This window comes from Halococcus salifodinae DSM 8989 (genome assembly GCF_000336935.1).
GTDB lineage: Archaea > Halobacteriota > Halobacteria > Halobacteriales > Halococcaceae > Halococcus > Halococcus salifodinae.
The window spans coordinates 1-112,373 of record NZ_AOME01000050.1 but is presented as its reverse complement, the minus strand read 5'-3'; the positions used below and the strand labels follow the sequence as shown (position 1 = coordinate 112,373).

Here is a 112,373-nt window from a genome sequence, read left to right as displayed (position 1 = left end):
TCGTGCTCATACTTATCCCGCCTGTGCCGAGGCGGGGGACGGTGGAGAACGAAAGAACACAAACTAACTGTGGCCGATTAAATGTGGTTCGTAACGCTCTATGAGCGATGAACCGTCGATCGTGGGGAAGCATCCTGTTGCTGTATTCTTCTTCACGACCTTCGTGTTTTCGTGGCTTGTATGGATTGGAGGCGATGCTCTTCCAGGGACGGAGGTAGAACCCAATAGTTCTCTATGGACTGTACCGGCGGCGTTCGGTCCACCAATCGCTGCTGCGCTTGTTCTTCGAGCTACAGACGGTGACTTGCGGACATGGGCTTCACAGGCACTCAAGTGGCGAATCAAAGTTCGATGGTATCTCGCAGCGGTAGCTGTTCCAGTTCTCTTGCAAGCACTCTCTGTACTAGTGCTCGGTCTCATCGGCGCTTCCGTATTCTACAGGCCAACCGATCAATTCATCTTCAGCTTCCTATTTGTCTTCTTTGTTGGAGGAGGTCAAGAAGAGCTGGGATGGCGAGGATTTGCACTCCCACGGTTGCAAGCAGCCTATGGGGCGTTTGCTGCTAGCCTCATCATTGGTATCGCTTGGGCATTCTGGCACTTCCCGCTCTATCTTGTTGATGGAGGATTCAATGCTGCGTCAGCATTCGTCTCCTCACTTCGGGTCATTCCTGAGTCAATCATCATCACATGGCTATACAATAGCACCAGCGGGAGCGTTCTGATATGTATGATATTTCATGCGATGTACAACGTCGGCTACCTCTTCAACTCGCCCGCCAGCTTTCAGTTTCCTGGGGGTACTGAAATCCCTCTCTCGATTATTATTGAACCAGTTATATGGTGGGCCGCAGCGCTCATTCTTCTCAGTATCTATGGTGGACGCTACCTCGCACGGACACCACAATCTGATTCTGCTGCTGTCAGAAAAGAGGAGTCCAGCACCGCCGATTGAATAAGACAACCTCTGTCAGTAGGGACTTGCTTGCTGACAGAGGTCAATTTGATAGCTAAGGGGATAAAAGGTAGCGACAGAGGCCAATTGCAAGATACACCCTCTGTATCTCACACGCAGCCCTCAACAGGTCGACAGCCCGTGATTTCGGAGGTCTGAAATCAGTGCTAATCCCGATAGTCGTTGTACCACGAGCGAACGGAGTGAGCGGGGTTTTTGATCCGCCGGAAGACGCGAAGCGTCTTTCGTCATCACGAGAGAGCTTCGCTCTCTCGGACGACCTCGAATGCGAACGGGGAGCGAACGCGACCCGTGAGCGCAGCGAGCGCACCCCCCGAAGTAAAAACGTGGATGCTATTCAGTCGGCGTCGTCTCGACCTCGCGGCCCTCCTCGACGGCGGTGGTGAGCGAGACATTGAGCACCAGCATGGCGGCCACCCCACCGATGACGGTGACGACGTTTTTCACGAAATGGTCGACGATGGCCGCGCCGAGCGCGACCGGGGTGGCGACGGGCGTGAGCCCGACCACGAGCAGGCTGAACGCCCCCTCGTAGAGCCCGATCCCGCCGGGCGAGAGCGGGAGCACCTTGGCGAGATTCCCGACGCTCACGGCGAAAAAGCCGACCGCGATCAGCGTCCCGAGCGGGAGCGAGACGTCGAACGCGGCGAACACCAGCAACGCAGTCACGACGTCGAGCGTCCAGATCAGGAGGCTCGTCGCGCCGACGCGGGCGAACGCACGTCGGTCGTTCGCGACCGCCTGAATATCGCTGACGAACCGTTCGATCACGCCCGCGACCCGATCGGCGTACGCGTCGGTGCTGAAGCGGCGGATCCCGCGACGAACGAGGTTCCGATCGGAGCGTGCGCTGGCGACGATCGCGGCCACCGCGACGATCGCGGCGAGGCCCACGCCGCTGGCGACGAGGATGGCGGTCCGGCCGCTCTGGTTCCCGCTGGCGACGGTCGCGCCGAGCCCCGAGAGGCTGGTGATCCCGGTGGCGGCGAGGCCCATCAGGACGACGCCGGCGAGCAGAGTGATCGTGAGCAGATCGAACACGCGCTCGACCGCGAGCGAGGCGAATCCCGTGGGATAGGGCACGCGTCGGCGGGTCTTGACGACGTACGCCCGGACCGCGTCGCCCGCTCGCGCCGGGAAGACGAGGTTCCCCGTTTGAGAGATGAACACCGCACCAGTGAGGAAGCCAACGCCCTCGGCGAATCCCAACTCGTCGAGGATGTCACGGTAGCGCGCGCCGCGCACTGGCCACGAGAGCGCGTAGACGAGCGCGGCCGCGGCGACGAGCGCGGGGTCGGCCGCGCGCATCTCTTCGAGCACGGTCCCAACGTCGAGATACTGGGTCATCAGCCCGATCGCGAGGATCGTGAGGAGCGTGCCGGCGACGAGCGTCACGCGGCGCGTGATCCGGGGCGCGACGGCGAGTTGCCACCACGTCCGCAAAACGGCGCTCCCCATCCCGAGCACGTCCCGGACGAAGTCCACTTTCGTATCGCCCTTCGGGGTCCACGCGACCGGGAACTCCTTGACCCGGTAGCCCGCGCGCTGGGCGCGCACGAGGAGTTCGGTGTCCCAGAACCAGTGCTCGTCATCGATATCATCGAGCAGGGACTCCAGAACCTCGCGGTCGAACGCTTTGAACCCACACTGGTGGTCGTGGACTGACGAGCTGAGGAACAGTCTGACGAGCCCGTTGTAGGTGCGACTCGGCACGTCGCGCTTGGCAGGGCGGTCGGCCTCGCTCGCCGCGAGCAGCCGCGAGCCAGTGGCGATGTCGGCCTCGCCCGACCGGACGCTCTCGACGAGTTCCTCCAGATGGCTCATGTCGGTCGCGAGGTCGGTGTCGAAGTAGACCAGGGTCTCGCCCGCGGCCGTGCGGAAAGCCCGTTCGAGCGCGCCGCCGCGGCCGAGCCGGTCGTCGCTGTGGACGTGTTTTACCCTTCGGTCCTCGCGGGCAAGTCGAGCAGCGATCTCCGGGGTGCGGTCGGTACAGCCGTCCTCGGCGACGAGCACCTCGAAGCTCTCCGCCGGCAGGAAGAATCCGAGCGCATCGAGGGTCGTCGCCACTGTGTCCTCGATCGTCGCGGCCTCGTCGTAGGCCGGCAGCACGACGCTCACGTCGACCCCGCGACTCATTGGCTCGACTGCGCCAGCCACGGACAAAGCCCTTCTGGGTCGCGATTCAGTCGTCCATTCCGTCGAACAGCGCCACGACCCGGCGTTCGACCTCGTCGCGGATGGCGCGCACTTTCTCGATGTCGGCCTCGCCAGGGTCGTCGAGCGCCCAGTCGCGGACATCGACCGCCGACTCGGCTCCCTCGATGTCGAGCGTCGAACAGCCCATCGTGGCGACCATGTCACACGAGCGCAGTTCGTCGGTCGTGATCTCGCGCGGCGTGCGACCTGCGAGATCGAAGCCCACCTCGTCCATCGTCGCGACGACGGGTTCGTGAACCTGATCCGCTGGGTGGGTGCCACCGGTCACGATATCGATACCGTCGAGCTCGCGACGCTCGCGCTCGCGTTCGGCGAACGCGGTCGCCATCTGCGAGCGTCCGGCGTTCCGAACGCACACAAAGCCCAGTCGGGTCGTTTCAGTCGGCGGCAACGGCGTCCACCTCCTTCGCCTCGGGGAACAGCCGATCCTTCGTCGCGAGCGCCACCCGGACGAGTGCGAGCATTACCGGCACCTCGATCAGCGGCCCGACGACGGTCGCCAGCGCCACGTTGCTCCCGATCCCGAAGACGGCGACCGCGACCGCGATCGCGAGTTCGAAGTTGTTCGAGGACGCGGTAAACGCCACACTGATGCTCTCGGTGTAATCGAACCCGAGCACCGCGCTCGCGCCGTAGGCGAGCGCCCACATCCCCGCGAAAAAGAGGAACAGGGGCGTCGCGATCAGCACGATCTCATCGGGGTTGTTCACGATGTACTCGCCCTTGAGCGCGAACATCACGACGACGGTGAAGAGGAGGCCGAGAAGTCCTAGGGGGCTGATTCGCGGGACGAAGCGGTCGTAGTAGGTATCGCGGCCAACCGTTCGGAACGCGAACTTCTGGGTGAGATAGCCGAGCAAGAGCGGCAGTCCGAGAAAGACTCCGACCATCTGGGCGACGAGCGCGATGTCGACATCGATCCCCGTCCCCCGAAGCACGGTGAGAAAGAGGAAGGCGTAGGGAACGAACAGCGCGATCTGGAGCAGGCTGTTGACGCCGACACAGACCGCACAGAGCTCCTGGTTCCCGGCGGCGAGTTCGTTCCAAACCAGCACCATCGCGATGCAGGGTGCGATCCCGACGAGCACGAGACCGGTGACGAACTGAGGCCGGCCGCCGAGGAAGGTCACCGCGAGCCCGTACATCACGAACGGGGCGATCAGCCAGTTGAAAACGAGAGTCAGTCCGATTTCGCGGCGCGCGGTACGGGTCACGCGCGGAATCCGTTCGTAGTCGATCTCGGCCATGATCGGGAAGATCATCACGAACAGTCCAACGGCGATCGGGAGGCTGGTGCCGTGCCACGTGATCGCGTTCAGCGCGTCCGCGATGCCGGGGACGAACCGGCCGAGTCCGACACCGAGGACCATCGCCGCGCCGATCCAGAGGGTGAGGTACCGATCGAGCGTGCCGAGGTCGTCGCTCATTCGTCGTCTCCCGCTGCATCGAGCGCGGCGAACACCCGCTCGGCGCGTCCGGTGCTCTCGTAGTAGCGCCACTTCCCTCGCCGGTCGCGCGAGACGAGCCCCGCGTCGACGAGATCCGAGAGTGCGTGGCTGATCGCACTCTCGCTGACGTCGACGAGCGGTTGGAGTTCACAGACACACAGCGCGTCGTCGGCAGTGACGAGAAGGCGTGCGATCCGATGGCGGGTCTCGCTGCCGAGCGCCGCCATCGTTTTTCGATCCCTGTCGAGCCGGTCGGTGGTTGCCCGCTCGGCGAGCGAATCGAGGTCATCGAGCCGTTGTTCGACGTCTTCCTCACAGCACTCGCCGATCTCGTCGGCGATGAGTCGTCGGAGCCGATCGGTGGATGGGACCATCGTTCGAACGATTGCAAAGACGTTCAAGTAATTGTTTCGGAACGAATCGCTCTCGGCAGCAACGGGAGAAGATCAGTCCGCCCCTTCTGGCGTGCGCGCCGTCGTGAAGCCAGGCAGGTCGATCCCGAGCGTCGCCGCGGCCTCGCCGGTCGATTTGTAGGGGCGATTCACCACCAACGTGCCGGCACGCTGGTCGCCGAGGCCAGGCAGCGCCGCGAGCTCGTCCATCGAGGCACGGTTGAGGTCGAGCGGTGCGGGGACCCCCGTCACCGACCGATAGCCGTGATCCGTGATCGCGATATCCACTACCCGCCCGAGTTCGCGCTCGCCCGGAATAGCGACCAACAGCGGGTACGTCCCGAGCTGGCGGCCGAACGTCCGGCCGTCCTGGTGGTATTCGAGATGGACGTCGGGCAGCACGGTTCCGGGCGGCGCGACTCGCTGGAGCATCGGGTTGTCGATCTCCTCACGCACCTCTTCTTTGTACTGCTTGAACAGTTTCTTGTGATCGTCGGCGATCTGCGCGCCGGTGTCGCTCATCTCGGTTCCGTCGAACGCCATCACCTGGCGGATGTTGATCCGGCGGAGCAGCAGGCCGGCGTCGTACACCCGCTGGAGGAACTGCTTGTTCAGTTCGTACGTCTTCTCGCGTTCGCCCTTCAGCCCGTGGAGCAGGTTGATCCCCGGGAGGAGCTTCGGGAGGCGATCGGCGGCGTCCGCACCGTACGTCGGCGCGGCCGAGCGGTCCTCGCCCGGCCGCCAGCCCGCCTCCTCGTTGACGATCTCCACGGCGCGAAAGCACTCGTCTGCGGTGACGTTGAGATCGTTCGCCTCCTGCACCCGGGGATCGGCGCTTTCGAGCCCGAACGCGGCGGTATCTCCGGGGGTGTTGTGCTCGGCGATGATCCGGAGGCCCTCCCGCGAATCCTCGGGCCACCGCACGATCGTGACCGGGTTGATGTTGTCGAGGTGGAGGGTTTCGAGATTCGGTGCGACCTCACGGATGCCGCCGTAGAGGTCGCGGAGCGCGTCGGGGTTTGGAGCCTCGCCGTCGCCGCCGTACGCGAGGATGTCCGCCTGGCGACCCAGCCGGAAGTGCCGCGCGCCGCGATCCGCGAGCGCGTCGACCTCGCTCACGACCGATGGGGGCGGGCGGAAGGAGGGGTTGCCGTAGAGCGGCTCGGTACAAAAGGAACATCGATACGCACAGCCCCGAGAGGTTTCGAGCTCGCAGATCAGGTACTCGGGATGGTTCGGGTGCTGTTCGACCACGAACGCGCCCTCGCGCGCCCATTGCGTGACTTCCTCGACGTCACGCATCCGGTCGCCAAAGCCCTCTAGGCCATTGGCGACGAGATCGTGGGCTGCGGCCTCGACATCGCCTTTTGCCACGAACTCGAAGTCGAGATCCGATCGCTCGGTCTCGGTCGCGCCGGCGTTCTCCTCGCCGACGCCGAATTTGACTGGGCCGCCCATCAGGCTCGTTCCCTCCGCGGCCCATGCGAGCTCCCGTACTTCGTCTGGCTCGGCCGGCGTCCCGCCGACGTACTTGCCAGGGACGGTCATCCCGCCGAGGTAGATCATGAGGTCCGCATCGGCCACGTCACGCCACTTGTTCCGTTCGTCACGGAGTTCGTCGATCGTGTGGTAGGTGATGCGTTCTTCGGGAACGCCTGCATCCACGAGCGCACCGGCGGTGAACCGTGGGTACGTGGAGATATACGGTGGCACTCCGAAGTGGGCGGGTTCGTCGACGTAGCCGTCCACGAGGGTCACGTCGAGAGTGGCTGGATCGGGCGCAGTCATGGCCGTTCGTTCGGCCTCGGGGCGTAAAAACTCGGCTACCCGTCATTCACGGTGTGAAAGCGGCGATCGCTCGGGGAACCCGGACGAAGCAAGCACCGCAGGGAGTGAGCGAGCGCAGCGAGTCCCGGAACCCCGAGCGCATCGGGGCTTTCGAGACGGTTGCGGTTGCTGTCGCAGTCAGTGTTGTCGTGGTCCCCGTTGCCGTCGTAACGACCGCCCCGATGCCGACACAAATGAGAACCGCAAGCCACACGCCTCCCCAGCCGACTCCCTCACTCGCTTCGCTCACTCCGTTCGCTCCGCTCGTTCAGTCATCCCTCGCACGCGAGTTGCACGCCGATGAACGGCGTCTGCTCACGGCGTTTCGCGCCGTTCGCACGGCCAGTGGGACGGTACTGCCGTCCCGCTCGGCGCAGCCGCGCGCCAACCGCACCAGCGTTGCGTGCCACATTGCAGCACACTGTCGCTGCTCCCGGGATGCTGCGACCCGTGGGTTGATAGGTCGCGCGTGGCTATGGCGAAGTATGCCGGCAACCCTCGAAGTCGTCTGCACCGACGACGGCTGTGAGATGGACATGTTCGAGATGCACTACACCTACGACATGCCCGACGACGTCGGCGTCGAGGACTTCCAGTGTCCGTACTGCGGCGGCACCGACTGTCTCGAATCGGTCGAGCTATGATCCGCGACGTCGGCGAGTCGGTCGGCAACGCGGTCCTCGACGGGATGGGGCGGATCGCGGGCCGCACGCAGGAACGCCGCCCGCTCCCGACCGACATCTTGGAAAGCGACGACGCCTACCTCGTGGTGTTTGACGCGCCCGCCGCGAGTTCGGAGGACGTCCAGGTTCGCTTCTCCGAAGACGCGGTCCACGTCCGGATCGATCGCGTCCGCGACCACCACGAGGGGTTCGAGATGCGCGCACCAGGCCGCGGGCTCGCGCTCGACGGCCAGGCCGACCTCCCCGACGGCGCAGTGGTCGATCCCGAGGCCGCGACCGCGACGCTGACGAGCACCGGCACGCTCGAAGTCCGTGTCCCGAAAACCGACGAACGCGAGGACGAACCGGTTCGGATCTCGACGGGCGACGGGACGGTTCCCGAAAACGGCGTCGAGAGCGCCGTCGAGCGGATCGGCGACGATCCGGTGGACGATACCTGATTAGCTGATGGGACGAACCGGTGACCGTGGTCGGGTTCGGCGGCGCTCTTCGAGTTCGTTGAAACCGATCGCTTCGTGTTGGTTCAACTGGACAGGTCAGTCATCGCCGATCGCCACGACCTCGTGGAGGTCGTCGGCCTCGTACGTCGGCGTTACTGTGAGATCCACGTCACGGCTGTGCGGTCGACGAACGAACACCGAGTCGATACCCGCCCGCTTGGCCGCGATCACGTCGCTCTCGCTGTCACCGACGTAGAGTGCTGATTCGGCGTCGAGATCCGCCAGCGCGCGGTTGAGGTACTGCGGGTCGGGCTTCTTGTGCCGGAGACTGTCGACGGTTTTCTCGCGGCCATAGTAAACGTCGAACGAGGAACCCAGATCGAAGAAATCCAGCACGAACGTCACGGTGGAGTGGCGGTTGTTGCTCACGACACCGCGACTCTGCGGGAGATCCGTGATCGCCGCGACGTCGTCGTAGCGACCGCGCGCGCCCGCTCTGAACGCGTCCAACTGGGAGCGTTCGTCGTGACGCTCGCGTGCTGCCCAGAACGCGTCCACGTCGAGATCGTACGCGGTGCAGATCTCCTGAAGTCGTTCGACGGTGACGCCATCGACGATGTCCGCGATGTGCTGGCGGTCGGTCGTCTCGACGCCCATCTCGCGGAACGCGGCACGCGTCGCTTCGCTCTGGGTGTCACGTGCTGGCGGCTCGATCAAGACGCCGTCGTTGTCGAACAGCACTGCATCGTACTCGGTCACTCCCCGGACGTACTCGGACCCGATAGTTGCCTGTTTCGACACGAACACGTGCGGGTAGTTTTTGACGAAATCGTGTGGCGAGCGATATCCACAGACGAGGAATCGTGGAAAAGCGACTCCGATCAGGGGTAGCGCGGCGAACTGCTGTCGCGGTCGTGGTCGTGGTCCAGCCCCATCAGCAGGGGCAATCAGGCCATTCGAACGTGACGAGTGTTACTCGATGTGGCCTTCGCGCCGGAGCTGGTCGGCGTCCTGGCTCTTGTAGCGCCACTCGATGTTGGCCTTCTCGTCCTGCCAGCTCCACGGCTCGACGAGAACGACGTCGCCCTCCTCGATCCACGTCCGGTACTTCATCCGGCCGGGAATGCGGCCCATCCGGTTCTCGCCGTCCTCACACCGGACACGAACGTGGTTCCCGCCGTTGTGTTCGGTTACGACCGCGAACAGCTCGTCGTCGTCGGGCATACGAAGGTTTCGACGCCCGTTTTGTTCACTCACATCGGTATTTACGGCGTGGACACGGTTAAGTCATGGGCATTATCCGGTAGCACGGCACATGGGCCTGGAGTCGGAGCGATTTTACGCGCCGGCGTGCTCGGAGCGGTGTGGATTCGACCGAGGTCAGACGACGGTGGGCCGAACGCTCGGGAGCGTACTCGCCAGCGTACTACGCCCACCACGGGCCGAACGCGACGAGCGAGGCGATCCGCGAACGGCTCGAGCCGATCGGTCGTGAGGCATCGATCCTCGAACTCGGCTGTAGTTCGGGTCGCCACCTCGCGCACCTCCACGATCACGGCTACGAAGATCTCCACGGGATCGAGATCAACCCCGAGGCGCTCGACGTGATGGCCGAGGCCCATCCCGAACTCGCCACTCAGGGAACGTTCCACGTCGACGCCATCCAGGACGTCGTCACGGAGTTCGACGACGGCCGTTTCGACGCCGTGTTCTCGGTCGAGACGCTCCAGCATCTCCACCCCGACGACGAGTGGGTGTTCGACGAACTCCGTCGGATCACCGATAACCGCCTTATCACGGCCGAAAACGAGACCGGAGTGGCGGATCGTGAGAATACGGATACCGACGCCATGAACAACGTCGACGGCGTTCCCCTGTACTACCGCAACTGGAAGGACGTGTTCACCAACCATGGTTTCACGGAGATCGGATCGGAGCCGGTCAAACGTGGCACGCTTCGGGTGTTCCGTCCCGTGCGAGACTGAGTCACGGCGGACTGACGATCAGGGACGATAGACTCGCCCGCGGAAGGTCGCGATCCGTGTAGCATCCTCTGCCTCCCCTTCTCCGTCGGTGACGACGACCTCGTACTCGGCAGTTCGCCCGCTCACGTGTGTCTCCTTGGCGGTCGCGACGAGCGTCGTTTCCACCTCGACGCTATCGAGGTACGAGATGTTGGTTTCGAGCGCCAGCGCGGTTTTCCCATGCGAGTTCGACGCCGCCGCAAACGCTGCGTCCGCGAGCGAGTACACCGCCCCACCGTGGGGCGTTCCGTGGAAGTTCAGCAGGTCATCGGTCACGGCGAGTTCGGTACGTGCGGTGCCTGCTCCGAGGTCGATCAGATCGATCCCCAGGGTGTCGCAGTAGGGATCGCTCGCGATCCGTTCGCGGATGTCCGCCTCGACGGTCGGCTCGTCGGCTGTCATGGGTCGTCCGTCGAGTCGACGGCTCAAATCGGTTGAGGTCGCGCCGTCCGGGCTACTCCACGCTCTCAGGGACGTCCTTGCAGGCTTTCAGCACGACCTTGCTCATCGAGGGATGGGCGTGGATGAGAGTGTTCGCGAGGTCGTCGACCGTCGCGCCGTACCGGAGCGCCGGCGTGACTTCGTGGATCAACATCGAGGCCTCGTGGCCGATGATGTGACAGCCGAGGATTTCTCGACTGTCGGGGTCGGCGAGCACCTTGGCGAACCCGTGATCGAGTTTCAGCGCCCGGCTCATCGCGGTGTCGGTGAAATCGGCTCGTCCGATGACGTACTCTCGGCCGGCGTCGTCGAGCGTCGATTCGTTCTCGCCCACTGCGCCGATCTGTGGTTCGGTGAAGACGGCGTGCGGCAGCGCGGTGAAGTCCGCCGTCCGCTCCGCGTCGCGCGCGACGTTGTCGATCATCACCTCGCCTTCGTAGTCGCCGGAGTGTTTGAACATCCCGTTGTCGGCGATGTCGCCCATTGCCCAGACGTTCTCGACGTTCGTTCGTAGCCGATCGTCGGTCGCGATGAATCCGGCGTCGGTGGTCTCGACGTTCGTCGCGTCGAGATCGATCCCGTCGGTGTTCGGCCGGCGGCCCAGAGCGACGAGGAGTTCGTCGCCCGACACCTCAATCTCGTCACCACTCTCCGACTCGGCGACGGCAGTGAGCTCGCCGTCCGACTCGGTGACCGTCGAGACCCGGTGGCCGGTGTACACGTCGTGACGATCCGCGGCGATCTCGGTGAACGCCTCGGCCACGTCGGCGTCTTCGCGGGGCACCAGGCTGTCTTCCATCTCGATCAGCGCCACGTCGGTGCCAAAGGACTCGAAGTAGTAGCCGAGCTCCGCCGCGATGTAGCCGCCGCCGAGCACCACGAGCCGGTCCGGGGGTGTTTCGAGCCGGATGGCGTCGTCACTGGTGAGGAAGTCCACGTCTGCGAGTCCGTCGATCGCGTCCGGTACGATCGGCTGGCTTCCGGCGGCGATGACGACCTTTTCGGCGGTGTGGGTCTCGCCGCTCTCGACGATCTCGATCGTGTGGTCGTCGACGAACCGGGCTTCCTCCTGGAGTAGCGTGAGATTTGCTTCCTCCCGTTTGTTCGTCTCCTTGCTGCTGGCGGCGTCGGCGAGTTCGTCGTTTACGTGCCGAACGAACTCGCCGAACCGGATCTCGTCGACGGTCGCGTCGATCCCGAACTCGTCGGCGTCCCGGATCGTGTTGTGGGCGTTCGCGTGCTGGATCAGCATCTTCGAGGGGTTGCAGCCGCGGTTGAGACACAGCCCACCGAGCGGTCCCTTCTCGACGAGCGCGGTCTCCAGACCCTCGGCGGCCGCCGCCGACGCGACCGTGTTGCCGGTTCCGCCGCCGAACACGATGAGATCGAACCCTGTCATTGCAGTTCTCCCGACGACAGGAACGGATAAAGCGGTTTGCCGTCCGCAGCGAATCACGCACTACCGGTTGCGGCCGTTGATTGCCTGTGGGAGGACGTGGTCAGCGGGACGTGGTCACCGCTCGGCCACGTAGACGTTCTCCCGGTAGGACGTGTCGGCGATGACGGTCTCGCTCTCCTCGACCAGTTCGAACCCGTGGCGGCGGTAGAACTCGTTGCCGGGCTCGTTCTCGGCGAGCACCATCGCCCGAACCTGCTCCGCACCGCGCTCCCCGAACGCCTCGTGGGTGTGATCGAGCAGATCGCCGCCGACGCCTTCGCGTCGGTGTTCGGGCGCGACGTAGAGTCGGAGGATCGCCCCACCGCCCTCGTCCTCGACCGCGTGGGCGAACCCGACGACCTCGTCCCCACTGTCGGCGACCGGCACCAGCGCGTCGTCGCTCTCGATTTCGGCGGCGAGCCGATCGGCGTCGTACCACTCCTCGACGCCGTCACGGGCGGTTTCGCGGCTGAGGATCGTCGGATAGTCGGTCTCCCACGACGCTCGTGCCACCGCCTCGATGGCGTCGACGTCGTCGTGCCTCGATTCACGAACGATCATGGTAGTCCGTACCGCGGCGGCGCGGATAGCCGTTTCGCCGTGGACTGGGTGGTTCGGCTCACAACGGTCGCAGCTGTCGATTTAATCGGCCTGATGGCTGCCGGAGGGGTGTGGTGGTGCGGCGATGAGTACCGCATCAGTAGCGGGGCATCATATGAAAGCAGCGCCGTTTACCACGATGGGGTGCGTTGGAGTGGTCATGAGCGATGGACCATGACCCAGTGGGAGTACGAAACGCTCCGGCCGCCGCGGGGCTCGACCAAGAAGGAGGCGATCGACCCGAAGACCCAGCTGAACGAGCTCGGTGGCGAGGGCTGGGAGCTCGTTTCGACCGTCGAGTACGTTGGCGGTGGCACGAAATACTTCGTCTTCAAGCGACCCGTCGACGGGGGTTCACATGAGTAGTAGCGAGGTCGACATCGAGGCAGACCCGGACAGCGACACCGAGATCGACGCCGATCCTGATGAGGACATCAACATTGGAACGGCGAACACGATGCGGGAGCGCTCCGACGAGAGCCGGATCAAGCTCTGGGCCGTGCTCGGGGCGAATCGCCTGGCTGTGACCACGCTGCTGGCAATCGCGGTGTTCGTCGCGTTCGTCGTCGCTGGCACGCTCGTCTACCCACCGTTCGCGTCGGTCGTCACCGCCGCGGACACCATCGAGACGATGTTCTCGACGATGCTCGGCGCGATCATCACCGGCACCACGCTCGTGGTCACGATCAGCCAGCTTGTCATCTCACAGGAGAACGGCCCGCTCGGCGAGCAGCACATGCGGATGAGCGACACGATGGACTTCCGGGAGTTCACCCAGGAGCTGATCGGCCAGCCAACACCCGCCGATCCGTCGGCGTTCCTCCGGGAGATCGTCAACGCGACCGAACGCCGGGCGAAGGCGCTCCGCGGATCGATCGCCGAGAGCGACAACGACCAGCTCCGTGCGGAAGTCGACGAGTTTACCGACAGCGTCACCGGCAACTCCGAAGAGGTCAGAAACGAACTCGACGGCGCGAAATTTGGGTCGTTCGACGTGCTGTTTGCCGCGCTGAACTACAACTACGGCTGGAAGATCTTCCAGGTCGAGCGGATGGCCGACGACCACGCCGACAGCCTCACCGACGAGGACAGCGCGCTGTTCGAAGAGCTCAAAACCACGCTGTCGATGTTCGGGCCGGCGCGCGAGCACATCAAGACGCTGTACTTCGAGTGGGCGCTCATCAACCTCTCACAGCTCATCCTCTACGTCTCGGTGCCCGCGCTGGTCGTCGCCGGCAGCACGCTCGCGTTCGTCGGCGGTGACTCGTTCACCGGCTCGCTGTTCGGGCTGCCGAACATCCTGCTGGTCGTTGCCGGCGCGTTCACCGTCTCCTTGCTCCCCTTTCTCCTTCTCCTCACCTACATCATCCGAATCGCGACGGTCGCGAAGCGGACGCTCGCCATCGGTCCGCTGATCCTCCGGGACTCACAGCGCTAGACTCAGAACAGTTTGTTGCCGTCGGCGGTGACCGTCTGGGTGCCGACGACGGTTCCATTGACGGTGTTGACCGCGGTGACTGTCGCGTTCCCGTTCGCCGGCAGATAGAGGGTGATCCCGCTAGTCTGTCCGGTTTCGACGGTCGTGGTATCGAAGCTGGAGCCGCTTTCGGAGATCACCACGAGCTTGGAGACACCTTGATCGGTCGTTGCGGACGGGGTGAGGTTCACCGACGCCTTCACCCGGCCACTGGCCCACGGCTCGTCGGACGATACCTGCTCGAAGACGGCCGAATTGCCGGTGTCGGCCGTGACGGTTGGGCCGAGCGTGAGACAGCCACCGAACCCGAGCGCGACGACGAGCGCCACGCCCGCGAGGGCCCGTCGGCGAGGAATCCGTCGACTCATATATCGCTGTGGTTGGTCAGGGGTCCCCTTGAGCGTTGCACTTGCTCGGGCCCCCTACCGACGACTGCAAGCACAGCGCTTTTGCGCTCACCGGTGTACGTTCTGCCACATGTTCGCGATGACTGCGGTCAAGAAAGCGGCCACGTACGGGTACAAGAAATACGGCATCCCGGGCGCGATCGCCACCGGCCTCGGGACGCTACTCGGTATCCGGTTCATCAAGCGAAAGTTGTTCTCGGGATCGAGCAGCGACGACGATGAAATCGACGTGAGCGAGGAGTCCGACGACGGATCGAGCGCCGCCAACTGATCGTTTTCCACACCGGCCGAAATCCGGCTGGCTGTGTACGCGCTGTCGGTTGATTACAGGCCGAGGAACGCCTCGGCGTTCTCCCACAGCAGTTTCCGCTCGACTTCTTCGGGGTAGTCGGTGTGCTCGGCGAACGATTCGAGCCACTCCTCGGGCCGGATCATCGGGTAATCGGTCCCGAACATCACCTTGTCTTTGAGGACGGTGCCGGCGTAGTGGAGCACCTGGTCGTCGATGTATTTGGGGAGCCAGCCAGAGAGATCCATGTAGACGTTGCCCTTCTGCTGGCAGATCGCGAGCTGTTCTTTCTCCCACGGGAAGGCGGGATGGGCGAGCAGGATCTGGAGATCGGGAAATCGTGCAGCCACGTCGTCGATCAGCATGGGGTTCCCATGTTCGATTCGGAGGCCGCGGCCACCGGGGCTGCCCGCGCCGAGAGTGGAGTTGCCGCCGTGGAACACCACCGGAACGCCGAGGTCCTCGATGGTGTTCCAGAGCGGGTCGTGTTCGGGCGCGCTCGGGTCGAACCCCTGGGCGATTTGCTGGAACTTGAACCCCGAGAGATCGAGGTCCTCGATCGCGCGCTCGGCGGACTCCACGCAGTCGTCCTTCAGGGGATCGATGCCCGCGAACCCGGTGAAGAAGTCGGGGTACTCGTCGCGGATCTCGGCGACGTACTCGCTCGTGACTGGCGGGTTGCCAGTGTTGGTCTCGGCGTCCCAGCCCAGCAGGACCGCGTGACGGATGCCGGCTGCGTGGTACTCCTCGACCATCTCGTCGTAGCCCCACGTTTTGAGATCGGTGCCGAACTTGCCCGCGGCGTCGCCCATCATCTCGCCGCCGGCGTCCTCCAGGAACTCGCTCGTCGGCTGGTGGGCGTGGGTGTCGATGAAACGCGGCTCCTCGGTCGGGAAGTCGATGTCGAGCATCATCGGTTCGTCGGGGACCAGCCACATATACTGTCGGGCGCTGGCTGCCGATCATCAATGGCTACCAAATATCGAGGACTATCGAACGTCGATAGGGTTCAGTCGGCTCCCTCGCGGGTCTTGACCGCCACTCCGGTCTCGAAGTCGGCCATCGCGTCGGCAGCGAGCTCTGCCCGCCCCACGCCGAACAGGTCGTCGTCGGGGCCAACGATGCAGACCTCGTCGCCGGGGCGGACGGCAGGATCGACCGCGGTGACGAACTTCGCGAACGCGTTTTTCCCCTCGCGGACGAACGGTGCGCTCTCCTCGCCGACGACGACGCGGGCTCGCGGAGCCGCAAATGCCGCGCGGAGCCGCTCGCCGCCGGCGAGACCGAGCGTGAACCGGCCGTCGACGCCGTAGGTCACGAGACGCTCGCCGCCGACGAGCACCTGTTCCGGCCGGCCGGTCGCGGTGTGGTGAACCTCGGGATCGCCGGCGAACAGCGTCACGCCGGCGCTGTGGCCGAACTGGTAGTCCGCGATCGTTCGCAGTCGCGCGAGTTCTTCGGCCATTGGCCTCGGTTCGCCGCCGGTGTGCAAAAGCGCGTCCATCGGGTACTCCGGCGTGACGACACGACGGTTTCGAAGCGATTTAGACCGATCGGAACCCAGCCTCGTTCCATGGACGAACGCACCAAGGTACTCGCGGGGGCAGCACTCATCGTGGTCGGCACAGTGACCATCCTCCTGTTCGCCCTCCCGACGTCGCTCGTTTCGGTCTCGATTCCCGTCCCGTTGGCCGCGATCGCCGCGCTCGTGCTGGCTGCGGGCACGCTGCTCGTCGGCACGTCCGAAGGAACGGTCTGAGACGCGAAGCAGAACCGGGTTACAGCAAGAACGTCTCCGGGCGTTCGGAGAGATCGGTAAAGCCGTCGACGGCATCGAGGAGTTCCTCCGATGTGGATTCCTCGAACGCCATCGCCTCGACCCGGACGCCCTTGTGCCGGAGATGCGAACAGAGCCGCGAGAAATCGCCGTCGCCGGTGCAGATCACGACGGTGTCGAGATGCGGCGCGAGCGTCACCGCATCGAGGATCATCCCGACGTCCCAGTCCGCCGTCTTGGAGCCGTCGGCGTGGGTCTTGATGTCCTTGATCTTGGTCTCGAAGCCGATGTTGACGAGTGCCTCGAAGAAACTCTCCTCCTCGGGCGAGTCGGCCCGGATGACGTACGCGATCGCGCGGGTGAGTTCGCGCCCGGCGACGCCCGCATCGAGGAGTTCGTCGTAGTCGATGTTGCGTGAGTAGACGCTCTGGGCGGTGTGATAGAGGTTCTGTGCGTCGACCAGCACCGCAACGCGCTGGGCCGGATGAACGTTCGACATGTCGGTAATCGACAGACTGCCCGCTAAAGCGTTTCGCCACGGGCAGGTCAGTTCTGTACTGTCCCGCAGAAACCACTTACTGGATGGGGTGGCGCGCGGGAGCGCGCCGGAGGCGCGCGACTCACGCGAGGGATGACCGAACGAGCGAAGCGAGTGAGGGAATCGGTTGGGGAGGGTGTGGCCTGCGGTCTCTCATTTGCGTCGTGATTTGCCGTAGGCGAATTAGCTTTCTTCATCGAATCCGAGGCTGGCGCACGATTCGAAGTTCGGCAGGTATCGCACGCGACGCAACGCATAAGTTCGGCGGGTGCAGTGTAGCGGGTATGCGACGGTTTACATCCCGGTTCGGCCGGCCCCCGAGCCGTGGGTGTGGTGTCCCGCGCGCGGACACAAAACGCACCTGAGGCTGGTTCGTGGCAGGGTGGCATCCCGTCGCGCACCGTTTTCGAGCGTCCCACTGCCGAGTCTCAACACCACCACCCACCACGATACCACAGACGACACCGCATGACACCATCCATCGACCTCGACGGCGTGTTCCCCGCGATGGCCACGCCGTTCGAACCCGACGACACCATCGATTTCGACCGACTCCGGAGCGAGGCCCGCCGCCTCGAACGCGCGGGCGTCGACGGACTCGTTCCCGTCGGCACCACCGGCGAGAGCGCGACCCTGACCCACGACGAACACGTCGCAGTCGTCGAGGCGGTCGCCGAAACCGTCTCGATTCCCGTGATCGCCGGCGCTGGCTCGAACGCGACCCGGGAGGCGATCGACCTCGCCGAGCGTTCGCGGGCGGCCGGTGCGGACGCGCTTCTCCTGATCTCGCCGTACTACAACCGGCCCGAACCCGCCGGGATGGAGGCTCATTTCCGGGCGCTCGCCGACGCAATCGATCTGCCCCAGATCGTCTACAACGTGCCCGGCCGCACGGGACGATCCATCGAAATCGACACCGCGGTCGCGCTCGCCGACCACGAAAACGTCGCGGGCTACAAGTCCGCGAGCGGCGACGTGGGGCGGGCGAGCGAACTCGTCGAGCGCACCCGCGACGAGGATTTCACCGTGCTCTCGGGCGAAGACGCGCTCACGCTCCCGCTACTCGCCGTGGGCGCTCGCGGAACGATCAGCGTCGCTGCGAACGTCGAACCCCGAAGAATGAGCGAAATGGTTCACGCGGGGCTCGACGGCGATTTCGATCGGGCACGCGAGCGCCACCACGAACTCGGGCCGCTCTTTCGCGCGCTGTTCTGGGAGACCAACCCGATCCCGCTGAAGGAAGCGCTGGCGATCCGCGGCCACGTCGCGGGCAACCTGCGCGCACCGCTCTCGCGGCTCGGGACCGAGCATCGCGCTTCGCTCGAAACCGTCCTCGCCGATCTCGACGACGCGAGCACCGACGACCGCGAACAACCCGTCGCGCCGGAGGCCGAACGGTGACGGTCGTCGGGGTCACGGGCGCGACGGGCGCGATGGGGCGCGCGGTGCTCGAATCGGCCGCCGACCGCGACGATGTGGCGGTGGCGTTCGCGGTCAACCGCGATCCTGCGGACGATGAACGCGTCGCCGGTCACGCGGTCCACGACGCGGTCGCCCTCCCCGATCTCCTCGCCGAGCAGCAGCCCGAGGTCGTCGTGGACTTCACTGGTCCCGAGTCGTCGATCGAGTACGCGGCGGCCTGTGCCGAAGCCGGCGTCGGGTTCGTCACCGGCACGACAGGGTTGGACGACCCGGAGCAGTCGGCGCTCCGCGAGGCCGCCAAAGCGGTCCCCGTATTGTGGGCGACGAACTTCTCGCGAGGAATCAACGCGCTTCGATCGGCGCTCGCCGAAGCCGTCGCGGCGCTGCCGGAGTACGACATCGAACTGACCGAAACCCACCACAACCGCAAGCGCGACGCGCCGAGCGGCACGGCGACGACGCTGCTCGACGACATCGACGCGGCGCGGGACGACGCGAGGCAGGACGAGAGCGGTGGGGGTACTGGGAAGCGAACATACGGCCGCGAGGGCGAACAGTCCCGGACCGACGGCGAGATCGGGGTTCACGTCCGGCGCGCCGGCGGCGTGCGGGGCGAACACGAGGTACTCCTCGCGGACAACGACGAGGTGCTCACGCTCGCCTATCGCGCGGAGAGCCGTGGGGTCTTTGCGGCGGGCGCGCTCGACGCGGCGGGATGGCTCGCCGGCCACGAGGCCGGCTGGTATGCGTTCGACGACGTTATCGAGGGATCATCATGAGTCTCGAATCCGAGATCGACACGCTGTGGCAACGTACTGACGACGGACTGACCGCGGGCGACGCCGGCAGCGAGGAACGCGATCTGCTCGACACGTTCCTCGACGCGCTCGAAGCCGGCGACGTGCGCGCCGCCGAGAAGCGAGACGGCGACTGGCAGGCAAACGAATGGGTCAAGCGGGGCGTGCTGCTCAATTTCAGTCTCCGCGAGACACAGAGCCGAGAGTACGGTGGCGTCGACTACCACGACGTGCTTCCGCTGCGTCGGACCAACGACCTCGGCGAGCGGGGCACCCGAAACACGCCAGACGGAACCGTGATCCGGCGGGGCGCACACGTCGGCAGCGACGCGATCCTGATGAGTCCGAGTTTCGTCAACGCCGGCGCTCACGTCGGCGACGGCACCCTCGTCGACTCGTGTGACACCGTGGGCTCGTGCGCACAGGTCGGTGCGGACGTCAAGCTCGGCGCGAACACCCTCATTGGTGGCGTGCTCGAACCGGTCGAGGACGCGCCGGTCGTGATCGAGGACGGCGTCTCGCTCGGCGCGGGCTGTCGCGTCACCTCGGGATTCGTGGTCGGCCACGACTCGGTAGTCGGCGAGAACACGCTGCTCACGCCGCGGATTCCGGTGTACGATCTGGTCGACGAGGAAATCATCTACGGTCGCCTGCTACCCGAGCGCCGGGCGTTCACCAGATTCGTCGAGTCGTCGGTCGGCGATCACGACCTGTTCGACGGCGGGGCGTACAAGCCCGCCGTGGTGGCGACCGACGTCGAGGATCGAACGCTCGAAGCGACCGAACGCGAGGAAGCGCTCCGATGACCACCGAGGCTGCCAGCACTTCGTCGGTGGCGGCCGTGAACCCGCCCGTCAGACGGCTTGCTGACTGGCCGGCGGCCGACCTGCGCGATCTCGCCACCGAGCACGGGACGCCACTGTACGTCGTAGACCTGGATCGCGTTCGAGAGAACGCTGTTCGCCTTCGGCAGGCGTTCCTCGACGCCGAAATCAGCTACGCAGTCAAGGCGAACGCCATCGGGAGCGTGCTGGAAACGATCGCCGATGCTGGCCTCGGGGCCGAGTGCGCCTCCGCTGGCGAGGTCGTCCGTGCGTTGGAGGCAGGGTTCGACCGCGTCCGCTACACTGCCGTCAACCCACCCGCCCGGGATCTCGATCGGGTGGTCGATCTCGCCGCGGATCACGAGGTCGCCATCACGATCGGCGCGAGCGACACCCTCGATCGCCTCGCCGAACGCGGCTGGACGGGAGAGCTGTTCGTCCGGGTGAACCCCGGCGTCGGTGCGGGCCACCACGAGAAGGTACGGACGGGCACCGATCCGAAGTTCGGGGTTCCCGACGAGCGAGCTGCGGCGGTCGTGAGCGAGGCCGCAGAACGCGGGTTCGACGTTCGCGGCCTCCACGCCCACGCCGGGAGTGGCATCCTCAACGACGACGATCTCGATTCTCATCGTGCGCTGGTCGCCCGAATGGGCGAACTCGTGAGCGAAGTAGCCGACGCGGGCGTCGTCCTCGATACGGTGAACGTCGGCGGCGGGTTCGGCGTTCCCTACCGTGAGAGCGAATCACCGCTCGATCTCGACTCGCTCGCTGCGGCCACCCACGAGGCGCTCGACAGTGTCGACGGCTCGGACGACCGCGACCCTGCACTCGGGATCGAACCGGGCCGATACCTCGTCGCCGACGCCGGTGTACTGGTGACCCGCGCCAACACCGTGAAGTCGACACCCGAAACCACCATCGTCGGCGTCGATTGTGGGATGACCGATCTCCTCCGGCCCGCGCTGTACGACGCCCACCACGCGATCCGGTTGCTCGCACCGGACGCTGCCGAGCGCGGGACGGTGTCGACGACGGTCGTGGGGCCGGTCTGTGAGTCCGCCGATGCGCTCGCGCGGGATCGTGAGCTTCCTGCGCCAGCACGTGACGACCTCCTCGCGGTCGGGAACGCCGGCGCGTACGGCTACGAGATGGCGAGCACGTACAACTCCCGGCCACGTCCAGCAGTGATCGCGCTCGACGACGGCGAGTCGCGAGTCTGCGTGCATCGTGAGACGATCGACGATCTCACGCGTTTGGAGGTCGATCGATGATCCCGATCGAGAAGTATCATGGTACGGGCAACGACTTCTTCGTGGTGGACGCGGCCGAACCCGTCGCCGATCGACGAGAGATTGCGACGAGGCTCTGTGATCGCGAGGACGGCCTCGCGATCGGCGGGTCGATCGGCGCGGATGGTGTGCTCTTTCTCGCGCTCGAAGACGGCTACGCCTCGCCCCGGGTCGTGATGACGCTGGTCCAGCCCGACGGTTCGACCGCTCCGATGTGTGGTAACGGTGCGCGGTGTGCCGCAGCGTGGGCCGCGCGACGGCTTTGCCGTCGCGAAGAGAGCGAGCGGGCGACGCCCGCGAGCGATGGGGGACGGCGCGGATCGGCTTCTGACGACGCGAGCGACGACGAGACGACCGTGATGGTCGACACTCAAGCGGGCACGCGCCGCGCGACGGTCGACGGCGACAGCGTGACGATCGAGATGGGGGCGCCGAGCTTCGCGCCCGCGGCGGTCCCGGTGGTGCGCGACGAACCGCTCGTCGAGGAACCCGTCGAGGGGCTCACCGTAACGGCGGTGAACACCGACGTTCCCCACGCGGTCGCGTTCGTCGACGACGTCTCGACCGTGGACCTCGACGCCGTCGCCCCGGCGGTGCGCCACGCCGACGCCTTCCCCCGCGGCGCGAACGTCACAGTCGCTAGTCCCAGCACAGACGACGGACCCGATTGGTCGGCCGGGGCGTTCGACCAGCGCACCTACGAGCGCGGTGTCGAAGGCGAAACGCGCTCGTGTGGGACTGGTGCGGTGGCAATCGCGGCGGTCGCGCGCGAACTCGGCCACACCGACGCCGAAGCTATCGCGGTGCGGCCGCCCGGTGGTCGCCTCGATATCCGACTCGACGAACGCGGTGCAGTGCTCGCCGGACCGACCGAACGCGAGGGCACAGCCGAGATTCAGATCGACAACCCACAGAGCGCCGAGGCAGCCGGCGACTGATCGATGATCGATCCGCTCGAATTCCTCGAACACGCAGTCCGAACGCCCTCCCACGACGACGTTGGGGCGATGCGAGCCCTCCTCTGTGAAACGCTCCGCGAGGCAGGTATCGAACCGACTGTCGACGATGCGGGCAACGTGATAGCGACGCGCGAGGCCAGTGGGGACGCCACCGACGGCCCACACGTCGTGTTGAACACCCACCTTGACACCGTTTCGCCACACGTTCCCGCCGAACGCGACGGAGCGATTCTCCACGGGCGCGGGGCCTGCGACGCCAAGGGGCCGCTGGCCGCAATGCTCGCCGCGTTTTCGAGTATCGAGCCCGACCGAGGTCGGCTCACGCTCGCCGTGACGCCCGACGAGGAAACCCGTTCGATCGGCGCGGCGGCACTCGTGCCGTCGCTCGACCTCGATCCCGAACGCGGGGATTGGGTGATCGTTGGCGAGCCTACCGGTCTCGACGTCTGTAACGCCGCGAAGGGGCGCTTCGAGGGGCGCATCACGATCGCTGGCGAGCGTGCCCACGCCGCCGAGCCGCACACGGGACAGAACGCGATCACGATGGCCGCGCCGGTGATCGACGCGCTCTCCGGGTTCGACGACCGACCCGAAGGACTCGCCGCCCACCCCGATCTCGGCGCGCCGACGCTCACCCCGACGATCGTCGACGGCGGCGACGCGACGAATCAGGTGCCCGCCGAGTGTGCGATCGTTCTCGATCGCCGAAGCGTCCCGCCCGAGACCGCAACGGGCTTCGAGACCGCGCTGAACGAGTATCTCACCCAGCACGCACCAGCGCCCGACGCGGTGTCGTTCGCGCTGACCGAGCGCGAAACGCCGTTTCTCGAAGCGTTCGAGACGTCCGACGAGAATCGCGTGGTCAGCGTGCTCCAAGAGGCGTCGGGTGGTGCGGTCCGGCCGTTCACCGCCGCAACCGAGGCGTCGTATTTCGCGCGCGAGGCCCCGACAGTCGTGTTCGGTCCTGGCGATCTCGCGGACGAATCGGGGCCTGTCGCTCACGCGGATCGCGAGTACGTCCGACTCCCCGACGTCAAGCGCGCCGCCACGATCCTCGGGGACGCACTCGCCGAACGTCTCCGCGAGACGGACGTTTAAGGACACGGCGCTCGACGGTTGATCCATGAGTGTCGAAGGCGACGACCGCGTGCTCGAACTGCTCGCACAGGCCAGAAACGACGAGTTCGAGACCGTCATCAACTACCAGACCAACGCCGCCGCGCTCGCAGGGGTCGCGGCCGAAGAGATCGCCGACAGCCTCAGTGCCGACGTCCAGGAGGAGCTCGGCCACGCCGAGGAGATCGGCGAACGCATCTCCCAACTCGGCGGCCAGCCGAAGGGTTCGTTCGACCTCGAAATGGGACAAGACGCCCTTCAACCGCCCGAGGACCCAACGGACGTGCTCTCGGTGATCGACGGCGTGATCGCCGCCGAGAAGGGTGCCGTCGAGACCTACCGCGAACTCATCGAGGTCGCCGAGGAAGCCGGCGATCCCGTGACCGAGGACTTCGCGACGGAGCTGCTCGCCGACGAGGAAGAACACCTCGCGGAGTTCGAGGGCTACCGGAAGGAGTACGAGGGGTAGTTTCCCTTCCCGATCGCCGGACTCGGTAGGGGAGTTCCGCCGATCACGGGCCGTCGTTCGCTGCCGCTGTCGACTGTTCCAGAGTGGTTCGTGAAAGAGCGTTGCGGGCAAAGCGACGATCGGCGGGCTGTCGTGTCGGATGGCAGGCTACGCTCGGCTCTCGCCTCGACGACCCGCAGCACCGAAGCGAAACCGACATTTCTTTCGGCAACGCGAGACATAGCACATGGTTTCCGCATTGCTCGTCGCGGGAGTGCTCGTCGCGGTGTTCGTGGGCTACAACATCGGAGGCTCCTCGACCGGGGTCGCGTTCGGCCCCGCAGTGGGAAGTCGGATCACCGGCAAGACCCTCGCGGCGGTGCTCTTTACCGCCTTTGCACTGCTCGGTGGCTGGACGGTCGGACAGGAGGTCATCACGACGATGGGCTCCGAGATCGTCGCCGAGGAGTTCACGCTCGCGGCGAGCGCCGTGTTGCTCTTTTTTACCGGCGGCTCCCTCCTCATCTCGAACCTCTTCGGCGTACCTGCCTCGACCTCGATGACCGCCGTCGGCGCGATCGCCGGACTGGGCGTTGCGAACGGCACGCTCAACCAGGACGTGATGTTCGGGATCGTCTCGGCGTGGATCGTCGCTCCACTCGTCGCGTTCTGGATCGGTGTCCTCCTCGGTCGGTACATCTATCCACACCTCGATGCCAGGATCTCGTTCGGTCGGATCGAGGACGGACTGTTCGACGTGGATCGTTCGGGGACGATCCCCCGACCCCGACTTCGGGAGGGCGCGACCAGGCGAGACATCGTGGGTGCGGCGGTCGTCCTGATCGTTGCGTGCTACAACGCGTTCTCGGCGGGCGCGTCGAACACCGCGAACGCGGTCGCGCCGCTGGTGGGCAGCGGCGAGATCGGAGTCGGCGCGGGCACGCTGCTCGCGGTCGGTGCGATGGGGATCGGCGCGTTCACGATCGCCCGGCGCACCCTCGACACGGTGGGCGACGGGATCACCGACCTCCCGATCCTCGCCGCAATCCTCGTCTCGCTGATCGGCGCGACCATCATCACCGTGCTCTCAAACCTCGGCATTCCGGCGAGCCTCGCAGTCAGCATGACCTCGTGTATCATCGGCCTCGGATGGGGCCGGGCCTCACGTGCGGTCACGCTGGCCGATGCCGCCGAGACTGCGATCGAGGGCGAGGGTCGCCCGGACGTCTCGGCGGGTGCGCTCGTTCCCGCGCGGACGAGCGAAGCACGGGATGGATCGGATGCACGAGAGCGACCAACTGCCGACGGCACGCCCGAGGGACCTGCTCAGGGTCCGACGGTCGGCGACCTCGCGGCCGGTGAGAAGCCCGCTGAGGCCACGAACCCTGGTAGCGCCACGGGCGACACACCGGTCGACCCTGTCCCGAAGATCGGCACGGAAGACCCTGAGGAACTCGCGGCGGCGGATCTGTTCGACCGCGCAGCCACGGGGCGTATCGTCACGATGTGGCTTCTCACGCCGACGATCTCCGCGATCGGCTCGTATCTCGTGTTCGCGTTCGTGCTGTGACGCCGACGGCGATCCGAGCCACGACCCGCCCGGTCCGTCAGGTCGAACGGAAATCGCTTTGCTCGTCCGCGTGCAATAGCTCCGCATGAGCGAGTCCACGACGCAGGTCCTCGTCCCGCTCGACGGGTCGCCACGATCCGAGCGCGCGCTCGATCACGCCCTCGACATGCCCGATGTCGCGATCACCGTTCTCACCGTGATCGACCCGTTCGACGTCGATCCGCTCGCGCCGGGCCTCCAGTCGCCGACTGGAGTGCCAGGGATGCCCGGCTACTCCGAGGAGTGGTACGAGGGCGCGAAAGCCGACGCCGAGGAACTCCACGACGACGCCCGCGAGCGTGCCACAGAGCACGACCGGTCCCTAACTACTGAGATCGTCTTCGGCCGGCCCGCGCGCCGCATCGTCGCGTACGCCGACGAGAACGACGTCGATCATATCGTCATCGGCAACCACAGCCGCGAGGAGTTCCCCCACGTCCTGCTCGGCAATACCGCCGAGTCGGTGGTGCGTCGCTCGCCGGTGAATGTGACCGTCGTTCGGTGAATCAGTGCCGGCCGCCGAGTAGCACCCCTTTTTGTTCTCGGCCGTCGGAGACCGCCGCATGGCACGAAAACAGGCAGTCCGCAAGCGGATCGTCGACAGCGGCGTGACGGCCGTCCTCCGGGGCATCGACGAGGAGGACATCGTTCCGGTCGCCGAAGCGATCCACGCGGGCGGCGTGACCGCGATCGAAGTGACCGCCGACGCGAAGCGATGTACCGAGATGATCGCCGCAGTCGACCGCGCGCTCGCTGACACCGACGCCGTCGTGGGGGCCGGGACCGTGATGGACGCCGCTGCCGCGCGCAACGTCATCGAGGCCGGCGCGGAGTTCGTGCTCGCCCCGAATCTCAACGAAGAGGTCATTCGGGTCTGCAACCGCGAGAACGTGCTCTGTATCCCTGGCGTGATGACGCCGACCGAAGCGGATCGCGCGATGGCGGCCGGGGCGGACATTCTGAAACTGTTCCCCGCATCCACGGTCGGGCCGGATCACATCGGCGCGATACAGGGCCCGCTCGGCGACGTGCCGGTGATGCCCACGGGCGGGGTGTCGGCCGACAACGTCGCGGAGTACTTCGACGCCGGCGCGGTCGCGGTGGGTGCGGGGTCGGCGCTGGTGGATTACGACGCCATCGAACGCGAGAACTGGGACGCGGTGCGCGAGTCCGCCGCGGAGTTCGTCGCGGCCGTCGAGGACGCGCGGTCCTGAGGTCGGCCGCGATCGTTCCGCCAACGGTGAGTTCCTGTTCGCCGTCAGATGTTCACTCAGTTCCGTCGACCAGATCGCTCGCCACGCCGGTGTAGCCGGCGGGCGTGAGAGCGTGGAGTTCCTCGCGAGTCGCCTCGCTCACGTCGAGATCGTCGAAGAGGTCATAGAAGTCCTCCAGGCTGGTGCGTCGTCCTCTGGTGAGCTCTTTGACTCGTTCGTAGGCGTCAGTGTGGCCCTCCCGGCGGAGGATCGTCTGGACGGCCTCGCCGATGACCTCGGGGTTCGCTTCGAGGTCATCGCGCATCACTTGCTCGTTCGGGACGACTTTCGAGAGTCCGGCCTCGGTCTTCCGGTAGCCGATGCAACAGTGCGCGAGCGCCGCACCGATATTACGCTTCACCGTCGAATCCGAGAGGTCGCGCTGGAGCCGTGAGGTGGTGATGTACCCCCCGAGAAACTCGAGGTCCGAATTCGCCTTCGAGAGGTTGCCCTCCGAGTTCTCGAAGTCGATGGGGTTCACCTTGTGGGGCATCGTCGACGAGCCGGTTTCGTCCGCATCGGCGCGCTGGCCGAGATAACGCTGGCTGACGTAGCGCCACACGTCGCGATCGAGATCGAGGAGGACGGCGTTGGCACCGCTGAGAGCGTCGAACAGCGCCGCGAGGTCGTCACACGGGTTGACCTGGGTGACGGGCTCGACGAACTCCAGATCGAGGGATTCGACGAACTCGCGCGCGAACGCCCGCCAGTCGACCTCGGAGTAGGCGGCGTGGTGGGCGGCGTAGGTCCCGCTCGCGCCTGCGAGCTTGCCCGCGAGGCCGTCAGCCGCAGTTTCGACCCGGTCGATCGCGCGGTCGAGCCGTCCCACGAAGACCGCCATTTCTTTGCCGAACGTGGTGGGCGTGGCGGGCTGGCCGTGGGTCCGTGCGAGCATCGGCACGTCCCGATTTTCGTCGGCGAGTTCGCCAAGCGCATCCCGCACCGCTTCGAGCGCAGGAATCAGCACGTCCTCGATGGCGGGACCGATCAGGAGGCGATGGGCGAGGTTGTTGACGTCCTCGCTCGTGAGCCCGAAGTGGATCCACTGGTCGGCGTCGAGATTCTCTGGAAGGGCGTCGCGGACGAAGTACTCGACGGCCTTCACGTCGTGGTTGGTCGCCGGGTACTCGTCGGTTCCATCGACCTCGATTCGTTTGATCCGTCTCGCGTCCTCGTCGTCGAACTCCTCGTAGGCCGCCCGGAGCGTCGTGCGGTCGTCGGCGTCGATCGCGAGCGGTGTCGCGTCGAGATCAGCGAGCGCGAGGAGGTATTCGACTTCGACGCGGACGCGAGCGCGCAACAGTGCGCCCTCGCTGACGTAGGGAACGAGCGGCTCGGTGTAGCGTGCGTACCGGCCATCGAGGGGCGACACAGTCGAGAGCGGGCCGCGATCGGTCATGGGCGCGGATGGGACGAGCGCTCGAAAAAGCGTGCCGGTTGGCTCGATCCACGGCCCCGAAGCACGCTATCGAAGCGACAGACCACAGCACCGAAGGTCGTGGCCCGCTTCTCGACGACCGGTATCGATGACCCGACAGCGCTCCGTTCGAATGGTCGTCGACGGAACCGCACTGCTGGGGCGGGGAGGCCGGTAGCGTGGCGCAGCCTGGTCGCGGGCTCGGAGTTCCCGACGCGCTCGGTGGGCTGTTCGACGAGGTCGGCGTCGTCGTGCTCGCGGCGCTGACCCAGCTCGGCGACGTCTGGTTCATGTCCGTTCTCGCCGGCGGCCTCTATCTCGCATCGACCCGGCCCGGCAATCCGCTTGCCCGGCGGCGCGGGGCGTTCGTCCTCGCGCTGCCGATCGTGTACGTCGTAACGGTCCCGGCGCTGAAGGGTGTCTTCGCGCTTCCGCGACCGCCCGATGCCGGCGTTGCAGCGACGATCTCGTGGCTCCCATCGCTTCTCACCCCCGTCTTCGAGAACGCCGCCACCGCCGAGGGGTACGGCTTTCCGAGCGGCCACGCTCTCGGGACGACGCTGGTCTGGGGCGGCGTGGCGCTCGCGACGGACTATCGAACCTGGCGCTTCCGGCTGGGCGTCGCGGGTGCGGCCGTCGTGGCGGTGTCGTTCTCCCGGCTCGCGCTCGGCGTCCACTACCTCGTCGACGTGATCGCGGGGGTGGCGATCGGTGCGGTACTTCTGCTGGCTCTGTACTGGTTCGCCGACCGCGGCACTGATCCCGGGCGGGCGCTCCTCGTCGCAGTCGCGATCGGGCTCGTCGGTGTACTCAATGGGATCAGTTTCGATAGCGTCGCAGCGTTCGGCGTCGCGGCCGGAGCGTGGTTCGCGTGGTATGCGCTGGTCGATCGAGCACCGGCGACGCCCCGGACCTCGGCGATGGCTGCCGTCAGCGTGGTGACGCTGGCGCTCGCTGGCGTGCTCTTTCTCGCGCTGTACGTTTCGGTGCCGCCGACACCGGTGACGGCGATCGGCAGTGCGGTCGCTGCCGCCGCGATCGTTGCCGCACCGGATCTCGGTGAGCGCGTCGTCTCGGCCGTCAGTTCGGGACGAGATCACACACGAACAGGATGAATCCGAACGCCTTTGCGCGCGGCGCGCACGCCTCCGATCATGACACGGATCGCCGGCGTAGCGGGCAATCGCGGACGCAACCTCTGCCGGATCGCCGACCGGGAGCCGGGCGGTGCGACCCTCGCAGTGATGCTCGCGACCGACCCCGCTGCCCCCGCACTCGATGCCGCGGCCGAGCGCGGGATTCCGACCGAAATCGTCGAACGTGGCGACGACGAGTCCGACGCGGCCCACGAACAGCGGCTTCTCGACCGGCTCGACGGGTACGATATCGATCTGGTCTGTCTCGACGGCTACATGCGCGTTCTCACGAGCGAGTTTATCGACGACGCGCCGCTCACGTTCAACATCCATCCGTCGCTGCTCCCGGCGTTTCCGGGAGCGAACGCCCACGAGCAGGTGCTTGCGTCGGGTGTGAGCGTGACTGGCTGCACGGTCCACGTCGTCACCGAGACGGTCGACGGCGGCCCGATCGTGACCCAGGAGACAGTCCCGGTGTACGGCGACGACGACACCGGCTCGCTCAAGCAGCGCGTGCTCACCGAGGCGGAGTTCGCGGCCTACCCGCGTGCAGTCCAATGGTTCGCCGAGAATCGACTCACGATCGAGGGTGCAGGCGACGGTCGTCGGGTTCGCGTCGAGGGTGACACCGGCGGGATCGGCGGCGATGGTGAGGATGACAGAAGCGACACGGGGAGCGCGTTCCCCTCGCGGCGCGTGACGAGCACCGAGCGCGCCGCCGAACTCCGGTACGGCGAGAACCCACATCAGGCGGCGGCGGTGTACGCCGATCGCACTACTGACGCGGCGAGCGTGGTCGACGCCGAACAGGTAAACGCGGGCGCGAAGGGGCTCTCGTACAACAACTACAACGACACCGACGCCGCACTCGGCCTCGTCCGGGAGTTCGACGAGCCGGCGGCCGCGGTCATCAAACACACCAACCCCGCGGGGTGTGCCACCGCCGGCGACCTCGCGACCGCCTACGACCGCGCGCTCGCCACCGATCCGATGAGCGCCTTTGGGGGGATCGTCGCGCTGAACCGAGAGTGCGACGCCGCGACCGCCGAGTTGATCGTCGAATCGTTCAAGGAGGTCGTGATCGCACCGGGCTACACCGACGACGCGCTCGCGGTGCTCACGGGCGAGGACAACCTCCGGGTGCTCGATACCGACGGATTCGGCCCCGAGGCGGGCCGGTTCGTCGAGACACCCATCACCGGAGGACGGCTCGTTCAGGAGCGCGACACACAGGCGCTCTCGCCGGATGGGCTGGAGGTCGTGACCGAGCGCGAGCCGACCGCCGAGCAGGTGGAGACGATGTGCTTCGCGTGGCAGGTCATCAAACACGTGAAATCGAACGCCATCGTCCTCGCCGACGGCACCGAAACTACTGGTGTCGGGATGGGACAGGTCTCCAGAGTCGACGCGGTGCGGCTCGCGGCGATGAAGGCCGACGAGCATGCCGAAGGGACCGACGCAGCGGGGTCGGTGATGGCCTCCGACGCCTTCTTCCCGTTCCCCGACGGGATCGAGGCGGCGGCCGAGGCGGGCGTGGAGGCGGTCGTCCAGCCCGGCGGCTCGGTGAACGACGACGACGTGATCGCTGCCGCCGACGATCTCGGACTCTCGATGGCGTTCACCGGCCAGCGCGCGTTCCGTCACGACTGATTGACCGTCCCGCTTCGCTCACAGCGTCTTCAGTCACTCGGCCGTCAGACCGGCCAGCGACCACCGGTCAGCCCCCGTTCGTGTTTTTCTTCGGGTATCACAATCGCTAAAGGGACGCCGATCGGTCTATGAGATACATCCACTCCGAAACGCCGCTCGATCGCTACGGGGTGTCTCAACTGTTATCATGAACGGAACGAACCACACCGACGCCATCGATCGGTCTTCCACTTCCTCACGCCGTCGATTCCTCTCGGTCGCCGCAGCCGGTACGCTCGCGAGCATCGGCGGGCTCGGCAGCGTTGCAGCCCAGTCGGAGCCCGAGATCATCCGGCTCGGCGGCGAAATCGCCGGCTGGCAGGGCCGTGCGCCCGACTCGATCGCCGACGAATCGAACCCCACGCTGCAGCTCGAAGCCGGCACCACCTATCGGGTGGTCTGGGAGAACTTGGACGGGATGGGCCACAACTTCGCGCTGCTCGACGGCGACGGCAACGTGCTTGAACGCACCGAAGTGATGAGCGAGGAGGGCGCGACACAGTCCATCGAGTTCACCGCGCGCGAGGCGATGGCCGAGTACGTCTGCGAGCCACACATCACCTCGATGCAAGGGACGATCTCCTTCGGCGACGGGTCGGGCGGCGGAACGGCCACGCCGACACCGACCGAGGATGGCGAGTCCGAACCGTATATTCCATCGGGTGCGTCGGTCCGGCTCGAAACGATCGTCGATGGTGGTCTCGTGGCCCCCGTCGATTTCGAGGTGCCACCGGGCACGTCGAGCCGACGGTTCATCGCGGACCGACTCGGACAGGTGTATCTCCACACCGACGATGGGCTTCGCGAGGAACCCTACATCGACGTGAGCGATCGAATGGCGGAAGTCGGCGGCGAGAAAGGGCTGCTGGGGATGGCGTTCCATCCCGGGTTTCAGTCGAACGGCCGATTTTTCCTGCGCTACAGCGCGCCGTTGATCGAAAGTGCGCCCGATTCGTACTCCCACACCGAGGTGCTCGCGGAGTTTCGGGCGAGCGACGGGTCGGCGACCGGCGCGAGCTTCGAACGCCGACTCCTCGAACTGCCCCAGCCCCAGGACACCCACAACGCGGGAGCGATCGCGTTCGGGCCCGACGGATATCTCTACATAGGAGTCGGCGACGGCGGCGGCGCACACGACAACAACCCTGGCCACGTCGAGGACTGGTACGAGCGCAACGAGGGTGGCAACGGACAGGACGTCAGGGAGAACCTGCTGGGATCGATCCTCCGGATCGATGTCGACGGCGAAAGCGAGGACAAACCGTATGCGATTCCGGACGGCAACCCGCTCGTGGGCGACCCCGGATTGAACGAGCAGTTCGCGTGGGGCTTTCGCAACCCGTGGCGGATGGGATTTTCCGATGGACGGCTGTTCGTGGCCGACGTCGGACAGAACGGGTTCGAGGAAGTCAGCATCGTCGAGAAGGACAAAAACTACGGCTGGAACGTCCGCGAGGGAACCCACTGTTTCAAACCCGGGCCCGAGGGGAGCCGCAATCCGCCCGAAGAGTGCCCGAGCCAGCTCCCGGCAGACGTCCGTGGCGGCGAGCAACTCATCGATCCCGTCGTCGAGTACCCGCACAGCTACCAGGGCCAGGGCGTCGGCTCGGCGGCCATCGGCGGCTACGTCTACGAGAACGACGCGATCGAGTCTTTGGGAGGGAAGTACGTCTTTGGCGACTTCCGAAAGACCGCCGAGACCGAGACCCCAACCGGCTCGCTGTTGGCCGCCACTCCGACCGACGAGGGGCTCTGGGAACTCGAAGAGCTCACGATCGAGAACACCGACAGCGGGACTGTGGGCGCGTACGTCCTCGCCATCGGGCGGGACAACGACGGCGGCCTCTACGTGCTGACGAGCGCGGAGACCTCCGAAGGACGGACGGGTGCGGTCCACCGCATCCGACCGCCGCAGAACGCGGCACAGCGCACTACCGCGACGCCAAACAACGGCTCCGCTGGCAACGCGACGGCAGCCAACGCCACACCGTCGAACGCCACAGTAGCGAACACGACGGAGATGGCTGGATCGACGACGAACGCGACGACCGCCAACGCGACTGCGACGACGAACGCCACGCCAGCAAACGCCACTACGTCGGCGACCCCGGCCGCGACCACCGTGACTGAAACAGGCGGCACCGCAGCGACCACGACCGAAACGACCGCCACCGAACGCGCCGGCAACGAGACGACGGCCGGCGGCGGGAACGATAGCACGGGCGACGCCGCGGGATCGAGTGGCTCCGGTCCGGGATTCGGTGTACTCGCGGCACTTTCGGGGCTCACGATCGGTGCGGCGCGGCTGCTGTCCGGACGCGACGACTGACGGTTCTCGTCGCTCGCTGGCTGTTTCTCGATTGTCGGGGGTGCGTCCCGTTCACAGGATCGTTCGTCGAGAGCCGATTCCGGAACGGTTAGGGCCGCGGGCGGGACACGAACGAGCATGTCACCGCGTGTCGTCACGCTCGGAGAGACGATGGTGTTGATCAACCCCGCCGAATCGGGGCCGATGAAGTACACCACCGAGTTCAAAAAGAGTCTCGGCGGCGCGGAGAGCAACGTCGCCATCGGCCTCGCACGGCTCGGTCACGACGTCGGCTGGATCAGTAAACTCGGCGCGGACCCCCACGGCGAGTATCTCCGCTCGTTCGTCCGTGGCGAGGGCGTCGATACGAGCCACGTGACGACCACCCCGGACGCACCGACCGGGATCATGTTCAAAGAGCGCCGCGCGCTCGGTGAGAGTTCGGTGTACTACTACCGCCACGGTTCGGCCGCGTCCACCATGACGCCCGCCGATCTCCCCGAAGCGTTCCTCACAGACGCCGAGTATCTCCATCTCACGGGGATCACGCCAGCTCTCAGCGATTCGTGTCGCGAGACCGTCTTCGCCGCTGTCGAACGCGCTCGCGAGGCAGACGTGACGATCTCCTTCGACCCAAATCTCCGGGAGAAACTCTGGGACAGTACGGAGGAAATGCGATCGACGCTCCTCGATCTGGTGGGGGCGGCCGATATCGTGCTGCCCGGCATCGAGGAGGGTCGAACGCTGTTCGACGCCGACGATCCCGAGGCCATCGCGGCGGCGTGTCTCGATCGTGGGGCCGACCTCGCCGCGGTCAAACTCGGCGCGGCGGGCGCGCTCGTCGCCGACCATGCGACGACCGAACGCGTCGCAGGCTACGACGTCGAACGGGTGGTCGACCCGGTCGGGGCGGGCGACGGGTTCGCTGCGGGCTTTCTCGCGGGTCGTTTGCGAGGTCTCGACCCGGTCGAGGCGACGGAACGCGCAAACGCGATCGGCGCGTTTGCCACGACCGTCGCTGGCGACATCGAGGGCCTGCCCACCAGCGAGGAGCTCGAGGTCTTCCGTGGTGAGCGCGACGCAGTGTATCGGTAACGAACGCAGCACTCGATCCCGTGGTCGTGGCGTTCGTGGTTGTGATGGCTTTCGATCGACGATCACTGGTGATCGTCCACGACAGAACCATCACTGAAACACAGTATTCAAATACGAGTGAACCGTTCGTTCGAGCATGGACTGGCAACATCGCAGAGACCGAACGAAAGCGGAGCGGAAAGCCGACGAACCACGCTCGGGTACCCGATGGTCGTTCATCGCAGCCGCAGTTCCCGGGGCCTGAGAACACGCGTTTCTGTCGCCGATGGGACTGTTCTCGAATGAACAGCTCTGACGAGCCGTAGCCGGGGATTTGGACACAGAAGGCCGTGCCCGCCTCGACCAGCCGAGCCACCGCGTTCGGTTCGACTTCCCGATCGAAGGCCGATTCGTTGCTCCGCCACCACACACCCGGACAACAGTTATGTAAATCGAGTGTCTTCATGCTCGGGTGATGAACATCGGAAAGCAGGCTCGGGTCGCGGGGAGTGCACACGTCGCCGACGGTGCCAAGATCGGCAAACACGCCACGATCCACGACGGCGCACACGTCGGTGCCGACGCCCGCATCGGCAAACACGTCGAGATCCACGAGAACGCGCAGGTCGAGACTGGCGCTCGGATCGACAAACATGCACACGTCCACGCGGACGCGTCAGTCGGAACAAACGCGCGTGTAGGAAAGCACGTCCACGTTCACGAAAACGCTCGGGTCGACGAGGGTGCGCGGGTCGGCAAGCACGCACACGTTCACGATCACGACGTCGACGGCGGTCGCCGGACACGGTAGCCGCCGACCGGCGTTCGGCGTCTCGTTTCGTCGGACGGTCTCGACGCCGGACGTGATCACTCGGAACGGGACTTTCGAAGCGCCGTCACGGCCTCGTGATCGGGCAACGCGTCGATCGCCCCTGTCTCGGTCGTGGTGAGTGCGGCGACCGCATTGGCGAACGCGAGGACTTCGTCGAGCGATTCGTCGCCAGCGAGTCCGTGGAGGACGCCCGCGAGGAAGGCGTCGCCCGCGCCGGTTGCGTCGACGGGATCGACGTCGTAGCCCGAATGGGAGACGTCGACGGTCCCCCACGGCGCACGGTCGGCGGCGATCGCGCGCGACCCGTCGGCTCCCCGGGTCAGGAACACGGTGTGTGGCCCGGCGGCGAACAGGTTCGCGGCGAGGTCGGCGGGATCGTCGCCCGCGAACGACGTTCCGTCGAGGTCCTCGATCGAGGTCTTGACCACGTCCGTTCGATCGAGCATGGCGTCGAGCGTTTCGTGGAGGGTTGCATCGTCGGGCCAGAGCTCGCGTCTCGTGTTCGGATCGAACGCCACCCGGCAGCCGTGGTCGCGGGCGCGCTCGCAGAGAGTGAGGAGTGCGGAACGGGCGGGTTCGGCCGCGAGCGCCACCGGCGCGTCGACGCAGAGCCACTCGATGCGATCGAGCGTGTCATCCGAAACGACGCCCGCATCGAGATGCCCGCCGGCGCTGTCCGCCCCATAGAACGTGAAACTCCGGTCGGCGTCGGCGTCGTGGGCAACGAACGCGAGCGTCGTCGGGTGAGCCGAGCGCGTCACGATCCGATCGGGAATCCCGTTTTCCGTCAGCGTCTCACCAAGAAAATCGCCGAACCCGTCGGTCGAAACGTTCGTCAGAAACCATGGCGGTGTGTCGAGGCGGGAGAGCGCGATCGCGACGTTCGCCGCTGCACCACCCGCTCGCCGTGAGAACGATTCGACTTCGGAAAGCGGTCCTGGCTGTGCGGGCAAGAAATCGATCAGCGTCTCACCGGCGACGAGGATCGCTGGATCGTCCATACCGACTGCTCGCGGTCCGCCGGGAAAGGTTTGGAGGCTCGCCCGTCTTACTTCAGGTCGACATCGACCCACTCATCCGATCGCGCGGCCTCGTAGGCTGCCTCGGTCACGGCGGTCACGCGTAGTGCGTCGCGGGCCGTGGCCGGTGGTTCGCTCCCTTCGTCGATCGCCGTGATGAACGCCTCGGCCTTGTTCACCTGATCGCTCCGGTCGATGTACGGGATATGTTCGGTGCTCTCGGCGTCGATCTCCGTGACCGTGCGTGGCTCCCACTCCCGACCGTCGAGATACATTGCGCCGTCGTCGTCCCAGAGGTGGATATGTTCGCGGACGCAGGGCGAGTCGCCCGAGACCGAGACGTTCGCGGTCGCACCGTTCGCGAACTCGATTAGTACTACGGCCTCGGCGTCGACTCGCTGCTCGTCGTCCGCAAAGCGCATCCGCGAGGAGACTGCCGTCGGCGTCATCCCCGTGGTCCAGAGCACCGCGTCGAGCAGGTGGCTGCCGGTGTCGTAGAGCATCCCGCCGCCCGAGAGATCGGGGTCAGTCCGCCACGTCTCCGTGAAGTTCGACAGCCAGTTCTGGGTGATCTCCGCGGTGATCCACTGCGGTTCGCTCTCACGGAACCGTTCGCGTGCCGCCACGAACGCCGGATTGAGGTGGCGCTGATACCCCACCATCAGCGTCCGGTCGCTCGTTTCGGCCCGGTCGGTGATCTCTTGGGCGTGTTCGAGATCGGTCGCCAGGGGTTTGTCACAGAACACGTGGAGGTCGTGGTCGAACCCCGCCATCACCTGGTCGTAGTGGAGGGTGTGCGGCGTCCCGACGAGGATCGCATCGAGCGGTTCGTCTTCGATCATCGCCCGGAAGTCGTCGTACAGTGACCCCTCGTCGACACCGAACGTGGCCGCGGCTGCGGCGCGCGGTTCGGGGGCGATGTCGGTGATCGCGGTCACCGCCGCTCTCGGGTGGTGGTGGAACTGTCCGCCGACCGTCGTGCCGATGTAGCCGGTGCCGATGACGCCGACGCGAAGGGAATCGGATGTCATTCTCCGACCCCCGTCCACTCACCGCGGTCGTCACTGCGCTCGATGGCGTCGAGGACGCGCTGTACTGCGAGGCCGTCGGCGAACGAGGGCTGGAACGCCCCGTCCTGATCGACCGCCGAGAGGAACTCGGAGTCCTCGTGGACGAACGTGTGTTCCCAGCCGAGGACGTGTCCCGGTGGCCACCAGTGCTCGACGTAGGGGTCGTCGGCGTCGGTCACGAGCACCGTCTCGTAGCCCCGGTCACCGTCGCGGAGCAGTTCGAGTTCGTTGAGACGTTCGAGCGAGAACCGGAGACTCCCGTCAGTACCGTGGACCGCGATGGTGTGGTCGTTCTTGTGGCCGTCGGCGACCCGTGAGGCCTCGAAGGTGCCCATCGCGCCGTTCGCGAACTCGGCCTGGGCGGAGTAGGCGTCGTCGACGGTCACCTCGCGTGCGTCCTCGCTCTCCCCGCTCTCCTCGCCCCCCTCCACTGGCCGCTCGTCGACGAACGTCCGGAGGTGACCGCTGACCCGTTCGATGCTGCCCGCGTGCTCACCGACGAGGAACCGCGCGAGATCGATCGTGTGCGCGCCGAGGTCGCCGAGCGCGCCGCTGCCGGCGAGCTCACCGTCCATCCGCCACGACCACGGCTCTTCGGGGTCGACGCCCCAATCTTGAAGATACTTCCCGCGGACCTGACGAACTTCGCCGAGCTCGCCCGCCTCGATCAGGTTCTTCGCGTACTGGATCGCCGGTACGAACCGATAGTTGAACGCACAGCCCGCGATCGCGTCGCTCGCGTCGGCGGCGTCGGCCATCCGCTCGGCGTCGTCGAGGGTTGGTGCGAGCGGTTTCTCACAGAAGACGGGGACATCCGCTTCGAGCGCCTCGATCGACGGTTCTGGATGGACGAAGTTCGGCCCGAGGTTGTAGAAGACGTCCACGTCGTCGATCGCCGATTCCCAGTCTGTCGCGGTGTTAGCGAAGCCCAGTCGATCCGCAGCGTCCGCGAGCGCGTCCTCGTCGCGGCCGACGAGCGTGTGGCGTTCGATCTCGGGCGCGTCCGGGAAGAACATCGGGAGTCGTGCGAACGCGTTCGAGTGGGCTCTGCCCATGAAGCGATAGCCGAGAACGCCGATTCGGAGTGCCATATCCGAATCACAGGCGATGTCGTCTTAGTTCTCCGGGTCGGGACTCAGCGCCAATCGGCGAGGAACTCGACGACATCGTCGAGGGTGGGGTACGCGCGCTCGACTCGCTCGACGGTGCGGCGCACCGCCCGCGGAGCCATCGTTTCCTCGGCGATGAACACGCCGGCGTGATCGGAGACGTCGGCGAAATCCTTGCGATCGTACGTCAGGATGACCCGATCCGTGTCCCGCCCCGCAGCGATCACCACCGGATCGGACGCACCCTTCTCCAGAACGTCCCCGGCCCGCACTACGTCATGTCCGGCGGAATCGAGCGCCGACACGTGGGCCGGCCTGGTGTTCTCGTCGGCTAAAATCCGCATTCAGGCGCGCTCGACGAACTCCTCTGGATCGACCGGGCGCTCCTCGCGGACGTGCTCGATCGCATCCCGAGCACGACGCTCGATCTCCCGCAGCGTCTCGGGATTGTCGAACGCGTAGGCGAGCGCGGCGTGAACGTCCGCGACGGAGACGCCGTCGTATCCGGCGGCGATCGCCTCGGGTGTCTCGCCGTCTTCGTACCGGCGGTGAACGTGCGCGACGCCGATGCGCGTTCCGTCGAGTCGCGGATCGCCGCCGAGCACGTCCGCGTCCGTGACGATGGCTCGCATCACACTCCCTATGCACGGAATCGTATTTAAAATCTCGTCAGTGGAGTGTGGCTACTCCGCCCAGTAGGCGTCGCCGGGCGTCGTCTCGAACACCGCCCTGTCGAGCACGTCGACCGCCTTCTCCAGCCCCTCGCGCGAACTCGTGAGCGAATCCTCGTGTTCGATCGAGAGCGCGCCGTCGTAGCCCACCATCCGGAGGGTAGAGACGACCTCCTTCCAGTGTGATTCGCCGTGGCCGTAGCCCACAGTCCGGAAGAGCCACGATCGGTCTTCCTCCTCGGTGTACGGCGTCGTGTCGAGGTGACCCTTGACCCGCGCGTTCGACTCGTACAATCCTGTATCCTTCGCGTGAGTGTGGTGGATCGCGTCGCCGAGATGGCGGATCGCCGCGGGGATATCGATCCCCTGCCAGTAGAGGTGTGAGGGATCGAAGTTCGCGCCGATGCGGTCGTTCGTGGCCTCGCGGAGTCGCTCCATCCCTGTCGGCTCGTACACCAACATGTTGGGGTGCATCTCGATCGCGACGTTTACTCCCTGTGCGTCGGCGAACTCGGCGAGGTCGGCCCAGTACTCTTCGGCGACCTCCCACTGGTAGTCGTGAGCCTCCTTGTGCTCGGTCGGCCACGGCGCAGTGATCCAGTTCGGGACCTCGTCGTTCGGGCCGCCGCCGGGCAGCCCCGAGAAAGTGGTGACGGTATCCACATCGAGCTGGGCCGCCAGTTCGATCGCCTCCCGGAGCTCGGTGTCGGCCGTCTCGGCGTGTTCGTCGTCGGGGTGGATCGGGTTGTTGTGGGTCGCGAGCGCCGAGATCCGGAGGTCGTGCTCGTCGAGGAGCGCGTGGAGATCGGCCTGGGCGTCCTCGTCGTCGAGATACTCCGCGCGCGGGAGGTGGTCGTCGCCGGGACTCCCGCCGCAGCCGAGTTCGACCGCATCGACCCCGAGGCCGGCGAGGGACTCGCAAGTCTCGTCGAGCGGCTGATCGCCGAACGGCACGGTGAGTACGCCTATGTCCATACGAACGGTTGCTACGGGTGAACGAATAAAGGTTCAGGTCGAGGCGGCGACGCCCGCGTTCGTCCCCGCCGATCCCGGCTCGGTCTCCGGTTAGTCCCCGGTGGGTGATCCTCGCCCAGACCGGTGGTCGCGCTCTGCCCCCTCGTCGAGGGGGTCTTCGAGCTCGCCCATGACTTCCTCGAAGGCGTCGGTGGCGGTGAGGAGGCCGACGATCTCGCCGTCGTCCTCCACGAGTGCGAGCTCTTGACGTTCTGTTTGGAACCGGTCGACCGCGTCGCTGACCTCCTCGTCGGCCGGAATCGTCATCGGCGGCGTAGCGAGCTCCTCGATGCCGATCTCGCCGTTCGTGAGGTCGTCGTACCGGCTCGTGATCGCCGGCAGGTAGACGATCCCCCGGAACTCGTCGAAGTCGCCCCCGAGCAACGGATACCGGGAGTGAGAGTGGTCGTTCATGACCGCGAGGTTCTCCGCGGGCGAGTTCTCGGTCGAGAGCGCGGCGATCTCCTCGCGCGCCACCATGACGTTGCGGATGGGTACGTCGCCGGCGACCAGCGCGTTCATCACCTCTTCGCGTCGTTCCCCGGAGATATCGCTCTCGTCGAGCACCGACTCGAATCGTTTGTGGAGGTCGGCACGGCTCTCGACGTCTTCGGCCCCGGATTCGAGCCACGCACCGGTCATCTCCACACCGAACAGCGAAAGCGTCCACTTCGCTGCCCCATCCCCGAACGTGATGACCGGCCAGGTGATCCGTGTGAACCAGTACAGCGGCGTCGCGCCGTACCGACAGACCTGCTTCGAGCGCTCGACGCCGAGATAGGTTGGAGCCTGCTCGCCGTGGGTGAGATGGAGGAGGTTAATGAGGAGAAACGCGAGAATCGCCCCCGCACCGACCGATGCGAGGATTGTCCCACCGAACAGCGGCTCGAAGATGGCCGCCAGCGCCGGTTCGGCCACGATACCGACCGCGATGCTCGAAGAGGTAATCCCGACCTGGCAACTGGTCAGGTAAATCTCCAAGTCCTGGGTCATCTCCCACGCGCGTTCGAGACCGGCAACCCCCGGCTCGACGAACTCCGATTCGGTGTACTGCTGGGCGCGCGTCAGGCCGAACTCGATGGCGACGAAAAAGCCGTTGGCGAGGATGAGCGCGAGACCGGCGAGCAGCCGAACGGTGATTTCGAGACCGTTCATGCCGGCTCACCGCCCGAATCGGGCGTGTCCTCGCGCTCTCTGGCCCGTTGATAGACGTCGAGGGGGTCTTCGAGCTCGCCCATGACTTCCTCGAAGGCGTCGGTGGCGGTGAGCAGGCCGACGATCTCCTCACCATCCAGAACGAGCGCGAGTTCCTGGTTCTCCTCCTGAAAGCGGTCGACGGCGTCGCTGACCTCTTCATCTACCGGCAGCGTCATCGGCTCGGTGGCGAGGTCGGCGATGGCGACGTCACCGTCCCGAAACTCCTCGAAGCGGTTGGTGAGCGTGGCGAGATAGACGATACCCAGAAGATTCCCGTCACCGCCGAACAGCGGGAAGCGCAGATGAGGACTGTCCTCGACGACCGCGAGGTTTGCTTCCGGTGTGTTCGCCGTCGAGAGTGCGGCGATGTCTTCTCTGTCGACCATGACGTTGCTGATGGGCATCTCGCCGACCGCGAGCGCGTTCATCACCTCCTCGTAGCGTTCCTCGGGGAGGTCGCCCTCGTCGAGCACCGAGCCGAGCTTGCGGTGGAGGTCAGCCCGTCCCTCGATAACGTCGACCTCCGATTCGAGCCACGCGCCGGTCATCTCCACGCCGAACAGCCTGAGCGTCCACTTCGCCACCACGTCGCCGAGGTCGAGGATCGGTCGGATGACTCGCGTGAACCAGTACAGCGGCGTCGCGCCGTACCGACAGACCTGCTTCGAGCGCTCGACGCCGAGGTAGGTGGGGGTCTGCTCTCCATAGACCTTGTGTACCAGGCTCACGATGAGGAACGCCAAGAACACGCCCGCGCCAATCGACGCGAGAACCGTCCCACCGAACAGCGGCTTGAGGATGGCCGCAAGCGCTGGCTCGGCGATGATACCAAGCGAGATGCTGGCGGCGGTGATGCCGACCTGACACCCCGTGAGGTAGATCTCGAGCTCCTCGGTCATCGCCCAGGCACGTTCGAGTCCGGTGTTGCCCGGCTCCACGAACTCGGATTCGGGGTACTGCCGGGCGCGGGTCAGCGCGAACTCGATCGCGACGAAGAACCCGTTCGCGAGGATGAGTGCGGCCCCCGCGATGAGTCTACCGACGATTTCGAGCAGTTGCATTGGCTACTGGTTTCGTTGTGTCGTCGGCGGAGCAAAAAAGCTGGGTCTTTCCGGTGATTCGGGACGGAAGCGGTCGGTTCAGTCGAGCTCGACGGGAGCTTCCTGTGTCGTGTCATCGAGCCGGATCGCACGGCCGGCCTCGGAGGAGCGGTAGATCGCGTCGATCACGCGCTGGACGGTGATCCCCTGCTCGATCGTGTTGCGCTCTGGCGGTTCGCCGTGCTCGACCGCATCGAGGAACGAGCGCTGTTCGGCCATCATGGCGTCGTTCGAACGGGTCGTGATGTCCGTATCGGCGAGATGGTCGGCCCCCTCTTTGCTGCTCTCGTAGAGCTTCAGACTGTCCTCGTTCTGGTCGAAACACGCTCCCGCGTCGGTGCCACGCACGAGGAACTCCTGGTTGATCGGGCGATTGGTCGCCCACGCCGCTTCGAGACTCACCGTCGAGCCGTCGGCACACCGAATGAACGCGCTCACCGAGTCGTCGACATCGAACCCGTCCGGCCCGAGGTCCTCGCCCCACATGTCGATATAGGCGTAGTCCTCGCGCGTACCGAAGGCCGATCGTGTGGTCGCCGACACCTCGACGACCTCGGGGAAATCGAGGAAGTGAAGCGAGAGATCGATCGCGTGCACCCCGATGTCGATCAGCGATCCGCCGCCGGAGGTGTCACGGCTCGTGAACCACGACCCCCGACCAGGAATCCCGCGTCGTCGGATGTAGTTCGCCTCGACGTGGCGCGTGGTGCCGAACCGTCCCTGTTCCTGGAAGCGTTTCAGCACCTCGACGGGGTTGGTGAAGCGGTTCTTGAACCCCGTCATCACGAACCCGTCACTGTCGGCGGCGGCGGCAGCGATCCCTTCGGCGCTCTCGATCGAGTGTGCGAGGGGTTTTTCGAGGAGAACGTCGACGTCGTGTTCGAGCGCGCCGACGGCGTACTCCTCGTGAAAGCGATTCGGCGTCGCGACGATCACCGCGTCGGCGACCGCGAACAGTTCGTCTGCCGTCTCGTAGGTGGTGGTCGCATACGCGTCCGCAAAGCGCGCGCGAACGTCGGGGTCGACATCGACGCCACCGACGAGATCGACCCCATGATCGACCAGCCGGTCGGCGTGGAACCGCCCGATGTTCCCGAGACCGACGATCCCGACTTTTGGAGGGGAAGAAGAGGACACGAACGCCGTCTAGGGTGTCCTGGGTTGTAAGAATACCGTTCTGTGGTCGGTTCGGATCAGAATTCAGTACAGTTGGCGCTCGCGTTCCTCGCGCTCGGCCTCGCGTTCAGCCTCCTCCTTCTGGCGTCGTCGCCCGCGCCAGTACTGACGGACGAGGGGGATGAGCTTGTTTTTGACATCGAGCACGAACGAGACGAGCCCGTACGCCCAGAAGACGAACAGCAACGACATCCCGCCGATGTAGAACAGACCGATCTCCGAGACCATGCTCAGTCGTCGCCCTCCGCTTCCGTCCCGGTCGCACCCTCGGCACGAGTCGGCTGGACGAGACCGTGGGCGATCGCCTTACCCGACGCCGTATCGAAGAGGTGGATCTTCTTGCGATCGAGCACCACCTGCATCACCTGATCCTCCTCGATGTCCGAGGTGGGGTCGACGCTCATCAGGAGCTGATCGCCCGCCTCGGGGTCTTCGAGATCGGTGTCGGCGTCCTCGGCGAGCAGGAGATAGACGAAGATCTCGTCGCCCATCGGCTCGAGGACGTCGGTCGTGGTCTCGATCTCGGCGGTCGCGTGTGACACCGATCCCGCGGTGTCGGTTGGATAGACGTCCTCGGGTCGGATCCCGAGCGTGACCGCATCGCCCTCGCTCACCCCGATCGTTCCGGGATCGAACTCCACGTCGATGTGTTCGGATTCGAACCCGTTCACGCCGATCGTCCCTTCCGCGAAGTTCATGCTCGGCGAGCCGATGAACCCCGCGACGAACAGGTTCGACGGCTCGTTGTAACACACGAGGGGCGGATCGATCTGCTGGAGCTTCCCGCCGTCGATCACCGCGATCCGGTCGGACATCGTCATCGCTTCGGCCTGGTCGTGGGTGACGTAGATCACCGTCGTCCCGAGCTCGCGGTGGATGCGCTGGAGTTCGGTCCGCATGTGGACTCGGAGCTTCGCGTCGAGGTTCGCGAGCGGCTCGTCCATCAGGAACACGTCGGGTTCGCGTACCAGCGCCCGTGCGATCGCGACGCGCTGGCGCTGGCCCCCACTCATCTCGCTCGGCATCCGATCGAGCATCCCGCCCATCTGGACGGTCTCGGCCGCGTTGTCGACCCGACGGTCGGTTTCGTCCTTGTCGAAGTCCCGGAGCCGGAGCCCGAAGGAGATGTTGTCGTAGACGTCCATGTGGGGGAACAGCGCGATGTTCTGGAACACCATCGCGACCCCGCGGTCCTTCGGGGGAAGAGTCGTCACCTCCCGGTCGCCGATGTGGATGGTGCCCTCGGTTGGTTTGGTCAGTCCGGCGACGGTCTCCATCGTCGTCGATTTCCCACAGCCCGACGGCCCGACGAGCGTGACGAACTCGCCATCCGGGATTTCGAGGTTCATGTCGTCGACCGCGACGACGTCGTCGTAGCGTTTCGAGACGTTTTCGAGCGTGACTTTTGCCATTTTGTTACTCCTTGAGTGCGCCACTGGTGAGGCCGCTGACGATGCGTTCTTGGGCGATGACCACGAGGATCGCGACCGGCAACACGCCGACGATGCTCGCGGCCGCCATCAGGTTGTACGATGCGGTGTACTGGGTTTGATACCCCAGAATCCCCCACACGATGGGGGCCCAGTTCTTCGCCTGTCCGTCCGTCATCAGGAACGAAAAGAAGAACTCGTTGTACACGTTGATGAAGGTGAGCACGCCCGCGGTCGCCACGCCGGGTGCCGACAACGGGATGATGACCCGAAAGAGCGCCCCGAGCCTGGTGGTACCCTCGACCCGGGCGGCGTCCTCCAGTCCATCCGGAATCTGCCCGTAGAACGTGGTGAGGATGAATATCGACAGCGGCATGAACAGCGCGCTGAACGGCAGTATCATCGCTCCCGGCGTGTTGAACAACATCGGACTACTCACTCCGAGTATCTCGATGTTCCCGGTGAACAACCGAAACAGCGGCAGGAGAAACGCCGCCGGTGGGAAATACGAGATGGCGAGCACGAGGATCATCAACACACCCCGGCCCGGGAAATCGAGTCGTCCGAAGACGTAGCCAGCGAGACTTGCCAACACGAGGACGATGATCGTCGTCGCCACCGCGAGCACGAGGCTGTTGAAGAGGTAGACGTGGAACGGCAGGCGCTGGAAGATTTCGACGAATGCGCCGGGATTGAACCCCTTCGGGAGCAACCCCATGTCGACGATGGCGGCCTCGGGCGTGAGCGCGAGCACCAACAGCCAGTAGAAAGGGAACAGCGTCGTGATGAGGAAGAAAATCGTCACGATGTAGAACATCGCCCGGTAGGTCCGCTCGGGGTTGGATATCGAACTCTGCACCCAGCGGGTGAACGGACCGCCTTCGTCCTCGCTGGACTGCTGTTCGCTGGTTTGTGCGCCCGCCATCTCAGACACTCCCCTGCGAGCCACGCCAGTATCTGACGATGTACACCGAGACCACGATGCCGATGATCGCCGCCGTCACGAACGCCACCGCCGAGGCCGTGCCGTACCGACGGGTGCTGAACGTCGTAACGACCAGACACGAGAGAGAGGGTACTGTCGTACAGCTCGACGTCGTCTCGATCAACCCGTAAATCCGCATCGCTGCGATCGTTCGGAAGAGCATGGCAACCAGGACGGTGGGCAGTATCAGCGGGAAGGTTATCATCTTGAACTGCTGCCACTTCGTCGCGCCCGAAACCTTCGCCACGTCGTAGAGGCTCCTGTCGACGCTCTGGAGACCGGCGAGAATCAACAGCGCCATGAATGCTGTCGTCTTCCAGACGTCAGCGAGAATGATGATGGGAAGCGCCTCGGCGCTGTTGACCAGCGGCGTTCCCGACATGCCGAGCGCCTGGACGACGTCGACGCCGAAACCGATACCGGGCTGAAAGAGCAGGAAGAAGATCATCCCCTGGATGACGATGGGCACCGCCCACGGGATGATGATGGCCACGCGGACCCAGCGCCGACCCCGGAAGTCCTGATCGAGCACGAGTGCCTGCCCGAACCCGATCAGCGTCTCGAAGAGCACGCTGACGATGGTGAAGATGAACGTGACGACCAGCGCGCTCTGGAACGGCGCTGACGGGTCGAAGAACGGCTGTGGCAGCGCCACGGTATCGAGTTGCCCGGTCAGCAGGTTCACGTAGTTCTCGAAACCGACGAACTCCCCGAGTTGGTCCGCACCACGGATGCTGTCTGCGTGCAGCGACATCTCGAAGGTGCTCATGAGCGGCCAGATCGCGATCACCGCGAGCAACAGGAACGCCGGGGTGAGCAGCAAGTAGGCGAACGCCGCCTCGCTCAGGTTCTCCAGCCAGCGCACCGCGCTCGCGTATACTCCCGATCGCCCCTGTGCTCCGCGTTCGGTGGGTTGTTCCGTTGCCATGGTTCAGTTGTTGTAGTCCTCGATCTGTTCGAGTTGACTCTGTAGCGTGCTCATCGCCTGCTTCGGCGGCGCGGACCCGTCCATGCCGGCGTGGACCTGTTGGGCGATTTTGCCCGATTCCTGCGGCCAGACCACGCTGGCAGGACGGGGAATCGAGTTCTTCCCGGCGACCTGAAGCGTGTCGATGTACTTGCCGACGGTGGGGATCTGCTTCGCCTCTCGTGTGGCGAGGAGCTGTTGGTTCGGTGGCAGAAGACCGAGTATCTCGAACAGTTTGATCTGGAAGGACGGCTGTGTCAGTGCCCCGACTACTTCCATGGCCTGTTCTTTCTTGGAAGTGTTCGGATTCACGCCGATGTGCCATCCACCGAGTGCCGCCATCGGGCCGCCGATGTTCTTGTACTTGGAGTTCTGCTCCGGGGTGGCGTAGGGCATCGGCATGACGCCGAGCTTGTCCCCGAGCGCGTCCTCTGCTCCGGCGGCGGCGATCGCGTACGGCCACTGACGCAACGCGACCATGTTCCCGGCAGTAAAGGGACTCAGCGAGGAGTCCTCGATCCAACTGAGCACCGCGTTCGGGGAGATCTGCTCGTACCCATCGAGCGTGTTGGGAGCGTTCGACCCGAAGATGAACGTCTTGAGCATTTTGACCGCGTCGACGACGGGCTGTTTGTTGACCGTCACGGGCCGATTGCCGACGGGGCCGAGCAGGGTGTCGCGGCCACCGAAGTACGCGCCGCCCCAGCTGCTCATGAACTCGTTGAAGTTACAGCACGAAAGCCCCTCGTAGATGTTCCCCTGCCAGCCAAAGCCGTAGTTGACGCCCGACTTTTCCTTCGTGTCGGCGACGATCTTCGAGAACCGCTTCCAGCGCATCGATTCGGTCGCCCAGTTCTCCTTTTCGGGGCTGTAGCCGGCGTTTTTCACCAGGTCCTTGCGATAGAGCATACTCCCGAAATCCACGTACATCGGGACCGCATACAGGTTCCCGTTCGGGCTCTTCGCTGTGTTGACGCTGGCCTGGAAATACTTGTTGTTGATCCGGTTGAGCAGCTTTTCGGGCAGTTCGTTGCTGAGGTCGAGCAGTTGGCCGCGGTTGATGTAGTTCAGCGTCCATCCGCTGTCCATGTCGAGGAGAGCTGGCTCGTCGAGATCGGCCGAAAGCCACCGCGTGTACTGTGATTGGCGCTGGTCAGTGCTGGCGGGACCGGCGACCATTTCGAGGTTGACGTCATTCGACATCCCCGCATTGCGGAGTGCCTTTTTTATCGCGGTGCTCTCGCCGGCCATGTCCGTGCTGGTTATCCACCGGATGGAGTTCGACCCCGCCTCGTTCCCGCCGACCGTACAGCCGGCAAGCGCCGTCGCGGCTCCGGATGCACCCGCCGCTTTCACGAAGTCGCGGCGGGTAACACCCCTTTCTGCTGTGTCTGAGCGTGTGTTACCACCATGCATCACCTTTAATCGGAAACAACTGATGCACTTATAACTGCGGCTTTTATACTATCTCGACAAATTTGGATTTAATTGCTGAGGAGGGATTCTTCAGCGATTAGCACGGTATCTGCTGAGAATACCGCACACACGCTGGGGCCGGCGGCTCGGGGCGATCGAGTGGCAGCTGTGACCCCTCGGCGTCGGGGTCTGCCGGAGTGGACAGTCACCCGCTTGCGTCACTTCGTATCTGCGCGGACGAAGGTCACGGGACACGGCGCGGAGAGCATCACTTTCTGGGCCGTCGAGCCGAACACCGCCTTGCCGGCGGGTGAGCGCCGTCGGCCGCCGACGATGACGAGGTCGGCGTCGGCCTCCTCGGCCAACCCCACGATGCTGTCGCCGTGATCGCCGACCGCACCGCCGACGGCGTGATCGACGCCGGCATCGTCGAGCCGCTCGGCGAGCTCGCGGATGGTGGCATGGCGGCGGGCGACATCGTCCGGCGACACCTCCCCGGACGTGGTATCGAACCCGAGGTGATCGAGTGATTCGGCGTACTCGTCGTCGGTGAAGACGTGGCCCAGCACGACGGTCGCCGCCGATGGTCCGGCGATATCGATGGTCTCTTCGGCCAACCGATCGACCCGGTCTGCGTCGCCCGGTCCCACCGCCAGCACGACGGTATCGAGTGCCATGTCACCTCCTTTTCGACACCTCTACATAATACTACGGGCGGTCGACCGTGTTTCGGCAGCTCCCGTTCAGAATCACAGAGACGAACCCCGCGACTCGACGGCACTGGATATGGGGCAAGAGTCGCGACGGACAAATTCTGTCGGGCGGGCGGATGGTCGAACGGTTTTTCTCCCCATTGATTCTATTGGCAGCGATGGATTCGCCGCAACGGCCCGGGACGGGCCTGCGGGTGACGCTCGACATCTGGCATCCCGACTGCTGGACGCTGTCGGTGACCGAGGAGCGTGACGGGGGATTGCTCGGTCACGGCGTCTACACGATCGACGGGGCGGCCACCGGCCGGTTCACCGCCTACGGCGAGACGAACGCCGCGATCGAGGAGCTGATCGCCGCGATCCGGGCCTCGTCCCTGACCGACTCGGTCTGGGAGACCGATCGCCCGCACGCGACCGACACGACGGTCCCCGGGAGCGCGAGTCGCGCACTCGTCGTGCGCTACGAGATCGAGAACTCGATCAACGACGCGCTCGTCTCGCGCGGGTTCATCCCCGACGAGCCGGTCCGGATGCACGGTGGGAGGGAGTACTGGACGGTCATCGTCGATACGGATCGCGAGACGCTCGGCGAGCGCCTCGACGCCATTCGTGAGACGAAGGACGCCGAGATCCGCGTCGAAGACATCGCGGTCGCGCAGGGCGGTCCCGGCGTCCTGCCGACCGACGACCTCTCCGAGCGCCAGCGCGAGGCCTTCGAGCTCGCCAGGAAACGGGACTACTACGCGTGGCCACGGGAGGTGAACGCCGTCGAACTGGCCGACGAACTCGGCGTCTCGAAGGCGACCCTGCTCGAACACCTCCGGAAGGCCGAGGCGAAACTCCTCGGAGGCGACTGAACCGCCTGCGCCGTGCGAGCCGTTCATGAGAGGGAGGGGTGTTATTCCTCCGCTCTCGTGTGCTACCGCATGGCACGATCGACGTCGAAGGACGATCGGAGTCTCCAACGTGACATCGGTCCGCTCGGGGCGATGAGCACCGTCGTCGCCGGCACGCTCGGGGCTGGCCTGTTCGTCACGCTCGGGACCGCAAGCGCGACGACCGGGCCGAGCGTCATCCTCGTGGTGGCAGTGGCGGGAACGCTCGCGACGGCGATCGCGATCAACTACTCGTGGATGGCGACCGTCTTTCCGGGTGCGGCCGGCTCGTACGCCTACGTCTCGCGCACGTTCAACAGCCGGCTGCCCGGATTCCTCGTCACGTGGTCGAAGTGGCTCGGCTACATGGCCGCCGACGCGGTGCTCGCCATCGGGTTCGGGAGTTATCTGCAGGTGTTCTTTCCCGACCTCATCGCCGGCCAGAGCGAGGTGGCGCTCGTCGGGTTCGGGCTTCTCACCGTGCTTTTCCTCGTCAACCTCGTCGGGTCGCGCGGGTACAGCCTCGTCCAGAACGCCATCTTCGGCCTGCTCGTGCTCTCGATTCTCGTCCTCGTCGTGCCGGGATCGTTCGCCATCGAGACGGCGAACTACCAGCCCTTCTTCACCGGCGGATCGAGCGGGTTCCTCGCCGCCGCCGTTCCGCTCTTTTACGCCTATATCGGCATCGCGGTCGCGGGCCAGATGGGTGCGGAGGTGAAAAACCCCTCCCGAAACCTCCCGCTGTCGATGGTCGGTGGGACGTTGATTCTCACAGTTTTGTACATGTGGACGGCGGCGGTCATCTACGGTGTCGTAGCGGATTACACCGTGCTCGCCGAGTCGGCCCGCCCGCTGTCCGATGCCGCCGAGGCGTTTTTGGGCGCGGACGCCTCGGCCATCGTCGCCATCGGCGGCCTCCTTGCGACCGCCTCCAGCGTGAACGCGGTCATGGCGGCGGGGATCAAGATGCCGTACTCGTGGTCGTGGGACGAGGTGTTCCCGCAGTGGTTCTCGGCGGTCGGCGATCGGTTCGGGTCGCCCCACTGGTCGCTGCTCACGCTCTACGTCGTCTCCTCGGCGCTGACCTTCTACACCACGGGACTCAATCAGGCGATCAAGATCGCCACGTTCAGCTACCTCATCGCGTACTTCGCCGTCTCGGTGACGCTGCTCTACGCCCGCTACGCGAGGCCGGACGTGGTCGACCAGGCCGGGTTCGATCTCGGTGGCGGGCTCCTCGTCTCGGGCGTGGTCGGCACGCTCGGTGCATTCTTGTTGCTCACCCAGGCCTACCAGGGGTCGCTCACGGTGTACGTCCCGTGGATCGTCGTCGGCCTGATCGTGTTCGGCGTCTACTGGTATCGCGGGCAGCAGGCCGGCACCGACGTCGAGGCGATCCTCGACACGCTGCCAGGTGTGCCATCCGACGAGTACGACCCCGACATTCAGGACGTGACTGCGGATGACTGACGCTCCCGCCGACGCGCCCGACACCGCGACGACCGACCCAGATGCGATCGCGGAGCGGATCGACCACGACGAAACCATCGAACTCCTTCAGGAGCTCGTCCGCATCCGGAGCCCGTACTTCGAGGAGGAGGCGATCACCGAGTTCGTCTACGACTGGCTCGACGAACGCGAACTCGATCCCGAGTATCACGCGGTGAGCGAACCCGACATCACGGGCTTCGAGGGCAACAACGTCCTCGCGCGCCTGACGGGCACGGACCCCGACGCGCCGACGCTGCTGTTGAACGCTCACATGGACACCGTCGAACTCGTCGAGGCGTGGGAGGAGGACCCGCTCTCGGGGCGCATCGAGGACGGCAAGCTCTACGGCCAGGGGGCTTGTGACATGAAAGGCGGGCTCGCGGGCATCATGGTCGCGTTCGACGCCCTCGCCGCGGCCGGCATCGACCTTGCGGGCGACGTCCTCTTTACCGCCGTCGTCGACGAGGAGGGCCCCTACGGGCTGGGCGCGAACCAGCTCATTCGTGACTCTGTCACCGACGACTGTGACGCCGCCATCGTCACCGAGCCCGGGCCGATTCTCGCCCAGCGGGACATCGAAAACCCCGCACTGCTGCTCGGCGCGCGTGGACGATTTCTCTACGACATCACCGTGACCGGCGAGGCTGCACACGGCTCACAGCCACACAAGGGGACGAACGCGGTGGTCGATGCGGGTCGTTTGGCCGACGCCCTCACCGGCATCGAGGTCGGGTCGCACGAACAGCTCGGCGATGGGTCGGTCTGCCCGCTCAAGATCGAAGGCGGGGGTGAAACGCTCTCGGTCCCCGAAGCCTGTCGTCTGCTGGTCGATCGGCACGTCGTCGTCGGCGAAACCGAGGACGTGGTTCGAGCCGACGCCGAGGCAGTCGTCGCTGACCTCAACCTCGATTCCGGCGTCGAGATCGACTTTCGGGAAGCGCCCGCGCCGGACGTTCGCTACGGGCCGTACGTCACCGACGCCGACGATCCGCTCGTGGGTGCGCTGCGGGCCGGCGTCGAGGCTGTCACCGGCGACGACCCGGCCATCGGGTACTTTTCGAGCGTCGGCGATTTCAACTACTTCGGCCATCGCGCCGGCCTTCCGACCGTGATCGTCGGCCCCGACGGCGCGAACATCCACGGGGCCGGCGAGTTCGTCCACACCGACGAGGTCGTCGGCGTGGCGCGCATCGTCGCCGCCGGCTGTGTCGCGCTGCTCGCCTGACGCTCGCGGCTACTCTGCCGCTCGCGCGCCCGTTCCCGGACGGTCCGTCCCGGCGAGATCGATCTCGCCGCCGGAGATCGGGACGCCGTCGTACGGGTCGTCGGCGAGCAGTAGGGAGCCGTCGAGGTCGGCGTAATCGAGCAGCGGCGCGAGATGACAGCCGGCCGCGATCGCGGCGTTCGACTCGATCATGCAGCCAAGCATGACTTCCAGTCCGTGTGCGCGGGCGGTGTGGATCATCCGTTTCGCCTCGCGGAGCCCACCGCATTTCATGAGTTTGATGTTCGCGATGTCCGCGCGCTCGGCGATCCGGGGAACGTCCGCGAGCGTCACGCACGACTCGTCGGCCGCGATCGGGAGCGTCGAGCGCTCGTGGACGTATTCGAGCCCCTCTGAATTCTCGGCGGGAACGGGCTGTTCGACGAACTCCACATCGAAAGCGGCGAGGGTGTCGATCATGTCGACCGCCTCGTGGGGCGTCCACGCCTCGTTCGCGTCGACCCGGATCCGGGCGTCGGGGGCCGCCGTTCGTACCGTGTCGACGATCTCGCGGTCACGCTCGGTGCCGAGTTTGACCTTCAGAACCGAGTGGCCGGCGTCGACTGCCGTAGCCGTCTTCTCGCGCATCCGTTCGATACTGTCGAGCCCGATGGTGTAGGAGGTCGATACCGTCTCGTCGGCATCGAGCCCCCAGTAGCGATAGAGCGGGAGATCGAGGCGCTTGCCCACGAGGTCGTGGAGCGCGATCGATATCGCACACCGCGCGGCGGGGTTCGCTCGAACCGTCTCCCGCAACCGGCGCTCGATCCGATCCAGACTGTGGGGATCGTCGACATCCTCGACGACCGCGAGGAGATCCGGGAGCACCGCTTCGACGGTGTCCGCAGTCTCGCCGTAATGTGAGGAGGGGGCGGCGGCCCCGATCCCGGTCGTTCCGTCGGCGTCGGTGATGCGCACCACGACGTTCTCGGCGACCGTCTGCGTCTCACGTGAGATGGTGAACGGGTCGTCGAGATCGAGCGTCACCCGCTCGAACTCGGTGTCGAGCGTCACAGGATCGCCTCCAGGACGTCGTCGATATCGAACCGGACCGGGTCGGTCGCTGGCACGTCGATCACGTCGGCGTAGTCGGCGACTGCAGTACGGGCCGCGTCGTCGGTCTCGACGTTGCGGGTGTTGAGCGCGCCCGCGACCACGTTCGTTTCGTGGACCGGCTCCGCGAGATCCTCGTAGAGGTCGACGTACGTCGGGAGCGAAGGGAGCGAAACGTCCTCGTAGCCGTGGATCGCCTCGCGACCGGCCTCGTGGCAGAGGACTAGCTTATCAGCCATCGCGCCGTGGAGAATCGAACAGGTGACGCCCGAATAGGCAGGATGGATGATCGAGCCCTGGCCCTCGACAAAGAGGTAATCGTGATCGTCACCTCGTTCACGGATCATCTTCTCGACCGCGCCGGCGGCGAAGTCGCTTATCACGCGGTCGATCGGCAGTCCCCACCGTTCGATCATGATCCCGGTCTGGCCGGTGGGGATGAACCCGCAGTCCACGCCGCGGTCGCGTGCGGCCTCGTAGAGTTCGCGCGTCGCGGTCATCTTGCCCACCGAGCAATCGGTGCCCACAGTCAGCACGATCTCGGCGTCGACGTCGGCGGCGACTCCATCGCTCACCGTGAGGTCGGCGGGCGGTTTGCGGACGTCCCAGAGCTCAGAGTCGTGTTCGTCGGCGAGGCGGCGGAACTCCTCGTCGTCTTCGAGGAAGTAGTGAAGGCCGGCAGTGACGTCACAGCCGCGTTCGAGGGCTTGCCGGACGTCGGGCCGCCACGAGTCCTCGAACCCGCCGCCGATGGGTGCGATGCCGACGATCAGTTCGTCACACGCCGGGACGTCGTCCATCCCGGCGACGATCGGTGCGTCCTGCACGTCGGGAAGGAAGTCGCCGACGCGCTTGCCGGCGTTGTCGCGGTCGAGAACGGCGGTGATCTCGGTGTCGCCGTACCGGAGAATGCTTACCGCGGTCTTCGCTCGATCGGGGAACTGCTCGTGGGCGAGCAAAACGACGCTCATGGTACGGCGACGCGAACTGACGGCTTAAAATCCTCGTTCGGTGCCAGCAGGCGATCCGACCGATCCACGATTCGGGTCGTCGAGACCGAACGACTAACATCGCGGTTCCCGTTCGTGTGCTCATGCCATCGGCAGACGACGTCCGCGTGTGGCTCGTCGAGCGCGGCTACAACAACCGCGATCTCATCGTCCTCAAGTACGCGACGACCGAGGGCGATCAGATTTTCCGGCGGGAGCTCGCGGCCCAGGCGATCGATATGGACGGAGTGACTGCCGCCAAGGACGTCTCGCCGGACAACCTCGAAGCCGTAACGGAGACCGACGTTCAGGAACGGTATGCGGACGAAGTACGCCGGATGGCCGACGAGCACGATCCCGACGACACGATCTGATCGCCGGAGATTCGGGCGGGTGATCCGAGCGCTTTAGTGTGAATCTTGCCTCGTCCACGTCGTGTACGCACTCACCAATGCAATCGTTCACACGGCGACCGATCGCGGGACAGTCGAGGGCGGCGTGCTCGTCGAGGGCAGCGAGATCAGCGCAGTGGGCGATATCGACGTTCCCGACGGGGCGAACGTCCTCGACTGCGATGGGAACCACGTCACACCGGGCCTGATCGACGCTCACAGCCACGCCGGGATGGCCGAGTGGGGCGAGCCCGAGGACGGCGACATCAACGAGTTGACCGATCCAGTGACGCCGCACGTCTCGGCGCTCGACGGGTTTCATCCCCACGACGAGGAGCTCGATCACGCCGTCCGGAGTGGCGTGACGACCGTGAGCGCCCGGATGGGGAGTGCGAACGTGATCGGCGGCGTGATCTGCTCGATGAAGACCCACGGGAACCTCGCCGACGAGATGTTCCTCCGTGAGGACGGGATGAAGGCCGCGATGGGCGAGAATCCCAAGCGCGTCCACGGCGAGGAGTACGACCGCGAGCCCGCGACCCGCTCGGGTGTCGCGGCTACACTCCGAGAGGCACTGATGAGCGCCGAGGATTACCAGAACCGGCGTGATCACGCCGCCGAGGAGGGCGACCCGTTCGAGCGCGATCTCGGAATGGAACATCTCGTGCGAGTCTTGGAGGGCGATCTCCCGTTCAGAGTCCACGCCCACCGGGCCGACGACATCATGACGGTGTTCCGAATAACCGAAGAGTTCGGGATCGAGAACCTCTCGATCGAGCACGCGACCGAGGGCCACCTGATCGCCGAGGAGTTCGCCGAACGCGACGTTCCTGCCGTGGTGGGGCCGAGCGCGTCGAGCGCAACCAAGTACGAGCTGTCGAACATCACCTTCGAGACGCCAGGCCTGCTCCACGAGGCGGGCGTGACCGTCGCGATCCAGACCGACGCGCCCGTCCTGCCCCAGCAACATCTCGATGTCTGTGTGGGTCTCGCGGTTCGGGAGGGACTCCCCGCCGACGCCGCGCTCGACACCGTGACCAAGAATCCGGCCGCAATTCTCGGGATCGGGGATCGCGTCGGGACGCTCGAAGAAGGCACTGACGCCGACCTCGCGGTGTGGGACGACGAGTTCTACGCGTTCGACTCGACCGCCCAACACGTGTTCGTCGACGGTGAGCACGTCTTCGATCACGAGCGCGACGCCACGGATCTCCGCGAGGAGTGGGAGCGGTAGGTCGCCGAACCAGCTCCACACCGACGTTCGCCGGCCCGATCGTCCGTTCTATCCGTTGTGTCGACAGTTCCTGGGACGACCCCGGCCATAAAACATTTACAATAGCTCCGGGAAGAACGCGTTACCGAGGAACAAACCAGCTCATGACGGACAAACAGACGACATACGACGTGACCAGACGCCGCCTCCTACAGGGGACCGGCGCGATCGGCATCGCCGGTTTGGCCGGTTGTCAGAGCGCCACCGCCCCTGACGAAGGGAACGGTAGCGGAAACGGCAGTGGCGGGGGCGGTGGAAACGGTAGCGGTGGCGGAAACGGTAGCGCCAACGAAAGCGGCGGTGGTGGTGGCGGTAGCGGCGGACAGCTCACGTTCGCCCAGGTCAAGAGTCCGATCGAGTTCGATCCGATCGTCCTGAACGACGTTCCCTCGGATCAGGTCGCCTCACTGGTGTTCGATCCGTTGTACGAGTGGAACGAGGCGGGCAAGAAGATCGTTCCGCAGATCGCAGCGAAGCAGCCCGAAGTCGAGAACGGGGGCCAACGCTACGTCGTCCCGCTCAACGAGGACGCGACGTTCCACAACGGTGACCCGGTGACCGCGGAGGACGTGGCGTACACCTTCACCGCCCCGGTGAAGGAGGAGACCGAGAACGCCGCCAACTTCAACATGATCGACACTGCCGAGGCCGTCGACGAGAAGACGGTCCAGTTCGATCTGAAGTACCCCTTCGGGGCGTTCAACAGCTATCTCGCGGCCAACGTCGTGCCGAAGTCGGTCCGCGAGCAGAACAAGCAGGCGTTCAACACCAAAAACCCGGTCGGGGCCGGGCCGTTCACCTTCGAGGGGTGGCAGGAAGGCGACTTCGCACGGGTGAAGCGGTGGGACGACTACTGGGGCGATCCCACGCCGAACCTCTCGGGGATCGAGTTCGTGCCGGTCGAGGAGGGGACCACCCGGGTCACCACCCTCAAATCGGGCGAGAACGACGTCATCGAGGAGATCCCGCCGAAGTCGTGGAACACCGTGAAGAACATGGGCAACGCGTCGATCGACGCCGTCCCGGGCGTCGGCTACTTCTATCTCGCGTTCAACTGCAAGAAGGGGCCGACCGCGGATCCGAAGGTCCGCGAGGCGATCGACTACGCGGTCTCGATGGATCAGGCCGTCTCGAACTTCGTCGAACCGACCGGGCTCCGCCAGTACAGCCCGCTGCCGAAGGTCCTCGTCGACGACTGGGACATGCCGATCGAGGAGTGGAAGAAGATCCCCCACGACAAGGACGTCGACAAGGCGAAGTCGATGCTCGACGACAACGACAACGTCCCGGACAACTGGAACGCGAAGATCATCGTCCCGCCGGACGACAAGCGCGAACAGATCGGCACCAGCGTCGCCAACGGGCTGAAAGAGGCGGGCTACGGCGCGACCGTCCAGCGACTCGACTGGGGGACGTTCCTCGACAGGTACGTCACGGGCGACCCCAACGACTACAACATGTACACGCTCGGGTGGTCGGGCACGCCCGATCCCGACTCGTTCATGTACTTCCTGTTCGCCCAATCCCAGGCGGGTGTCGGCCAGGGCGTGTTCTACCAGAACGACGAGGTCAACTCTGCGATCGTGAACGCCCGGAAGTCGACCGACAGAGGAGAGCGAAAAAAACTGTACCAGCAGGCCATCACGACCCTCCTCGAAGACCGGGTGAACCTGCCGGCGTACAACCTCAAGAACAGCTTCGGCGTGAAAAACTACGTCAAGGATTTCACGTCACACCCGGTCGGCAGCTTCAGCATCGCCACCGGCTACAACAACGTCTCGGTCGAGAAGTAGTTCCGGCCGAAGCGTTTCGATTTCGTTCGTATCCCATCATGACTGACACGACAACCACACGAACGGTACCCACGTACCGCCGCTACGGGGGTGAGCCGTGGGGCTAGCTCGCTACACCGCCCGACGGCTACTCCAGGCGATACCGGTGTTGATCGGTATCGTGACGATCACGTTCCTCCTCTCGAACGCCATCCCCGGCAATCCGGCACGCATCATGCTCGGTCCGTCGCCGACACCGGGACAAGTCGCGGCGATCCAGGCGAAATACGGTCTCGATCAGCCGCTGTACGTCCGGTACTTCAACTACCTCGCGGGCGTCGTCCAGGGAGACCTCGGCCAGAGCCTCTACTATGGGGTGCCCGTCACTCAGAAGATCATGGAGCGGCTGCCGGTGACGCTGCTGTTGTTGCTGTCGAGTTTCACGTTCGCTATCGTGGCGTCGATCCCGCTCGGCGTCCTCTCGGCGCAGCGACGGAACAAGCCGACCGACCACATCTCGCGGGTCGTCGCGCTGATCGGCGTGAGCACGCCCTCCTTCTGGATCGGGCTGATGCTCATCATCGTCTTCGCGTTCAAGCTCGGGTGGCTCCCCGCGACGAACCTGATACTGCCGTGGGCGCATCCGCTCCGGGTCGAGGGGGCGTCGACGCGTCTCGACGTGGTGGTCACGTCGGCGAGACACCTCATCCTGCCGACGCTCTCGCTCGGGACGCTCCAGATGGCGGCGATCACGCGGATCGAACGCTCCTCGATGCTCGAAACCCTCTCGGAGGAGTACGTCAGACTCGCGCGGGCCTACGGCGTCTCCGAGACCACGATCCTCAGGAAACACGCGTTCCGCAACGCACAGCTGCCGGTGTTGACGGTGCTCGGATTGAATCTCTCGACCGCGCTCGGCGGTGCGGTGCTGACCGAGACGGTGTTCAGCATCAACGGGATGGGGACGCTCATCCTGACCGGCGTCTACAACCAGGACTACCAACTGATAATGGGAACGACGATCGTCTTCGGGCTGGCGTTCGTGATCGGAGTGATCATCACCGATCTCTCCTACGCGTACGTCGACCCGCGCGTCTCCTACGGTGAACGGGACTGACATGGCAACGAGTGATACCCAATCCGACGAGATGCTTTCCTCGGGTCAGACCGAGGAGAGTGGAGCCGACGAGAGCGAACGCGCGGTCGAATCTCGGGTGGGGTGGCGCTACACCCTCACTCAAGTCCGAAGCGACCCGACCGCGCTCGCGGGGTTGTTCATCATCGGCTTCATGACCGCGGTCGCGGTGTTCGCGTACGTCGACGCGAAGCTGCTCGACTACTGGTTCGCGAGCACGTTCTGGGTCAACCCCGCGACCGACCCAGTGACCGTCGAGGCGCTGTTGCCTCCTGTCGGGGTCGAGAACGGACTTGGTACCGGGACGTGGGAACACCCACTCGGCACCGACAACCGTGGCCGCGACATCCTCGCGCGCCTGTTTTACGGGACACGGATCGCGATCCAGGTCGGGTTCATCGCGACCGCGTTCGGGCTGTTCGGCGGCGTGGTCGTGGGCGCGGTGGCAGGCTACTACGGCGGGTGGGTCGACGACGTGTTGATGCGCGGCGTCGAGACGCTGTACGCCATCCCCTTCCTGATCCTCGTGATCACGTTCATGTCGGTGTTCGGGCGTGATCTCCTCTTCGCGATGATCGGGGTCGGCATCGGTTCGATACCGGTGTTCGCGCGGCTGATACGCTCGCGCGTACTCAGCGTGCGCGAGGAGGATTACGTCGAAGCCGCCCGCGCGGCGGGAGTCAGGGACCGCAACATCATCTTCCGGCACGTCGTGCCGAACAGCTTCGCACCCGTGCTGGTGCAGGCCACCCTCCAGGTCGGCGTGAGCATCATCATCGTGGCCGGACTCTCCTTCCTGGGGTTCGGGGTCCAGCCACCGACACCCTCGTGGGGACAGATGCTCGCCCAGTCGCGCAACTACATGCTCCAGAGCATCTGGTTCAGCCTCTGGCCGGGGCTCGCCATTCTGATCACCGTCGTGGGGTTCAACCTCTTCGGCGACGGGCTCCGGGACGCGCTCGATCCGCGGCTCAACAACTGAGATGCATCGGACAGCAACCACTGGAGACCGGTCGCAACACCGGCAGCGATCGACCGTCGGAGAGACAGTCGCGATCACGAGACGAAACAGGACGACATCATGAGTCAGGAACCACTACTACGCGTCGAAGAGTTGACGACCCACTTCTTCACCGAGGAAGGCGTCGTTCGTGCCGTCGACGGTATCTCCTTTACGGTGAACGAGGGCGAGATCGTGGGGCTGGTCGGCGAGAGCGGGGCGGGCAAGAGCGTCGCCGCGTCGAGCCTGCTCCGGCTGGTCGAGAGTCCCGGCGAGATCGTCGGTGGCGAAGTCACGTTTCGCGGCGAGACGCTGTTCGGCGTCGAGGAGCGATCGGATGGCGAACTCGTCCAGCGCGACGAGATGCTCTCGAACGCCACGATGCGCGAACGCATCCGGGGCCGGGAGATCGCGATCATCTTCCAAGATCCGATGGAGAGTTTGAACCCCGTGTTCACCGTCGGCGGCCAGCTCCGGGAGTTCATCGAGATCAACCGCGATCTCGGGGCGGACGCCGCGAAACGAGAGGCGATCGACATGCTCCGGGAGGTCGGCATCCCCGAACCCGAGAACCGCTACGACGACTACCCACACCAGTTCTCCGGCGGGATGCGCCAGCGGGTGCTGATCGCAATGGCACTGTCGTGTGAGCCGAGCCTCATCATCGCCGACGAGCCAACCACCGCGCTGGACGTCACGGTCGAGGGCCAGATCCTCGATCTCGTCGACGATCTCCAGGACAAGTACGACACCAGTTTCGTCTGGGTCACCCACGACATGGGCGTGATCGCGGAGATCTGCGACCGCGTGAACGTGATGTATCTCGGCGAGATCGTCGAACAGGCCGATGTCGAGCAGCTGTTCTACGACACCAAACACCCCTACACGCAGGCGCTGCTCGAATCCATCCCTCGCCCCGACGAAACGGTCGGCGAACTCTCGCCCATCGAGGGCGTCATGCCCGAGGCGATCAATCCGCCCTCCGGCTGTCGGTTCCACACTCGGTGTCCGGACGCGCGCGAGGTGTGCGTTCGAGCACATCCGGACGCGCGCGACGTCACCGAGCCGGGTGATCCGCCCCACCGCGCCGCGTGTCTGATGCACGATGCGTTCGACGTCGGTTACTGGGACAGCGACCCGATCGCCAGCGACGCCAAGGCCGGGTTCGGTGCGGACCTCACTGCCGACGGTGGGCGTCGCAGGGGTGAGACCGATGAGTGACGCCCGATCACCGGCCGAAACCGACGACGGGACCGAGGTCGGCGGCGCGACCGACCGGACGTCCGGCACCGACGCGCTGCTCGAAGTCGACGGACTGACCAAACACTTCGACCAAGGGAGCGGGTTCCTCTCCGGGTTTTTCGATTCGGAGGAGGTGCGCGCGGTCGAAGATGTCTCCTTCGAAATCAGGGAGGGCGAAACCCTCGGACTCGTCGGCGAATCCGGCTGTGGCAAGAGCACGCTCGCACGAACCATCCTTCGACTGCTCAACCCGACCGATGGTGACGTCTACTTCAAGGGATCGAACCTCGCCGAGATGAGTGGCGAGGAGCTGCGCGCGCAGCGCCAGGACATGCAGATGATCTTCCAGGATCCCCAGTCGAGCCTCGACCCCCGGATGAAGGTCGGCTCCATCGTCGAGGAGCCGATGAAAGCCCACGGGATGCTCGACGCCGAAGGCCGGGAGGACCGTGCGCACGAACTGCTCGAAAAGGTCGGACTCGATCCCCAGCACTACAATCGCCACCCGCACGCCTTCTCGGGCGGACAGCGCCAGCGGATCAACCTCGCGCGGGCGCTGTCGGTCAACCCCGACTTCATCGTGTGTGACGAGCCCGTGAGCGCGCTCGACGTCTCGATCCAGGCCCAGGTGCTCAACACGATGAACGCCCTCCAAGAGGAGTTCGGACTCACGTACCTGTTCATCGCCCACGATCTCTCCGTGATCCGGTACATCTCGGATCGGGTCGCGGTGATGTATCTGGGTCAGCTCGTCGAGCTCGCCGAAAAAAAGGAGCTGTTCGAGAACCCACAACACCCCTACACGCGGGCGCTGCTGTCGTCGATCCCGGTCCCCGATCCGCGTGCAGAGGGGACCCGCGGCGTGCTCGAAGGCGACGTTCCGAGCCCGATCAACCCGCCCTCCGGGTGTCGATTCCGGACGCGCTGTCCCGAGCTCATCCGCCCGCCTGAGTACGATCTCACCGATTCCCAGTGGGAGGCCGTGCGGGCGTTCATGCGTGCGGTCGACCGTCGAACGTTCGAACCGGAAGGCGAACGGTCGCTTCGCCACCGCTTCTTCGAGGACGTGTCGCTTGCGGGCGAGGCGGCCACGATCGTCGACCGGGCGGTCGAAAACGTGCTCTCGGACGACTGGGCGGAAGCCGACCGCTTGCTCGACGAGAACTTCGCCCAGCAGAGCATCTGCGCGCAGGAGGAACCGACCTACGAGATCGAGCCCGAGCACGGCTCCGGGGCTCACTTCGCAGCCTGTCATCTCCATCGCGAGTAGCTCGCGAGTTCGCTTCCGTCACTCGATCCGCACAGTCGTCGTCGCCGACGGCCGCGTGTCGCCGTCGAGCGCGACGAACGCGGAAATCTCGTACTCGCGGGGCTCGGCCGTCACCCACTGACGTTCGGTGGTTCGTTCGAACCGGCCGTTCCACTCCCACTCGAAACGCTTTCGCTCGCGGGGGCGAAACCCGAAGCTGCTCGGTTTCGAACGGGTGTAGCGGGCTTCGTCGCTCGCTTCGAGCTCGCCGTCGACGCTCCATCCCCAGCGCCGCTGGCGCGGCGTTCGGACCGTGATCGGGACGGGGAGCCGGTTGGTGAACGTGGCGGTGATCGCGATCGGCTCCCCCCGAGCGTAGCGCTCTCGGCCGGTCTCGATCGAGACGTGTAACGCCGCGCGCGCAAGGCGCTGCGGGACGAACCGTCCGAGCGCCGCAGCGAGGTAGTTGCGCGTCTCGTCGAGTCCGTGGCGGTCCTCGCGATCACTAACGGGCACGATCAGTGGACGCCCGTTCCGGGCAAGCATGATTCGGCGTTCGTTCGTCGTCGACCCGTCATCGCTTCCCCGTCTTCCACGCACGAACTTCGCTCTGCTGGTCGACAGCGCTCGGATCGTCGTCGTGGAGCGAAACGGGAGAACACTCATGGTGTCGCCGTCGGTCCAGAGTGTATGGCACCGACGACAGTCCCACCCGCCGAGTTCGAGCGCCGGATCGAACGTGTTCGTGAGAAACTCGCGACGACCGACCGCGACACGCTCTGTCTGTTCTCGGCGACCGCCATCGAATGGGTGTCGGGGTTTCACCACCTCCAGACCGAGCGTCCGGTGTGTCTCGCCGTCACCGACGAGACAGTCGCAATCACCGTGCCGCGGCTCGAACGCGACCGCGCCGAGAGCGACGACTTCCCGCTGATCGAGCGCGTTCATGGGTACTACGACTATCCGGGAATCGGTGACGCAGACGACGCGGAGAACGCCACTCCCCACGAGACGTACCACGAACACCGATCACGGACCCCCGAAGCGACGATCCGAACGATGCTCGACGACCTCGGTGCGGAGCGCATCGCGGCCGATTCGGACGGTGCGCCAGGCCACTGGGGGTACAGTGGGCCGTCACTCGGTGAGCTCGCGGGCGTCGACGTCGAAACCGTCGAGTGGGTCACCGACTGGCGGAAGACGAAATCGGCTGGAGAGATCGGCCTTCTGCGGCGATCGGCGAAGTGGGGGAATCTCGCACACCGGAAGCTCGCGGAATACGCTGAGCCGGGAAAACACGAGCTCTGGGTGGCCAAGCGCGCCAGCCTCGACGCCTCGATGGCGATGCTCGACACGCTCGGCGAGCGCTACGACTCGCGCCTCCGCGGGGGGTTCCCCGCCTCGTGTGGCTTCCTCTCGGGGCCGAACACCGCGCTCCCACACGGCCTCACCGAGAATCGCCGACTGGAGGAAGGCGACGTCCTCGTCACGGGCGCGACCGCGAACGTCGGCGGCTACGTGAGCGAGCTCGAACGCACGATGTTCCTCGGTGAACCTAGTCCCGAAGATCGGGAGCGCTTCGAGGCCATGCTCGCGGCCCAGACCACCGCGATCGAGGAGTCGGGACCGGGCGTCGCCTGTGCGCACGTCGACGGTGCGGTTCACGACGTGCTCGCCGATCGCGGCTTCGCGGAGCACGCCCAGCACCACACCGGCCACAACATCGGTCTCGAAGGTCACGAACGCGGATTCATCGATCGCGGCAGCGACGAGGTGATGCAGCCCGGTCACGTCTACACGATCGAACCGGGCATCTACATCCCGGGCGAGGCGGGCTATCGCCACTCGGATACGATCGTCGTCACCGAGGAAGGCACCGAACAGCTGACCTATTTCCCACGCTCGCTCGACGAGAACGTGATCCCTGTTCGGTGAGATCTTCCGTCTCCCAACGTTTGCCGGCGTCTCAGCTTTGGCCGCGCCGGCTTCGAAGCGGGTAAACCCCCGCCGTCGCTATCGGTGAGTATGTGGCCGTGGGGACATCTCGCCGTCGGCTATCTGTTGTACTCCGGACTGAGTCGATGGCAGTTCGACCGGGTGCCTGGCAGTGTGGCGACGCTCGCCGTCGCGTTCGGGACGCAGTTTCCCGATCTCGTCGACAAGCCGCTGGCGTGGACGTTCGGTGTGCTGGCGAGCGGCCGGTCGCTCACACACTCGCTGCTCACCGCCGTCGTGATCTGTGGCCTCGTGGTGTGGTACGCCCGCCGACACGACCACTCCACGGTCGGTATCGCGTTCGCGGTGGGCTACCTCTCGCACCCGTTCGCCGACGGCGTTCTCTCCTTCGTCTCCGGCGACTACCAGTATCTCGCGTATCTCGGCTGGCCGCTGCTCGATCTGCCACCGTACGACACCAGCGCCGGGTTTGTGGCGCGCGTTCTGGGCGTGGAGTTCACGCCGTTTTTCGCCCTCCAGATCGCACTCGTCGCGGTCGCATTCGTGGTCTGGGTTCGTGACGGCCGTCCCGGCCTTGCGGCGGTGCGTGGATGGGTCGTCACGTGGCGCGAGCGGGCCGCAGAGCAGTAACCCGTTCTCGTCCTCCACCGGGAGTCGATCTCACTGACGCCGGCGCGCTACGACGGCCGCACCGCCGAGGAGTGCGAGGACGACGACCAACGCCAGAGTGACGGCGATGGGACCCACCCCACCGAGGATTCCACCATCCGTCGTGTCGTCCGCCGCCGGACGGACCGAGATCGAGGCGTTGTCGGTCACGGCCCGCACTCCCTCGACGTAGGGGCCGTCGGTGCTCCCGTTGGTGGCGACGAAATCGAACTCGCCGTTGTCGTTCGAATCGAAATGTGCCATCGCGACCAGCGTGCCGTTTGCGGCGAGTCGCGACTCGTTGAAGTTCCGTCCGTCGACCGCGTAGAGCGGGACGACGACGTCCTGGTGCGGTCCGGGGCTGAGTCGCTGTGAGACCGCGATGACGCTACCGACGGTGCTGTTGTTCGCAGTGAGGCTCGTGTCGTGGATCGCGACGAACCCACCCTGCGAGAGGGTGGCCGTGTTGAGTCGCACCACCGACCCGTTCGTGGTCTGTTCGGAGAACACCAGGGTCGCGTTCGGATTCGAAACTCCCTGTTGGGCCTGCTGAGGCTGCTGTGATCGGACGGACTCCGTCGGGAGTGCGGCGGCCGTCCCGGCCACACAGAGGGCGACAACGAGCACCGCGGCAACTTTCGTGGATCGCATGGAGGACTTGGTGTGTGAAGCGGTCCCATTGGATAAAAATGGTCGGGTCGGCGGCGACCGTTCACTGCGACACCACCGTGTTTACCACTCGTGGCGGAGAACGCGTGGCAGATGGTCGAGTCCACGACGTTGCTTCAGTTGTTCGCGGGGCTGACGCTGCTGTTCTCGAACGGATTTTTCGTCACTACCGAGTTCGCCATGACCCGCGTTCGGCAGTTCGACGAGGCCGAGTTCCAGGAGCACCGTGGTCTGCGGCGCGCGTGGGAGATGACTGAACAGCTCGAGATCTACCTTTCGGGGTGTCAGATCGGAATCACGATCTCGAGCGTAGGGCTCGGCTTCGTGGCCGAACCTGCACTCGCGGCGGTGCTCGACCCGGCAGTCCGCGCGGCCGGCCTCGGGAGCCTGCTCGGCGGCGGGGGCGAGGCCGGCCACACTGCCCTCTCGGTCGCGCTCGCGCTGCTCGTGATCAACCTGCTCCACGTGATCGTTGGTGAGCAGGCCCCCACCTACCTCGGCATCGAGCGGACGAAGACCGTCGCGCGATACGGCGCGCCGCTGCTCTACTGGTGGACGCGGGCGCTGGGCCCGATCATCCGGCTGGCCGACTGGGTGGCGAAGGCGATTCTGGGTGTCTTCGGCGTCGAGATCTCACGCTCGTGGGCCGAAGAGGAGATGGAGGAGGGCGAAGACGGCGCGGAGCGTCCCGCCTCGCGGGGCGAGATCCGGAGCCGGATGGGGACGTTGCTGAGCCGGGGCGAGCTCTCCGACGAGCGCGAACAGGAGGTGATCAACGCACTCGAAATCGGCGACGTCTCGGTCGCGGAGGTGATGGTCGAGCGCGAGGGGATCGTCGCGCTCTCGACCGAAGAGTCGATCGGGGCCAACCTCGAGCTCATGACCAAACGCCAGCACACCCGATTCCCGCTGGTCGGCGAATCCTTGGAGGAGTTCGTGGGCGTCGTCTACACACCGGAGGTGCTCACGAACGTCGACGCCCTCCGGGATGGCGAGGTCGACATCGCATCCGTCGCCACCCCGTCGGTGACTGTCCCCGCGGATCTCCCGGTCAGCGACCTCATCGACCGCTTCCAGGCCGAACACCAGGAGGTCGCGATGGTGGTCGACCCCGACGACGAGTCGGTGGTCGGGCTCGTGACCGCGACCGACGCGTTCGAAGCGATCACCGGCGATCTCGAGGATCCGCTCGACTAAGCAGACGATAGCGACTGGGAACCACCGGGGCGTGCCGGCTTCAGAAACGTAAATATATAGAAATATGTCTGACAAAGAATTATACCGGAGGCCGCCAGACGAGGGAGATATGTCGCGTCGTCGCCGTCGACTACAATCCTCGTGGCAGTCGCTACTGGGCAAGCTCGTCCCCAGTGCACAGGGGGACGTCGACCGAGCCAACGTCGTCGGGAGCGCACCGATCATCGCCGGCACCGGGTTCGTCCTCAGCCGGATGGTCGCGATCGCCATCGCCGACGCCTCCGCGCTCACCTTCCTCTGGGGACTCGTCATCGGGCTGGCGTTCGCCACCGCTGGCGTCGTCTTCCTGCTCTCGACAGAAACCGACACCCGCCGGGGCGCTCGCGCTGTCCGCAGTAGCCGGGTGCCGCTCGCGACCGCCAGCGGCGTGTTGGCTCTCTCCTTGCTCACCGGTGCCGTGCTCGGGGCGCTCCTGTAACTCCGGCGTATCGTACGGATCGGTTTTGGAGGCGGTCGATCGTCGTTACCGATCCAAAAATTGTTGGTTTTCCGATAAGTCACCGGAGCCGTTCGATTTTTGGTGTTTCGGGCGTCCAAAGCCAGTGAAATTAAATACTGCGAGTGCCTTGGTTCACGTACAATGAAATCACTGAAGAGTGTCGAGATGGACTATGCGGAGATCTATCGTACCGTCCTCTCGGAGGCGTCCGGTGAGGTGTTCGTGGTCTTCCCCTCGGCAGGTGCTGTCGAGAAACTCGTCGACACGCTGGACGAACTCGACGATCCGCCGACGGTTCGGTTGCTCGCGGTCGAGGCCACACTCAAGAGCGTCATGGAGGATTTCATCGTTGCTAGCATCACCGCGGATCTCATCGCCGACGAGACGCTCTCGCTGCGAACGACCGAATCCACCGGGATGAACTCGCTGATCGTGACCGACGAGACGGTGGTCACGCTCGTGGCCGCCGGCGAGCTGGTCGCGGGACTCGGAACCGTCGAAGACGACTTCGTTGGGAGCGCGCGGGAGAAACACGCGGCGGCGTTCGAGGAGGCCGAACCGTTCTCGCTCCGGACACCACCGATCTCGCGGGTTCACGAGACGCTCGCCGAGACGTTCAGCGACGAGGTCGATGCGGACTTCGGGCGCGTGCTCGACTCGCTCGACGCCGCTCGCGGCAACGGCGACGGGCTCGACGAGGTGACTATCAGCCTGCTGATCGCGGCGAAACACGAACTCCAGCTCTACGACATCAGCCGATGGGGCGAGGACACCGGCGTCGCGAGCAAGGCTACCTTCTCCCGGACGAAGACCAGGCTCGAAGACGAAGGGCTGATCGACACCACGAAGGTTCCGATCGATGTGGGTCGACCGCGGCTCCGCCTGCTGCTCGGCAACGAACGGCTCCAAGCGGCCGATATCGACGAACTCGCGGACGTCGCCCAGGACATGCTCGCGACCGACGACTGAACGCCACTCGGTGGGTGATCCGAACTCGTTTTACAGCCGTTCTCGACCGTTTCGTAGTGTATAGCCACCGCCTGGGAAAAGAAGCGTTTCGACGTCAGACCAGCGCGAGCGGGATCGCGAACGTGACGACCAAGCCGACGACGAGCACGACGGCCCCGATACCGACCTGACGGGCGGTGAACGCACTCATCGGGGCGGTTTCACGGGTCGCAACCGGCTCGACGCTGCCGTGGGTGCCGTCGCCCGTCGCGTCGGGATGGGAATCGCGCTCCTCGCGCTCGCTCTCGGCCATCGTTTCGTCTTCGGTGTCGGTCGCCTGTTCCTGGCCGAGTTCGGACTCGCGAGGTTCGGTGGGTGCGTCGTCGTTGTCGCTCATACCGACTCGACGGAGCCGCGCTATTAAAATCACACCGATGATCGTCGGCCAAGTCACCGAGCGAGTCAGTCGAAACCGTCAACACCCGGCCCGTCCGAGAGCGGGTATCGGATGCTGACAAAGCGCATCATTCCCTGTATCGATGTCGATCTCGACGAGGACGGCGAGCCGGCGGTCTACACCGGTGTGAACTTCGAGGACCTCGAACACACCGGCGATCCGGTCGAAATGGCGCGGCGGTACAACGAGGCCGGCGCGGACGAGTTCGTGTTCCTCGACATCACCGCCTCGGCCGACGGCCGCGAGACGATGCTCGACGTGGTGTCGAGCGTGGCCGACGAGGTGTTCATTCCCCTGACTGTCGGTGGCGGGATTCGCACCCGCGAGGACATCCGGGAGACGCTCCGAGCCGGGGCTGACAAGGTCTCGATCAACACCGCCGCGCTCCAGAATCCCGATCTCATCACCGAGGGTGCGACAGCTTTCGGCAGCCAGTGCATCGTGATCTCGGTCGACGCGCGCCGGCGGTACGACGAGGCCGGCGAGCACTTCTTCACTGTCGACGGCGAGTCCTGCTGGTTCGAATGCACGGTGAAAGGCGGGCGCGAGGGCACGGGCCGGGACGTCGTCGAGTGGGTGCGCGAGGCCGAATCCCGCGGTGCGGGCGAGCTGTTCGTCAACTCGATCGACGCCGACGGGACGAAGGACGGCTACGACATCCCACTGACGCGGGCGGTCTGCGAGGCGGTCTCGACGCCGGTCATCGCCTCGTCGGGCTGTGGCGGTCCCGCGGACGCCCACGAGGTGTTCACGGACGCGGGCGCGGACGCGGCGCTCGCCGCGTCGATCTTCCACTTCGACGAATACTCGATCCGGGAGGTAAAGGAGTATCTCGCCGACCGCAGCGTTCCGGTGCGGCTGTGAGGGCCGCGGCTCGTCGAGCGATGATCGGAGCGACGGATATCACGAGTATTCCGCCACGGCTGGAGCCTCTCGCTCTCGGACTCTCACCCTATCTGTTCAAAATCTGGCCGTATCACCACCTCAAGGAAGTCATCGCCGAGCGTACGACAGAGACCGAGCGTGCGAAGCGGTAGCCTATCGTGCGACAAGTCAGCTTTCGAAACAAGAGTTCATAACGGTGTGGAAGGCGGTCGCGAATGCGCTTCATTCAGAACCAGGCTACGTCATTGAAAAACCACTCCTACTAACGCATGGAGACAGCGACCGAACGGGAACAGTAGCTCGGGATGCCCCTTCGTGGGCTGAGCGAGAACCAAAAACTGCCGATACGGAGTGATTCCAAACGCGGGGCACAACGCAAACGACGACGATCCAGAGTATTTCAATGAGCTGCTGATGAAGTTCCTCGATTCTGTGTCACAATAGGATTTGAAGCAGGAACTTTGACGCTTTCCAGAACATCCTGAAATCCATGGTCATAGTTGTCAGCGAAGATCTCGAACTGATCTGCGAGATACGCGTCATGTCTCTCACACGGCGACTCCAACAGGTCGGCACCCTGTGATGTGAGAGCCCCTATAACTCAGTGCGACCCCCTCACTCGGATGTCCGTCCAGCAGCTCACTCGGTCAGCGGGAGGACGATCCCGAAGCCGAACACCGAGACAAAGGCGACGAGAATACCGGCCACCTCGCTATCGAAAAGCAGGGTTTGCTCCCAGCCGGGAAGCGGTCCGGCCACCGCAGGGCCGAACGCGGAGCCAGCAGCTCCGAGAACGAACAGCGCGACGCCCAGTGCGAAGCCGTATTTCGTCAGTCGTTCGTGGTTCAGATCGCCGTATCGACCCATAACGTGGTTCGAGCGGGTGACGATCAAACCGGTTTCGATTCGGCCGCTCGAAACGCAACTGCTTTCGGGCCACGACGAGTAGCGGCGTCGATGAAGGAGACGCTTTTAGAACTCGGAACGGAGTTCGGTGCGGCTGCCGTCCGTGCGATCGGTGCGGTGTGTGCGGCCGCCCTCGGTGTCGTGGTCGAACTGAACGGCCTCCAGACGCTCGATACGAGCGTCGGCATCGTCGGTGTCTGGATGACGGCACTCGGCTGCCTGCTGCTCGTCATCGGGTATATCCTCGCGAGCGACGCGATCGATCTGCTGCGAGCGAAGCGCCAGCCGGCGAACTGACTCGCCGCCGCAGGCAGTCGCCGTCTCAGGCCGCCTGGAACGCGTCGCGGAACGTCGTCGTCATCTCGCTGACTCGATCGGCCCCGGTTTCGAGCGCGTCGAGCGGCTCGGTGCCGGTCTCGGTCCGGATCGTGAGAATGGGATCGGTCTGGCCGCCCGACTGCTCGGGGTTCACGTCGTACGTGGCGGCGATGACACCCGACGTTTCGAGCAACGCGCCCTTGAGTACGTTCATGAACGTGTGATCCTCGCCTTCGATCTCGATCGACAGCTCGTCGTCCTCGCTCTCGATGACCCGTAGATCCATACCTTCTCTTCGGCGTCGCGCGCTTCAACCTGACGACTGACGACTGGCGGACCGTGATCGGACCGATCGTCCGACATATGCACGCGACAGAGTGAAACCGTCGCAGTCCTTCGAGTCGTCATGGCCCCGTGGCAGACACTCGCACGGATCGCGGTGCTCCTCGCGGCCGCGATCTCGCTGGGGGCCGTCTATCGTCTCGACGGGCGCGGGAAATGGGGGCCGGCGCTCCGCGCGCGCTTTCTGGCTGGCGTTCCGTGGGGGACGCTCCTCACGGTGGCAGGACTGCTCTGGGTGTATCTGTTCGTCCAGAACGGACTGGCGAACTGGTACTGGCCGGTCGTCGTCCCGTTCCGGGCGTGGTCGTATCTCTACCCCCTCGGGATGGGCGTCGCGTCGTTCGCCCACGTCGGTCCATCCCATCTCGTCGGCAACCTCGTCGGCGTTTGCACGTTCGGCGTTATCGTCGAGTACGCGTGGGGACACTACCCCACCGAGCGCGGTACGGCGACGTTTTCCTCGCTCCGGACCAACCCCTACGCTCGTGCGCTCGCCATCCCCGCCGGAGCGATCGTCGTCGGACTGCTGGTCAGTGTGTTCTCGATCGGGCCGGTGATCGGCTTCTCGGGCGTGGTGTTCGCGTTCGCCGGGGTCGCGCTGGTGCGCTATCCGGTGACGACGGTGATCGCGCTCTCGGCCGGCGGCGTCGTTCAGCTCGTGTATCGCGCCATGCGGAACCCGGTGGTGCAGGCGAACGCCGAACCCTCGTTCGGAACGCCGTGGTGGGCCGGGATCGCGATCCAGGCTCACGCCATTGGCCTCCTCATTGGAGTCCTGATCGGGGTCGCGCTCTGTCGCCATCGGGACGTCCGGCCCACCGCGAGTCGGCTCTGGCTTGGCACCCTCCTGTTTGCGGTGGGGCAGTCACTCTGGGCGGTCTACTGGTTCCGTGGCAACGGCGAGTACGTGCTCTTCCGGGCGATCGGCGCGGTGCTCGTCTTCGGGCTCGCACTCGTCGTCGCGGCGAGTGTCGCCGCCCCCGATCGGCTGGCGCTCCCGCGGCCGGACATGCCGCGCCTCGGAATTATCGAGCGCGTCGGCGATTTCGGTGGCAACGGGACCATCAGACGCCGCGCAGCCTCGGCGGGCGTTATTGTGCTCGCGCTTGCGGTTCTCGCCGCGCCGGCCGTTCCGGTGAACCTCACGACCGTCGATACGCCGGCCGAGGAAGTGTTCGCGTCCGGGACCGGTGCCGGGCCCCAGCCGGGACTCGACGCCGATGTCGCCGTTCGGGACTACACCGTGACCTACGCCGAGAACGTCACGAACCGGAAGGTGTCGGTGTTCGACATCTCGGCGTTCGGGGAGACGACCCAGGTACGAGCCAGCGGCGTGATCGTCGAGAGCGAGGACCGCCACGTCTGGACTACCGCGATCCAATCCAGCGAGCTGGCGTTCGACGGCTGGTCGGCGGTCAAGCTCGGCGGACTGGGCTGGTCCGAAACCGTGGCCGCCAAACGAAACGGGTGGCAGGTCGTCGGCGGCGGCCACGCCTACAAGGTGTTCCTCGACGGACCCGGTGAGGGCCGACAGCTCGCGTACCGCTCGGCACCCGCAACCGCGGAGCCGGTCATCGCGGGAAAGAACGTCTCGCTCGTGCCGCAGAAAACGGGATTCGATCTCGTCGTCAGCCGGAACAACGAAACGCTCGGCTCCGTTCCGCTGCCGAAAAAGGGGACGAGCGCGGCGGTAGCGAACGTCACCTTCGACCGGAACGGGAAGCACCTGTACGCCGTCGCCGGGCAGACACGTGTCCGGATCGCGAGCCACGAATCTTACGAGTGAGTATCGGAGCAGATTACTCCCACGTGATCCGGAACACCTCTGCGTCCACGGTGCGGGAGTCGGCCTCGTGGAACTCGAACTGTCGTGGGAGATCGAGTTCGGCTCCGTAGGCCCGGGTCACCTCGCCCCCGTTGTCGTCGGCGAACGCCTCGACGAATTCAGAACTATTGGCGTTGTGAACGGAGTACGAGACCGTGGCAACTCGGGCTGCCGTCGCGAGGAACGCCCGATCGGCGTGTTCGTTGTCGTTCTGCGCGCCGAACGGCGGGTTCATCACGACCGTCGTGGGCGTGTCACTCTCGTGGGGAGGGTCGTCGGTCCCGACGTTCGACTCGGCTCGCGAGCGAAGCGGTGCGTCGGTCGCGTCAGCCCGGACCCACGAGACGTCGGCAGTAGTGCCGACCCGGCGCTCGTTGGCTCGCGCGGTCCGGAGCGGATCGGGATCGATATCGATCCCGACGACCGACTCCGGCCCACGGAGTGCTGCACCGAGCGCGAGCATCCCGGTGCCGGTGCCGAGATCGATCACGGGTCGGCCTTCGATGTCGCCCTGCAGGTCCGCGACGTGGATCAGGTGGGCCGCGAGGTCGGGCGGCGTGGGGTACTGTTCGAGACCGACTTGTGGATCCTCGAACCCCGCGACCACCGCGAGTCGCTGGGCCAGGGCGCTCACGGAACTCATCGTCGTCGATACCCAACGGACATACGAAAAGGTTTGGCTATTCTTTCCGGTAATCGGTTCGGAGCGAAGACTAAGGCACGCGCCGCCGTCGATGTCGGTGACGATGGCAGAACTCGATCCGCAGGTGCGGCAGTTGCTCGACCTGCTCGACCAGCAGCGCGCGCCGCCGACCTACGGCGTGTCGGTCGAAACCGCGCGCGACCAGCTCGACGAGCTGTTCTCGATGCTCGACCCCGAACCCGTCGGCGACGTGCAGGACCTCGACATTCCGGGACCGGCAGGACCGATCCCAGTGCGGGTGTACGCGCCCGAAGACGAACCTGACGACTCTCCGGGAGTGTTCGTCACGTTCCACGGCGGCGGGTGGGTGCTCGGCGATCTCGACACCCACGACCCGTTCTGTCGCGCGGTGACGAACGCGGCGGACTGTCTCGTGATCTCCGTCGACTACCGCCGCGCGCCCGAGCACCCGTTCCCGGCGGCGGTCAAGGACTGCTATGCGGCCGTCGAGTGGGCTGCGGACTATGCACCGCACCTCGGTGGCGATCCCGAGAGGCTGGCGGTCGGCGGCGACAGCGCGGGCGGGAACCTCACGGCGGCGATCACACTGCTCGCACGCGACCGCGGCGGTCCCGACCTGTGTCATCAATCACTCATTTATCCGGCGGTGAACTCCAGAGTGGGGCCGGAGTTCGACTCTTACGAGGAGAACGGTTCGGGCTACTTCCTCGAACGCGAGAGCATGGAGTGGTACGACGAACGCTACATCCAAGACGACCTCGACGCACGAAACGAGTACGCCGCACCGCTGCTCGCGCGCGATCTCTCCGGGCTGCCGCCCGCGACCGTGATTACGGCGGGGTTCGATCCGCTCCGCGACGAAGGGATCGCCTACGCCGACCGGCTCGAAGACGCCGGCGTTGCAGTCTCTCACGAACACTTCGAGGGGATGATCCACGGGTTCGTGAGCATGCTCGACGTGGTCGATCGGTCACACGACGGGATCGAAACGGTCGCCGACGGTCTCCGGGACGCGTTCGACGCGTAGATCGGTCGAACGGCGGTTGCGACCGCCATCGACACTGAATTGCCGGTACTCCGAGGCGACCCGGTTTTTCCCCGCTTTCGCCACAGACTTCCCCGGCAGACCGCTACTTCTGGTGATGTCGGAGGATCTGTTTACACCGCTCGAACTGCGCGAGACTCGCGTCCCGAACCGAGTGATGGTCTCACCGATGTGCCAGTACTCCTGTGAGGATCGCGACGGTCTCGCGACGGATTGGCATCTCGTCCATCTCGGCAGCCGCGCGGCCGGTGGGGCTGGAATCGTGATGACCGAGGCGACCGCGGTCGAATCTCGGGGGCGGATCTCGCCACAGGACCTGGGGATCTGGAGCGACGAACACGGAGCGGCGCTCGCGCCGGTGGCGGAGTTCATCAAGGGGCAGGGCTCGGTGCCGGCGATCCAGCTCGCCCACGCCGGCCGGAAGGCGTCGAAGAGCCGTCCGTGGGACGGCAGCGCCCCCCTCCATCCCGACAACGGCGGCTGGGAGACGGTCGCGCCGAGTGCCGAGCCGTGGCCCTACGACGACGGCGCGACGGCGACCGCCGAGATGACGCAGGCGGACATCGAGGACGTGATCGATTCCTTCGGAGCGGCGGCCGAACGCGCCCGTGAGGCAGGATTCGAGATCGCCGAGGTTCACGCCGCCCACGGCTACCTCCTCCACGAGTTCCTCTCGCCTGTCACCAACCACCGCGAGGACGATTACGGTGGCTCGTTCGAGGACCGGACACGGATCGTTCGCGAGGCGACCGCCGCCGTGCGGGAGGTCTGGCCCGACGGCAAGCCGGTGTTCGTCCGGATCTCCGCGACCGACTGGCTCCCCGATCGCGACTCCTGGACGGTCGAGCAGTCGGTACAGCTCGCCGACGACCTCTCGACGGTGGGTGCGGATCTGATCGATGTGAGTGCGGGCGGGCTCCACCCCGAGCAGGAGCTGCCATCGGCGGGGCCGAACTATCAGGTGCCGTACGCACAGCGGATCCGCGAGGAGAACGACGGCGAGGTCGCGGTAGGGGCGGTCGGCGGAATCACGAGTCCGGAACAGGCCGACGCGATCGTGCGCAACGATCGGGCCGACCTCGCGATCCTCGGACGAGAACACCTCCGCGACCCGTACTTCACACTCCACGCCGCCGAGACGCTCGATCGTCCGGGGGATGCCGAGCCGCCGTTGCAGTACCGCCGTGGATTCTGAGTGGTTTGGTCCACAGCAGAACACGAAGCGACGTCGGGACGCCGAACGGTTCCCGATCGAAACCGTCACGCTCACAACCATTGACAGAGAACGGTCATCACAGCCGATGAATGGAACCAGTTCGGGCTACTGTCGGCACGCATCGCTCCGAGAGACGGTCGAGTGATGCGGAGACGGGACTACCTTCGCGGGCTGGGCGCGATCGCCGGCATCGTCGGCGTCGCAGGCTGTTCGTCGAACGCTTCCGAGGGACCAGCCGCGGAAACGACGGCCGGAGAGCCAGCAGGAAACGCGACCGACGAGTCACGAACCGAACGGACTGCGACGGGATCGGTGATCGCCCGGACGGCCGACGAATCGACGACTGACCGAGCGACGGCCGACCAAACGACCGACAGCCCGACGGCCCAACCGACGGCAACAGCAACAGCAACAGCGACGGCAACGGCGACGCCGACGCCAGTCCCGACGCCGGAGCCGCCCGCGGACAGGCTGTTGCTCGCGCCGGCGCTCGGTGCGGGCTGGAGGTATGCCGACGGCTCCGCGCCCCGGGTTCGAGATAACGGCACGATAACGGTGCTGTATCGCGGTACGGAGGCGTACACGCGGACCCTCCGGACACGACTCTGGCGATGTGAGGGGCAGACGCTCGACGCACTCGGCGGGACGTGTTCGCTCGGAACCCTTCCAAGTCGGTATCGGTCGCGGGACGACATCGAGACGGCCAGTCCCACGATCGGCGAGACGGCGTTCGCGTGGTGGTCGTCGGACGACGCGAGAACTGACATCGAGGTGGTCGCGGCCGATCACGTGTTCCGGATGAGCCACATGCCGTCTACGGAACAGGAAGAAGGGGGCAGTAGCTCGCTGCCCGGTCGCGACGCCCGGCAGACCGAACTCGTGGAGTTGGCACGACAGCAAGCCGAGAAGCTCGCCTCCTCCGGCTGAACTGTCGGCGTCGATGTCCGCGTCTCGATCGTTCTCTCGCCCTTTTCAAGTCCGAGAAACGCCCGACCGACTGCCGGGGCCGAAAGAGGCTACTGTCGGTCGGCCGTCGGTGACGACGATGGCAACCGAAAACCGGAGCGACACGTTCGACATCGGCGGCGAGGACACGGTGCATCGACTGGGCTTCGGCGCGATGCGACTCACCGGCGAGGAGATCATCGGTCCGCCCGACGACGAGGACGAAGCACGGGACGTCCTCCAGCGCGCGACCGACCTCGGCGTCGACTTCATCGACACCGCCGACTCCTACGGCCCGGCGGTCTCCGAGCGCCTGATCGGCGAGGCGCTCGCGCCCTACGACGACGCGTTCGTCGCCACCAAGGGAGGGCTCTGGCGCGACGATCGTGACGCCGCGTGGCCACGGTGTGGTGAACCGGGCTACCTCCGCAACGCGATCCTCGGCAGTCTCGATCGACTCCGGACCGACGAGATCGATCTGTACCAGTTCCACCGCCCGGACCCCGAGGTCGACTACGAGGAGTCCGTCAACACCTTCGCGGAGTTCAAAGACGAGGGGAAGGTCAACCACGTCGGCGTCTCGAACGTCTCGGTCGAGCAGCTCGAAACCGCCCGCGACGTGGTCGAGATCGCCACCGTCCAGAACCAGTACAACATCGGCGATCGTGAGCACGAGGCAGTCCTCGAATACTGCGAGGACCACGACATCGGCTTCATCCCGTGGGCCCCGCTCGGCTCGGGCGAGCTCGACGGGCTCGACGAGGTCGCCGCCAACCACGACGCCACCGAGTACCAGGTCGGCCTCGCGTGGCTGCTCCAGCACTCTCCTGTGATGTTGCCGATCCCAGGCACGTCGAGCGTCGATCACTTGGAGGAGAACGTCGCCGCCAGCGAGATCGACCTCACCGACGACGAGATCGCAACGATCGAGGGCTGAGACGAGTTCACGAACTGCTTTCAAAAACGAGCGTCCACCGCCCGGATGGATGCGTTCGATACTGTCACTTACTGCGACAGCGTCGTTTCACGCATCGGCTCGATTCGGGAGGTGTGGTCTGTTTCGTCGCTGTGCCTCTCAGCTCGTGATTCTGCCCCGAGCCGCGACGGGTGGAACCCGAACTCACCGCACGTTTCGCAGACGATCTTGTACATGGGTTGGCCCCAGGTGCGATTCCACGCCAGACTATAATTATCTTTCGTGCTGGTGCAACTCTTGCTCGTCGCCCGTGGCCATCCAGGTCATCCGAGCCACCGCAACTCAGAGCCCTACCACGTGCCGTGGAACGTGTCGAACGAGAGGTTCTCCAAGGGTTCGTTGCCGACTGCGATCTCGTACTCGCCGGGTGTGAGCATCGGCTTGTGGAACTGCGGGCCGTCGTCGGTCGTGATCCTCGGACAGCCAGTGTTCACGAACGCGTCCATGTCGAAGTTCCGCAGCCGGTCGGGCGTGACTTCGTCCATCGTGATGAGGTAAGCGTTCTCGTTCTCGTCGACGATCTTCTCGGCCTGGTCGTAGCGCCCCTGCCCGATCTTGGTACAGAAGATGACGCCCCACTTCTCGGCGTCCATCGCGCGGTGGACGGCTCCGTAGCGCTGTTTCAGGAACTTCTCGGTGTCGGCGACCGAGACGGCGTTGTTGACGGGATCGGCGATCACCACCGTTTTATCAGGGTGTTCCATCGCGAGGCCGAGGGGATGGAACTTCCCGCCGCCGACGTAGAGCACCTGGTCGGCGTCGATGTCGGCGGAGGCGTAGTTACAGCCGAGGACCTGGCCCTCGTGAGTCAGCCGATCGTCGCCTCTGCGGGTGTGAACGTCGAACCCTCGCGATTCGAGCCACGTCCGCATCTCCTCGAACTTGTTCATGTGCTGGGCGGTGGTGACGAGGCCGACATCGGGGTTCGTCTCGGGGTCGTCGAGTTCGTCCAAGGAGTCGGCCATGATCGGTTCGACATCCACGTTCGAGAAGAGCGGGACGTAGATGATCTTCTCCGACTCCTTCATTGGTGAGTGACCGAAGTGGACGAACACGTCCGTGCGGCGCATCATGTAGGTGTCGAGGTCGCACGCGCCGTAACACGGCTGGCCCGACAGCAGCACCCGCACACCGTCGGGCAGGAGCGCGCGGAGGTCGTCGGTCACGGCCGGGCCGCGGCGTTTCAGTCCCTCGGGGAACTGGAGGCCGACTTTCTCGGCGTCGCGCTCCTCGACCGCCTCGACGATCCGTTCCAACTCGTAGTCCCACTCCCGGTCGTGTTTGAGCGCCATCCCCGTTCGGGTGAGATCGCCCGCAGAAGCATCCGATTGGTGGCTCATTGCAATGATTTGCGGGTCCTGACGTTTAGTCTCGGGGTTTTGTGCGAACGACGTGAGTACAATGCTCGTCACGAGCGCAGCGCGGTGTTTTGCGTGAGCGACCGGCGAGAGCGAGCGCAAGGCTCGTCGTGAAGCGAACGGAGTGAGCGGAACGACGGTGTTTCGTCACCCACTCCTCGATGCATCGTGTGGATCACCACGCGCCCCCTCGACGGCGCGACCGACGAGCGTGGCTTCGGCCTTTCGGAGGTGCTCGGCGGCGGTCCCCGGTGCGCAGCCGAGCCGGTCGGCCACGTCGGCGACGCTTCCCTCGCGTGGAGTTTCGTAGTAGCCGCAATCGACCGCCGCCGTCGCGGCTTCGGCCTGGCGATCGCTCAGCGCGCTCGCGGCCTCGATCGTTCCGGCGTTGTAGCTGCCGACGCTCCGGATCTCGGCATCGACGCCTGGCGGTGCCTCGTCGATCGCGGTCTGGAGGGCGTCGGCGCTCCCGACGACGGTGAGATCGATAGTGCGGTCGCTGCGGTATTCGAGCGGCGGCATCACGACGAGGTTGCCGTGGGTGAACGCCTCGGTCAGCTGACGCGCCTCGGCATCGAGCCGTTCGCGCACGTACACGTAGAACGTCTCTCCCTCACCCGGGACGATCTCGAACGCCAGAACGGTCTCGACGGTTTCGAGAGCCGCCGCATACGGATCCGGGTCTCCCTCGATCGAGAAAATCATCGTGTTGGTTTCGCCGACGGCGGGGTTCCACTGAAGCAGGCGGTACGACCCGTACCCCTCCCGGTCGGCGACGAACTCGTGCATCGGGTGGATGACGTCCTCGCTCTGCTGGAGGCGGAGTTCGAGATATTTCATGTCCGGCGTCGCGGACGGACACTGATAAACCTCCCTCACCAGCGAGGCAGAACGACCTCAGTAGAGCAAGCCAAACTGTCTGTAGAAACCGGCCGAGCGCGCCGGCATCCCACATCATGAGCTCGCAGTCAGCCGTCGAAACACCGGATCGATCCACCGACGAACCGCTCACGGAACTGCTCGCGCCCTACACCGTCGCCCGTGATAACCACCACAATGCGCCGGGGTTCGTGGTGCGCCCAGACGAGGTCCAAGACGTCCTCTTCGCGCTGCGCGACGAAGCGGGGTTCGATCACTGCTCGTGCGTCACCGCCGAGGAGTACGAGGACCGCTTCGAGTCGATCTACCACCTGAAGAAGTACGACGATCCGACCGACGAGGTGAGCGTCGTCGTCCCGACACCGCGGTCGGATCCGGTGAGCCAGAGCGCGGAGCCAGTGTATCGAACGGCGGACTGGCACGAGCGCGAGGCCTACGATCTCGTGGGCATCGAGTACGACGACCACCCCAATCTCCGTCGGATTCTGCTGCCTGAGACGTGGCAGGGCCATCCGATGGGGCGCGACTACAACCAGGACAAACCCCAGGTCGTCACGCTCGAATCACACGCCAACCCGCTCGAAGACGATCATCAAGAGGGGGGTTCGGACACGATGTTTCTCAATATCGGGCCGCACCACCCCGCGACCCACGGCGTGCTCCACATCGAGGCGGTGCTCGACGGCGAGCAGGTGGTGGGAGTCGAGCCCGATCCGGGCTACCTCCACCGGTGTGAGGAACAGTGCTGTCAGAACGGTACCTACCGCCACGAGATCATGCCGTACCCCGACCGCTGGGACTATCTCGGCGGCCAGCTCCTGAACGAGTGGTGTTACGCCCGGACCGCCGAGGACCTCGCGGATCTCGACGTGCCGGAGTACGCCCAGGTCATCCGGACGATGAGCGGCGAGCTTTCGCGGATCCTCGCCCATCTGCTCGCGATCGGTACGTTCGCCCTCGACATCATCGGCGAGTTCACTGTGGTGTTCATGTACGCGATCCGCGACCGCGAGATCGTCCAGAACATCCTCGAAGACCTCACGGGCCAGCGCCTGATGTTCAACTACCTCCGACTCGGTGGCGTAGCGTGGGACCTGCCCGAGCCTCGCGAGGCGTTCTTCGAGAAGATCCAGGCGTTCCTCGACGATCTCCCTGGCAAGATCGACGAGTACCACGACCTGTTGACTTCGAACGAGATCTTCCAGCTCCGGTGTGTCGACACGGGCGTGCTCGACGCCGAAACCGCCAAACAGTACGGAACGACGGGACCGGTCGCCCGCGCCTCNGGTGTGTCGACACGGGCGTGCTCGACGCCGAAACCGCCAAACAGTACGGAACGACGGGACCGGTCGCCCGCGCCTCGGGCGTCGACTACGACCTCCGGCGCGACGATCCGTACGGCTACTACCCCGAACTCGACTGGGACGTCGTGACTGCCGAGGAGGGCGACAACTACGCCCGCGTGCTCTGTCGACTCCGCGAGATCGAGCAGTCCGCACGGATCGTCGAGCAGTGTGTCGACCTGCTCGAAGACTGGCCCGAAGACGATCGCGAGATCCAATCGAACGTCCCCCGAACGCTCCGACCCGAGGATGGGGCAGAAATCTACCGTGCCGTCGAGGCTGCGAAAGGGGAGTTGGGGATCTACATCCGGAGCGATGGCACCGACGAGCCCGGGCGGTTCAAGATCCGGAGCCCCTGTTTCTCGAATCTCCAGGTCCTCCCCGAGATGGCCGAGGGCGAGTACGTTCCCGATCTGATCGCGTCGCTTGCGAGCCTCGACATCGTGCTCGGCGAGGTCGACCGCTGACGGTACGACGCCGCCGACACGTGGGGATTGAAATCGATCGCCCGCCAACGTCCGTCCATGCCCGCCGATCTCCCGCTCGAACACGTCTCGATCGAGCCCGACACCCCCACCGACGGCCCCGCGCCGGCGGTGTTCGTCCTCCACGGTCGCGGTGCCGACGAGGAGGACCTGTTGCCCGTCGCCGAGCGTCTTCCCGACGAACTCCACGTCGTCAGCCTCCGCGCGCCCGAGCCGCTAATGGGCGGATACACGTGGTACGAGCTCGACGTTCCTGACGGCGACCTCCACGAGAGCCAGCCCGTCATCGAGGAGTTCCGCCGAAGTCTCGACCTCGTAAGCGAGACCATCGACGCCGCGATCGATGCGTACGACCTCGATTCCGACCGAGTTGGACTGTTGGGATTCAGTCAGGGCGCGATTTCGTCGCTCTCGCTCCTGGTCGAAGACCCCGGGCGCTACGCGTGGGTCGTCGCGCTCCACGGCTATCTCGCCGAGTCACACGCCGACGCCGATCCCGACGGTATCGAGGACACGCCGGTGTTCGTCGGTTCGGGGACTGCGGATCGGATCATCCCGTCGAGCCGTGCCCAGGCGGCGGCTGATCGGCTTCGTGAGATGGGGTATCCGGTCGAGGCACACGAGTACGGGAGCGCCCACGGAATCGCGCCGGACGAACTCGCGGACGTGGTCGAGTGGGTCGAGGCGCAGCTGGCCTGACAGAGACCGCGTCACCGCCAAGTTGAAACCGATCACGACCCAAACGAGGACGATGAGCACCGAACCGGAACTCGATGCGGAGACCGACGCTGACGCCGAACCGATGGCCGCAGCGGGCCGCCCCGAGGATCTTGCTGGCGACCTCGGGAGTGCGCTCGCCGACACGCCCGAGTACGAGCGGTTCGCCGAGGCGAAAGCCGAGGTCGAGCGGAGTCCCGAGGCCCAGGAAAAAGTCCAGGAGTTCGAACGGCTCCGCGACGAGTTCATGCTCGCGCGCCAGACCGGCGAGGCGAGTCAGGAGGACCTCCAGAAACTCCAGAGCGCCCAGCAGGAACTCCACGAGGTCCCAGCGATGGCGGAGTTCCTCGACGCACAGAACCGACTCGACGCCCGGCTCGAACGCATCAGCGACGCGGTCTCGGTCGAACTCGACTTCGACTTCGGCGATCGGATCGGCGCGTGCTGTCAGGACTAGAACCCACTTTTTTACTTCACCCCCGTTGCTCGCTCCCTCCGGTCGCTCGCAAGAGGGTTCGCAAAAACCTGGACTAAAAACACCCGCTCGTTCGCGCTTCGCGCTCACTCGCGGACAACCGCGCTCGCTTCGCTCGCGCGGATGCTACGCTTTCAACAACCGTACAGCACTGCCGAAGCCCTCGGGCGCTCGCTGTGCTCACGGGTCGCTGCGCTCCCCGTTCGCTCGGCGGCGCTCACTACGTTCGCGCCGCCCATCGCTCGCGCCCTCGCCCTTCATCCGCCAGGACCGCAGTCGCGTCGATGTGCTACTGAGATCTTGGTTTCACGCGCCGATTCCCCTGCCTCTCCTTGCGATATAGAACGACGAGAGTGCCAGCAGAGAGACGAGGAGAGCAGCAACGGGAGTATCGAGAACGAACGGAACCATTCCGATCGTTATGAGGCCGATGGCGAGCCAACCGATCCTCGAAAGCGTATCCGCATTCATACCGTTTCTTTGGCTTCGATCAACATATCGGTTCCGGACGGTCATCCGGCGGACACCGTCAGGATTCCCAGTAACCGATGATCGTACCGCTCGCTGCGCCCTCGTCGCACCCTCAATTCGTCAGGGACGAGACTGCACTCGACCGGGAGACTTAGGCCATCCGCCTACGCGCATCCGGTATGGTTCATTCGGCCTGGAACGACTGGCTACCGCGAGCGGTCGCCGACGCCAACCCCGACGGCGTGGCGATCTGGTATCTCGGCTGCAACGGGTTCGCGCTGACCGACGGCGATACGACGCTGTTTATCGACCCGTATCTCGGTCTCGGCGATCCACCCCGGACGATCAGAATGATCCCGGTGCCGTTCGATCCGGCCGATGTCAAGGCAGCCGACGCGGTGCTCGCGACCCACGAACACACCGACCACGTCCACGGTCCCTCGCAGGCCCCGATCCTCGAACGCACCGGCGCTACCTTCCACGCACCCGACGACAGCCTTGCCGTCGCGCGCGAGGACGAGCGCTGGACCGACGAGTGGGACGTCGACGACGATCAGTTCGACGAGGTATCGGAGGGCGACACGTTCGACATCGGCGACTTCACGATCCACGTCGAGGACGCGCACGATCCCGACGCGACCCACCCGGTGAGCTACGCCATCGAACACCCGGCAGGCACCTTCTTCCACGGCGGCGACACCAAGCCGAGCGAAGTTTTCGACCGGATCGGCGAGGAGTACGACATCGATCTCGCGGCGCTCGCGTTCGGCAGCGTCGGCCAGATTCCCGACAAGGAGACCCGTGAACCGACCCGGACGCGGTGGTACAACGACGAGAATCAGATCATCGAGGTCGCTGCCGCCCTCGGGACCGATCGGCTCCTGCCGACTCACTGGGACATGTGGAAGGGCCTCACCGCCGATCCGACCGCGCTGCATCATCACGTCGGGAGCTTCGACCACCCGAACGCGCTCGACATCGTCGAGATCGGTGATCGAGTGGATCTGTAGCGCTCGAAGGAAACCTTCCTGATCGGCCTCCTTGGTAGTGCGTAACCATCTAACACGGTAGTTCATTACACTATTATGCGTTAATCGCCCTCTCGGCGAATAAATCGATTAATGAATATTATCATGATTGACCATAACAGTTTTTTAGTGAGATGTTCTGAGTGACGATGCGGCGAACGAGGCGGGCCGACGCGACGGCACGCTCGGGGCACGACGCCGACCGCGAGCGACTGCTGACGGACGATGAGCGCCGTTGCCGTCGTGGCCCTCGCTCGACGCCACGAAACCGAACACAACCCACGAGAACGAATCCACAATGCCAACCCCTGAAGAACTCATCGGAGACACGGACGTCTTCACGAAGGACATCGACAACCCCGCAGCCGAAGAGCTGCGCGAGATGCTCAGTAGTCAGAAGTACGTGTTCGCGCCCGGCATGTACCACGCCCTCGACGCGCGGCTCGCGGAGATGGCGGGTCACGACGCCGCGTACATGAGCGGCTACTCCACAGTGTTGGGCCAGTTCGGGTTCCCTGACCTCGAGATGGTCACGATGACCGAGATGGTCGAGAACGCGAAACGCATGGTCGAGGCGACACACCTCCCCGTGATCGCCGACTGCGACACCGGGTACGGGGGAATTCACAACGTCCGACGCGCGGTGCGCGAGTACGAGAAGGTCGGCGTCGCCGCGGTCCACATCGAGGATCAGGTGACACCGAAGCGGTGTGGCCATATCGCGGGCAAGCAGATCGTTTCGCGAGAGGACGCCCAGGCCCGCTTCGAGGCCGCCGTCGACGCGAAGCAGTGTGAGGACACGGTGATCATCGCACGGACCGACGCCTACGGCTCCGCGAACGGTGACTGGGAGGAGCACTTGGAGCGAGGGCGGCTCTACGCCGATGCCGGCGTCGACATCGTCTGGCCCGAGATGCCCGATCCCAGCCGGGAGGACGCCGTGGAGTACGCCGAAACCATCCACGAAACCCACCCCGATCTCGATCTCGCGTTCAACTACTCGTCGAGCTTCGCGTGGTCCGAACAGGACGACCCGCTCACCTTCGAGGAGCTGGGCGATCTCGGGTACACCTACCAGTTCATCACGCTGTTCGCGCTCCACTCGGGCGCGCAGGCAGCCTTCGAGGACATGAAGAACCTCGCGGAGAACGCCGAAGAAGGCCAGTTCGACCTCGAAGACAAGTATCTCGGCCACGAGACCGAGTCCCACCACGAGCTGTCGTTCGTCGATAAGTTCCAGGACACCGAGATGGAGTTCGATCCGGAGGCGCGCTCGCGCATCGAGGGATCGGAGGGGTTCTCGGAGGACGAACGCGACCCCCTGACCGCTGACGCCGAGAGCGACGACTAACTCGCCCCCTCATCGGTTCCCTCCCCCTCTGGACACACCGACATCTCGACCGGACGCAGCGCACGGTATCACCGGCACCGAAACCTAAACGACCCTTCCGACAGACACGACACACGCTACATGAGCACAACCAACATCGAACACAGGCACAGTCAGCGAGCACAGCCCGTCAGCGACGGCATTGGAGGCAAGCGATGACCGCCCGAACCCACGACGAGCGGCTCCACGACCGGGAGTTCGTCCGCACCTTCTTCACCACGCCGACGGCGGTCGAGGGCGAGGAGGATTCGGCGAAGATGCTGCGGAGCGCAAGCGGACTCCAGGGAATGGAGGCTCCCGACGTGTGGGTGCCGGACAACGAGGACGCCACCGCCCCCTCGATGCGCGACGAGGGTGCACAAAACATCGTCGAGGTCGTCGCCGCAAACGGCGAGGAGTTCCCGAGTGAGATCCACCCGCGGATCGTCTGGCATCGCGACAGCCCCGAAACCCGGTATCAGGGGTTCCAGCACATTCTCGACATCGCCGACCCAGAGAAAGGCGCGATCGAGCATCTCGACGGGTTCGTGATCCCGGAAGTCGGCGGGATCGACGACTGGAAGAAGGCCGACGAGTTCTTCACCATCGTCGAGAACGAGCACGGTCTCGACGAAGGCAGTCTGGCGATGTCGGTGATCATCGAGAGCGGTGCGGCCGAACTCGCGATGGGCGACCTCCGCGAGGAGATGGGCAAGCCCACGAACAACCTCGAACGGCTGTTCATGCTGGTTGATGGTGAGGTCGACTACACCAAGGACATGCGCGCGATCACACCCACTGGCGATCTCCCGGCGTGGCCCGAACTCCGCCACAACACCTCCCGGGGCGCGAGCGCCGCCGGTCTCATTGCGGTCGATGGCCCCTACGACGACATCCGCGACGTCGAGGGCTACCGCGAGCGCATGACCGACAACCAGGCAAAGGGGATGCTGGGTATCTGGTCGCTCACCCCCGGCCAGGTCGTCGAAGCGAACCAAGCGCCGCTGCCGCCCGAGAGCGGGCGGTGGCTCCTCGACGACGGCACCCAGCAGGTCGATCTCGACGACCAAGGTGACGAGCAGGTCTACGGCGGTGACCGCGTGTCGCTCGAAGAGACGGGCGACGGGTACGTTCTCAGTGTCGGTGGCGACGAGCAGGAACTCGACGAGGACGAACTCCGCGAGGAACTACTCGACATGACCGCATACGTCCCGAGCATGGACGACATCGTCGACTCGATGGAGGAGTTCGAAGCCGCGCGCGACGCCGGCACCGGCGCGATCGCGATGGAACGCGCCGCAACCATCGTGATCGACGATGTCGCGATCGACATCGCTACCGACCGGATGTGGGACGAGGCCACTTATCAGGCCGCGATGACCCCCGTCAGCCTCTTCCAGGACGTCTACGAGAACCGCCCCGACCAGCACGACGACCTCGCCGACCGCTACGGCGAAAGTGTGGTCGAGCGCGCCACCGACGTCGGCAACTGAAGCCCACCTCTCCACGCTTCCCCGCCAACGATCGCGAGTTTCTGTTCCTCGCGAACTCAGTCGTCGAGTTCGGCTTCGGGCTGTGCGGTGGGGACTGCGAGCTCGTAGCGGTTCTGGCGCGCGTCGTGGATACAGACGCCCTTTTCGACGGCCTCGATCCGTTCGAGCTGATCGAGCGCGTTGCGGACGGTGCGTCCCGAGAGCCGGGAACGCTGAATGATCTCCTTTTGGGTGAGCGAGGCGTTGTGTTCGAGCACTTTGAACACGAGTTTCGCACTCGGCGAGAGGCCGTCGAGCCGCTCAGCAGTGGGATCACTCATCGTGTTTCCTACGGTCGGACGGCGAATAAACGTATCGGCTATCCGATAATTTGATGGCTGGATTATAAACTCGTCTGACTGGTTCGGAGGGCAGATCGGGTGGTTCCTCGATGGTCAGTTGGGCGCTCGACCGTTTCGTTCCGAATGGGTGACTGATCGGTGTCGTTGCCAGCCGACGACGCTGCCACCACACCGTTCTGTCGAATCAGTCCTGAAATTTCGGACGACTGTTGGTATCGCTCGTCACTGTACTCCTCGACAGTACCGTGTGGCTCATGCCAGTGGCCCGTCTCGGAGCGACCGAGAGCACACGATGACCGACGAACCCGCCGGACGATCTGCCGACCGCTCGTCCACACAGGACCACGAACCGATGGAAACACGACTGTTGGACCTCGCGGAGAAGGGGCGTCGAACCGACGGACTCGTGCGTGAGCATCCGGAGGTGCTGACGGCCGTCGTGGATGGGTTGCTTCAGATCGACACCGCCGCGTTCGTTGCCGAGCACCCCGAAGCCGCCGATCAGCTGCTGGAGCTCCTGTGGGACGGGCTGCGTATCGCAGCCGTGGAAGCCGATCTCGATGGAGTCACGGATCACGTCACCGTCAGTTTCGCGGCCGACGACTGCTCGCTGGTGGGACATCTCGACATCGACGGGGAAGCAGGAACGATCGCCAGCGGGACCGATCGAGCCACGGACAGTGACGTGACCATCTCCGGCCCGGCGGACGTGCTCGTCGGGCTGCTCGCGGGCGATGTCGATCCCAAACTGGGGTTCATGCGCGGTCGTTTCACGATCGATGGCTCGACTGAGACGGCAATGGCGCTCGTTCCGGTACTCGACAGTCTCTCGAAGCAGTTGCCAGTGTGATCGCTGCCGACTCACGCCGATACCGAACACACCGACCACGAGGGCTCCGTCGGTCGTCCCTGGTCGAATTCGATTGCACTGCGCGCGGTTACATCGAAAATTCGTTGGTGCTGAACGACATCGAGCACGTAGCGGTTCCGAATCCCTATCGGATTGAGAGATTCGTGACTGATTTCACCTGGCCCCTTCAGACAGAAAAAAGTGGATTCAGGAGAGCCACTATCCAGGAATTACCGTCCAACAATAGAGATAGATACTGTCGTATCTCGGCTTTCTAGCCGTTTAATCCGAAATAATCCGATATCGAGACGGATAGAGCAGACTGAAAGCAGAGACAACCGTGAAGAGGATTCGGTTAGTACAGATTTTTCTGTAGGCTGTCGCCTGACAGAGGAGGAGAGGGGGAACAGGGACGACTATCGTAGAGACGGCCGACTGGTGCTCAGATGTCCGTCACACGCTGGTACTCGTCGCTGAGTGCGGCAGCATCCTCGGGGAGGAGCGCCACCACGAGATACGCGGCGTACTCGCCGAAGTACTCGACCAGCGCCGCGATCCGGTCGGAGTCGAGGGCTTCGAGCGAGTCGATCACGATGAACGGCAGCGACTCGTGGAGGTCGTGGACCAGATAGCCAGCGAGCGCGAAGACGAGGCCGGTGACCTCGCGTTCGCTTTCCGAGAGGTGGCCGATCGAGTCCTCGTAGGTCGTTCCCTCGTCGGTGCTCCGGATCACGTGGAGGTCGAACACGCCGCGCTCGACTTTCCGGCGGCCTTCCCGCACTGTTTGCTCGGTGCGCTCGATCCAGATCCGCTCGATGTTCGCATAATCGAGCACGCCGAGGATGGTCTCCATGTGATCGTTGAACTCCTCGACGGCCTCGGATTCGAGCTGTTCGATCCGGGTCCGCAGGTCCGCCAGCTCGGTCTGGAGTTCCTCACGGCGTTCGGACAGCTGGTCGCGCTCGTCGAGATCGTCCTCGACGCCAGCGATCTCCTCGCGGACGTCATCGAGATCGCTTTCGAGCCGACCGAGCTCGAACTCGAGCTGGTTGGCCTCCTTGTGGTGGTCGAGTAGTTCGCTCTGTTCTTGTCCCTCCAACTCTTCGACCGCCGCCTCGCGCTCGTCGATCGTGTCTTCCAGCGTGGCGCGCTCGTCGGTGAGATCGTCGAGAGTGGCCTCGCGCTCGTCGATCTCGCGGTCGATCTCGTCGAGTTTGCGGTCGACACGTTCGCGTCGGTCACGATCGCCACGGAGGTCGTCGCGTCGGTCGGTCAGCTCGTCGAGTTCGGTGTCTAGCTCGTTGCGCTTCGAGGAGTGCTCACGCCGGAGTTCTCGAAGGCTGTCGAGAGTGTCGTCGATCGCATCGCGCTCGACCTCGCTCCCGCAGGTCCAACACACCGTGGTGTCCTCGACCAACTGATCGGTGAGCGCGTCGGCGTCGCCGCCGGTGTCGGCCCCGCCGCGGGTCTGGAGTGCGGCCTGGAGTTCGGGGTTGTCGCCGTCGAGGAGGTCCTCGTTGAACTGGAGGATGCGCTGGAGCTGGTTGATCGTGGACTCCACCGACTGCTTGTGATCGCGGAGCCGATCGATCTCGGTTTCGAGCTCGTCGAGGTCGCCCGCGGGCGTCTCGGGCAGGTCAGCCATCGTCGCCTCGAGTTCGTTGCGTTCGTCTTCGAGCGCCTGGATACTCTCGCGCTCGGTATCGATCCGGTAGCGAACGTCTTCGAGATCCGAACGCACCTCTTGGAGCTCATCGAGAGCGTCCTCGAAGGCGTTTTGCTGTTCTTTGGTGTCGTCGACAGTCTGGTCGGCGTCTTCGATCTCGGCCTCTTTGTCGTCGAGTTCCGTGCGTTTGTCCTCGATTCGGTCTTCGAGGCGTGTCTTCTCGGTTTCGAGTTCCGGGAGTCGGGAATCGAGCGAGTCCAACCGATCGAGTTCGTCGTCGAGGTTTCGCTTTTCGGCCTCCAACTGCTCGATCTCGGCTTGAATCGCGGCGGTGTCCACGGGTCGCATGATGACCTCGCGGAGGTCGTCGTCGCGTGCGACCGCCTGACGGGCCTCGTTGGATTCGAGGAGGAACCCGAACAGTTCGGCGGCCTCGGTGTCCTCGAGATAGGGATCACCATCGAAAACCACTGTACCATTGCGGCGTTCGAGCGTCCGAGTGTACGTGTCCTCACCGAGGGTGAGAGTGACTTCACCGTGGTCGGCGTCACCCTTGAGCGACACGCGCTCGCTCCCGAGTGTCGCCATCAACGCCTGCAACAGCGAGGTGCGGTTGGTGGCGTTTCGACCAGTGAGCGACGTCACACCCGGCGAGAGCGCGATCTCCGTGGTGTCGATCCCGCCGACGTTCTCGACGGATAGCTCGGCGTGATCTTCGATAGCTCGTGATTGACTCATGTTCTTCCATAGTGGAGGGCATACTAAGTTCTTGTTGCTCGTACCGTCTTTACCTGTTCCACACCACGCAATATAACAGACCTACATTCGTTACAGTAACCGCAGCGGTGTATCACCACCGACGCCAAGGACGTACTACCGGATCCCAACTGGACGATGAGAGGAAGGAAAGACCGATTCGCGGAGTCGGTGGTGGTGTTCAGGAGTTTCGCTACTCAACCACAGGACTGTCACAGTGCGTGTTCTACTGGCGACGCCGTGGTGAAAATCAGCTAAAAGTATCTACGCAATCTCTTCTGAGGTAGTCTGGGTAGTCTGGGTAGTGGAACTCTGTCTATCATTGGTTTCAATTCGTACGAAAAGCAACGATTCTTGCCGCACTAACGACATCATATTTGGTGTCTTCCCGATAGAGATGCGACGATCCTCAGTATAATCAACGAAACCAACACATCCCCGTGATAGAGAGCATGACGGAAGTTATCTGGAGTTTCTGCGATCAATAGTTAAAAATCGATATTTCCACCGTGTATTGGGAAATATTCTGCCCAAATACCATGAACCCCTACTTTATGGCGGCGGATTCCCCTTGTCGCTCAACGAGTTCAGACGAATGTGGATGGTGGGAACTTGCTTTCAGTTTGTATATTCCTGATCTGTCGGTCTTCCGTCCTTCGTGGGCGGATGTACGAGCGATACCAGAGCAACGACAGCCAGACGGAGGCTCGTGTTTGCGTCCGATCTCACGGTCGGGCGTGCAGCATTCTCGTTGATCCGATCCATCGAGAGTGTCTCGGAGCTGTGCCGTCGCAAAACTACGGCGCGGAATCGGTAGCGAAGCTGCGTGCGGCGTCGAGTGTGAGCGTGAGTGACTGCTCGACCACCGATCGCTGCTCGGCCGACGGCCACGCGTTACGGACGAAGTACTCCTCGCGGAACTCGCGGCGCTCGGTTTCGGTCGCCGTCTCGATCCGGCGGGCGTAGTGGTTGCTCATGAAATCGGCGAACGCACGGGCGTTCGCGGCATGAACGTCGCCGTGGCGTTCGGCGACGCGGGCGACCACGCGGTCGTTGTGAGCCGCGACGTGGAGCCAGTCGTCGGGATCGCCCGGGCCCGAGAGCCGGCGTTCGGCCGCACGGTCGGTGTCGTCGATTCGGTCGGTTCGAACCGTTCCATCGTCGATCCACTCGTCGGGATAACAGACGAGCACCGCGTTCGTGTCGTCCTCGCGGACCCGTGCGGTGAAGCCGTGGTCGGCGAGCACGGACGCGCGTTCCTCACGGTACGCCTCGCGCTCGGCGTCGTCGGTCGCCGCGCGCGCGAGCCGGGTCAGCCGCTCGGCCTCGTCGACGACCGCAGCGGGGAGTTCACTCATTCTCGAACGCCTCGTTGGCTCGTTCGTCCGCGCGGTCGTTCGCCTCGCGCGGGACGTGTTCGATCGACCACTCGTCGAACCCGTCGAGGAGTTCGCGAACCCGGATCCGGCGTTCGCGGAGCGCGGGTTCGTTGGTGTCCCACGCGCCGCGGACCTGCTCGACGACGAGCTGGGAGTCGCCGCGGACGTCGACCGTCTCGAAGTCGTACTCGCGCGCGACCTCGAGCACCCGGAGCAGAGCCTCGTACTCCGCGCGATTGTTGGTGGTGTCGTCGATGCGCTCGCCGCCCTCGTCGACGATCCCCTCGCTCGTAACGATGACCCACCCGATCGCTGCCGGGCCGGGGTTGCCGCGCGACGCGCCGTCGAAATAGCAGTGTGCGCGCCCGCCGGTCTCCCGGAGCAGCGCCGCGAGGCGGACGGGATCGTTCCCCTGAATCACGACCTTTCCCTCGTAGGCGACCGCGATCGCGCCGTCCCGCGCGGCACGCCAGCGTTCGTGATCGGTGTTGCCCGACTCGATCGCCACGCCCGCAGCTTCGAGCCGTTCGCGGGCGTCGTCCACATCACACTCGATGACCGGCATTCGTCGAAACTCGCCGAGTGCAGCGGATAGCGTTTCCGATCCCGGCGAGCGATCGGTACGCTCGGCCGGCGGGGAGCGACCGGTTCGCCCCCTCCCAAGGATTTATGTCCTCGTACGATACTACTATAAAAGTGCAATGACACGGTCCACTCGTCAGCGGGAGCGGCAGGCCGAGACCGAAAACGAGGCGGACGAACGGGAGGGGGAGACGGAGGGAGTTCGGAACTGTCCCGAGTGTGATTCTGAGAACTTAGTCAAGAGCGCTGATCGCGGGGAACTGGTCTGTGACGACTGTGGCCTGGTCGTCGAGGAGGAGAACATCGATCCTGGTCCGGAGTGGCGCGCGTTCAACCACGCCGAACGCCAGCAGAAGTCGCGTGTGGGCGCGCCGACCACCCAGACGATGCACGACAAGGGGCTAACGACGACCATCGACTGGAAGGACAAGGACGCGTACGGGCGATCGATCTCCTCGAAGAAACGCTCCCAGATGCATCGGCTGCGAAAGTGGCAGGAGCGCATCCGGACCAAGGACGCCGGCGAGCGAAACCTCCAGTTCGCGCTCTCGGAGATCGACCGGATGGCGAGCGCGCTCGGCGTCCCCCGCTCGGTACGGGAGGTCGCCTCAGTCATCTATCGGCGCGCGCTCTCCGACGACCTCATCCGCGGGCGCTCGATCGAGGGCGTCGCGACCTCGGCGCTGTACGCGGCCTGTCGGAAGGAGGGCATCCCCCGAAGTCTCGAAGAGATCTCCGAGGTGTCGCGCGTAAATAGGAAAGAGATCGGCCGCACGTATCGCTATATCTCTCAGGAACTCGGCCTCGAAATGCGCCCCGTCGACCCGAAAAAATACGTTCCTCGGTTCTGTTCGGAGCTCACGCTCTCCGAGGAAGTCCAGTCGAAGGCCAACGACATCATCGAGACTACCGCCGAGAAGGGCCTGCTTTCGGGGAAATCCCCGACTGGCTACGCCGCCGCCGCGATCTACGCCGCCTCCTTGCTCTGCAACGAGAAGAAGACCCAGCGCGAGGTCGCGGACGTCGCCCAAGTGACCGAGGTCACCATTCGAAATCGATATCAAGAGCAGATCGAGGCGATGGGAATTCACGGGTAGGCCTCGCACTCGAACAGTTTCGCCAGGCGGCGGGAGTTTAAACCGGTGCAGATCCTCCCTTCATCCGATGCGGCTCGACGAGTATTTCGAGGAGATCGAACGTGACGAGGCCGCAGAGCGTCGCGAACTGGTGAAGCAAAAATCCTACGCGATCACCGACTACCTCGAAGACGTCGAACACGAGTTCGACCGCCGAGTGTCCGACGACGCGCTGCTCGGCTCCACGTCGCCCACGATCTTCGTCGGTCGGTCGTCGTACCCGAACGTCTCGACGGGCGTCCTCTCGCCGGTCGGCAACGAGGAGCGCGCCGCCGACTTCGAGACCGGCGGGCACTGGTATGATCAGAACTTCTCGATCGAGGACGTCTTCCAGCACCGCACAGGATTGGTGAACTCGACCCAGCGCGCCGAGGTGGGCAACGTCGCGGACGCGTGGAACGGGTTCTTGGGTACGCAGCGCGAGGTCGCGATCGCCGATCGACCTGTGGACGTCGAAATCGGACTGGATAGCCCGCTCGACGTGGATTTCGATGTCTCTGAACAGGATGTCTCCTCGCCGACCGGGCCGCGCGCCCACGCCGAAAGCGCGACGCTGACCGAGAACCCCCACGTCCCGCGACCGGTCAAGAAGACCCTCGAAGACGACGACTGGCGCGCGGCGGGCGCGATGAACTACCTCTACAACCGAGGGTTCGACGTCTACGACATCAACACCATTCTGTCTGCGGGCGCGCTCGGCGAGGGAGACAACCGGCGGCTCGTCCCCACGCGATGGTCGATCACCGCGGTCGACGACACCGTCGGGAAGTTCCTCAGGGGCGGGCTCCGGAACGCGAGTTCGGTCGACAAGACCGAGGTGTACTACAACGAGTATCTCGGGAACAAGTTCTGGATCGTGCTCGCGCCAGGCAGCTGGGAGTTCGAGCTGGTGGAGTTCAAAGCCCCCGGTAGCGTCTGGAACCCCGATCCCGATCGAGGAATGTGGATCGCCGCCGACCGTGAGGGCTACGACGGCCGGACTTCCTATGTGGAGGAGACCGCGGGCGCGTACTACGCCGCGCGGCTCGGCGTGCTCGAGCATCTGGACGAACGCGACCGGCAGGCCTCGGTGCTCGTCTGTCGGCACGTCACGCCCGACTACTGGGGACCCACCGGTGTCTGGCAGGTGCGCGAATCCGTCAGGAACGCCTTCGGGGACGAACCGGGCACGGCCCAGTCGTTCGGGGCGGCGCTCCGGGAGCTCGCTCCCAGACTTCCGGTCTCGCTCGCGCGCCTCCGTCGGAAGTCCTCGATGGCGGCGGGCGTCCAGTCCCAGCTTGCGGAGTTCGGGTAACCTGATTTGGTCGTCGGCGTTTGGCCATCTCACCAGCAGTCGACTGCCGTGCGAACGCACTACAGTGGTGGGGTTTTTGCGTCCCGCCGTCCGACGATCAGGCATGAGCACGACGGTCGGGATGGATGGGACGTGGGGCCGGCTTCGCGCCGTCGGTGTCGGCGCGGCGATCACCGTGGCAGGCTTTCTGGTGGCGGTGCCGTTCGGCTTCGTGGTGGGGAACGCGGCTGGGCTGCTCGGCATCGAGTTCTCGCTCACTGCGGGATTCGTTCTGAGCACGATTCTCCTGCAAGGTGTCGCCTTCCCGCTGACCGCGTTCGGCTATCTCCGGCTGCGCGGGCTGTCGCTTTCGTTCGTGAAGGCACGCCTGCCGACGCTCCGTGATATCCTCTGGATCGTGAGCGGCTACGTGCTGGTGTTCGCGCTGGTGTTCGCGCTGCTGTTGATCGTCGTCAACCTCGGCGTCCCGACTGCGAGTCGAACAGACCAGGCCGCGCTCCAGGACCCGGGAACCCTGATCTGGCTCATCCCGCTCTCGCTGCTGGTGATCGGTCCGGGCGAGGAGCTCCTCTTTCGAGGAATTATCCAGGGGCGGCTCCGGGAGTCGTTCGGCCCGGTCGGGGCGGTCGTACTCGCGAGCGCGACGTTCGCCCCGGCGCACATCCTCGCGCTCACCGGATCGTACCAGGCACTCGCAGCCACGATCTCGCTGCTGTTCGTCCCCGCGCTCGTCTTCGGCGTGACCTACGAGCTCACCGACAACCTCGTCGTCCCGTCGATCATCCACGGAGCCTACAACGCGACCATCTTCGGGATCGTCTACATCGGGCTGCGCTACGGTCCAACACAGCCACCAGGGCTATTGTAACGATCTCGGTCGGGTGATGTTTCTGACGGGATAGCGTCTGTCCCACGTTGGTATCCGTTCCGACACCGAACCAAGAAGCCACGCGTTCAACAGACAAGAAACGTCCGATCGGAGTACAACAAGGTAGCTCACACACTGCCAACAACACAGGAGGATAAGAAGACAACCCTATTTTGCACTCGCTCGCAAGTCGAGGTATGGCGACGCAAAACGGAACCAGGTGGTCCGGCGAATCCGTAGGCCTGGCGTTCAGCCGACTCGCGCTGGGGATCATCTTCGTGGTGTCCGGGATCGGGAAAGTGTTTGCGATGGGGCCGAAAGCATCCGGCATCGACGCATTCGCCGGAACGCTTGCCCAGCTCGGCGTTCCGCTGCCGACCGTCGCCGCCTGGGGCATCGGAGTACTCGAACTGGTCGGTGGGGGATTGCTGTTGATCGGGCTGTTCACTCGTCTCGTCGCCGCTTTGCTTGCCGTCGATATGGCCGTGGCAACAGTCTTGGTGCACCTTCCCAACGGTTTCGTCGTGTCGGACGGTGGGTACGAATACACGCTCGTCCTCACGCTCAGCGCACTTGGCCTTGCGTTGAGTGGTCCTGGTGTGCTATCGGTTAGACGAGCCCTTGCCGGAGCGCGGTCATCCGCTTCTCAGTAAGCTACCACAATCTGAAGACCGTGGCATTAACTGTGGATTCTCACTCAGCCCGAACCAGCAGATTCGAATGTGAGCCCGTTCGTGTTCAGTAGGATGTTGTTCAAGCGCACGCCTACGGGTGCGTCTCCTTTGCCTCCTGTTTGGTTGCAAAGGTGTTTCAGCTCGATGTTCTTTGCGGCGTTGTAGTCCGTGTGATCTCTCCCTCAGCACACGAAACTGCCTCGGAATCAGGTCTCGAGACACTTCCACGCCAAAAGAACTACGAGTGTGCAACCAGCACGCACAACCGGGAGAGTCTGAGATGGTTGGGAGTGCTCACCCACAACCCTCCCTCTCTACCGGATCGTGGTAGCGAGCGCGTTTGGCGCTGCCGGCGGGCGCTGTGCCCGGGATGGCGACCCGGGAATTGACTCAGAGGCCGCAACCCACCACCGAAAGACATAGTCCCGAACGCGCCCGCCGCGAAAATCCATCATCACGGGAGTTGTTCGCAAAACAACTCCTGTTTGATAGCCTCCCGTTCAGCTACTGCAAAGGAGAAAAGATAAGGCCGGTTATCGCGATTCATCGTCGTGAAAGACTGATATCAGTCGTAATATCAACTTCTATACCACAATATGACTGTCGCTACACGACGATCCGATTTCGGCGACCACTCGACCGTTCGTAAGGTTCTCGCGACGCTCGGGACAGTCGTCGCAACCGCAGCGCTCGGTCTCGTGGTTGGGCCGGTGGGCGTTCTCGTGGCAGTCGGCATCGGGAGCGCACAGTTTCTCGTCTCGACGACGGCAGCGTTTGCGACCGGCCAGATCGTGCTTGCCGCGCTCTACCCACCCAGTGGAAGTCCCGTGGTCCTCGTCCTCGCCGAAATCGGGCTGCTCTGTGTCCTGTTCAGCAGCGCCGTCGATCACCACGACACGGGACGACTGCTCACCGCTTCGCTCGTCGCCGGTGTCGCGATCGGCGGCAGTGGCTGGCTGGCGCTTCGATCGAGCGCGACGATCTGGATCGGTGCGAGCGTGATCGTCGCCGGCACTGCGTTCGTCGCGTACGGGCTGCACCGATACGAGCGAGTGCATCTGGGGCTGGTCGAAACGCCATGAGTGAGAGCACGACACAGCAACGCCGGCCCGACGAGACGGAGACCAGCGAGGACGCAGAACTCACCGCGCGGATCGAGGTACTTCAGGAGGAAAACCAGCGCCTCCGCGAGGAGTACGCACGGGCACGCCGAACTCAGTATCGCCGAACGGCACTCGCGCTGGCGGCGGTCGGGACGATTGCGGCGCTCGGCGGCGTGTTCCTTCCCGACGCCCGAACGGTGCTGTTCGCGCTCGGCGGCACCGGACTCTTCGCGGCCGCGTTGACCCGCTATCTCACCCCGGAGCAGTTCATCGCGGCGTCGGTCGGCGAGGGTATCTACGGATCGCTCGCAAGGACCGAGACGGCACTCGTAGCGGAACTCGGGCTCCAAGACGATCGACTCTACCTTCCCGGTCCCGACACGGCGGATGGTGTCTCGGTACGACTGTTCGTGCCACAACAGGCCGACCACGAGCTTCCGAGCCCATCGGCGCTCGACTCGGTGTTCGTTCTCCCCGACGACGAGGCCGAGCGGGGCGTCGCCCTCCATCCGAGCGGTGGCCCGCTGTTCGCCGAGTTCCGCCAATCGCTGTCGGGAGCGCTCGCCGAGGAGGCCGGAACGCTCGCGGCACAGCTCGGCGACGGCCTCGTCGAACAGTTCGAGCTGGCCCGAAGCGCGACGGTCGACCGTCACGACGAGGGTGGACGGGTCACGATCGCCATCGACGGCAGCGCCTACGGCGCGGTCGACCGAATCGACCATCCCGTGGCGTCGTTTCTCGGCGTCGGGTTCGCGGTCGGACTGGACCAAGCGGTATCCGTCGATACTACGACGGCCGACGGCGATCGCGCCGACTACCTCGTGACGTGTACGTGGGAGGCACCCACGTCATTCGTCTTCGACTAAGTTCCCACCGTCGTGTACTGCCGTGCGTTCCGCCGGGGTGTGGTCGCTGCCCGGTGGTTTGACGCCGTCCTCTATCTCACCCAGCACGTCCGCGACCGAGACATCGCCCAGGGATGCGTCGGTACTCAACACCAGCCGGTGGACGAGGACCGGCTCGATCAGGCTCTTCACGTCGTCCGGGATGACGTACTCGCGGCCGTGGATAGCTGCGCGGGCTTTCGCCGTATCGAGGAAAGCGAGCGCGGCGCGCGGTGACGCGCCGTACTCGACGTTCGGGTTCTCGCGCGTCGCAGCCACGAGATCGAGCACGTACTCCTTCACCGCGTCGTCGACGTACACCTCGGCGACCACGGCACGCGCCGCGAGCAGCTCCTCGGTGGTGACGACCTGTTCGATGGCCTCGGGCCCGAGGTCGGGATCGTCGTCGAACCGATCGAGGAGCTGTCGTCCCTCGTCGCGATCGGGCAGCTCGGCCGTGAGCTTGAGCTGGAAGCGGTCGCGCTGTGCTTCCGGGAGCTCGAAGGTGCCCTCCATCTCGATCGGGTTCTGGGTCGCAATGAGCATGAACGGCTCGGGCAGGGCGAGGGTTTCACCACCGATCGTGACCTGCCGTTCCTGCATCGCCTCCAGCAGCGCGCTCTGGGTTTTCGGGGTCGCTCGGTTGATCTCGTCGGCGACGACCAGGTTCGCGAACACCGGTCCGCGCTGGAGTTCGAACTCCCCGGTCGACTCGCGGTAGACGTGCGTCCCGGTGACGTCCGCCGGCAGCACGTCGGGCGTCATCTGGATTCGAGTGTGATCCAGCCCGCTCGCCCGGGCAAACAGCCGTGCGAGGGTGGTTTTCGCGACGCCCGGCACGCCTTCGAGCAGCACGTGTCCCCGAGTCAACACGGCGATCGTGAGCCCCTCGACCAGCTCCTCCTTGCCGATGAGCACCGCATCGATCTCCGCGCTCAGCGTGGCGTGAATTTCGTCCGGGGCGGTCATCGTTGCGTTACTCATCCCGACGAGTCATAATCCCTTGTATGACACGCTCGGTCCGTTCGTCGTCCCAGTCGGGATGGCGCTCGCGAACGATCGCCGCCAGTCCCTCGGGTCGGGCAGTCAACGACTGTTCCTCGGTTGAGCCCATGCGCTCAGTAAGTCGCCCGACGATACCGGGACGACGTGTCCAGAGGCCGATGGCACCGATGGCGAGCCCCCCGAGGGCGATCTGGAGGAGGGGCGCGTCCCTGACGACTAACAGCGCGACCGACAGCGGTGGCAGTCCGCTCGCGTGTGAGTAGTCCAGCAGGACCCGCTCGTGCGCACCGAACACGGAGCGAACGAACGCGCGATTGCCAGAGCGGTCGAGCATCGTGTTGATGAACAGGCTCGGATCACCGACGACGATCACGTGCCCGTCGCCGATGGATTCGCTTGTCGCGACCGGGGCGCTCCCGATTCGATCCTGGTCGTCGAGATCGGCGTTTCGATTCGTATCTACGTAGGCCACCGCTGAGGTGCTCGCCAGCACCGTTGCCCCGTTCGGACTAACGGGCGAGCCGTGGTTGAGTGTGAGTCCGTCGACCCCCCCCATCACCGTCGCGTTCGAGATGTTGCGTGCGATCGGCAGTGCCGTCGACTGGTAGTTGTACTGCTCGTCGCGCAACAGCTGTCCGGTCACACGCGCCTGTGCGCCCACTGCATCGAGAAGCGGGTTCGTGTGCTGGCCGAAGTCCTCGGCCACGAGCAGTGTGCCTCCGTCGCGAACGAACGAGCGGAGTCGATCGGTCTCGCGTGGGCCGTAGCCGCTTTCGGGCGAGAGGACGACCGCGACCGTTCCCGTCGGCGACGCGTTCGCGTATCGATCCGTGCTCCGGACGATCTCTCCGTCGGCACCGACAGTCTCTGCCTGCTCGCGAAGCTCGGAGGCCCCGTCCCACGCGTCGTTGTACGAGCCAAACGCCGCACTCGACGTGCTTGCCGCGAGCACGATACCGACGACCGTGACGACCGTCAGCGCCACGAGCACGAGCTGTGGATAGCCGACGTCGAAGCGCTCTCGCAACCCCATCAGAGCACTCCATCCGGCAAGATCGCGAGAATCCGGCGGACGACGATGTAGCCGAAGCCGACCAATCCGACGAGGACGATCCATCGCAGCCGCGAACGCCACTCCGGTGTCACCGAAAACGGCGCGGTGAGTTCGACGACGACCAGGAAGCCGATGAGCGAGACGACGAAAAACAGCTCCAGCGAGAGCGCTCCGAGCAGCGCCAACCCGACGACGGTGGCGAGCATCCAGGCCGTCTGAGCGTAGATAAATCGTTGGCGTCGACGGGTCGCCATACACACCCGACGAGTGCCCACCACTAAAAACGCGCAGGTATCTCCCGCGGCCGTTCGGCGTTCGTGCTCGCCCATCCGCCACCTCGCTTCGGCGATCCTCACCGCGCGTTCGCCGAGCGGCTGCGCTGGCTCCCGCTTGCAAGCACTGCATCGAGTCGGTCGCGCGGGCCGATCTCGAACGCGGAGACGCGTCTGAGACGGGCGAGATCACGCCGGAACGATTCGAACTGTCGGTAGCGCTCGTAGGCGGTCTCGAGATCGACAAGCCCGCCCGGTTCGAACAGCGCCGTCGGCGTGAGGAAGACGAGCACGCGCCCGTCGCCGCGCCGAGCGAGCGAGACCGTCTCGCGGAGCTCGGCACGATTGCTATCGTCGGTGAAGATCACCGTCCAGACCGTCCCGGACACCCCTGCGAGGCTGGTGCGTGCGGTCTCGAACAACGGATCGCCCTCGATGCGCTCGACGTACGTCGAGGTCGATTCGAGATACGGGGCGAGGGTCGCCTCGAAGCTACTCCGGCCGGAGAGTTGGGTATGGCGCTTTGTGGCGGGATCGTCGCGTTCGGGTGCGACCGTGTCACCGGCGGTCGGTTCGAGCGCACGGAGTCGCCGCTTGACGTCGTCGTAGCGACCGGCCGTCGGGGGGCGGCGCTCGGTGATGCCGCTGTCGCCGACGGCGTAGTAGGCGAGCGGGTCGTCGAACTCGTCGACGTTGTCGATGAACGTCAAGGCGACCTGTCTGGCGTAGTCGAGTTTCGTCTCACCGGTTGGCCCGTCGGCCATCGTCGCGCGGTGATCGACGAGCAGTGCCGTCGTCCGATTGGTCTCGATCTCGTACTCACGGACGTGCGGTTCGTTCAGCCGTGCCGTCGCGTTCCAGTCGATGCGGTCGGCCGTGTCACCGGGGACGTACTCGCGAAGCTCGCCCGGATCGAGCCCGACGTCCCGGCGACCGCTCTGCCGCTGGCCGTACGCCGCCATGAGCTGTTCGCCACCCTCGCCGACGTGGACGTTCCGCGGTCCCTGCGGCTCGATGACGATCGATGGTGTCGGCCCACGCGACAGCTGTTCGACGAACAGTCCATCCGCATCCCCGAGCGTGAGCGTTGGCTGTGGAAGCTCGTACGAGCCGGCGACCGCCCAGTGGGCCGTCACCGTTCTGTCGGCCCGTTCGTCACCGGGCGTGATATCGAGCGTGCGCTCTTCGGCGTCCGTGCCGGTCGCACTGACCGGCAGGCCGATCTCGATATCGATCACCAGCGGGACGGGGCGGGCGAACGACGCCGCGAGTGTGACCGGCGTCTCGGTGCCCGCGACGACTCGATCCTGGGCGGGAAACTGCTCGATCGTCATCGTGTTCACCGTTTCCGAGAGCGTCCGGACGAACAGGTACTGACGGCCGAGTAGCCACGCACCGAGGCTCGCCGCACCCACCAACAACAGTGGGCGGGCGAACGCAACCGCGAGGGCGGCGAGCAGAAGGCTCGTCGCGGCGACCCCCCAGTATCGGCGCGTGACCTGCATGCCACGACGACGAACGTCCACGTAGTTGAACCTACCCCATCGCCGTCGTGATGGTGGTGCTATTGAGACCGCTCTTGCCGAGTCTGGTGAAACAGTCGCGGAGGAACTACAGCATCCCGCCGTATGCTAGTGGATGTGCACCAACAGACAGCTTTCGGNCGCTCTTGCCGAGTCTGGTGAAACAGTCGCGGAGGAACTACAGCATCCCGCCGTATGCTAGTGGATGTGCACCAACAGACAGCTTTCGGCGGGATGCTCCAGGAAGTTGTTGAGCGCCAAGCAATAGTGTTCCGCCCCGATCCGCTCGACGCCATCGTCGAGCGGCGCTGCAAGCGTGCGTGGGAGCAGGCTCCCTGTCCCAAGTGTGGAGAAACAGCTCTCCAGACTCGGGACAGCAGTCCCCGAGTCTGGTGTCGTAACTGCCGCTATAGCTTCACATACACCCGAAACACGCCGTTCGCAAACACCGGTCTTACACCCGGTGAACTCCTTCTCATCTTCATTCTCTACGCTGATACCTTGCTCAGCATCAACCAGATCGCCCAGCTATTCGATTCCTGCTACGACACAATCCATGCGCAACTCCGTGATGGGGAAGCCGCGTTCGAACGCGGCTTTCCCCTCGTCTGGGAGCGCATCCAGCACACCGTTGAGGGACCAACACAGATCGATGAAACCGGCTCGAAGTGTTCGGGCTACAAAGGTCAATCGCCGCCGCGGGATGGTCTCTCCCGCGGCGGTTCTGGGGAACCGGGCCGATCACGCTGGGAGGGAGCACCGGGCGACAAACTCACGCTCGTCGCGGCGAGCCGCGACGTGCTTCGGGTGATCTCAGCCGAAGAAGGATCAAAATACGACGAGAATCTCGGGCCAGTGATCGAGGAAGCAGGCGATCTCTCCCAGCCGCTGGGAGAGATCTGGACCGACGAACTTCCCGCGTATCAGCAGATGAACCACGAGCATCGAACCGTTGTTCACGACGATAAGTACGTCTCAGACGAAGGCGTCCACACAAATCAAGTCGAATGCCTCTGGTCGTTGATCCAGCCGTGGCTGGAGAAGTTCCGTGGTCTCTCCAAACCAGGATTGGAACAGTCCGTCCGAACCTACGGGTTCGTACGGACGTTGAACCTCGTCGGAGCACCGCTACACGGCCTCGTTGACTGCTTCGCCCTCAACGTGTTTCACTAGATTCGGCAAGAGCGNGTACGGACGTTGAACCTCGTCGGAGCACCGCTACACGGCCTCGTTGACTGCTTCGCCCTCAACGTGTTTCACTAGATTCGGCAAGAGCGGGAGATTTTGAATATAAATACCCTCCAGGCGACTATGTTGATATAGATCGGGGGGAGCTAATTAACGAGATCGTTGTCGCACCAAACGCCCCATCGCATCTCTTTCGGAGTATCAAAGACCTCGCAGAGCGGTACGACGAGTTCGATGCTTCAGATGTGAAGCCATCCTCATTGGATAGAGAGGAGCCAATCCACTAACTTTGGCAATCTCGGAATGAACGAACTGGCAACATAATGGATATCCAATAAGCTGAACGGTTCGGGTTGAGTACCGTGATGAACATAGCCTCTAAGTCTTGCACACCGATTTCAACAGGTAGCCATTCTGTAACGGTGGAAAGTACGAATATTTCGGCTAACTCTCATTCCAGAACGCTTCCAACTGCCCACCGAGATCGGTGCGCTCCACCGGCGTGTAATCCTCCCGTTCGTACTGGGGCAGATACTCGCGAACGTCGTCCCACTGATGGCGCGATGCGTACCGGCGGTCGGCAGCCACACGTACACCAACCTCGTCGTGACCGCGAATCACTCGACCGAGCGCCTGCCGTGCTTTCCGGACCGCTGGGACGGTGAAGGCGTAGTCAAACCCGTTGTTCTGGCCGAATTCGCGTTCGTAGGCGGTCTTGATTGCCTTCGGTACTGGCCCGTTGATGTTCGTGATCGGCACACCACAGACGACACACGCCGCGAGTCGATCACCGTCGTAGTCGACACCCTCGGTGAGCGTCCCCCGAAGTGAAGTGACCAGCAGTTTGTCGCCGCCAGCGAAGAACTCGTCTTTCAGCTCGTCAGTCACCTCATTGGCCGAACTCTCGTCGACGAGAATTTCTTTCCGGATACCCCCCGTCTGTCGGAGGACGCTCGCAATCCACTCACCCTCTGCATATGACGGCATCGCCACGAGGACATTTCCCGGCGTCGTCTTCGCTACGCTCTGGATGACCTCAGCGTAGTGCTCGCGGAGTGCGTCCTGGCTGGGATCGCGCCACCGACCGTCTGTCCCGCCACGGTTCTTGTAGGTGAATTTTTCGAGATCGACGGCAAACGAAGCACGATTTTCGTTCGGGAACGGCAGCCCGTAGGTCAGCTCCTGGATCGGCCGTCCTTCCGCTTCGAGTTGGCCGAGTCCCACCGAACGCTGGTAAACATCAAGCGGCTCCAGCGTTGCTGACATCAGGAGGCCGCCGCCGAATTCGCCCAGCCGGCCGGCAATTTCGGTGGCTGGCAGGCAATTGTGCATCTGAAACTGTGCGGTGTACTCTTTGTTCCACGCGAGATCCGCCGATGGATCGCGGTTGGCGCGTTGCTGAAGCTCGATCGATCGGAAATACTGCTCGTGACCGCATTCGACCCACCGCCCGAATACCTGTCCGACGGTGTCGGAGAACGTTTTCGCACACTCGAACCCTGAATGTCGATTCGAGGCTTCGCGGAGCGCTGTCGTGACTGCGGTGCCGATGTGGCTTGCATCCCGTAGGATGTTCGTGTAGCCGTTGTCGGCGACCCACTTCGAGAAGCGGTCTGGTTGCGGTGTCGTGGGACTCCGCAACGGATGCTGAATCTCGTCGGGCAGCTCCGCCATGTCTGTCCGTTCCCAGTTGGAGTCTTCGCCATCGAGCGCGTCAACGGCCTGCTCTTCGAGGAAGAACTTCGCCTCGTGGAGAAATTCGATGAACGATCGGAGGTCATCCTCACGGACGCCTTCCTCAGCGAGTGTTTGCCGGAGGATGCGGTCGACACCCGGCTGATCCTGTTCGAGGACGCGATTTTCGATCTCGGAGATAGCATTGGAGAGTGTCGAACGGGTAAGAGTATCTGAAAGCAGGTCGCGCACCCGTGGAATGAGCATATGCGCCTCGTCGCAGACGACCAGCGTCTGGTCGTCGATCAGCTCGCCGGTCATGGCGGCGAGCGTCGTCGGATCGAAGAGATGGTAGTAGTTGCCGATGAGGACCTCGGCGTTCTGGAGGCTGTCGCTCATCACGGCATGGGGACAGAGACCTGCGTTGCTGGCCTGTGCAACGAGGTCGTCGGGCGTGAGCATCCCTTCTGGTGTGTAGCCACCGTCATCCTCGTCGAACGTCTCGGCGCGATATTTCGCGTAGAATGGACAGTACGAAGTATCGCTTTGGTCGGTTTCGGGAAACTGTCGAGCGTAGGGCGATGTCCAGTCGTTGGTTGCGACGGGCTGCTGAGTAGTAGTATTGGTATTCGTGTTGTGCGAATCGAGACGTGCGTCGTTGGCGAGTTCGCGAACCGCACGCTGGCCGTCGTCAGCATATCGAGCAGCCCGGCGGACGGGTTCGCGGAGGTCCTCGCACTTACCGTAGATTACTCGATCGTCGATACGGTCCGTGTTGGTGTACGAGCAGATATCAGCCTTGCCGACCAGCGTGAGCCCGCTCACCGGCTCGATATCGCTGTCGTTGTCGCTACCGTTGCCGCTATCGTTCTCGCGATCGTCGAGCGCACGGTTGATTGCCCGGAGGTCGTCCTCGAATGCTTGGAGCTGCTGCTTGACTGGAGTAACACAGAACAACCGTTCGTAGGGGGAGTCCGGATCACGAACGAGCTGGATTCCACCACACAGGGCGACGAGTGTTTTGCCGGTCCCACAGGCCCCTTCGAGGAGGGTGTATCCTCGATCTGAGGCGGTTTCGATGACGTTCTCGATGCCATCGACCTGGGCACTGCGGGGCTGTTCGTAGGGAAAGTACGTCCGCCAGTCTGTCGCGGGGCCGTTGGACGAGTACCCTGTTTGATTTGGCGAACCCTTGCTGAGCCCAGCATGAGCCTCTTCTTTGTTGGCAGGACTGTCCGTGGTTTCTGTGCCAGCTTCTGCGTCACTCATCGATATCGATTTCGTGTATCCATCTCACTCTGGGTGTCGTTCGGATCCGCAACTCAAAGACGGGAACGGGGGTGCGTGACCGGGCGCTGAAATCGGCTGTTGGAGGGAAAATTGCTCAGTAGAGCGAGCGTGGTTCGTGCCAGTCCAGACCACTGCCATCCTGGAGCCGACTCGATTCTCCACTCATGACGTCGGTCAGGTCCGGCTGACAGCGATCGTGGTTCTCTTCGAGGATTGCATCTGGCTCGTCACGGACTGGCTGTTCCTCCTCTTCCTTGAACTCTGGAGGAATGCCATCCAGTTCGAGACCTATCTCTTCGGGGGTGGAGGGGAAGTCTTCGGCCGTGATCTCGTCTCTCAGCTCTCCTGGGTCGGGATGTTCGCGCTCGGAGTTTTCGTTATTTTCGCTCATGGGTCAAACTCCATTTACAGGTATTTCGCCATCCCATTTGAACGTTGCTCTGAACCAGTCATATTTCTAACTATCGTATACGCGGAGTTTCGAATAGTTTGAGAGAGTGGGGTGGCAAAGACTACGCCAATGCTAAAATTTACCATGATATAAAATAACACTGTGGGTGGAGCCATGAAGAGCACAGTCCACGTCGAAAAGACGGAAAGCGTCCCAGACGACGCGGCTATTTTCCATTACGACGAGCTGAATGAGGGATTCAAAGCACAGTTCCCGAAACTGATCGAAGATACCTCAGCTAAGGAGTCTGTATGTCCTGAGAGCGTGCTCTCGAACGGAGATTATGTAAAGTTCACTGACTACTACCAAGTTACCTGTCAGTGAGCAGCTGAGCTCTGCCCGGGCTGTTCGGCAGGCGAACTATGGTGTTGGCACGTCATCCTGGAATTCGAGGAGTTCCTTGTATCGATTCCGGATCGTGACCTCAGAGATATCAGCGACCTCGCCGACGGCCTTCTGTGTGACCTTCTCATTACAGAGGAGCGACCCAGCGTAGACCGCAGCGGCGGCCAGCCCGACTGGATTTTTCCCGCTCAGATAGCTCGGCTCATCCTCGCTGACTGTTTCGAGCAGCTCGCGACTTCGGCGTTCGACCTCGTCGGATCGATCGAGAGCAGACACGAATCGCGGAAGATACTCCAGTGGGTCTGCTGGCGGCAGGTTGATCTCGAGCTCGCGAGCAACATATTGGTATGTTCGTGTGATCGGGAGTTTTCCAATCCGTGACACTTCGGTGAGGGTGTCGAGTGATCGGGGGATATTGGCCTGCCGGGATGCAATATGCAGAGCGGCAGTCGAGACCCCTTCGACAGAACGGCCAGGAAGCAAGTTCTCTTCGAGCGCACGGCGGTAGATCACCCCTGCGGTCTCACGCACGGATTTTGGCAGTCCCAGTGCACTCGACATCCGCTCGATTTCACTGAGCGCTTGCTTGAGGCTGCGTTCTTTGGGATTGCGTGTCCGAAAGCGTTCGTCCCACGTTCGGAGGCGCTGCATCTGCTGGCGTTTTTGCGAACTCAGCGTGTTGCCGTAGGCGTCTTTGTCCTGCCAGCTGATCTTGGTCGAGAGGCCCTTGTCGTGCATCAGATTGGTTGTGGGCGCACCGACACGGGACTTCTCGTTGCGCTCTTTCTGCGTATGAGCTCGCCATTCTGGGCCGTGATCGATTTCGTCTTCGTCGACGACGAGTCCACACTCGCTACAGGCGCGTTCGCCATGTTCGGAGTCGTGGGTGAGCCGACCATCACACTCTGGACATGTTTCGGTCGCCTGCTCGGTCTCGGTCGTCTCGGACTCGACGGATTCGCGTTCTGTTTGGGTGATTTCGACCATAATGGGACTGTGTTCGTGCGGATCTGGATTGCTGTAATTCGTCTTACGACTCAACCACTACAAAAACGCACTGGCAGAAGGGGACAAGCACGGTCCGGAATATCGTGATACGGGGAGTGATTAGCGCTCGCGCAGCTGGGTTTGTTCGTGGAGATCGAGGAGTTCTTGATACCGATTGCGGATGGTAACTTTGGAGACACTGGCGACCTCGCTGATGGACGATTGCGTGACTTTCTCCTTACAGAGGAGCGACCCAGCGTAGACCGCAGCGGCGGCCAGTCCGACTGGGTTCTTCCCGCTGATCGCTTCTGCTGCAATGGCTATCTCAAGCAGCTCACGACTCTGTTGTTCGATTTCGGTAGACAAATCGAGCACTGAACACAGACGAGGGAGATGGTCCGTTGGATCGGGCGGCTCGATTTCGAGGCCGAGCTCGCGACTGATGTATCGATAAGTGCGTCCGATCGACTGCTTATCCATTCGGGCGACCGTGACGATGCCGTCGAGTGACCGCGCTGAGGTGGATTGTCGCGTTGCAGCGTAGAGTGCTGCCGCGGAGACGCTTTCGACCGACCGGCCAATAAGCAAATTCTCGTCGATAACCCGCCGGTAGATCACGCTTGCTGTCTCGCGGATCGATGCCGGGAGCCCAAGCGCACTCGCCATGCGGTCGATCTCGCCGAGACCGTGCCGGAGGTTGCGCTCTTGGGTGCCGTCGGTCTGTGAGCGACTGTGCCACGTTCGGAGGCGCTGCATCTTCCGGCGCTGCCGAGTCGAGAGCGGGTTCCCACGCGCGTCCTGGTCACGCCAGTCGATTTCCGTCGAGAGACCCTTGTCGTGCATGGTCGGCGTAACAGGCGATCCGACACGGGATCGTTCCTGTTGTTCCTCGGCTGAGTGGGCGGTCCACTCGGCACCAAGATCGATTTCATCTTCGTCGACGACGAGTCCACATTCAGTACAGGCACGCTCACCGTGTTCGGGGTCGTGTTCGAGTCGGCCACCACACTCCGGGCACGTATCGTAGTCGGGTTCGCGACCCGTTTCGGATTCTGCCCTGTATTCACGATCACGGTCACGAACCCGATCACGCTCGGAGGCAGTAGGCTGCTCGCACCCGTTGGATTGGTCACTCTGGGCAGGCTGATCACTTCGCTCGGATTCATCTGGTGTCATGAAAATCACGAACAAGGGCGGCCAGAGGACGCGAACTGTCTCCTGGTGTGGTGCCCTCTCACTACTCAGAGGAAGAGAAAACAGGCGAGAGGCATCCCAACACCCCGTCTTCGGAGTGTATTCGTGAAGTTTGAGGCAACCGAATCGACAGTATCTGTATCCACCCGCGTCCCAGCCCTCAGCAGGAACCGCTGCTGAATCTGTCGCGTCAAAAGGCGTCGACGAGCGAGATCGCAAGTCCATCGAAGCGCTGGACCCACTCCATATTCGCAGTTATGGCAGTCGTTTTGAACGAAACCTGTTCGGCGAGTAGTTCGAAGAATTGTTGCTCTGAGACGGTCTCGTGGCCACGCTGAGCTGCCCAAACGACATATGCGTAGTAGAGGTCGTCTCTGAGGATGCTGCCGTCCTCGTCTTCGATAACGAAATACTCGACGAACGTTTGTGCGGCGTCAATTCCGGGATTTTCGACACCCGTAGACATGTTGTGGGTAGGATTAGGTGTGCTGTAATGTTTCCGGTGAATGGTCTGATGTTCGCCAATAGTGAAACAACATCCGGGAACTCCTGGGAGAGCTACGGTATGATGACCGTGAGGGGGAGAGAAAAGCTCCCCCATGGCCGGTCAGCGAAGGCCGACAGCGGTGGCGGAAGACGGGAGGCCCGCTCTGGACTGCCGACAAGCCGAAGCGATGGGGAGAGAAGCTGACGATATCCGGAACGAGCCACTCCTCTGCCGGAGATAAACTTCGATGATGACGACTCATTTCCCAAATGAGGCTTGAATCTGGGAGCGGAAGGCTAGCGGTATCCTCCGATTCCAGTCTTGCAGGGAGAAAATGTCAAAGCGATCGTCAGTCAGAACGCTATACCGGGCGAAATTCGAGTCGCCTGTGGCTGTAGCCGAAGCAGCAGCGCCCCTCCGCTCAGCAGGATGCCGAGGGTCAGAAATCCGAAATTCCACTTTTTGTTGTTTGCGTAGCACCAACCGAACCGAACGATACGACTGCTGATCGGCCAGTATGGGGTAACTACCACTCCGTATCGTTTACTTCCAACGGTGATCACATCTCCAAGGATATGTGAGAGGATTCCAAGGGTAGCCCCGATACCGATTAGGACCGTGAATTGCTCTCGCGGAGGCACAAGATCAGCAGAGAGAATTCCTGTGAGATCAGTCCAGAATAGATCTGTAGCATACGAAGTGCCATACATCATGACTGCTCCGCAGAGTATCCCAAACAAGAGCGTGTGCGTGATGCCGCGGTGGTTGATCCCCGGGAGGAAATCGAGTTTCTGATCTTTGTCAGGAATGCCAGTGAAGATGATCATCGTTCCGGCGACAGTAACTCCGAGAGGAAGCCCCAAGGCCAAGATGACCGGAGCTGCAAAAATGAGCGTAATCCCCAGATGACCGGAGCGATGCATGATATATTGACTACGGGTACGCTCCTTTTATCTTTTCTTGGTTTCGGTAATCGCTAACCACCACGACATTTCAGAAAGCGCATGGCGTCTGCGACACACCCCGCTATCGATATGGAACCACCTACGACCTCGACGCTGAGCGGAGGAATTCAGCCGCGGTCCAGACAGCTCCAAAAACAACAAAAAGAACGCCAATTCCGAATCCTACCGGTGCAACAAAGGCGATCAGCACACCTACACTGCCCCCTCCTCCACTCACCAGGGGTGGATACAGAGTCGATGCCATGAATTGGGGCAGAACTGATGGGAAGAACTGTCCGAAGGGAGCAACGGGAAGCCACTGCTGCCACAACTCGACGACATGTGGGTCCATCGCGACACCCATTTCCCAAAACAGGGGAGTCGTCGCGGCCAAGAGAACCCCCATCAAAATCTGCCGAAACGCCTCCAGATCTGGCCCGGGTGTCGGTTTGAGGTCTTGTGGGATATCTTCAGTCGGCTGTGTTGAATCACTAGACGGCGGCAGGATGGGTCGCTAAATCAAAGGCGCTGAAGCGGGAGACTTGAGTTAGCCATGACGCAAA

Annotated in this window: 114 protein-coding genes and 1 pseudogene; 60 read left to right on the top strand and 55 right to left on the bottom strand. The window is 64.4% G+C overall.

What is annotated here, in order from left to right; all coding sequences use genetic code 11:
• The first annotated feature begins 100 nt into the window (after nt 1-100).
• Entirely contained in the window at nt 101-955 is an 855-nt protein-coding gene (locus C450_RS07230; RefSeq protein ID WP_080510278.1) for a type II CAAX endopeptidase family protein, read from the top strand.
• A 354-nt stretch (nt 956-1,309) separates the two neighbouring features.
• Here the strand turns inward: C450_RS07230 and C450_RS07225 are convergent, their stop codons facing one another.
• From C450_RS07225 to C450_RS07205, 5 genes are all read right to left on the bottom strand, one after another.
• Complete coding sequence (locus C450_RS07225) at nt 1,310-3,112, bottom strand: flippase-like domain-containing protein (RefSeq protein WP_005042055.1); 1,803 nt, start codon at nt 3,110-3,112, stop codon at nt 1,310-1,312.
• Nucleotides 3,113-3,158: 46 nt separating this feature from the next.
• A complete protein-coding gene (locus tag C450_RS07220; RefSeq protein ID WP_005042052.1) occupies nt 3,159-3,521 on the bottom strand; it encodes an arsenate-mycothiol transferase ArsC in 363 nt (120 codons plus the stop codon).
• Between the two features lie 49 nt (nt 3,522-3,570).
• Nucleotides 3,571-4,620 carry an ACR3 family arsenite efflux transporter gene (gene arsB, locus C450_RS07215; protein ID WP_005042051.1) on the bottom strand — a complete coding sequence of 350 codons (1,050 nt, stop codon included), beginning with the start codon at nt 4,618-4,620 and terminating at the stop codon, nt 3,571-3,573.
• A complete protein-coding gene (locus tag C450_RS07210; RefSeq protein ID WP_005042047.1) occupies nt 4,617-5,015 on the bottom strand; it encodes an ArsR/SmtB family transcription factor in 399 nt (132 codons plus the stop codon). The genes arsB and C450_RS07210 overlap by 4 nt, the downstream gene beginning before the upstream one ends.
• Before the next feature lie 72 nt (nt 5,016-5,087).
• Nucleotides 5,088-6,821, bottom strand: a complete 1,734-nt coding sequence (locus C450_RS07205; RefSeq protein WP_005042044.1) for a radical SAM protein — start codon at nt 6,819-6,821, stop codon at nt 5,088-5,090.
• Nucleotides 6,822-7,345: 524 nt separating this feature from the next.
• Between C450_RS07205 and C450_RS22350 the strand changes: the two genes are divergently transcribed.
• Both C450_RS22350 and C450_RS07200 read left to right on the top strand, forming a co-directional pair.
• On the top strand, nt 7,346-7,504 hold the full coding sequence (locus C450_RS22350) for a DUF7559 family protein (RefSeq protein ID WP_005042041.1): 159 nt from the start codon (nt 7,346-7,348) through the stop codon (nt 7,502-7,504).
• Nucleotides 7,501-7,983, top strand: coding sequence for an Hsp20/alpha crystallin family protein (locus C450_RS07200; protein WP_005042039.1), 483 nt, complete (start codon nt 7,501-7,503; stop codon nt 7,981-7,983). The genes C450_RS22350 and C450_RS07200 overlap by 4 nt, the downstream gene beginning before the upstream one ends.
• A 96-nt stretch (nt 7,984-8,079) precedes the next feature.
• Here C450_RS07200 and C450_RS07195 read toward each other — a convergent pair whose 3' ends face one another.
• Together C450_RS07195 and eif1A are read right to left on the bottom strand one after the other, a co-directional pair.
• Entirely contained in the window at nt 8,080-8,742 is a 663-nt protein-coding gene (locus tag C450_RS07195; RefSeq protein WP_049909938.1) for an HAD family hydrolase, read from the bottom strand.
• Between the two features lie 213 nt (nt 8,743-8,955).
• Entirely contained in the window at nt 8,956-9,240 is a 285-nt protein-coding gene (gene eif1A, locus C450_RS07190) for a translation initiation factor eIF-1A (RefSeq protein ID WP_079890763.1), read from the bottom strand.
• 107 nt (nt 9,241-9,347) lie between these two features.
• Here eif1A and C450_RS07185 point away from each other — a divergent pair, with 107 nt between their 5' ends.
• On the top strand, nt 9,348-9,968 hold the full coding sequence (locus C450_RS07185; RefSeq protein WP_005042033.1) for a class I SAM-dependent methyltransferase: 621 nt from the start codon (nt 9,348-9,350) through the stop codon (nt 9,966-9,968).
• 18 nt (nt 9,969-9,986) lie between these two features.
• Here C450_RS07185 and C450_RS07180 read toward each other — a convergent pair whose 3' ends face one another.
• The 3 genes from C450_RS07180 to C450_RS07170 all read right to left on the bottom strand — a co-directional run bounded on the left by C450_RS07180 (nt 9,987) and on the right by C450_RS07170 (nt 12,447).
• A complete protein-coding gene (locus C450_RS07180; RefSeq protein ID WP_005042031.1) occupies nt 9,987-10,409 on the bottom strand; it encodes a PaaI family thioesterase in 423 nt (140 codons plus the stop codon).
• A 52-nt stretch (nt 10,410-10,461) separates the two neighbouring features.
• Nucleotides 10,462-11,847: a dihydrolipoyl dehydrogenase family protein gene (locus C450_RS07175; protein ID WP_005042029.1), complete on the bottom strand. Its 1,386-nt coding sequence runs from the start codon at nt 11,845-11,847 to the stop codon at nt 10,462-10,464.
• 114 nt (nt 11,848-11,961) lie between these two features.
• Nucleotides 11,962-12,447, bottom strand: a complete 486-nt coding sequence (locus C450_RS07170; RefSeq protein ID WP_005042027.1) for a GNAT family N-acetyltransferase — start codon at nt 12,445-12,447, stop codon at nt 11,962-11,964.
• A 213-nt stretch (nt 12,448-12,660) separates the two neighbouring features.
• Here C450_RS07170 and C450_RS07165 point away from each other — a divergent pair, with 213 nt between their 5' ends.
• Together C450_RS07165 and C450_RS07160 are read left to right on the top strand one after the other, a co-directional pair.
• Nucleotides 12,661-12,852 (top strand): DUF4177 domain-containing protein, encoded by a 192-nt coding sequence (locus C450_RS07165; RefSeq protein WP_005042025.1) that lies wholly within the window; start codon nt 12,661-12,663, stop codon nt 12,850-12,852.
• Nucleotides 12,845-13,924: a hypothetical protein gene (locus C450_RS07160; protein ID WP_005042022.1), complete on the top strand. Its 1,080-nt coding sequence runs from the start codon at nt 12,845-12,847 to the stop codon at nt 13,922-13,924. Before C450_RS07165 ends, C450_RS07160 begins: the two co-directional genes overlap by 8 nt.
• A 2-nt stretch (nt 13,925-13,926) precedes the next feature.
• Here C450_RS07160 and C450_RS07155 read toward each other — a convergent pair whose 3' ends face one another.
• Nucleotides 13,927-14,331 (bottom strand): hypothetical protein, encoded by a 405-nt coding sequence (locus C450_RS07155; RefSeq protein ID WP_049909931.1) that lies wholly within the window; start codon nt 14,329-14,331, stop codon nt 13,927-13,929.
• 109 nt (nt 14,332-14,440) lie between these two features.
• Between C450_RS07155 and C450_RS07150 the strand changes: the two genes are divergently transcribed.
• Nucleotides 14,441-14,641 carry a hypothetical protein gene (locus tag C450_RS07150; protein WP_005042016.1) on the top strand — a complete coding sequence of 67 codons (201 nt, stop codon included), beginning with the start codon at nt 14,441-14,443 and terminating at the stop codon, nt 14,639-14,641.
• A 53-nt stretch (nt 14,642-14,694) separates the two neighbouring features.
• On the opposite strand, the gene C450_RS07145 is transcribed toward C450_RS07150, so the two are convergent.
• Both C450_RS07145 and C450_RS07140 read right to left on the bottom strand, forming a co-directional pair.
• Nucleotides 14,695-15,597, bottom strand: coding sequence for an amidohydrolase family protein (locus C450_RS07145; protein WP_005042013.1), 903 nt, complete (start codon nt 15,595-15,597; stop codon nt 14,695-14,697).
• A gap of 71 nt (nt 15,598-15,668) precedes the next feature.
• Nucleotides 15,669-16,124, bottom strand: coding sequence for a PUA domain-containing protein (locus C450_RS07140; protein WP_005042011.1), 456 nt, complete (start codon nt 16,122-16,124; stop codon nt 15,669-15,671).
• Nucleotides 16,125-16,232: 108 nt separating this feature from the next.
• Here C450_RS07140 and C450_RS07135 point away from each other — a divergent pair, with 108 nt between their 5' ends.
• Nucleotides 16,233-16,418, top strand: a complete 186-nt coding sequence (locus C450_RS07135) for a hypothetical protein (RefSeq protein WP_005042008.1) — start codon at nt 16,233-16,235, stop codon at nt 16,416-16,418.
• A gap of 19 nt (nt 16,419-16,437) precedes the next feature.
• On the opposite strand, the gene C450_RS07130 is transcribed toward C450_RS07135, so the two are convergent.
• Complete coding sequence (locus tag C450_RS07130; protein ID WP_005042006.1) at nt 16,438-16,935, bottom strand: LabA-like NYN domain-containing protein; 498 nt, start codon at nt 16,933-16,935, stop codon at nt 16,438-16,440.
• A 507-nt stretch (nt 16,936-17,442) separates the two neighbouring features.
• Between C450_RS07130 and dapA the strand changes: the two genes are divergently transcribed.
• The 10 genes from dapA (at nt 17,443) to C450_RS07080 (ending at nt 26,652) form a co-directional block, all read left to right on the top strand.
• Nucleotides 17,443-18,375 carry a 4-hydroxy-tetrahydrodipicolinate synthase gene (dapA, locus tag C450_RS07125; protein ID WP_005042003.1) on the top strand — a complete coding sequence of 311 codons (933 nt, stop codon included), beginning with the start codon at nt 17,443-17,445 and terminating at the stop codon, nt 18,373-18,375.
• On the top strand, nt 18,372-19,175 hold the full coding sequence (gene dapB / locus C450_RS07120; protein ID WP_005042001.1) for a 4-hydroxy-tetrahydrodipicolinate reductase: 804 nt from the start codon (nt 18,372-18,374) through the stop codon (nt 19,173-19,175). Before dapA ends, dapB begins: the two co-directional genes overlap by 4 nt.
• Entirely contained in the window at nt 19,172-19,999 is an 828-nt protein-coding gene (locus C450_RS07115; protein WP_005041998.1) for a 2,3,4,5-tetrahydropyridine-2,6-dicarboxylate N-succinyltransferase, read from the top strand. Before dapB ends, C450_RS07115 begins: the two co-directional genes overlap by 4 nt.
• The gene (gene lysA, locus C450_RS07110; protein WP_005041996.1) at nt 19,996-21,288 is read left to right on the top strand and encodes a diaminopimelate decarboxylase; all 1,293 of its coding nucleotides are present in this window, start codon (nt 19,996-19,998) and stop codon (nt 21,286-21,288) included. The genes C450_RS07115 and lysA overlap by 4 nt, the downstream gene beginning before the upstream one ends.
• Nucleotides 21,285-22,244: a diaminopimelate epimerase gene (gene dapF, locus C450_RS07105; protein ID WP_005041993.1), complete on the top strand. Its 960-nt coding sequence runs from the start codon at nt 21,285-21,287 to the stop codon at nt 22,242-22,244. The genes lysA and dapF overlap by 4 nt, the downstream gene beginning before the upstream one ends.
• Nucleotides 22,245-22,247: 3 nt before the next feature.
• Complete coding sequence (locus C450_RS07100) at nt 22,248-23,363, top strand: M20 family metallopeptidase (RefSeq protein WP_005041991.1); 1,116 nt, start codon at nt 22,248-22,250, stop codon at nt 23,361-23,363.
• 25 nt (nt 23,364-23,388) lie between these two features.
• The gene (locus C450_RS07095) at nt 23,389-23,850 is read left to right on the top strand and encodes a ferritin-like domain-containing protein (protein ID WP_005041988.1); all 462 of its coding nucleotides are present in this window, start codon (nt 23,389-23,391) and stop codon (nt 23,848-23,850) included.
• 226 nt (nt 23,851-24,076) lie between these two features.
• Nucleotides 24,077-25,399 carry an inorganic phosphate transporter gene (locus C450_RS07090; RefSeq protein WP_005041986.1) on the top strand — a complete coding sequence of 441 codons (1,323 nt, stop codon included), beginning with the start codon at nt 24,077-24,079 and terminating at the stop codon, nt 25,397-25,399.
• An 85-nt stretch (nt 25,400-25,484) separates the two neighbouring features.
• The gene (locus tag C450_RS07085) at nt 25,485-25,943 is read left to right on the top strand and encodes a universal stress protein (RefSeq protein ID WP_005041984.1); all 459 of its coding nucleotides are present in this window, start codon (nt 25,485-25,487) and stop codon (nt 25,941-25,943) included.
• A 58-nt stretch (nt 25,944-26,001) separates the two neighbouring features.
• Nucleotides 26,002-26,652, top strand: coding sequence for a bifunctional 4-hydroxy-2-oxoglutarate aldolase/2-dehydro-3-deoxy-phosphogluconate aldolase (locus C450_RS07080; protein ID WP_005041982.1), 651 nt, complete (start codon nt 26,002-26,004; stop codon nt 26,650-26,652).
• Between the two features lie 52 nt (nt 26,653-26,704).
• Here C450_RS07080 and purB read toward each other — a convergent pair whose 3' ends face one another.
• Nucleotides 26,705-28,090 (bottom strand): adenylosuccinate lyase, encoded by a 1,386-nt coding sequence (gene purB, locus C450_RS07075; RefSeq protein WP_005041980.1) that lies wholly within the window; start codon nt 28,088-28,090, stop codon nt 26,705-26,707.
• Between the two features lie 197 nt (nt 28,091-28,287).
• On the opposite strand from purB, the gene C450_RS07070 reads away from it, so the two are divergent.
• From C450_RS07070 to C450_RS07050, 5 genes are all read left to right on the top strand, one after another.
• Nucleotides 28,288-29,223, top strand: coding sequence for a phosphatase PAP2 family protein (locus C450_RS07070; RefSeq protein ID WP_005041977.1), 936 nt, complete (start codon nt 28,288-28,290; stop codon nt 29,221-29,223).
• Between the two features lie 39 nt (nt 29,224-29,262).
• A complete protein-coding gene (purH, locus tag C450_RS07065) occupies nt 29,263-30,894 on the top strand; it encodes a bifunctional phosphoribosylaminoimidazolecarboxamide formyltransferase/IMP cyclohydrolase (protein ID WP_005041975.1) in 1,632 nt (543 codons plus the stop codon).
• 187 nt (nt 30,895-31,081) lie between these two features.
• Nucleotides 31,082-33,262 (top strand): PQQ-dependent sugar dehydrogenase, encoded by a 2,181-nt coding sequence (locus tag C450_RS07060; protein WP_005041974.1) that lies wholly within the window; start codon nt 31,082-31,084, stop codon nt 33,260-33,262.
• Between the two features lie 117 nt (nt 33,263-33,379).
• Nucleotides 33,380-34,336: a sugar kinase gene (locus tag C450_RS07055; protein ID WP_005041972.1), complete on the top strand. Its 957-nt coding sequence runs from the start codon at nt 33,380-33,382 to the stop codon at nt 34,334-34,336.
• Nucleotides 34,337-34,790: 454 nt separating this feature from the next.
• A complete protein-coding gene (locus C450_RS07050; RefSeq protein WP_005041971.1) occupies nt 34,791-35,126 on the top strand; it encodes a UDP-3-O-(3-hydroxymyristoyl)glucosamine N-acyltransferase in 336 nt (111 codons plus the stop codon).
• 56 nt (nt 35,127-35,182) lie between these two features.
• On the opposite strand, the gene C450_RS07045 is transcribed toward C450_RS07050, so the two are convergent.
• The 15 genes from C450_RS07045 to C450_RS06975 all read right to left on the bottom strand — a co-directional run bounded on the left by C450_RS07045 (nt 35,183) and on the right by C450_RS06975 (nt 48,978).
• Nucleotides 35,183-36,148 carry a carbohydrate kinase family protein gene (locus C450_RS07045; RefSeq protein ID WP_005041969.1) on the bottom strand — a complete coding sequence of 322 codons (966 nt, stop codon included), beginning with the start codon at nt 36,146-36,148 and terminating at the stop codon, nt 35,183-35,185.
• Between the two features lie 47 nt (nt 36,149-36,195).
• Complete coding sequence (locus tag C450_RS07040; RefSeq protein ID WP_005041967.1) at nt 36,196-37,197, bottom strand: Gfo/Idh/MocA family protein; 1,002 nt, start codon at nt 37,195-37,197, stop codon at nt 36,196-36,198.
• Complete coding sequence (locus C450_RS07035; RefSeq protein ID WP_005041964.1) at nt 37,194-38,327, bottom strand: Gfo/Idh/MocA family protein; 1,134 nt, start codon at nt 38,325-38,327, stop codon at nt 37,194-37,196. The genes C450_RS07040 and C450_RS07035 overlap by 4 nt, the downstream gene beginning before the upstream one ends.
• A gap of 44 nt (nt 38,328-38,371) precedes the next feature.
• Nucleotides 38,372-38,689, bottom strand: coding sequence for a DUF5615 family PIN-like protein (locus tag C450_RS07030; protein WP_005041961.1), 318 nt, complete (start codon nt 38,687-38,689; stop codon nt 38,372-38,374).
• Complete coding sequence (locus C450_RS07025; RefSeq protein ID WP_005041959.1) at nt 38,690-38,977, bottom strand: DUF433 domain-containing protein; 288 nt, start codon at nt 38,975-38,977, stop codon at nt 38,690-38,692. It lies immediately after the preceding gene.
• A 51-nt stretch (nt 38,978-39,028) separates the two neighbouring features.
• Nucleotides 39,029-39,991 (bottom strand): sugar phosphate isomerase/epimerase family protein, encoded by a 963-nt coding sequence (locus C450_RS07020; RefSeq protein ID WP_005041958.1) that lies wholly within the window; start codon nt 39,989-39,991, stop codon nt 39,029-39,031.
• 90 nt (nt 39,992-40,081) lie between these two features.
• The gene (locus tag C450_RS07015; RefSeq protein WP_005041955.1) at nt 40,082-41,185 is read right to left on the bottom strand and encodes a CNNM domain-containing protein; all 1,104 of its coding nucleotides are present in this window, start codon (nt 41,183-41,185) and stop codon (nt 40,082-40,084) included.
• The gene (locus tag C450_RS07010) at nt 41,182-42,288 is read right to left on the bottom strand and encodes a CNNM domain-containing protein (protein ID WP_005041953.1); all 1,107 of its coding nucleotides are present in this window, start codon (nt 42,286-42,288) and stop codon (nt 41,182-41,184) included. The genes C450_RS07015 and C450_RS07010 overlap by 4 nt, the downstream gene beginning before the upstream one ends.
• A gap of 78 nt (nt 42,289-42,366) precedes the next feature.
• Nucleotides 42,367-43,464: a Gfo/Idh/MocA family protein gene (locus C450_RS07005; RefSeq protein WP_005041952.1), complete on the bottom strand. Its 1,098-nt coding sequence runs from the start codon at nt 43,462-43,464 to the stop codon at nt 42,367-42,369.
• Between the two features lie 63 nt (nt 43,465-43,527).
• Complete coding sequence (locus C450_RS07000) at nt 43,528-43,731, bottom strand: hypothetical protein (protein ID WP_005041951.1); 204 nt, start codon at nt 43,729-43,731, stop codon at nt 43,528-43,530.
• 2 nt (nt 43,732-43,733) lie between these two features.
• Nucleotides 43,734-44,915, bottom strand: coding sequence for an ABC transporter ATP-binding protein (locus tag C450_RS06995; RefSeq protein ID WP_005041950.1), 1,182 nt, complete (start codon nt 44,913-44,915; stop codon nt 43,734-43,736).
• 4 nt (nt 44,916-44,919) lie between these two features.
• Nucleotides 44,920-45,858, bottom strand: coding sequence for a carbohydrate ABC transporter permease (locus C450_RS06990; RefSeq protein ID WP_005041948.1), 939 nt, complete (start codon nt 45,856-45,858; stop codon nt 44,920-44,922).
• Nucleotide 45,859: 1 nt separating this feature from the next.
• Nucleotides 45,860-46,846 carry a carbohydrate ABC transporter permease gene (locus C450_RS06985; protein WP_005041946.1) on the bottom strand — a complete coding sequence of 329 codons (987 nt, stop codon included), beginning with the start codon at nt 46,844-46,846 and terminating at the stop codon, nt 45,860-45,862.
• Nucleotides 46,847-46,849: 3 nt separating this feature from the next.
• A complete protein-coding gene (locus tag C450_RS06980) occupies nt 46,850-48,301 on the bottom strand; it encodes an extracellular solute-binding protein (RefSeq protein WP_049909928.1) in 1,452 nt (483 codons plus the stop codon).
• A gap of 218 nt (nt 48,302-48,519) precedes the next feature.
• The gene (locus C450_RS06975; protein WP_005041943.1) at nt 48,520-48,978 is read right to left on the bottom strand and encodes a universal stress protein; all 459 of its coding nucleotides are present in this window, start codon (nt 48,976-48,978) and stop codon (nt 48,520-48,522) included.
• Nucleotides 48,979-49,172: 194 nt separating this feature from the next.
• Between C450_RS06975 and C450_RS06970 the strand changes: the two genes are divergently transcribed.
• From C450_RS06970 to C450_RS06960, 3 genes are all read left to right on the top strand, one after another.
• Nucleotides 49,173-49,871, top strand: coding sequence for a helix-turn-helix domain-containing protein (locus C450_RS06970; RefSeq protein ID WP_005041941.1), 699 nt, complete (start codon nt 49,173-49,175; stop codon nt 49,869-49,871).
• A gap of 69 nt (nt 49,872-49,940) precedes the next feature.
• On the top strand, nt 49,941-51,359 hold the full coding sequence (locus C450_RS06965; RefSeq protein ID WP_005041939.1) for an APC family permease: 1,419 nt from the start codon (nt 49,941-49,943) through the stop codon (nt 51,357-51,359).
• Complete coding sequence (locus C450_RS06960) at nt 51,352-52,605, top strand: M20 family metallopeptidase (protein WP_005041937.1); 1,254 nt, start codon at nt 51,352-51,354, stop codon at nt 52,603-52,605. The genes C450_RS06965 and C450_RS06960 overlap by 8 nt, the downstream gene beginning before the upstream one ends.
• 9 nt (nt 52,606-52,614) lie before the next feature.
• Here the strand turns inward: C450_RS06960 and C450_RS06955 are convergent, their stop codons facing one another.
• Nucleotides 52,615-53,658: a dipeptide epimerase gene (locus tag C450_RS06955; RefSeq protein WP_005041935.1), complete on the bottom strand. Its 1,044-nt coding sequence runs from the start codon at nt 53,656-53,658 to the stop codon at nt 52,615-52,617.
• A complete protein-coding gene (locus C450_RS06950) occupies nt 53,655-54,668 on the bottom strand; it encodes a DUF1611 domain-containing protein (protein WP_005041934.1) in 1,014 nt (337 codons plus the stop codon). The genes C450_RS06955 and C450_RS06950 overlap by 4 nt, the downstream gene beginning before the upstream one ends.
• Before the next feature lie 122 nt (nt 54,669-54,790).
• Here C450_RS06950 and C450_RS06945 point away from each other — a divergent pair, with 122 nt between their 5' ends.
• The 7 genes from C450_RS06945 (at nt 54,791) to C450_RS06915 (ending at nt 62,770) form a co-directional block, all read left to right on the top strand.
• Nucleotides 54,791-55,060, top strand: coding sequence for a hypothetical protein (locus tag C450_RS06945; protein ID WP_005041932.1), 270 nt, complete (start codon nt 54,791-54,793; stop codon nt 55,058-55,060).
• 61 nt (nt 55,061-55,121) lie between these two features.
• On the top strand, nt 55,122-56,312 hold the full coding sequence (locus C450_RS06940; protein WP_005041931.1) for an amidohydrolase: 1,191 nt from the start codon (nt 55,122-55,124) through the stop codon (nt 56,310-56,312).
• 143 nt (nt 56,313-56,455) lie between these two features.
• Entirely contained in the window at nt 56,456-58,144 is a 1,689-nt protein-coding gene (locus tag C450_RS06935; RefSeq protein WP_005041929.1) for an ABC transporter substrate-binding protein, read from the top strand.
• Between the two features lie 97 nt (nt 58,145-58,241).
• Entirely contained in the window at nt 58,242-59,240 is a 999-nt protein-coding gene (locus C450_RS06930) for an ABC transporter permease (RefSeq protein ID WP_193790506.1), read from the top strand.
• A gap of 1 nt (nt 59,241) precedes the next feature.
• On the top strand, nt 59,242-60,240 hold the full coding sequence (locus tag C450_RS06925) for an ABC transporter permease (RefSeq protein ID WP_005041925.1): 999 nt from the start codon (nt 59,242-59,244) through the stop codon (nt 60,238-60,240).
• Between the two features lie 99 nt (nt 60,241-60,339).
• Nucleotides 60,340-61,479 carry an ABC transporter ATP-binding protein gene (locus C450_RS06920; RefSeq protein ID WP_005041922.1) on the top strand — a complete coding sequence of 380 codons (1,140 nt, stop codon included), beginning with the start codon at nt 60,340-60,342 and terminating at the stop codon, nt 61,477-61,479.
• Nucleotides 61,472-62,770: an ABC transporter ATP-binding protein gene (locus tag C450_RS06915; RefSeq protein WP_193790505.1), complete on the top strand. Its 1,299-nt coding sequence runs from the start codon at nt 61,472-61,474 to the stop codon at nt 62,768-62,770. The genes C450_RS06920 and C450_RS06915 overlap by 8 nt, the downstream gene beginning before the upstream one ends.
• Nucleotides 62,771-62,788: 18 nt before the next feature.
• Here the strand turns inward: C450_RS06915 and C450_RS06910 are convergent, their stop codons facing one another.
• A complete protein-coding gene (locus tag C450_RS06910) occupies nt 62,789-63,415 on the bottom strand; it encodes a hypothetical protein (protein WP_005041918.1) in 627 nt (208 codons plus the stop codon).
• A gap of 24 nt (nt 63,416-63,439) precedes the next feature.
• Between C450_RS06910 and C450_RS06905 the strand changes: the two genes are divergently transcribed.
• The gene (locus C450_RS06905; RefSeq protein ID WP_005041916.1) at nt 63,440-64,684 is read left to right on the top strand and encodes a M24 family metallopeptidase; all 1,245 of its coding nucleotides are present in this window, start codon (nt 63,440-63,442) and stop codon (nt 64,682-64,684) included.
• Nucleotides 64,685-64,774: 90 nt separating this feature from the next.
• Complete coding sequence (locus tag C450_RS06900) at nt 64,775-65,335, top strand: metal-dependent hydrolase (protein ID WP_005041914.1); 561 nt, start codon at nt 64,775-64,777, stop codon at nt 65,333-65,335.
• 30 nt (nt 65,336-65,365) lie between these two features.
• On the opposite strand, the gene C450_RS06895 is transcribed toward C450_RS06900, so the two are convergent.
• On the bottom strand, nt 65,366-66,004 hold the full coding sequence (locus tag C450_RS06895; protein WP_005041910.1) for a DUF7282 domain-containing protein: 639 nt from the start codon (nt 66,002-66,004) through the stop codon (nt 65,366-65,368).
• 111 nt (nt 66,005-66,115) lie between these two features.
• Between C450_RS06895 and C450_RS06890 the strand changes: the two genes are divergently transcribed.
• From C450_RS06890 to tbsP, 3 genes are all read left to right on the top strand, one after another.
• On the top strand, nt 66,116-67,219 hold the full coding sequence (locus C450_RS06890) for a CNNM domain-containing protein (protein WP_049909936.1): 1,104 nt from the start codon (nt 66,116-66,118) through the stop codon (nt 67,217-67,219).
• A 109-nt stretch (nt 67,220-67,328) separates the two neighbouring features.
• On the top strand, nt 67,329-67,697 hold the full coding sequence (locus tag C450_RS06885) for a hypothetical protein (RefSeq protein WP_005041906.1): 369 nt from the start codon (nt 67,329-67,331) through the stop codon (nt 67,695-67,697).
• A 162-nt stretch (nt 67,698-67,859) separates the two neighbouring features.
• Nucleotides 67,860-68,687, top strand: a complete 828-nt coding sequence (tbsP, locus tag C450_RS06880; RefSeq protein WP_005041904.1) for a transcriptional regulator TbsP — start codon at nt 67,860-67,862, stop codon at nt 68,685-68,687.
• Between the two features lie 94 nt (nt 68,688-68,781).
• On the opposite strand, the gene C450_RS06875 is transcribed toward tbsP, so the two are convergent.
• A complete protein-coding gene (locus C450_RS06875) occupies nt 68,782-69,063 on the bottom strand; it encodes a DUF7550 family protein (protein WP_005041902.1) in 282 nt (93 codons plus the stop codon).
• Nucleotides 69,064-69,174: 111 nt separating this feature from the next.
• On the opposite strand from C450_RS06875, the gene hisF reads away from it, so the two are divergent.
• Nucleotides 69,175-69,987 carry an imidazole glycerol phosphate synthase subunit HisF gene (hisF, locus tag C450_RS06870; protein ID WP_005041900.1) on the top strand — a complete coding sequence of 271 codons (813 nt, stop codon included), beginning with the start codon at nt 69,175-69,177 and terminating at the stop codon, nt 69,985-69,987.
• A 660-nt stretch (nt 69,988-70,647) separates the two neighbouring features.
• Here hisF and C450_RS06865 read toward each other — a convergent pair.
• Nucleotides 70,648-70,875: a DUF7860 family protein gene (locus tag C450_RS06865; protein WP_005041897.1), complete on the bottom strand. Its 228-nt coding sequence runs from the start codon at nt 70,873-70,875 to the stop codon at nt 70,648-70,650.
• A gap of 90 nt (nt 70,876-70,965) precedes the next feature.
• On the opposite strand from C450_RS06865, the gene C450_RS06860 reads away from it, so the two are divergent.
• On the top strand, nt 70,966-71,211 hold the full coding sequence (locus tag C450_RS06860) for a hypothetical protein (RefSeq protein ID WP_005041894.1): 246 nt from the start codon (nt 70,966-70,968) through the stop codon (nt 71,209-71,211).
• Nucleotides 71,212-71,236: 25 nt separating this feature from the next.
• Here the strand turns inward: C450_RS06860 and C450_RS06855 are convergent, their stop codons facing one another.
• Nucleotides 71,237-71,518, bottom strand: coding sequence for a DNA-directed RNA polymerase subunit L (locus C450_RS06855; protein ID WP_005041892.1), 282 nt, complete (start codon nt 71,516-71,518; stop codon nt 71,237-71,239).
• Between the two features lie 120 nt (nt 71,519-71,638).
• On the opposite strand from C450_RS06855, the gene C450_RS06850 reads away from it, so the two are divergent.
• The gene (locus C450_RS06850) at nt 71,639-73,360 is read left to right on the top strand and encodes a rhomboid family intramembrane serine protease (RefSeq protein WP_005041889.1); all 1,722 of its coding nucleotides are present in this window, start codon (nt 71,639-71,641) and stop codon (nt 73,358-73,360) included.
• Between the two features lie 13 nt (nt 73,361-73,373).
• On the opposite strand, the gene C450_RS06845 is transcribed toward C450_RS06850, so the two are convergent.
• The gene (locus C450_RS06845) at nt 73,374-74,042 is read right to left on the bottom strand and encodes an METTL5 family protein (protein ID WP_005041887.1); all 669 of its coding nucleotides are present in this window, start codon (nt 74,040-74,042) and stop codon (nt 73,374-73,376) included.
• Between the two features lie 103 nt (nt 74,043-74,145).
• Between C450_RS06845 and C450_RS06840 the strand changes: the two genes are divergently transcribed.
• The 4 genes from C450_RS06840 to C450_RS06825 all read left to right on the top strand — a co-directional run bounded on the left by C450_RS06840 (nt 74,146) and on the right by C450_RS06825 (nt 78,206).
• On the top strand, nt 74,146-75,090 hold the full coding sequence (locus C450_RS06840; RefSeq protein WP_005041884.1) for an alpha/beta hydrolase: 945 nt from the start codon (nt 74,146-74,148) through the stop codon (nt 75,088-75,090).
• 115 nt (nt 75,091-75,205) lie between these two features.
• Nucleotides 75,206-76,303 carry an NADH:flavin oxidoreductase/NADH oxidase gene (locus C450_RS06835; RefSeq protein WP_005041882.1) on the top strand — a complete coding sequence of 366 codons (1,098 nt, stop codon included), beginning with the start codon at nt 75,206-75,208 and terminating at the stop codon, nt 76,301-76,303.
• A 165-nt stretch (nt 76,304-76,468) separates the two neighbouring features.
• Nucleotides 76,469-77,251, top strand: coding sequence for a hypothetical protein (locus C450_RS06830; protein WP_005041880.1), 783 nt, complete (start codon nt 76,469-76,471; stop codon nt 77,249-77,251).
• Nucleotides 77,252-77,369: 118 nt separating this feature from the next.
• The gene (locus tag C450_RS06825) at nt 77,370-78,206 is read left to right on the top strand and encodes an aldo/keto reductase (protein ID WP_005041878.1); all 837 of its coding nucleotides are present in this window, start codon (nt 77,370-77,372) and stop codon (nt 78,204-78,206) included.
• Between the two features lie 329 nt (nt 78,207-78,535).
• Here the strand turns inward: C450_RS06825 and dph2 are convergent, their stop codons facing one another.
• Both dph2 and C450_RS06815 read right to left on the bottom strand, forming a co-directional pair.
• Nucleotides 78,536-79,585, bottom strand: coding sequence for a diphthamide biosynthesis enzyme Dph2 (gene dph2, locus C450_RS06820; RefSeq protein ID WP_005041876.1), 1,050 nt, complete (start codon nt 79,583-79,585; stop codon nt 78,536-78,538).
• A gap of 165 nt (nt 79,586-79,750) precedes the next feature.
• Entirely contained in the window at nt 79,751-80,443 is a 693-nt protein-coding gene (locus C450_RS06815) for a helix-turn-helix domain-containing protein (protein ID WP_005041874.1), read from the bottom strand.
• A gap of 116 nt (nt 80,444-80,559) precedes the next feature.
• Between C450_RS06815 and C450_RS06810 the strand changes: the two are divergent.
• From C450_RS06810 to C450_RS06800, 3 genes and pseudogenes are all read left to right on the top strand, one after another.
• Nucleotides 80,560-82,292: pseudogene (locus C450_RS06810) on the top strand (NADH-quinone oxidoreductase subunit D-related protein).
• Nucleotides 82,293-82,349: 57 nt separating this feature from the next.
• Nucleotides 82,350-83,009, top strand: coding sequence for an alpha/beta hydrolase (locus C450_RS06805; RefSeq protein ID WP_005041872.1), 660 nt, complete (start codon nt 82,350-82,352; stop codon nt 83,007-83,009).
• Between the two features lie 52 nt (nt 83,010-83,061).
• Nucleotides 83,062-83,484 (top strand): YlbF family regulator, encoded by a 423-nt coding sequence (locus C450_RS06800; protein WP_005041870.1) that lies wholly within the window; start codon nt 83,062-83,064, stop codon nt 83,482-83,484.
• A gap of 324 nt (nt 83,485-83,808) precedes the next feature.
• On the opposite strand, the gene C450_RS22045 is transcribed toward C450_RS06800, so the two are convergent.
• Nucleotides 83,809-83,973, bottom strand: coding sequence for a hypothetical protein (locus tag C450_RS22045; protein WP_161606944.1), 165 nt, complete (start codon nt 83,971-83,973; stop codon nt 83,809-83,811).
• Nucleotides 83,974-84,152: 179 nt separating this feature from the next.
• Here C450_RS22045 and C450_RS06795 point away from each other — a divergent pair, with 179 nt between their 5' ends.
• From C450_RS06795 to aceB, 3 genes are all read left to right on the top strand, one after another.
• Nucleotides 84,153-84,983, top strand: a complete 831-nt coding sequence (locus C450_RS06795; protein ID WP_005041869.1) for an MBL fold metallo-hydrolase — start codon at nt 84,153-84,155, stop codon at nt 84,981-84,983.
• Between the two features lie 316 nt (nt 84,984-85,299).
• Complete coding sequence (gene aceA, locus C450_RS06790; protein WP_049909935.1) at nt 85,300-86,352, top strand: isocitrate lyase; 1,053 nt, start codon at nt 85,300-85,302, stop codon at nt 86,350-86,352.
• Nucleotides 86,353-86,546: 194 nt separating this feature from the next.
• Nucleotides 86,547-87,863 carry a malate synthase AceB gene (gene aceB, locus C450_RS06785; RefSeq protein WP_005041865.1) on the top strand — a complete coding sequence of 439 codons (1,317 nt, stop codon included), beginning with the start codon at nt 86,547-86,549 and terminating at the stop codon, nt 87,861-87,863.
• Between the two features lie 56 nt (nt 87,864-87,919).
• Here aceB and C450_RS06780 read toward each other — a convergent pair whose 3' ends face one another.
• The gene (locus C450_RS06780) at nt 87,920-88,183 is read right to left on the bottom strand and encodes a MarR family transcriptional regulator (RefSeq protein ID WP_005041863.1); all 264 of its coding nucleotides are present in this window, start codon (nt 88,181-88,183) and stop codon (nt 87,920-87,922) included.
• Nucleotides 88,184-88,496: 313 nt separating this feature from the next.
• Between C450_RS06780 and C450_RS06775 the strand changes: the two genes are divergently transcribed.
• Complete coding sequence (locus C450_RS06775; protein ID WP_005041861.1) at nt 88,497-89,054, top strand: SCP2 sterol-binding domain-containing protein; 558 nt, start codon at nt 88,497-88,499, stop codon at nt 89,052-89,054.
• Between the two features lie 442 nt (nt 89,055-89,496).
• On the opposite strand, the gene C450_RS06770 is transcribed toward C450_RS06775, so the two are convergent.
• The 3 genes from C450_RS06770 to rnhA all read right to left on the bottom strand — a co-directional run bounded on the left by C450_RS06770 (nt 89,497) and on the right by rnhA (nt 93,420).
• On the bottom strand, nt 89,497-91,458 hold the full coding sequence (locus C450_RS06770) for an archaea-specific SMC-related protein (RefSeq protein ID WP_005041859.1): 1,962 nt from the start codon (nt 91,456-91,458) through the stop codon (nt 89,497-89,499).
• An 815-nt stretch (nt 91,459-92,273) separates the two neighbouring features.
• Nucleotides 92,274-92,834 (bottom strand): DUF7108 family protein, encoded by a 561-nt coding sequence (locus tag C450_RS06765; protein WP_005041858.1) that lies wholly within the window; start codon nt 92,832-92,834, stop codon nt 92,274-92,276.
• Complete coding sequence (gene rnhA / locus C450_RS06760; RefSeq protein ID WP_005041856.1) at nt 92,827-93,420, bottom strand: ribonuclease HI; 594 nt, start codon at nt 93,418-93,420, stop codon at nt 92,827-92,829. The genes C450_RS06765 and rnhA overlap by 8 nt, the downstream gene beginning before the upstream one ends.
• A gap of 136 nt (nt 93,421-93,556) precedes the next feature.
• Here rnhA and C450_RS06755 point away from each other — a divergent pair, with 136 nt between their 5' ends.
• The 6 genes from C450_RS06755 to C450_RS06730 all read left to right on the top strand — a co-directional run bounded on the left by C450_RS06755 (nt 93,557) and on the right by C450_RS06730 (nt 99,378).
• A complete protein-coding gene (locus C450_RS06755) occupies nt 93,557-94,534 on the top strand; it encodes a transcription initiation factor IIB (protein ID WP_005041854.1) in 978 nt (325 codons plus the stop codon).
• 67 nt (nt 94,535-94,601) lie between these two features.
• Nucleotides 94,602-95,867 carry a DNA repair protein NreA gene (nreA, locus tag C450_RS06750; RefSeq protein ID WP_005041853.1) on the top strand — a complete coding sequence of 422 codons (1,266 nt, stop codon included), beginning with the start codon at nt 94,602-94,604 and terminating at the stop codon, nt 95,865-95,867.
• Between the two features lie 103 nt (nt 95,868-95,970).
• Nucleotides 95,971-96,735, top strand: a complete 765-nt coding sequence (locus C450_RS06745; RefSeq protein ID WP_005041851.1) for a CPBP family intramembrane glutamic endopeptidase — start codon at nt 95,971-95,973, stop codon at nt 96,733-96,735.
• 197 nt (nt 96,736-96,932) lie between these two features.
• Nucleotides 96,933-97,388 (top strand): DoxX family protein, encoded by a 456-nt coding sequence (locus C450_RS06740; protein WP_005041848.1) that lies wholly within the window; start codon nt 96,933-96,935, stop codon nt 97,386-97,388.
• A 617-nt stretch (nt 97,389-98,005) separates the two neighbouring features.
• Entirely contained in the window at nt 98,006-98,491 is a 486-nt protein-coding gene (locus C450_RS06735) for a hypothetical protein (RefSeq protein ID WP_005041847.1), read from the top strand.
• Entirely contained in the window at nt 98,488-99,378 is an 891-nt protein-coding gene (locus C450_RS06730) for a hypothetical protein (RefSeq protein ID WP_005041845.1), read from the top strand. Before C450_RS06735 ends, C450_RS06730 begins: the two co-directional genes overlap by 4 nt.
• On the opposite strand, the gene C450_RS06725 is transcribed toward C450_RS06730, so the two are convergent.
• From C450_RS06725 to C450_RS06710, 4 genes are all read right to left on the bottom strand, one after another.
• The gene (locus C450_RS06725) at nt 99,361-100,365 is read right to left on the bottom strand and encodes an AAA family ATPase (protein ID WP_005041843.1); all 1,005 of its coding nucleotides are present in this window, start codon (nt 100,363-100,365) and stop codon (nt 99,361-99,363) included. The genes C450_RS06730 and C450_RS06725 overlap by 18 nt on opposite strands.
• 7 nt (nt 100,366-100,372) lie before the next feature.
• Nucleotides 100,373-101,434 carry a DUF4350 domain-containing protein gene (locus tag C450_RS06720; protein WP_005041840.1) on the bottom strand — a complete coding sequence of 354 codons (1,062 nt, stop codon included), beginning with the start codon at nt 101,432-101,434 and terminating at the stop codon, nt 100,373-100,375.
• The gene (locus tag C450_RS06715) at nt 101,434-101,709 is read right to left on the bottom strand and encodes a hypothetical protein (protein ID WP_005041837.1); all 276 of its coding nucleotides are present in this window, start codon (nt 101,707-101,709) and stop codon (nt 101,434-101,436) included. Before C450_RS06715 ends, C450_RS06720 begins: the two co-directional genes overlap by 1 nt.
• A gap of 98 nt (nt 101,710-101,807) precedes the next feature.
• Nucleotides 101,808-103,232, bottom strand: a complete 1,425-nt coding sequence (locus C450_RS06710) for a DUF58 domain-containing protein (RefSeq protein ID WP_005041835.1) — start codon at nt 103,230-103,232, stop codon at nt 101,808-101,810.
• A gap of 213 nt (nt 103,233-103,445) precedes the next feature.
• Between C450_RS06710 and C450_RS06705 the strand changes: the two genes are divergently transcribed.
• Entirely contained in the window at nt 103,446-104,423 is a 978-nt protein-coding gene (locus tag C450_RS06705) for an IS1595 family transposase (RefSeq protein ID WP_114579650.1), read from the top strand.
• A 459-nt stretch (nt 104,424-104,882) separates the two neighbouring features.
• Here the strand turns inward: C450_RS06705 and C450_RS06700 are convergent, their stop codons facing one another.
• Together C450_RS06700 and C450_RS06695 are read right to left on the bottom strand one after the other, a co-directional pair.
• On the bottom strand, nt 104,883-107,381 hold the full coding sequence (locus C450_RS06700; protein ID WP_005041830.1) for an ATP-dependent DNA helicase: 2,499 nt from the start codon (nt 107,379-107,381) through the stop codon (nt 104,883-104,885).
• A 115-nt stretch (nt 107,382-107,496) separates the two neighbouring features.
• On the bottom strand, nt 107,497-107,793 hold the full coding sequence (locus C450_RS06695; RefSeq protein WP_005041828.1) for a hypothetical protein: 297 nt from the start codon (nt 107,791-107,793) through the stop codon (nt 107,497-107,499).
• A 174-nt stretch (nt 107,794-107,967) separates the two neighbouring features.
• On the opposite strand from C450_RS06695, the gene C450_RS06690 reads away from it, so the two are divergent.
• Nucleotides 107,968-108,177, top strand: coding sequence for a hypothetical protein (locus C450_RS06690; protein WP_005041826.1), 210 nt, complete (start codon nt 107,968-107,970; stop codon nt 108,175-108,177).
• A 36-nt stretch (nt 108,178-108,213) separates the two neighbouring features.
• On the opposite strand, the gene C450_RS06685 is transcribed toward C450_RS06690, so the two are convergent.
• The 4 genes from C450_RS06685 to C450_RS06670 form a co-directional block, all read right to left on the bottom strand.
• Nucleotides 108,214-109,185, bottom strand: coding sequence for a transcription initiation factor IIB (locus C450_RS06685; RefSeq protein WP_005041824.1), 972 nt, complete (start codon nt 109,183-109,185; stop codon nt 108,214-108,216).
• 120 nt (nt 109,186-109,305) lie between these two features.
• Nucleotides 109,306-110,361, bottom strand: a complete 1,056-nt coding sequence (locus C450_RS06680) for a transcription initiation factor IIB (RefSeq protein WP_005041823.1) — start codon at nt 110,359-110,361, stop codon at nt 109,306-109,308.
• A 208-nt stretch (nt 110,362-110,569) separates the two neighbouring features.
• Entirely contained in the window at nt 110,570-110,845 is a 276-nt protein-coding gene (locus C450_RS06675; RefSeq protein ID WP_005041821.1) for a hypothetical protein, read from the bottom strand.
• 374 nt (nt 110,846-111,219) lie between these two features.
• Complete coding sequence (locus tag C450_RS06670; RefSeq protein WP_005041818.1) at nt 111,220-111,789, bottom strand: metal-dependent hydrolase; 570 nt, start codon at nt 111,787-111,789, stop codon at nt 111,220-111,222.
• Nucleotides 111,790-112,373: the final 584 nt, after the last annotated feature.

Coding starts and splice junctions, on each gene's coding strand:
- C450_RS07230 (WP_080510278.1), top strand. CDS start 101: ATGAGCGATGAACCGTCGATCGTGGGGAAGCATCCTGTTGCTGTATTC.
- C450_RS07225 (WP_005042055.1), bottom strand. CDS start 3,112: ATGAGTCGCGGGGTCGACGTGAGCGTCGTGCTGCCGGCCTACGACGAG.
- C450_RS07220 (WP_005042052.1), bottom strand. CDS start 3,521: ATGGCGACCGCGTTCGCCGAACGCGAGCGCGAGCGTCGCGAGCTCGAC.
- arsB (WP_005042051.1), bottom strand. CDS start 4,620: ATGAGCGACGACCTCGGCACGCTCGATCGGTACCTCACCCTCTGGATC.
- C450_RS07210 (WP_005042047.1), bottom strand. CDS start 5,015: ATGGTCCCATCCACCGATCGGCTCCGACGACTCATCGCCGACGAGATC.
- C450_RS07205 (WP_005042044.1), bottom strand. CDS start 6,821: ATGACTGCGCCCGATCCAGCCACTCTCGACGTGACCCTCGTGGACGGC.
- C450_RS22350 (WP_005042041.1), top strand. CDS start 7,346: ATGCCGGCAACCCTCGAAGTCGTCTGCACCGACGACGGCTGTGAGATG.
- C450_RS07200 (WP_005042039.1), top strand. CDS start 7,501: ATGATCCGCGACGTCGGCGAGTCGGTCGGCAACGCGGTCCTCGACGGG.
- C450_RS07180 (WP_005042031.1), bottom strand. CDS start 10,409: ATGACAGCCGACGAGCCGACCGTCGAGGCGGACATCCGCGAACGGATC.
- C450_RS07175 (WP_005042029.1), bottom strand. CDS start 11,847: ATGACAGGGTTCGATCTCATCGTGTTCGGCGGCGGAACCGGCAACACG.
- C450_RS07170 (WP_005042027.1), bottom strand. CDS start 12,447: ATGATCGTTCGTGAATCGAGGCACGACGACGTCGACGCCATCGAGGCG.
- C450_RS07165 (WP_005042025.1), top strand. CDS start 12,661: ATGACCCAGTGGGAGTACGAAACGCTCCGGCCGCCGCGGGGCTCGACC.
- C450_RS07160 (WP_005042022.1), top strand. CDS start 12,845: ATGAGTAGTAGCGAGGTCGACATCGAGGCAGACCCGGACAGCGACACC.
- C450_RS07155 (WP_049909931.1), bottom strand. CDS start 14,331: ATGAGTCGACGGATTCCTCGCCGACGGGCCCTCGCGGGCGTGGCGCTC.
- C450_RS07150 (WP_005042016.1), top strand. CDS start 14,441: ATGTTCGCGATGACTGCGGTCAAGAAAGCGGCCACGTACGGGTACAAG.
- C450_RS07145 (WP_005042013.1), bottom strand. CDS start 15,597: ATGTGGCTGGTCCCCGACGAACCGATGATGCTCGACATCGACTTCCCG.
- C450_RS07140 (WP_005042011.1), bottom strand. CDS start 16,124: ATGGCCGAAGAACTCGCGCGACTGCGAACGATCGCGGACTACCAGTTC.
- C450_RS07135 (WP_005042008.1), top strand. CDS start 16,233: ATGGACGAACGCACCAAGGTACTCGCGGGGGCAGCACTCATCGTGGTC.
- C450_RS07130 (WP_005042006.1), bottom strand. CDS start 16,935: ATGTCGAACGTTCATCCGGCCCAGCGCGTTGCGGTGCTGGTCGACGCA.
- dapA (WP_005042003.1), top strand. CDS start 17,443: ATGACACCATCCATCGACCTCGACGGCGTGTTCCCCGCGATGGCCACG.
- C450_RS07115 (WP_005041998.1), top strand. CDS start 19,172: ATGAGTCTCGAATCCGAGATCGACACGCTGTGGCAACGTACTGACGAC.
- lysA (WP_005041996.1), top strand. CDS start 19,996: ATGACCACCGAGGCTGCCAGCACTTCGTCGGTGGCGGCCGTGAACCCG.
- dapF (WP_005041993.1), top strand. CDS start 21,285: ATGATCCCGATCGAGAAGTATCATGGTACGGGCAACGACTTCTTCGTG.
- C450_RS07100 (WP_005041991.1), top strand. CDS start 22,248: ATGATCGATCCGCTCGAATTCCTCGAACACGCAGTCCGAACGCCCTCC.
- C450_RS07095 (WP_005041988.1), top strand. CDS start 23,389: ATGAGTGTCGAAGGCGACGACCGCGTGCTCGAACTGCTCGCACAGGCC.
- C450_RS07090 (WP_005041986.1), top strand. CDS start 24,077: ATGGTTTCCGCATTGCTCGTCGCGGGAGTGCTCGTCGCGGTGTTCGTG.
- C450_RS07085 (WP_005041984.1), top strand. CDS start 25,485: ATGAGCGAGTCCACGACGCAGGTCCTCGTCCCGCTCGACGGGTCGCCA.
- C450_RS07080 (WP_005041982.1), top strand. CDS start 26,002: ATGGCACGAAAACAGGCAGTCCGCAAGCGGATCGTCGACAGCGGCGTG.
- purB (WP_005041980.1), bottom strand. CDS start 28,090: ATGACCGATCGCGGCCCGCTCTCGACTGTGTCGCCCCTCGATGGCCGG.
- purH (WP_005041975.1), top strand. CDS start 29,263: ATGACACGGATCGCCGGCGTAGCGGGCAATCGCGGACGCAACCTCTGC.
- C450_RS07060 (WP_005041974.1), top strand. CDS start 31,082: ATGAACGGAACGAACCACACCGACGCCATCGATCGGTCTTCCACTTCC.
- C450_RS07055 (WP_005041972.1), top strand. CDS start 33,380: ATGTCACCGCGTGTCGTCACGCTCGGAGAGACGATGGTGTTGATCAAC.
- C450_RS07050 (WP_005041971.1), top strand. CDS start 34,791: ATGAACATCGGAAAGCAGGCTCGGGTCGCGGGGAGTGCACACGTCGCC.
- C450_RS07045 (WP_005041969.1), bottom strand. CDS start 36,148: ATGGACGATCCAGCGATCCTCGTCGCCGGTGAGACGCTGATCGATTTC.
- C450_RS07040 (WP_005041967.1), bottom strand. CDS start 37,197: ATGACATCCGATTCCCTTCGCGTCGGCGTCATCGGCACCGGCTACATC.
- C450_RS07035 (WP_005041964.1), bottom strand. CDS start 38,327: ATGGCACTCCGAATCGGCGTTCTCGGCTATCGCTTCATGGGCAGAGCC.
- C450_RS07030 (WP_005041961.1), bottom strand. CDS start 38,689: ATGCGGATTTTAGCCGACGAGAACACCAGGCCGGCCCACGTGTCGGCG.
- C450_RS07025 (WP_005041959.1), bottom strand. CDS start 38,977: ATGCGAGCCATCGTCACGGACGCGGACGTGCTCGGCGGCGATCCGCGA.
- C450_RS07020 (WP_005041958.1), bottom strand. CDS start 39,991: ATGGACATAGGCGTACTCACCGTGCCGTTCGGCGATCAGCCGCTCGAC.
- C450_RS07015 (WP_005041955.1), bottom strand. CDS start 41,185: ATGAACGGTCTCGAAATCACCGTTCGGCTGCTCGCCGGTCTCGCGCTC.
- C450_RS07010 (WP_005041953.1), bottom strand. CDS start 42,288: ATGCAACTGCTCGAAATCGTCGGTAGACTCATCGCGGGGGCCGCACTC.
- C450_RS07000 (WP_005041951.1), bottom strand. CDS start 43,731: ATGGTCTCGGAGATCGGTCTGTTCTACATCGGCGGGATGTCGTTGCTG.
- C450_RS06995 (WP_005041950.1), bottom strand. CDS start 44,915: ATGGCAAAAGTCACGCTCGAAAACGTCTCGAAACGCTACGACGACGTC.
- C450_RS06990 (WP_005041948.1), bottom strand. CDS start 45,858: ATGGCGGGCGCACAAACCAGCGAACAGCAGTCCAGCGAGGACGAAGGC.
- C450_RS06985 (WP_005041946.1), bottom strand. CDS start 46,846: ATGGCAACGGAACAACCCACCGAACGCGGAGCACAGGGGCGATCGGGA.
- C450_RS06980 (WP_049909928.1), bottom strand. CDS start 48,301: ATGCATGGTGGTAACACACGCTCAGACACAGCAGAAAGGGGTGTTACC.
- C450_RS06975 (WP_005041943.1), bottom strand. CDS start 48,978: ATGGCACTCGATACCGTCGTGCTGGCGGTGGGACCGGGCGACGCAGAC.
- C450_RS06970 (WP_005041941.1), top strand. CDS start 49,173: ATGGATTCGCCGCAACGGCCCGGGACGGGCCTGCGGGTGACGCTCGAC.
- C450_RS06965 (WP_005041939.1), top strand. CDS start 49,941: ATGGCACGATCGACGTCGAAGGACGATCGGAGTCTCCAACGTGACATC.
- C450_RS06960 (WP_005041937.1), top strand. CDS start 51,352: ATGACTGACGCTCCCGCCGACGCGCCCGACACCGCGACGACCGACCCA.
- C450_RS06950 (WP_005041934.1), bottom strand. CDS start 54,668: ATGAGCGTCGTTTTGCTCGCCCACGAGCAGTTCCCCGATCGAGCGAAG.
- C450_RS06945 (WP_005041932.1), top strand. CDS start 54,791: ATGCCATCGGCAGACGACGTCCGCGTGTGGCTCGTCGAGCGCGGCTAC.
- C450_RS06935 (WP_005041929.1), top strand. CDS start 56,456: ATGACGGACAAACAGACGACATACGACGTGACCAGACGCCGCCTCCTA.
- C450_RS06925 (WP_005041925.1), top strand. CDS start 59,242: ATGGCAACGAGTGATACCCAATCCGACGAGATGCTTTCCTCGGGTCAG.
- C450_RS06920 (WP_005041922.1), top strand. CDS start 60,340: ATGAGTCAGGAACCACTACTACGCGTCGAAGAGTTGACGACCCACTTC.
- C450_RS06915 (WP_193790505.1), top strand. CDS start 61,472: ATGAGTGACGCCCGATCACCGGCCGAAACCGACGACGGGACCGAGGTC.
- C450_RS06910 (WP_005041918.1), bottom strand. CDS start 63,415: ATGAGTGTTCTCCCGTTTCGCTCCACGACGACGATCCGAGCGCTGTCG.
- C450_RS06905 (WP_005041916.1), top strand. CDS start 63,440: ATGGCACCGACGACAGTCCCACCCGCCGAGTTCGAGCGCCGGATCGAA.
- C450_RS06900 (WP_005041914.1), top strand. CDS start 64,775: ATGTGGCCGTGGGGACATCTCGCCGTCGGCTATCTGTTGTACTCCGGA.
- C450_RS06895 (WP_005041910.1), bottom strand. CDS start 66,004: ATGCGATCCACGAAAGTTGCCGCGGTGCTCGTTGTCGCCCTCTGTGTG.
- C450_RS06890 (WP_049909936.1), top strand. CDS start 66,116: ATGGTCGAGTCCACGACGTTGCTTCAGTTGTTCGCGGGGCTGACGCTG.
- C450_RS06885 (WP_005041906.1), top strand. CDS start 67,329: ATGTCGCGTCGTCGCCGTCGACTACAATCCTCGTGGCAGTCGCTACTG.
- tbsP (WP_005041904.1), top strand. CDS start 67,860: ATGAAATCACTGAAGAGTGTCGAGATGGACTATGCGGAGATCTATCGT.
- C450_RS06875 (WP_005041902.1), bottom strand. CDS start 69,063: ATGAGCGACAACGACGACGCACCCACCGAACCTCGCGAGTCCGAACTC.
- hisF (WP_005041900.1), top strand. CDS start 69,175: ATGCTGACAAAGCGCATCATTCCCTGTATCGATGTCGATCTCGACGAG.
- C450_RS06865 (WP_005041897.1), bottom strand. CDS start 70,875: ATGGGTCGATACGGCGATCTGAACCACGAACGACTGACGAAATACGGC.
- C450_RS06860 (WP_005041894.1), top strand. CDS start 70,966: ATGAAGGAGACGCTTTTAGAACTCGGAACGGAGTTCGGTGCGGCTGCC.
- C450_RS06855 (WP_005041892.1), bottom strand. CDS start 71,518: ATGGATCTACGGGTCATCGAGAGCGAGGACGACGAGCTGTCGATCGAG.
- C450_RS06850 (WP_005041889.1), top strand. CDS start 71,639: ATGGCCCCGTGGCAGACACTCGCACGGATCGCGGTGCTCCTCGCGGCC.
- C450_RS06845 (WP_005041887.1), bottom strand. CDS start 74,042: ATGAGTTCCGTGAGCGCCCTGGCCCAGCGACTCGCGGTGGTCGCGGGG.
- C450_RS06840 (WP_005041884.1), top strand. CDS start 74,146: ATGGCAGAACTCGATCCGCAGGTGCGGCAGTTGCTCGACCTGCTCGAC.
- C450_RS06835 (WP_005041882.1), top strand. CDS start 75,206: ATGTCGGAGGATCTGTTTACACCGCTCGAACTGCGCGAGACTCGCGTC.
- C450_RS06830 (WP_005041880.1), top strand. CDS start 76,469: ATGCGGAGACGGGACTACCTTCGCGGGCTGGGCGCGATCGCCGGCATC.
- C450_RS06825 (WP_005041878.1), top strand. CDS start 77,370: ATGGCAACCGAAAACCGGAGCGACACGTTCGACATCGGCGGCGAGGAC.
- dph2 (WP_005041876.1), bottom strand. CDS start 79,585: ATGAGCCACCAATCGGATGCTTCTGCGGGCGATCTCACCCGAACGGGG.
- C450_RS06815 (WP_005041874.1), bottom strand. CDS start 80,443: ATGAAATATCTCGAACTCCGCCTCCAGCAGAGCGAGGACGTCATCCAC.
- C450_RS06805 (WP_005041872.1), top strand. CDS start 82,350: ATGCCCGCCGATCTCCCGCTCGAACACGTCTCGATCGAGCCCGACACC.
- C450_RS06800 (WP_005041870.1), top strand. CDS start 83,062: ATGAGCACCGAACCGGAACTCGATGCGGAGACCGACGCTGACGCCGAA.
- C450_RS22045 (WP_161606944.1), bottom strand. CDS start 83,973: ATGAATGCGGATACGCTTTCGAGGATCGGTTGGCTCGCCATCGGCCTC.
- C450_RS06795 (WP_005041869.1), top strand. CDS start 84,153: ATGGTTCATTCGGCCTGGAACGACTGGCTACCGCGAGCGGTCGCCGAC.
- aceA (WP_049909935.1), top strand. CDS start 85,300: ATGCCAACCCCTGAAGAACTCATCGGAGACACGGACGTCTTCACGAAG.
- aceB (WP_005041865.1), top strand. CDS start 86,547: ATGACCGCCCGAACCCACGACGAGCGGCTCCACGACCGGGAGTTCGTC.
- C450_RS06780 (WP_005041863.1), bottom strand. CDS start 88,183: ATGAGTGATCCCACTGCTGAGCGGCTCGACGGCCTCTCGCCGAGTGCG.
- C450_RS06775 (WP_005041861.1), top strand. CDS start 88,497: ATGACCGACGAACCCGCCGGACGATCTGCCGACCGCTCGTCCACACAG.
- C450_RS06770 (WP_005041859.1), bottom strand. CDS start 91,458: ATGAGTCAATCACGAGCTATCGAAGATCACGCCGAGCTATCCGTCGAG.
- C450_RS06765 (WP_005041858.1), bottom strand. CDS start 92,834: ATGAGTGAACTCCCCGCTGCGGTCGTCGACGAGGCCGAGCGGCTGACC.
- rnhA (WP_005041856.1), bottom strand. CDS start 93,420: ATGCCGGTCATCGAGTGTGATGTGGACGACGCCCGCGAACGGCTCGAA.
- C450_RS06755 (WP_005041854.1), top strand. CDS start 93,557: ATGACACGGTCCACTCGTCAGCGGGAGCGGCAGGCCGAGACCGAAAAC.
- nreA (WP_005041853.1), top strand. CDS start 94,602: ATGCGGCTCGACGAGTATTTCGAGGAGATCGAACGTGACGAGGCCGCA.
- C450_RS06745 (WP_005041851.1), top strand. CDS start 95,971: ATGAGCACGACGGTCGGGATGGATGGGACGTGGGGCCGGCTTCGCGCC.
- C450_RS06740 (WP_005041848.1), top strand. CDS start 96,933: ATGGCGACGCAAAACGGAACCAGGTGGTCCGGCGAATCCGTAGGCCTG.
- C450_RS06735 (WP_005041847.1), top strand. CDS start 98,006: ATGACTGTCGCTACACGACGATCCGATTTCGGCGACCACTCGACCGTT.
- C450_RS06730 (WP_005041845.1), top strand. CDS start 98,488: ATGAGTGAGAGCACGACACAGCAACGCCGGCCCGACGAGACGGAGACC.
- C450_RS06725 (WP_005041843.1), bottom strand. CDS start 100,365: ATGACCGCCCCGGACGAAATTCACGCCACGCTGAGCGCGGAGATCGAT.
- C450_RS06720 (WP_005041840.1), bottom strand. CDS start 101,434: ATGGGGTTGCGAGAGCGCTTCGACGTCGGCTATCCACAGCTCGTGCTC.
- C450_RS06715 (WP_005041837.1), bottom strand. CDS start 101,709: ATGGCGACCCGTCGACGCCAACGATTTATCTACGCTCAGACGGCCTGG.
- C450_RS06710 (WP_005041835.1), bottom strand. CDS start 103,232: ATGCAGGTCACGCGCCGATACTGGGGGGTCGCCGCGACGAGCCTTCTG.
- C450_RS06705 (WP_114579650.1), top strand. CDS start 103,446: ATGCTAGTGGATGTGCACCAACAGACAGCTTTCGGCGGGATGCTCCAG.
- C450_RS06700 (WP_005041830.1), bottom strand. CDS start 107,381: ATGAGTGACGCAGAAGCTGGCACAGAAACCACGGACAGTCCTGCCAAC.
- C450_RS06695 (WP_005041828.1), bottom strand. CDS start 107,793: ATGAGCGAAAATAACGAAAACTCCGAGCGCGAACATCCCGACCCAGGA.
- C450_RS06690 (WP_005041826.1), top strand. CDS start 107,968: ATGAAGAGCACAGTCCACGTCGAAAAGACGGAAAGCGTCCCAGACGAC.
- C450_RS06685 (WP_005041824.1), bottom strand. CDS start 109,185: ATGGTCGAAATCACCCAAACAGAACGCGAATCCGTCGAGTCCGAGACG.
- C450_RS06680 (WP_005041823.1), bottom strand. CDS start 110,361: ATGACACCAGATGAATCCGAGCGAAGTGATCAGCCTGCCCAGAGTGAC.
- C450_RS06675 (WP_005041821.1), bottom strand. CDS start 110,845: ATGTCTACGGGTGTCGAAAATCCCGGAATTGACGCCGCACAAACGTTC.
- C450_RS06670 (WP_005041818.1), bottom strand. CDS start 111,789: ATGCATCGCTCCGGTCATCTGGGGATTACGCTCATTTTTGCAGCTCCG.